Genomic DNA, 115,343 nt, shown 5'->3' with positions numbered 1-115,343 from the left:
ACCGGGTACCGAGTACCGGGTACCGGGCACCGAGCACCGGGTACCGGGCACCGAGCACCGAGTACCGGGCACCGGTTGAGGGGCGCCGGGCACCGGCGATTGGGCATCGGGGCAGGTCTGGTACTCGGCCTCCGGGGCTTGTGCCCCCCCGCGCTACACTCGCCAACGCCCCATGACGAGACCGGGCTTGCCGCCGCTCCGGGCCCGTGCGACGAGCCTGCTGGTGCTCGTGGCGCTGGCGTGCGTCGCGACGCTCGTCGCGCAGCAGCCCGGGCCCACGTTTCGCGCGACGACCGACCTGGTCGTCATCGACATGGTCGCCGTCGATCGGGATGGCCGGTTCGTCGCCGACCTGCGTCCGGACGAGATCGAGGTGAAGGAGGACGGCAAGCGTCAGCCGGTCCAGTTGCTGCGTGTGGTGGGCGACGAAGACGCCTCCACGTCGCGGGGGATGGCGACGGTCGTGCCGGGCGGCGCCGCGCAGGCCGGCAGCCCTGCTCCTGCCCCGAAAGTTGCGGCGGCGCTGCGGCGGCTGGTCATCGTCGTCGACACGCTGTCGCTCTCGATCGACGCCGTTCCGCGGGTGCGCGATGCGCTGCGCGCCGCCATCGCTGACGTGCCGCGCGACATGCCCGTCGCCGTGCTGAGCGTCGGCGGCGACCTGATCGTCGATCAGCCGTTCACCACCGACGTCGCCCTCCTCGGCGCGGCGATCGCGAGGCTGGCGCCGCAACTCGATCCCCCGGTCGGCGTGCGCGGCATCTTCGACGCCGTCGATCGGGCGTGCGCGGCCACGTCCGAGCAGCGGCGCGTCGCCGAGATCGCGATCGAGGCCGGCGAGCAGATGCTGCGCGACGCGCAGGCGCGCAGCGCCGCCACCAGCGAAGCGCTGCAGCGGCTCGCCACGCGTCTCGGCGCGCTCGACGGCCGCAAGCACCTCGTGCTGTATTCGTCGGGCCATGCGATCAGCCCGCTGTCGCAGGCGGTGGACGCGATTGCCGCGGCGCTGTCGGCCTGCACCGGCCTCGACCCGATGCAGGCGCGCCGCGACGCCACGTCGGCCCTCGGGCGCATGGAGAACCAGGCGACGGCGGCGGGGCTGCGGCAGGTCGTCGCCGCCGCCAACAGGGCACAGATCACCTTCTACACGATCGATCCGGCAGGAGTGACGACGAGCGCGATCATGCCGTCGACACGCGGCACGGCCCAGACCGGCGGGCAGGGTCCGCTGTTTGCCTATGCCGGCCTGCGCGGTGACGCGGGCCGCGACTACGTGGAAGGCCTCGCCGCCGAGACCGGCGGCCTCACCGTGAAGTCCAACGACATGGCCACGGTGCTGCGGCGCGCTGCCGACGACGCGCGACGCTACTACCTGCTCGGCTATGTCCCGCCAGCCAGCAGGAGCAAGGACGAGCTGCGGAAGATCACCGTGTCGATCACGCGCGGCGGCGTGTCGGTGCGCTACCGCAAGGGCTACATGTCGACACCGGCGCCGACGGCAGTGGCGCCGACGGAGGCCGAGCGCGCCATCGAGGAGGCGCTCGCCTCGCCCGAACGTTTCGCCGACGAGGCCATCGACGTCAATCCGACCGTGGAAGGCGACACGCTGACGATCGAGGTCCTGGTGCCCCAGGCGGCGATCACGTTCAGCGGAGCCGGAGATCACCGCGAGGCGGCGTTCGCCGTCCACGCGCAGGTGGAACCCGCGAGGCGGGAAGACTCGGGGCGATCGCGCGCTGCCAGGGACGCCTCGGCGAGTCGGCCCTCGCCATTGCCAGGCAAGGACATCGTCCTCGAGGTGACCTCGGAGGACTACGCGCGCATCGTCGCCGCCGGCACGCTCCGGGTCGTGCTCACGGCGCCCGCCCCGCGCACGCCGTCCCGACTCGTGGTGGCCGTTCGAGATGCCGGTGGATGGATCGCGACACGCGTCGTGCCCTGTTGCGGGGCCGCTTCCGCCGGGGGCGCTGGCGCGGCCGGGGACGCCGCGCCGTTGCTCGAGCAGGCCGCCGCGCAGGTGGAGGCGTTCGTCGCGCGGTTCTCCAACGTCGTGATGGAGGAGACACTGACGCAGACGTACACGGCGGCGCCCTCGACACTCGGCGGCCGCTACTCGCGCGTGCTGACGCCCGGCGCCACGGCCAGGCGCGCGCTGCGGTCGGACTTCCTGCTCGTGCGCCCCGCGTCGACGGTCTTCTGGCTCGCCTTCCGCGACGTGCTCGAGGTCGACGGACGTCCCGTGGTGGATCGGCAAGGCCGGCTCGAACAGCTCTTCCTGCAAGAGGGACGCTCGGGCATCGCCGAGGCGCAACGCATCGCCGCCGCGGGCGCGGCGTACTTCCTGGGGGCGCGCACGCGCACGACCACCAGTCCCGTGTTCGCGCTCGCGTTCCTGCAACCTCACCACCAGTCCCGCTTCGCATACACGATCGAGAAGGGCCGGGCGACAGGCACGCGCACGCTGGTCGCGCGCGAGGTGCAGGAACCCACCCTCCTCCGCACCGAGAGCGGCGGCAACCTCCCGATCCGCGCCCGGTACGAGATCGACGTGACGAGCGGCGTCGTGCGCATGAGCGAGGTGTCGCTCACCACCCTCGCCGAGCAGCTGGTCCTGCGCACGACCTTCGAGGTGGATGCCCGGACCAACGCGGTGGTGCCCGCCACGCTGCGAGAGGAGCAGATCGCCCGCGACGGCGCGCGCCTGCTCACCACCGCGACGTACGGCCGCGTCCGCACGTTCGGCGTGACGACGAGCGAGGCCGTCCCCTGAACGCGCCGGTGCTGTCGACGACGGCTCGCCTGCTGCTCCTGGGCGCGGCGCCGCTGGCCGCCTCGGCGGTCGTACTGGCGATCGCTCCCGTCGGGCGCGCCGTGTGGCTGCAGCAGACAGGCGCCGTCATGCTGGCCCTGGCGATCGCCGGGGGCGGACGCGCGCTCCGGGGCCGCGTGCACGTGCCGGTCGTCGTCGTGATGGCGGTGGCACTGGCCGGACTCGCGGCGCCGCTCCTCCTCGACGAACGACCGCCCCGCCGCTGGCTCGCCGTCGGAGCTGTCCGCCTGTACATGGCGCCCTTGTTGCTCCCGGTGTTCCTGCACGCGCAGCACGTGCTGGCGCGATCGGGTGTGCATAGGTCGCGGCTCGCCGGAGCCGCGACCTGCCTCGCAGGCTTCGCCCTCGTGCTGCACCCGGATGCCTCGCAGCTCCTCGCCGTGCTGGCGGCGCTGGTGGCGACGTACTGGCTCGTGGATCGTCGGCAGGGCGGCGCGCGCCTGGCGTGGCCCAAGCTCGTCCTCGCCCCGGCGTGCGCATGGGCGTTCTGGCGACCCGATCCTCTTCAACCCGTGCCCCACGTGGAGGGCGTCGTGGCGCTGGCGTTCGCCCACTCGACTGCGACAGGCGCGCTGGTGCTGGCCGCCCAGCTGTCGTTCCTGCTCGGGCTGTGGCGCCTCGGCGCGCTGACGCACGGCGCGCTGACCGGCATCGCCGCCTACTACGCCGTGCTGTTCCTGTGCGCGCACGCCGGGCTGACGCCGGCGCCGCTCATCGGATACGGCGCCGCGCCCTGGCTCGGGTACGGGCTCCTGGCGGCGATGACGCCGGACCATCGGCCTTCCCCTGCGTAGCCGCCGACGTTCACGTCGGCGGGCTGCGGTCAGGAGCGGGGCGTCATTCGTGCCCGGCGGCGCGCTCCGCGCGCCGGCGCTCGGCCGACGTGTAGGCGGCGTTCAACTGCAGCAGCCGCATCGCGAAGAGCATGAAGTTGAACCCCGCGACGGTCGGCACGATCATCCACCAGCCCGTGTACCAGTCGATCCAGAAGAGCGCCGGCCCGACGATCAGCAGGACGGTCGCGATGATGGTGTTCCGCCGCCGGCTGCCGACGTGCCCCTCGATCGCGGTGGCGCGCGAGGGGTGCACCACGGTGAGCAGCGGCGGACCGCTGCGTCCGGCCGCATCGAAGACGTCGAAGCGCACACCCGGATGCAGGTCGGCCTGGCGCCGGCACAGGGACTCGGCCTCGGCGAGCGTGTCGGCAATGGTGCAGGTGGCCGCCTCGTGGCTGGTCGGCACGCCGTCCAGGCTGCAGGGCCCACCGCCCTCGAGCCGCGTGGCGAAGATCGCGACCTGCCCCGGCTGGATCAGCTCCATCCAGTCGCGCGGCGTGCGCGACGCGTCGTACAGGCGGACCGTCTGGACGGTCACCTGGCGCCCACGCGCCCGCCCCGGCCGGCCCGGACGGCCGCCGCCGTGATCGGCGACGCCTGATGCCCCCAGGCCTGACGGACATAGGTGAGGATTGCCGCGAGCTGGTCGTCTGGCAACCCCGCGAGCGGCGGCATCACCGCGTATGCCGGATCCTCGTCGCGGCCGTTGAGCACGATCCTGATGAGGGCCTCGGGCGGCCCGAGCACGCGGGGCGATCCCACCAGCGGCGGCGCCACCGCCGGCAGGCCGCGGCCATTGGGCTGATGGCAGGCGGCGCAGATCGCGAAGTCCTTGCGGCCCCGCTCGACGCGCGCCGCCAGCACCGGATCCCTGGGCGCGGCCGACGTGATCTCCGGCGCCGCGGCCCTGGCGGCCTTCATCCCCTCGAGCACGGCCTCGCGCTGCCACGCCGGACGTCCGCTGCCCTCCGACGACAGACGCCGCAGCAACGCCCGGCCCTCCGGCCGTCCTTCGCCGGCCACCGCCGTGGCCAGCGCGATCACCAGCGCGCGGTGCCCGGGCCGGTCCGTCTCCCACAGCGCGGTGCTGGTGACCATCTCCAGCGTCTCCCGGGAGCGCCCCTCGTGCCCGCTCATGAACGCATCCACGAAGAACGGGGCATCCACGTCGCGACGCAGCAACTGCATGCGTGCGTCCTCAGCGGCGCGGCTTCGCGTCTCGCCCAGCGAGTACAACAGCTGGCGGCGCACCGTGACGTCAGGGTCGTCGACCAGCCGCAGCACGGCGGCACCGACCGCCGGATCGCCGAGCCGCGTTTCTGCCAGCCGCAGCGCAGCGCTCCGCACGTGCGGCGAGGCATCGGCCAGGCCCGACAGCACGACCCCATCGTCGGCGGCGCCGAGGCCGTCGAGGGTCCACAGCGCGTGCAGGCGGACGCGAGGGTCGGCATGCGTTGTCGCGAGCGCGCGGACCGCGGGCACGGCGAGCTGGGAGCGCGAGGCGACGATCATCCGCTGCGCGGTGTCGCGCCAGTGGCCGTTCGGGTGCGACAGCAACGCCACCCAGCCGGCCACGTCGCCGCGACGGACCACCGGTGGCGTCGGCACCGGCCGACCCTCGTGGACGATGCGATAGATTCGCCCCATGCCGTTGAAGGGCTGCTGCAGCCCGCGCGACACGGCCTGGTTGCGCAGGAACGTCGTGAGGAAGATGTGTCCCTCGATGATCCCGCGATACATGTCGGCGACGTAGAGCGCGCCGTCCGGGCCGTTGGCGGTGTACACCGGGCGCACCCGCTCGTCGTTGGAGAACAGGAACTCGCGCCGGTCATAGGCGTTACGGCTCGTGAGGATGCCGTCCTGCTCGCTGACGATCGAGCGGCGGATCAGGCGTCCGGCCGACTCGCCGACGAAGACGTTGCCGCGGTACTCCTCGGGGAACTGATCGCCGCGGTACACCAGCGGCGCCGCGTTGGCCGTGAACACCTTGAGCTTCCCATCGTCGTGCAGCTGGGCGCGGCGGTTGACGCCCGGCGTGATGGCGTGCGGCCAGACCTCGTTGTCCTGGCCGATTCGAACGTCGATGCCACCGCTCGCGGTGTACTGGGGGTTGCGCGCGGTGTAGGACGTGGGGACCAGGCTGCCTCGGATGTGGTCGCCGTTGTAACTGAAGAACAGCCGCCCCCAGTCGTCGTGGGACATGCCCCACTGCCCCGCCAGGCGACCGGCCGGCGAGCGCAGCGGGGTGGCGTTGACCAGCCGCAGGCGGTCGCCCACCTGCAGGCCATACGCCCAGTTGTCGAGCGTCCACGACGGGCTGCTCGGCGCCAGGTGCGGATTGACCGGAATCGGCAGGCCGTCCTGCAGCACGACGCGGGTGTCGGCCTTGTCGTCGCCGTCGGTGTCGCGCAGCAGCAGCACCTGCGGCAGCGCGAACAGGATGACGCCGCCGTCCACCAACTGGAACCCGCGCGGCCAGTCCATCTGGGCGAACACGGTGCGCGTGTCGAGGCGTCCGTCGCCGTCGGTGTCGGTGAGCACGACGAGCCGGCTGGCGGGGGTCGGCTCCGACGGCAGGCCGAGCACGTCGCGCAGCGGCCAGTTGTACGAGGGCCACTCCAGCACCCACAGCCGGTTGCGCTCGTCGAACGCGAACGAGATCGGGTCCTGCACCAGCGGCTCGGCAGCGACCAGTTCGATGCGGAACCCGGGGGGCAGTTCCATCATCCGCATCGACTCCTCCGGTGTGCGGACCGGCGCGGGAGGAATCACCCAGTGCGGCGGCGGCGCCCCGGTGTCGATCGCGGCGCGATCGCCGACCTGGGCCGACACGCCCACGACGGCGGCCACGATCGCCGCGAGGAGTGCAGCGGCCAGGACGCGACCCGTCACGCGCGCGTTCACTTGCCGACCGTGACCGCGATGAAGTCCACCGTGGTGACCTTGCCGGCGCGACCCGTGCCGGACACCGAGATCTTCGAGGCCGCCGGCGGTCGGTTCGGGTCGAAGAGGGTCGGCCGGACGTTGTTGAACTCGGCGTCGGCGACCGGATCGGCCACGTAGTAGGTCGCCTTGGGGATGTGCCGCACGTCGCTGCCCGCGGTCGCGAGCAGCGACGTCAGGTCGGCGAAGATCTCGCGCACCTGGGTGGCCGGATCGGCAGATCGCCCAGACAACCCCGAGACGAAGATGGGACGCCCGGCGAAGATGCGGGCGACGCGGCTGTACCGGGCCGAGATCGGCTCGACGAAGGCGACGCGCTCCCTCGGGTCCGTCGCGCCCGGCGCGGTGGCCACCAGTTCGATCTCGGTCGGCGCTCCCGCACGACGCCACTCGGTGACGACGATGGGTGGCGCCACGCCGGCGAAGGTCGCGGCGACGAGGCGCCGGAGGTCGTCGACCCGCGTCATGTCGCCGAGGAACGCCTTGACCTGCACGGCGTGCTCCAAGCCGAGTCCCACCGCGGCGAGGTCGCCCCGCAGTTGCTCCATCGTGCCGCGCACGGCGGCCTCGAAGTCGCCCTGCGCCGCCCGACCCGACACGATGACGAAGGGGCCGGCGGGCTGCACGGCCAGGTGCGCGGCATTGCCGACCGGCGTCGGGAGTGTCGGAACGACGAGGCGTTCCGGGCGGCCATCGGGGGCTCGGCGCGCCGTCACCGCGATGGCATCCATCACGACACGAACACCGTCGCGCGGCATCTGCGACTCGACGAGCGTGAGGGCCGGGGCCCCGGCACCGGCGAACCGCCTCGCCAGTACGGCGTCGATGGCCGGCGTGACCGACGCGTCGGCGACGTAGACGTGGAGGCGCGCCAGGTGCGCCAGCCCCGACCCGGCGGCCTTCAGCGCCACATCGAGGTCGTCGAGCACGCGACTGGCCTGCGCGGCCGGGTCGGCGCTCACGACGCGGCCCTGCCCGTCGACGGGCGTGAACGTCGCGGTATGGACCAGTTGTCCTTGCCCCACCACGACGGCCGAGGACCATCCACGCCCGGCGACGCCGCCAATCGCCTGCCGGCCGATCCCGGCGGCATCCGTCGAGCCGCGCGCCGGAGCCGGCCCCTGGGCGGCGACCGGGGATCGCGCGTGAGTAGCGAACAGGACGGCGACGACTGCGAGCAGGGTCGCGGCGGCGTTGAAGGACGGGGCTGACTGGCGCATCGACCGCAGTCTAGCCCGATGCGTGGTCGGTCCGTGCCACCACCCACACGGTCTGCCTCCCGGTCCTCGACGCCACGTCGCGCCGGGCCACGACGCGCCACCCGGCCTCGCCCGTCAGCCGTTCGAACCGGTCGGGCGACTGGCTGGTGCTGCAGACGACCCGATCGCCGTCGCGATGAGCCACTCGCGCCAGGAACTCGCAGATGAGGTTCGTACCAACACCAGCGACCACGAAGCTCGCGGGAGCGTCAGGCAGGGGCATGTGTCGCACGTCGTCGCAGACGACGCGGTAGCGCCCCTGCCGACCGGAACGATTGGCCACGGCGTCCCTGAGGGCCTCGACGATGCGGGGACGCTTCTCGACGAAGATCACCGCCGCCTCGGGAAACCGGTCGAGCACGGCGCAGCCGATGACGCCCCGGTCGCAGCACAGGTCCCACACCGGCAGCGCCGGGTCGATCAGGTCCACGATGGCCGCGATTCGGGGCGACACCGTGGCCGTGGACATCTGTCGAGGGTACCTCGACGGCCGGGTTGTCCGTTGCTCCGGAGAACGGCGTTCAAGGAGCATGCGCCTGCTCATCGTTCCCGGCCTGCTCGCGTTCCTGGTCGTCCTGTCGGGAGGTTCCCGAACGGCCGAAGCCTGCTCGTGCGCGGGCACGACCACACCGTGTGAGGCCTACGCCCGCGACGTAGTCTTCATCGGCGAGGTCCTGAGCGCCGAGACCCGAGGCGACACCCATCACATGCGGCTGGCCGTGAGGCGCGCCTACAAGGGCGTGAACACCGCAACGGTCGACATCCGCACCGACACCTCGACGTGCGGCGCCAGGTTGGAGGTCGGCCAGCGGTACCTGGTCTTCACCGGTGCGGGCGAGAGCAACTGGATTGGTTTGTGCGGTCCCACGAGGTGGATTGCGCCGGGAGAGCCGGACCCGGAGATGCCCCCTAAGCCCGGCCACATCTACGGCACGGTACGCATGACCGACATCGTCCGCACCGGCATGGGCGAACCGCTGGAACGCCTGCCCGGCCTCCGTGTGTGGGTTGATCTGCCAAGCGGGCCGATCGTGACCGAGACGGACGGATGGGGTCGGTTCACGCTGCCGAACGTGCCGCCGGGGCGGCATGAGGTACGCGCCGACGCCGGTGAGGAGTTCAAGGCCGATCCGGCGGAGGTGACGCTCCCGGACGCAGCGGCATGCGCGGACACGCACGTGTACGTCGACCACGCGGGACGTATCGAGGGAACACTGGTGACCTCGGATGGCCGTCCCGCCGGCGACGTCCCGATCCGCCTGCTGGCCACGAACCCCAGCCAGCACATGCCATGGTCGGGCGACGCTGGCATCGTCAATGGCCGCAACACGGATGCCGAGGGGCGGTTCGTGTTCCGGGACCTGCGCGCCGGGCAGTACGTCCTGGCCGTCAATCCGGAAGGGGAATCGGCGGGCGACCGGCCCTACCCTCCCACCTTCTATGGCGGTCCGACGCGCGACACGGCCACCCGCATCACCGTGGGGCGGGGGCATGCCGCGGCGTTGCCCGCACCCTTCGTGCTCCCGCCGCCGCTCGGCACCCGCACCATCACGGTGGCGGTGACGTGTGCGGACGGCACGCTTCCCGACTTCGTCAGCGGCGAGATGCTGGCGTCGGATGGCGCGCGAGGCGTGTCGACCTCGGCGGAGAAGACGGGCGTGATCTCACTCCGGATCCTGCAGGGGCGCCCGTTCTCCCTGGCCCTGACGGTCGCCATTCCCCGTCGCCCGCGGCCCGACACCGGGGCGTTGCGAACCGTGCATCCCCTGGATCCCTGGCCGATCGCCGCCGGAACCGCCGACGACCGCCTCGCGATCGTGGCCCCCCTGGCCGCGTGCGACGGCACGCCCTGACGTGGCCGGCCGCGGCTGTGGTACACGTGGTGCCGCATGCCGAGCTCCACCCTGCCGCTCCCGTTCCGCAGCGCCCGACATCTCATCGCGCTGTTCGCGCTCGTGCTCACCCTTGTCGCCCGCGGCTCCGCCCAGGCCCCGACGCCGCCCCCCGGGGCCAGCGAGGATCCGGACAAGGTCTTCTCCGCGCTCAAGTGGCGCGGCATCGGCCCCTTCCGCGGCGGGCGCGCCAACGCCGCCGTCGGCGTGCCCGGCGATCCCCGCACGTACTACATGGGCACCACGGGCGGCGGGGTGTGGAAGACGCAGGATGCCGGCATCAGCTGGAAGAACGTCTCGGACGGCTACTTCCAGACCGCCTCGATCGGCGCGATTGCCATCGCCGCCAGCGACCACAACGTCGTCTACGTCGGCTCCGGCGAGCACGCCGTGCGCGGGGTGATGACGCACGGCGGCGACGGCGTCTACAAGTCGACCGACGCCGGGCGCACCTGGAAGAAGGTCGGGCTCGAGGCCACGCAGCACATCGCGCGCATCGTCGTGCACCCGTCGAATCCCGACGTGGTGTACGTGGCGGCGCAGGGCCAGTTGTACGGGCCGTCGCCGGAACGCGGCATCTTCAAGTCGACCGACGGCGGTGCGACCTGGCGGCACGTGTTGAAGGTCGACGAGAAGACGGGCGCGTCGGAGCTGTCGATGGACGCGACCAACCCGCGGATCCTCTACGCGGCGATGTGGGAGCACGGCCGGAAGCCCTGGAAGATCACGAGCGGCGGCCCGGGCAGCGGCCTGTACAAGTCGACCGACGCGGGCGAGACCTGGCAGAAGCTGACCAAGGGCCTGCCCACCGAAATGGGCAAGCTGGCCATCGCGGTGAGCCGGACCAACCCGGACAAGGTGTGGGCGCTTGTCGAGGGCGACTCGATGAAGGACGACGCCCGTGGCCTGTTCGTGTCGACCGACGCGGGCAAGAGCTGGACGCAGGCCTCGAGCGACCCGCGCCTGGTGCAGCGCGCCTGGTACTACATCGAGGTGTTCGTCGATCCCAACCACGAGGACACGGTGTACGTGCTGAGCGCGCCGGCGCTGCGCAGCACCGACGGCGGCAAGACCTGGTCGATGCTGTCGGGCACGCACGGCGACTACCACGACCTGTGGATCAACCCGGCCGACTCGAACAACTTCGTGATCTCCAACGACGGCGGCGCGGCGATCACCTTCAACGCCGGCAAGAGCTGGAGCACGCAGTCCAACATGCCGACGGCGCAGTTCTATCGCATCAACGTCGACAACCAGTTCCCGTGGCGCATCTACGGCGGGCAGCAGGACAACACGTCGGTGTCGATTGCCAGCCGGGCCCTCGGGGCCGGCGGCATCACCGAGGCCGACTGGACGGCCTCGGCAGGCGGCGAGAGCGCCTTCCTCGCCTTCGATCCCGACGACCCGCGGTACGTGCTCGGCGGCAGCTACCAGGGCACCATCGAGGTGATCGACACCAGGGCGAAGGCCTCCACCAACGTCATGGCCGCGCCCATCCAGTACCTGGGGATGAGCGCCAGGGACATGAAGTACCGCTTCAACTGGAACGCGCCGATCATCTGGAGCCGCCACGAGCCCAACACCTACTACCACGGCGCGCAGTTGCTGCTGAAGACCTCCGACCTGGGGAAGACCTGGAAGGAAGCCTCCCCCGACCTCACGCGCAACGAGAAGGACAAGCAGGACACGCCTGGCGGCCCGTACACCAACGAGGCGGTCGGCGCCGAGAACTACGGCACGCTCGCCTACGTGATGGAGTCGCCGCACGAGAAGGGCGTGATCTGGACCGGCAGCGACGACGGGCTCGTGCACCTGACCCGTGACGGCGGCGCCACCTGGAAGAACGTCACGCCCAAGGGCCTGCCCGAGTGCCTGATCAACGCCATCGAGGTGTCGCCCTTCGACAAGGGCACGGCCTACATCGCCACCACGCGCTACAAGTTCAACGACCACGCGCCGGGCCTCTACAAGACGACCGACTACGGCGCGACGTGGACGAAGATCGACCGGGGCATCCCGTCAGGTGCATTCACCCGAGTGGTCCGCGAGGACGAGGTGCGCCGCGACCTGCTGTTTGCCGGCACCGAGCGCGGACTGTTCCTGTCGTGGAACGGCGGGCTGGACTGGCTGCCGTTCCAGCGCAACCTGCCGATGACCCCGATCACGGACCTGCGCGTGCACAAGGGCAGCCTGATCGCCGCGACGTCGGGCCGCTCGTTCTGGATTCTCGACGACCTCTCGGTGCTGCGGCAGTACAAGAAGGACGCCCCGGCCTTCGGGCTGTACGAGCCGTCGCCGGCCTACCTGGCCAACGGCGGCAGCGAGCTCGATCGCACCGACGACGAGTTCACCGGCGCCGACACCTTCCATGGCGTCAACCCCGCCAATGGCGTCGTCTTCTACTACCGCCTGCCGGAGGTGAAGAAGGACGAGGAGATCAGCCTCGAGATTGCCGATGCCTCAGGACGCGTGATTCGGACGTTCACCTCGAAGAAGTCGGACGCCAAGCGCTGGGACGGTGGCCCGCGACCCGAGCCGACGCTGACCACCCAGACCGGCCTCAACCGCTTCGTGTGGAACATGCGCCACGCGACGTTGCCGGGCGTGCCCAACGTCTACATCGAGTCGAGCTACGCCGGGCACAAGGCCGTGCCCGGCACGTACACGGCGACGCTGAAGCGCGGCGACCAGCGGTCGAGCGTCAAGGCGCAGATCCTGCCCAACCCGCTCTACGCGGTCACGCCCGCCGCGTACACGGAGTTCGACACGCTGATGACGCGCCTCGAGACCGAGGTGGCGACGATGCATCGCACGGTGAACAGCCTGTACGAGGCGCGCGTCCAGCTCGAGGGACTCCTTGCGCAGTTGCCGTCGGACCAGAAGCACGCCGCGCTCAAGAAGGACGGCGAGGCGCTGGTGGCCAGGCTGAAGGCGTGGGACGGCGAGATGGTGCAGCGCCGCTCGCGCGCCTACGACGACGTGGAGAACTTCCCCAACGGGTTCACCGCGAACTGGCTGTTCATGCTCAACCAGACCGAGAGCGACCTGCCCCGCGTGAACCAGCCGTCGCTCGATCGGCTGGAGGTGCTCTCGAAGCAGTGGGCGGCCCTGAAGGCCCGCGCCGACGAGATGCAGCAGAAGGACCTGCCGGCCCTCAACAAGGCGCTGTGGGAGGCCGGCATCGGCGCGATCTGGAAGAGGTAGCCGGACACCGACACCAAGAGCCCGCACGGGGCGTCCTAGGAGCGAACCACTCCCATGGACGCCCCGATGACTTTCCGCGCCGTTCGCGCCGACGACCTGCCTGCCCTGAAGGCGGTCATCGAGACCACCACCCTCTTCCCGTCGGAGATGCTCGACGGCATGCTGGCGGCGTACATCGCGGGCACCAGCGGCGACGACCTGTGGCTCACGACCGCGGAACCGCTGCCACTCGCCGTGGCGTACTGCGTCCGCGAGCCGCTCACCGCGGGCACCTGCAACCTGCTGCTGATCGCCGTGCATGCGTCCCAACGGCGGCGCGGACTCGGCCGCGCCCTTCTCGATCACGTGGAGGCGACCCTGGCCGCTCGCGGCGATCGCCTGCTGCTCGTCGACACCTCGAGCGACGCGGCGTTCGACGGCACCCGCGAGTTCTATCGTCGCGCCGGGTACGAGGAGGAGGCGCGCATCAGGGACTACTACCAGGACGGCGACGCCAAGGTGACCTTCCGCAAGCGGCTGCGGTGACCGCTGTCGCGGCGCGCCTGGCGGCCGGCTCGGAAAGCCGGCCCTACCCAAAGCACTACACCGGGCGCGCTTCGATCACCGACACGGGCGACGCGGTGTCGGTGATGCCCGACAGCCTGAAGCCCGAGGCGTTGAGGATGGTGTGGAACTGGGCCTCCGTCCGCTCGAGGCCGTCGGGCAACGCCATCATGAACATGTCGAACAGCTTCGACGGTGAGGGGTCGTTGCCGGTGGGCACGACGGTCTCGATGATCAGCAGGCGTGCGTGCTCGGGCATCGCCTTCCGGATGGCCCCCAGGATGGCGATGCACCGGTCGTCGTGCCAGTCGTGGAGGATGTGGCGCATCGTGTAGGCGTCGGCCCCCGGCGGCACTTCCTCGAAGAAGTTGCCAGCGACGAGCGAGCAGCGGTCGGCCACGCCCGAGGCCTGCACGTGGGCTGCCGTCCGCTCGAGGACGTGGGCCTGGTCGAAGAGCACGCCGCGCATCTCGGGGTACCGCCCGAGCGTGGCCGCCATCATCGCGCCGATGCCGCACCCGATGTCGGCCAGGACGCCGATGCCGTCGTAACTGAAGGCGTTCAGCACCGCATCGGTCTCGCCGCCGTGGAACGAGGTCATGGCGCTGTCGAAGATCGCGGCGTCCTCGGGCTTGTGGGCGAGATCCTCGAATATCGGGCGTCCGAACGCCAGCGTGTACGCGCACTGCCCGGTCCGCACCGTCTCCTCGAGCCGCGGCCACGCCGCCGCCATCCGCCCGAGCATCCGGGCACCCGCACGCATCGACTGCGGCGCCTCGGTGCGCAGCAGGTCGGCCATCGGCGTCAGGCTCCACGCGCCATGCGCATCCTCGCTGAACACACCGACGCTGGCCAGGAACCGCAGGAGCCGATGCAGCCGCCCGGCATCGACGCCCGCCGTTGCCGCGAGGTGCGCCGTCGCCTTCGGGCCGTGCGCGAGCAGGTCGGCGATGCCGAGTTCGGCAGCCACGCTGATCGACTGGGCCACCAGCCCGCCGGAGACCAACTGGAACATCTGTTGCGCAGGCTCTGGATTCATCGGCTTCTCAGATTCGCTCCGCGCGGTATCCGCCGCGTCGTCGGTCGTTCACGTACATCGTCCCGAACACCGCGATCAGCACGAGCGCGGCGGGCGCGACATACCGGAAGGACGCCTGCCCTCCGCGTGCCTCGGCCGGGGTGACGATCGCCGCCGCATCGGCCACCACGGGGTCGGCCACCTGCGTCGCGACGATGGCGCGCAGCGCCGTGGCGGTGGCGTCGCCCTCGACGTGATCGGACGTGCCGAGCGAGGCCAGTGCCGCCCGCGTCGCCGCCAGTGCGCCCTCCACGTCGGCCACCCGCGCCCCGCCCGGTTCCCGGCGGGCCGCCTCGATGTGCGCCGGCAGGCTGGCCTCCGCACGCGTGAGCACCGCCCGCGCCTGCGCCGGATCGATCGCCTCGGCGAGGAAGCCGTCGGCCAGGCTGCCGATCAACGGCACGCCGACCGCCCCGGCCATGCCGAGGCCGATGCCGGCCGTCAGCACGATCCCGAGCGAGCCCGTGCGCGGCAGTCGCTCGCTGACCAGGCCCACCATCGTCGGGAAGAAGAACGCGATGCCCCAGGCGTACAGGGTGGCCACCGCCAGCGCCGACCACAGGCCGGTCACGAAGCTGAGGCAGAACAGGCCCGTGCCGGTGAGGATGGCGGCGGTCAGCAGCATGCCGGTCGGCGCCAGTCGCTCGACGAAGTGGCTGGCGAGCAGCCGCAGCACCACCATCCAGCCGCTGATCCACACCAGCACGAGGATGCCGTGCATGCCGACGGCCTCGAGCACCATCGGCACCCAGCGCATCGGCCCGAGCTCGATCGACGTGGTGATCGCCATCATCGCCAGCAGCAGCAGGAAGAGCGGGCTGGTGAGCGTGTACCGGAACATCTCGCCCACCGGGATACCGGCCGCAGTGTTCTCGGTGACGGGGAACTGCTGCGGCAGCACCAGGGAGCCGTACACCGCGATCGGCAGGTAGATGACCGCGAGTTGATACGGCCAGTAACCGAACTTCCCGCCGTAGGTCGCCAGCAGGAAGCCGACGATGCCGCCGGCGACGATGCCGATCGGGAAGAAGGCGTGGAACCAGTTCAGGTGCGTGGTCTTGGCCTCGGGGAACAACGCGGCGACCAGCGGGTTGCCGGTGACCTCGATCATGCCGTTGCCGACGGCGAGGGTGGCGGCGCCGAGCATCAGCATCCAGAACCCCGACGGCGACCCGACCTGGGTGACCGCGGCAATCATCAGCGTGAGTCCCGTCACGTGGAACGCAAAGCCGACGCGTGCGCCGTTCTTCAGGCCGAAGCCCTCGAGCATGGGCCCGAAGAACAGCAGCGAGATGGCCATGCCCCACAGCGCTGCACCGCCGATCAGCCCGACCTGGTAGTTGGTGAGCAGGAAGTCCTGCTTCAACGCGCCGAGGATGTTGCTGACCAGCGCGAACGACGCGCCCGTGGGAATCAGCGCCAGGCAGATTCCCGAGAACAGCCGTGTCCGATTGACGCCTTGCCCCGCACGTTCCGTCATGCCCGTTCGTCCCCCCGCGCGCCTGCGCAGTCGTCGTCCGTCCCAGATGCGGCCTGGAGCGCCCGGTGCCCGGTGCCCGGCCGACGGTGCCCGTGTCTGTAATGTGCCGTGCAGTATATGCGCGCCTGTGATACACGTGAGGGCCTCGCTGGACGCTGGAGGAGATCGAACGTGACCGAGTCGGGGGCGGTGGCCGCCCTGCGCTTCGTGACCGCACCGGACGTGCAGGTCGAGCAGTTGCCGTGGGGACCGCACGAGTGGCTGTGCCGTCCCGGGCTCACCGACGCGCGCGACCTGCTGCTGGTACGCGTCCGGATGCCCCCCGGCACCGGCCATGCCTTCCATCGCCATCCGGCCATGGAGGAGATCATCTACGTCGTGTCGGGGACCGCCGAGCAGTGGGTCGACCGCGAGCGGCGGCTGCTCGGCGCCGGCGACATCGCCCACATCCCGAAGGACGTCGTGCACGGCACCTACAATGCCGGGGACGAGACGTTGGTGTTCCTGGCGATCCTCTCGCCGGCCATCTTCGAGGGGCCGCCGCTGGTGGACGTGTCGGGCGAGGCGCCCTGGAGCACGCTGCGACCGTGACGCCGCGCACCATCCTGCTGCTCGGCTCGCTCGACACCAAAGGCGACGAGTACGCGTTCGTCCGCGACCTGATCGCGGCGCGCGGCCATCGCACGCTGCTTGTCGACCTGGGGATCCTCGGTGCGCCACGCATCGTCCCCGACGTGCCGGCCGAGGTGGTGGCGCAGGCTGGCGGCGGCAGTCTCGCGGACCTGCGCGCGACCGCCGACCGTGGCGCGGCCGTCGACGTCATGCTGCGCGGCGCCCGCGCGCTGGTACCCGCCTGGTACGCCGAGGGCCGGTTCGACGGCGTGCTCGGCCTCGGCGGCGGTGGCGGCACCACGATGATCACGGCGGCGATGCGGACGCTGCCGGTCGGCGTGCCCAAGGTGATGGTGTCCACCATGGCCTCCGGCAACACGGCGCCCTACGTCGACGTGAAGGACGTCACGCTGATGTACTCGGTGGTCGACATCGCCGGGCTCAACCCGCTGTCGCGCCGCATCCTGGCCAACGCGGCCGGCGCGGTGTGCGGGATGGTCGAACAGAACGGGCACCGGGCCCCGGGCGCCGGACCCCGGGAAGACGGCAGTCGGCAGTCGGCGGTCGGCAGTGCCGCGGCGGCACCCGGGCACCGGCCGCTGGTCGCTGCGACGATGTTCGGCGTGACGACGCCGTGCGTGACGGCGGCGCGTGGCGCGCTCGAGGCCGCCGGGTACGACGTGACGGTGTTCCACGCGACAGGGTCGGGCGGGCGCGCGATGGAGGGCCTGATCGACGACGGCTACTTCGCCGGCGTGCTCGACGTGACCACGACCGAGTGGTGCGACGAGGTGGTCGGCGGCGTTCTGACGGCGGGGCCGACGCGGCTGTCGGCCGCCGCACGACGCGGCGTGCCGCAGGTGGTCTCGGTGGGCGCCTGCGACATGGTGAACTTCGGCGGCATCGACACGGTGCCCCCGCAGTTCCGCGAGCGCCTGCTGTATCGCCACAACGCGACGGTCACCCTGATGCGCACCACCCCCGACGAGTGCATGGCGATCGGCACGCGCATCGCCACACAACTCAACGCCGCCACGGGGCCGACGTCGCTGGTGCTGCCGCTGCGCGGCGTGAGCGCGCTCGACGCGCCCGGGCAGCCCTTCCACGATCCTGCGGCCGACGCCGCGCTCTTCGACGCGCTGCGCCAGCACGTCGCGCCGCGTGTCCGCGTGATCGAGGTCGACGCCCACATCAACGACGCCGCGTTCGCCGACGCCCTCGTTGCGGAGTTCCGCGCACGCATGTCCGACCATCAGCGGTAGCCACACGCGTCGCCCACGGCCGACGCCTGCCCATCTCTTCCTATGCCATTTCTCGACAGATCGACCATGCTGCGGCGCCTGCGGGCGCGGGTCGCCGCGCGGCAACCCATCATCGGCGCCGGTGCCGGCACCGGCATCTCGGCCAAGTTCGCCGAGCGCGGCGGCGTCGACCTCATCATCATCTACAACTCCGGGCGCTTCAGGATGGCCGGCCGCGGCAGCCTCGCGGGCCTGCTGCCCTATGGCGACGCCAACGCGATCGTCACCGACATGGCGCGCGAGGTGCTGCCGGTCGTGAAGGACGTCGCGGTGCTGGCCGGCGTGTGCGGCACCGACCCGTTCCGCATCATGCCGGCATTCCTGCGGCAGTTGAAGGCGATGGGCTTCGACGGCGTGCAGAACTTCCCGACCGTCGGGCTGATCGACGGCACGTTCCGCCAGAACCTCGAGGAGACGGGCATGAGCTACGGCCTCGAGGTGGACATGATCCGCGAGGCCCGCGCGCTCGACATGCTGACCTGCCCGTACGTGTTCGACCCCGACACGGCGCGAGACATGGCGACGGCCGGCGCCGACGTGCTGGTCGCGCACCTCGGCCTGACCACCAAGGGTTCGATCGGCGCACGGACGGCCTTGACGCTCGACGAGGCGGCCGCCCGCGTGCAGGCGATGCACGACGCGGCGCGAGCGGTGCGCAAGGACGTCTTCGTGATCTGCCACGGCGGCCCCATCGCCGAGCCCGAGGACGTGGCGTACGTGCTCGAGCGCACGCAGGGCATCGACGGCTTCTTCGGCGCCTCGAGCATCGAGCGGCTGGCCACCGAGGTGGGCATCGAGGCGCAGGCGCGGCGGTTCAGGAACCTGGTGCTCGGACGGGAGTCGGGAGTCGGGAGTCGGGAGTCGGGAGTCGGGAGTCGGGAGTCGGGAGTCGGGAATCGAAGCGCGGCAGTCGGCCATCGGCGGTCGGCAAGGGCCGGAAAGGCACGCGCACGGCCGGCGCCACTGGAAGGCGCACGCGATGAGACCGACCACCTGGCGTGTCACGTCGCTGCTGATCGCCGCGCTGGCCGTCGTACTCGCGACGGCGGCCCCGCACGGGCAGGCGCCCGCGCGCGCTGGCACGGCGCCCGCTCGGCAGGGCGCCGCTCGCCCCGAAGGCCGGCGACCCACGGCCGACTCGTCCGCCGTAGCGCAACGCGCGAAGGCGGAAGGCCGCCCACTCCGTGTGCTCTTCCTCGGCCACACGAGCACGCACCATCCGTCGATGACGCTGATGCCGATCCTGGCCGCGCCGCTGGCCCGCAAGGGCATCCAGCTCACGCACGTGGCGACGCCGGCGGAGGCGCTGCGGCCCGAGGTGCTCGCCAACTACGACGCGATCATGATCTACGCCAACCACACCGACATCACCGAGGCGCAGGAACAGGCGCTGGTGTCGTTCGTCGAGGGCGGCAAGGGCCTGATCGCGCTGCATTGCGCCTCGTTCATGTTCACGAAGGCGCCGCGCTACATCCCGATGATCGGCGGGCAGTTCAGCACCCACGGCACCGGTGACTTCACGGCGGAGATCGTCGCCCCCGACCACCCGATCATGAGCGGCCTGGCGCCGTTCACCACCTGGGACGAGACCTACGTCCACACGCGGCACAACCCGGTCGACCGCACGGTGCTGATGGAGCGGGTCGACGACAAGGGGCGTGAGCCGTACACCTGGGTGCGCACGCAGGGCAAGGGCCGCGTGTTCTACACCGCGTTCGGCCACGACGAGCGCACGTGGCGGAACCCTGGCTTCCAGGTGCTGGTCGAGCGCGCCACCACGTGGGCCGTCTCGGACCAGGCACGCAAGGCGTGGCAGGCGCTGAAGATGCCTGAGGTCACCTACCTCGACGGCTTCAACGTGCCCAACTACGAGAAGCGCGATCCGGCCCCGAAGTACCAGATGCCGTTCTCGCCGGCCGACTCGATGAAGTTCATCACGACGCCGGCGGAGTTCGACCTGCAGCTCTTCGCGCGCGAGCCCGACATCGTCAAGCCCATCACGTTCCAGTTCGACGCCCGGGGGCGGCTGTGGGTGATCGAGGCCATCGACTATCCCAACCTCGTGCTGAACGGCCAGCCTGGCGCCGACCGCATCCGCATCCTCGAGGACACCAACGGCGACGGGCGCGCCGACAAGTTCACCGTCTTCGCCGATCGTCTCAACCTGGCCACCAGCCTGGTGTTCACCGGCAAGGGCGTCATCGTCGCCGCCGCGCCGCACATGCTGCTGCTCGAGGACACCAACGGCGACGACAAGGCCGACAAGAAGACCGTCCTCAGCACCGGCTGGGGCATCAGCGACAGCCACGCCGGCCCGTCGAACCTGCTGTACGGCCCCGACAACTACGTGTGGGGCACCGTCGGCTACGCCGGCTTCAAGGGCGAGATGAACGGCAAGCCGATGCAGTTCGGCATGGGCGTGTTCCGGTTCAGGCCCGACGGATCGGGCTTCGAGTTCGTGACCGGGTCGACCAACAACACGTGGGGCCTGGGCTTCTCGGAGACGTTCGACGTGTTCGGATCGACGGCCAACAACGACCCGAGCTTCTACGTGGCGATCCCGAACCGCTACTTCGACGGCGTCGAGGGACTGGGCACCGGGGGCCGTCCGGTGAGCGGACCCGGCTACCAGAGCCTGGCGCAGTTCTACAACGCGCACTTCATCACGCCCTACATCCGGCAGGTGGACGTGCACGGCGGCTACACGGCGGCGGCCGGGCACCAGCTGTACACCGCGCGCCGGTTCCCGAAGGCGTACTGGAACCGCATCGCCTTCATCACCGAGCCGACGGCGCACATCGTCGGCCAGGGCGTGATCGAGAAGGACGGCGCGGGGTTCGTGACGCGCGACGGCTACAACCTGATGGCCGGCGCCGAGGAGTGGGTCGCCCCGGTGCACGCGCAGGTGGGTCCGGACGGGGCCGTGTGGGTGGCCGACTGGTACAACTTCATCGCCCAGCACAACCCGACGCCGCCCGGGTACAGCAACGGTCCAGGCAATGCGTACGAGACGTCGATGCGCGACCGGCACCACGGGCGCATCTACCGGATCGTGCCGAAGGCGGGCAGCCGCCCGACGATGCCGCGGCTGTCGGCGTCGCTGCCGGCCTCGCTGGTGGCGGGCCTGTCCTCCGACAACATGCTGTGGCGCCTGCACGCGCAGCGGATGCTCGTCGAGCGCGGCGCGACGGATGTCGTCCCGGCGCTGATTGCGCTGACCCGCAACACGTCGGTGGACGAGATTGGCCTGAACGGCGCCGCGTTGCACGCGGTGTGGACGCTGGACGGCCTGGGCGCGATCACCGACGTCGGCAGCGACGCAGGGCGCGCAGTGGTGGCGGCGCTGAAGCACCCGGCCGCCGGCGTGCGCAAGGCCGCGGCCACCGTGCTCGCCACGCGCCCGGGTGGCGCGCAGGCGATTCTCGATGCAGGGCTCCTGCGCGATCCCGACCTGCACACGCGACTGGCCGCGATCCTCGCGCTCGCCGACGCGCCCTCGTCGGACGGGATCGCCAGGGCGATCTACACGGCCAGCCTCGAGGCGCAGAACTTCAAGGATCGCTGGCTGAGTCGCGCGCTGTACGTGGCCGCGCATCGTCACCGCGCACGCGTGCTGCCGCTCTACCAGGCCGACCCGAACGCCGTGCCCGAGACCGCGTTACCCCTGCCCCTGCGGCTGGGCAACAACCGCCCCGACTGGCGCGTGCCCGAGGCGGCCAGCCTGGCGTCGTCGTGGAAGGAGATCGAGGTTCCGGGCCGCTGGGAGTCGAAGGGCCTGGCCGACTTCGACGGCGTCGTCTGGTTCACGCGGACGTTCGACGCGGCGGCAGGCGCCCCGGTCCGCTTCAGCCTCGGTCGCATCGGGCAGGCCGCGGAGGTCTGGGTCAACGGCCAGGCCGTGCCGGCACCGCCGCGCGATCCGGCCGCCCCTGCGGCGCTGCCGGTCTTCACCGTCCCCGCCGAAGCGCTGAAGGCCGGGTCGAACGTCCTCACCCTCCGCATCCAGAACTACCGCGGCGACGGCGGCTTCCTCAGCACGCCCGACCTGCTGTACCTGGAGGTGGCCGGCGCGCGCCAGTCGCTGGCGGGCACCTGGAGGCACCGGGTCGAACGCCAGACCAACGCCGTGTCGCTCTACGCCAGGGCCGGCGAACTCCCGGCACACCTGGCCGCCGCGACGGCGGCAGCGGCACGGACCGCGCCGCCCGCTGCCGCGTTGCCCCGACCCGACGTGACCGTGGCGCTCACGGTGATCCCGGGACAGATGAAGTTCGATCGCGCGGAGTTCACGGTGGCGCCCGGACAGCTCGTGCAGCTGGTGTTCACCAACCCCGACGTGATGCAGCACAACTTCATCCTGGGCGCCGCCGACTCGCTGGCCCAGCTCGGTGGCGCGGCCGACCAGATGCTCACGACGGGCGACGCGTTGGCCCAGAGTTACGTGCCACAGACCTCGCTGGTGCTCTTCTCGACGCCGATCGTCAATCCCGGACAGACGATCACGGTGCAGTTCCGCGCCCCAGCACAGGCCGGCGACTACCCGTACGTGTGCACGTTCCCGGGCCACTGGCGCCTGATGAACGGCGTCATGAAAGTGAAGAACTAGGGGCTGGGCGCCGCGCGGCTGGCCATGAGGATGGCGGCGAGGGCGAAGGGCGGCGGCGTGTGGCCACGCCGCCGCTGGACGAGATCGGCGCGGTGAGGTACCGCGCCCTGGCTGCGACTCAGGACCGCCGCGTCTGGCGCCGGCGACGGGCGATCAGCCCTGCGGCGGCAGCGCCGAGCAGCGTGAGGCTCGCCGGCTCGGGCACGTCCGGGGTGCCGCTGACCACGAGGGTCGCGGTCGGCGCGCGCGTCTCCAGTTCGTCGTCACTCACGACGATTCCGGAGACCGACGTGAAGGTGCCCGTCTGTGTCGGAGTCCGCTCGAAGATGAAGAAGTCCGCCGGGTAGTCCTCAGTGAACAGCAGCAGAAGACCGCCGGGGCCGCGCAGGTTGATGCCGAACAAGGTCACGTCGGGCTCGATGTCGACGCCAATCACCGATTGGGTCTTGTCGACCACGTCGTCGGAGCTGACCGCGATCTGGGCAGCGGTCAGCGGAAAGATGTCCAGGTCCGACGGCGTGATGAAGTCCGACGTCGTGAGCACGATGCGCACGGCGCCGACGTCGCCGTTGGCGGGGAGGCTGAAGTCGTACACGACGGCGGCGGCCGCCTGGGTGCTGCTCGCGAGCGTCAGGCCCAGGGCCAGGGCCAGACCGGCAGCGATTCTACGGATGGAAGCGATGGGCATGTGTGTCATTCTGCCCCGAAATCGGTGCAAGAATGTCGCCACCCAAGGATAGGCGAGGCCACCGCATCAGCACACACGCCCCGCTTGTTTGTCTCCTCGATGGTCGACTTTAGTCACACCGTTCCGGACACGGGCGCGGCTTCACCAGACGATGCCGACGCGAAGCCGGCCATCGTCACCGCCATCACCTCCAGCGCACGCCTCGCCGTCACAGGCGGCGCGGCGCCCTCGCGGATGGCGTCGCGCATCCGGGCGTAGAAGTGGCCGTAGTGGCCCGGCGGGGCCGGGCGCCGTTCCGGCTCGCGGCCCTCTCGGTACACGAAGACCGGGTCCGGGTCGTGGCCCCAGTCACTCTCGCCCGGCCGTTGGCCGGCCATGAGCGCGCGCTCCTGGGGATCCATCCCCTGCTTCACGATGGTGCCGGTCGTGCCGCGCACGACGAAGCGCGGCGTCGGGTCGGCGGCCAGCATGCTCGACGTGAGCCACACCTCGCGTGAGGCGTAGACCAGCCGCACGTGGAACCAGTCGTCCACGGTGGCACCCGGTCGCAGCGGGCGGATGGCCGCGTGCACGGCATCAGGCAGGCCGAACAACTCCAGCGCCTGGTCGATCAGGTGCGGCCCGAGATCGAACCACAGCCCCGCGCCTGGCCCTGGACGTTCCCGCCAGCGGTCGCGCACCTCGGGACGCCACCGGGCGATCTCCGACCACAGCTCGGTGACCTCGCCGATCGCGCCCGCCGCGATCGCCGCGCGCACGCCGGCGAAGTCGCTGTCCCATCGGCGGTTCTGGAAGACCGCGAGGAGGCGACGCGTCTCCTCGGCGGTGGCGACGACACGCCGGGCCTCGTCGAGCGTCAGGGTGAACGGCTTGTCGACCACCACGTGCTTGCCCGCCCGCATGGCGGCCTGGGCAAACGGGGCATGCGTCTCGTTGGTGGTGGCCACGACGACGAGGTCGACGTCGGGGGACGCCAGCGCGTCCTCGGCGGATTGCGACACCCGCACGCCGGGATAGGCCGCCGCGATCTCGTCGCGGCGGCTCGACGCGATCATCCGGAGTGCGAGCCCCGGCGTGGTGGCGATGAACGGCGCGTGGAAGATCCGCCCCGCGAAGCCGAAGCCGAGCAGGGCGACGCCGATGTCGTGTGTTCGGGCTGGAGTCATGGTGGAAAGACATCAGCGGTGGGCGACAGTGCGCCGCCCTCACCGCGACTGTGAATCCGGTGCAGCACGGGCCCTCGGGCCTCAGGGCACGCGGGTGGCCGACCAGCCATCGCCTGCCAGTCGATCGCCCTCGACCCGCCCCGTGTACGTACGCCCGCCTGCGGTGAAGGTGAGGACCGCCCCCGCCAGTTTGCCAGCGGTCACCGGGACGGCGCCCAGCGTGCCGGTGACGTTCTGGAAGGACTGCGACAGGGTCAGTGTTTCCTTCCCCATCCGCCAGGTGCCTCCCACCTTGGCCGGGACGACCCACGCCATCGCCGTGCACCACGACGTGCACTCGGGCACCGTGGTCCGGACGTCGGGCTCCCAGTCCTCCATGTCGAAGGAGTTGGAGACGACCCGCGTACCCGGCGGCAGGTCGAGCAGCTTCGGGCGCAGCTTCATGTTGATTTCCGGCAGCAGGAAGAGCGTGATGACCGTCGCTTTGGAGAGGTCGGCCTCGAACAGGTCGCCCTGCACGAACGTCGCGCGGGCCGAGACGCCGGCCTCCTCGGCCTTGCGACGCGCGAGCGCCACCATGTCCGGGTTGAACTCGACGCCGGTCGCGGTGGCGCCACGCCTGGCCGCGGTGATCACGGTGATGCCGTTGCCGGAGCCGAGGTCGACGAGGTGGTCCTGCGGCGTCAGCCTGGCCAGGTCGAGCATCGCATCGACCGTGGACTGGGGCGTCGGCACCCACACGACGTCCTTGCCCGCCTGACCACTGACGGGCTCGAAGGGCTTGGGCGGATCCTGCACCGCCTGGCCGACCGCCAGCGAGGGCGACAGCAGGCAGAGTCCCAGGACCACACAACGAGCGACACGGCTGATACGGCTCATCCGAGGTTCCTCCGGCGCCCGCGGGCGCGTTGGCATGACGTCACACACAGTACGCCGGAACCCTGCCGGCACGTTGCGCGCCGTGCGCTCGCCGAGGTCGGAACCTGCTGACCTTGCTGGTGCTGCGCGTCGAGCAGTGCCCCCGGCGGCTCGCGCCGACGGTCAAGGCCGCAGCAACCGGTCCATCACCCACGACGCGCGGGCGCCGCTCTCCCCGGTGCTCGGGCAGGCGCCCAGGCCACGCAGGTCATTCACGACGGCCTGGATGAGCGGCTGCTGGACGTGCGCGGGGTGAGGAATCGCGAACGCCTCCTGCGCCATCGCCCTGGTCAGCACCACCGGCACGTCGTCGAAGGTCGAGAAAGTGATCCGGCCGCTGGTCCCGAGGATCTCGACGCGGTCGGCATCGTGGTCGGCCGTGAAGCACCACAGGCCGCTGCCGCGCACGCCCGAGTCGAAGACGAGCGAGGCCGCCACGATGTCTTCGGCGGCGTAGTGCCCGCCCTGGTTGGCCGCCCCGCCCGTGACGCCGGAGATGGGCCCGAGCAGGAAGTCGAGCAGGTCGAGCGTGTGCGAGGCGAGATCCACGAACAGCCCGCCGCCCGCGATCTCGGGCACGACCCGCCAGGGCGGGGCGCCCTCCGTCGTCACGTGTCGCCGCGACAGCTGGATGGCCACGGCGCGCGGCGCGCCGATCGCGCCCTCCTCGAGGAGCGCCTTGACCTTCAGGAAGCGTGGCAGGGCGCGACGGTAGTAGGCCGTGAAGAGCGGGACGCCTGCGTCACGACACGCCTCGATCATGGCGACGCACTCGCCGTGCGTGCGGGCCATGGGCTTCTCGACGTACACGGGCTTGCGGTGGGCCGCGGCCAGGCGCGTGTACGGCAGGTGGCCGTCAGGTGGAGTGGCGACGTACACCGCATCGACCTCGGGGTCGGAGACGAGCGCCTCGGCATCGCCGTACCACCGGGGCACGCCGTGCCGCCGCGCGTAGTCCTCGGCGAGGTGCGCGGTCCGCCGCATCACGGCGACCAGCGCGGAGCCCTCCGCCTTCTGGAACCCGGGCCCGCTCTTCACTTCCGTCACGTCGCCGCAGCCGATGATGCCCCACCCGATCGTGGTCACTGCACGCGTCCTCCCTGCCGCGCCATGGCGCTGCGGCATCCGATTGCTGACATGTCTCGCGGATGGTAGCGCCTCCGGCCGACGATTGTCGGCTTTCGGATAGCCAACGCCAGACGCGGGCGGCATGATCCAGCTCATGCTGAGACCGACATCCCTTGCCGCCGCCCTGCTGCTCGGCGCGCTCGCCACGACCGGGTGTGCCCCGGCCGCCCCTCCCCCGCCCGCCGCCGACTCCCGGCCGGCGCTCGACGCTCCCGCCGACCTCGCCGCCATCAAGGCCGCCCGCGAAGGGTTCATGGCGGCCTACGCGGCCGGTGACGCCGCGGCGATCGGGCAGTTGTACACCGAGAACGCGGTCTCGGAGCCGAACCACCAGCCGAGCCTGAAGGGCCGCGACGCGATCGTCGCGAGCCTCGAGGCGATGTTCGCGCAGGTCATGGTGAAGGCCACCCTGACGCCCGACGAGACCCGCACGCTCGGCGCCGTCGGCCTCGACCGCGGCCGGTACTCGGTGACGGTCACGCCCAAGGCCGGTGCCCCACCGACCACGACCGAGGGACGGTACCTCGTCGTCTACGTGAAGGGCGAGGACGGCAAGTGGCGCGTGTCGCACGACATCGACAACGCGCCCGGCGTGCCCGCTGCCCCGCCTGCCCCTGCGGCCACCGACGCCGCGCAGCCCGTCGCGAAGCCATGAGCCGCCTGATTCGCCTCGCGTCGGCGATCGCCCTCACGCTGGCTCCCGTGGCACCGGCGTCGGCACAGTACGCCTGGGGCCGCGCGCCGCTCCCCTCGGCGGGTGCGTGCTTCTACGAGGACATCAACTACATGGGCCGCTACTTCTGCGCGCCCGTCGGCGAACTGGCGGGCCGTGTCCCGCCGGGCACCAACGACGAGATCTCGTCGATCCGCCTGTTCGGGTACGTCGAGGTCACGGTCTTCCGCTCCAACGACCTGCGGGGCGAGTCCCGCCGCTTCGCGAGCAGCATCCGCGACCTGCGCGATGCCGGCTTCAACGACCGCATCTCGTCGTTCGTCGTGGATCGCCGCGGCGGGGGCGGCGGGTCCTGGGGCGGCGCGTACGGCGGCGGCTCGTACGGGTACGGCGGGAGCGGCGGGTACGGCTCTCGCCCCCCGTCGAGGCCGCCCGACTATGACAACGGCGGGTACGGCAGCAGCTATCACGGCGGCTACGGCTTATCGCACCAGGGCTGGGGCGGCGCGTACGGCGGCGGTTCGTACGGATCGAGCTCGCACAACGGCGGGCGCTACACGTACGAACAGGCAGAACGCATGGTCCGACAGGCGTACCAGCGCGTATTGCGGCGCGATCCGGACCCGGCCGCGCGGCCCTGGATCAACGAGGTGATGAAGAACAACTGGTCGCAACGACAGTTGGAGGACGCCCTGCGCGACACGCCCGAGGGACGCAGCAAGGGCTTCTAGCGCGGACCGGGGACAAACCCCGTCCACCACCACGCCCCCCCTCACACGCCGATGACACGTCGAGCCGCAGCAGGCGCTGCGGCTCGCTCACTCGGCCGCACCGCCACCATCGACGCGCGTCGCCGCTGCCGGTGGCGCTCCGCGCCCGAGGTCCTCGTCGGCCGCGGCGGCACGCAACCACCCGTCGATCGCGGCGACCAGCGACGGATCGGCAGCCTGGCACTTGACGAGCGAGGCCCGTGCACGCTGCAGCAGGGCCCGCAAGTGGGCGCGGCGCCCCTGCCGCGCCGAGCGCGGCTGCTCCGGACCGAATGACAGCACCTCCGCCGACAGGGCCCGCAGCCGTGCGGTGGCACGATCGTCCGGCTGTCGCGCGAGCGCCCGACCCGCCGCGACGAACGCCTCGGCGACGCGGCCGCGCGCAAACTCGGCGCGCGCCAGCAGCGGGAGCGCCGGCCCGGGGTCGGGGAAGCGCTCCACGACCAGTTGCAATCGAGACGCGGCCTCATCGGGGAAGCCGCGGCGGAGAAGATCCTGTGCCGCCCGGATCTCCTGCACGCGGTCATCGGGGACGGCCGTCGTGCGGGTCGCCTTGGCCGAACGCTGCGCGACCGCGTCGGCCTGACGCCCTCGCAGGTGAGAGGCCCGCACCATTGCGGCGGCTGCCCCCCAGAGTGCGGCGAGCACGCCGCCCAGGGCGATGGCTCGCCCAGGTGCAGGCCTGGCTCCACCCCAGCCTTTCTGTAAGGCCGAGATTTCCCAATCGTCGACGGCCATGCCGCACGGTAGCAGGCAACGGCATACGGCTCAAGGCTCCGGCTCATGCCCGCGCCTCCCAAGGCGCGTGCGTTCCGGCTGTGCCTCGAGCCCGCCGGCGCCGCTACGGCTTGCCCTGCGCGTCCTTCCACATCCCCTGCAGGTCGTACAGGTTGATCAGGTGCCGCTCGAGCAACCGCTCGCCGGTCCCGATCTCGACGCGGGTGCTGGCGTCGGCGCCGTAGCCACCGTGCGCGGCCGATCGCAGGTCCGGCACGTACCCGGCCCAGGTGCCGGCGCCGCTGTGCGTGTAGCCGTAGAACAGCGGCACCGGCACCTCGGCGCGGGCCTTCCAGTCGCGCTGCAGTCGGTGCATGACCTCCCCCGGCCACGCGGCAATCCCGATCGTGCCGTTGAGCAGCACCGTCGCGATGCCGATGTCCAGCGTCTGCGTGGGGTCCCACCGGTCCTTCACGGTGACCACCTCGCGCCGCACCGCGATGCCCTCGCGCCCGGCCGGCACCGGCGTGGCACCCGCCGACGCACGCACCACGGCCTCGCCCAGCAGCTTGCCCATCGCCTCGACGACCGCGAAATCCCGGGCTTCGTCGCCCGACCGTGCCATGAAGAGCGGATTGATGTCGCCCGCGCCGCCCTGCACGAACATCACCTGTGCGCCCGGGAGGCCGGCCTCCGCGGTCGCCTGCAGGACTCCCGGGTAGTCCGCCGAGTACCTGCAATTGGTGGGGCCGAGCACCACGGCGTGGACCGCGTAGTGGACGAGCACCGCGCGCGGCTGTCCGTCCATCCCGTCGACCCGCAACAGCACGAACTCGGGATCGACAGGTCCGTACGGGACGCGCTCGAGGTTGTCGAACAGCGCGCGCGATCGACCGTCGTCGCGCGGCAGCAGGCGGTTGTAGCCCAGTTGCAGCGATCCCCGCGCCACCTGCAGCCGCGCCGGCGCCAGCGCAGCCTTCGCGCGGCCCACGGCGTCGAGCACCCTGGCTTCGACTTCGTCACGATAGGCCAGGGCGGCGGCGTTGCTGACCGGCGCGCTGCCGAACGGCAGGAAGGCCGGCGCCGAGTGCGTGTGCGACGCCGAGAGCAGCAAGGTGCGGATGCCGAACCGCTCGGCCACCTGCTGGTGCAGGCGCTCGGACACCATGCTGCCGAGGTCGAGCGTGACGATGGCCATCGCCTCGCCGCCCGACTCGATGACGAGCGCCTTGGCCTGCAGCGGGTCGTGCACGCCGTTGGACGGCCCGCACTTCCGGTTGGCATACCCGTACATCGTCATCGAGCCCGCAGGCGTGATGTCGACGCGGGCCACGCCCGCGCGCATCTCGGCCCGTGCGGGCGTCGCCGCCCCGAGTGTCGCCACGAGGGCGACGGCCATCAGCCATGAACGCATGCGGCACATCGTGCCAGCATCGCCGGCGATTTGGTAGGGATGGCGTGCCATGGGGTCTTCAGGTGGCTCGCCGCGGCTGCTTGCCGAGGCCCTCGTTTTCGAGTTAGCCTGACTAACGTCAAATGAGGCCCCCGCCACCGCCCCGTCGTCCCTACCGGATGGGCGCCCGCGCCGAAGCGGCCGAGCGCACGCTGGACCGCATCCACGAGGCCGCCACGGCGCTGTTCCGGACCCGACCCTTCGCGGAGGTCACGCTGCAGGCGGTGGCCGAGGGCGCCGGCGTGACGCTGCAGACGGTGCTGCGGCGCTGCGGCTCGAAGGAACGCCTCTTCCAGGAGGCCTCCTCCCGCTTCGCCGCGCAGGTCGAGCGGAGCCGGAAGGTGGCGGCGACCGACGACGTCGCCGGCGCCGTAGGCACGCTGGTGGCCAGCTACGAGGCGATGGGGGATCTCGCGTGGAACGGGCTCGTGCAGGAGGATCACCAGCCTCTCATCCGCGCGCGGTACGTCGAGGCGCGCGCCATGCACCGCCGCTGGGTGGAGGCGACGTTCGGGTCGGTGCTGGCCGGGCTCCGGCGCGCCGAGCGCGAGCGGCGCGTCCTGCTGCTGTTCGGCACCACCGACTTCTACCTGTGGAAGCTGTACCGGCGCGACCTCGGCCTCGGCCGTCGTGCCACCACGGCGCGGCTCGTCGACCACGTCGAGGCCGTGCTCGCCACCTTCCGGAGCGCCAATTGAGCACCTTCCTGTTCACCCTCGTCGACGGCGGCGGCAACGTCCCCGCGCAGCTCGCCATCGCGCGGCGCCTGGCGGGCCGCGGGCACACGGTCCACGTGCTCGCCGACCGCGTACTCGCCGATGCGGTCGAGTCGGCCGGCTGTCGGTTCCTGACGTGGACGTGCGCACCGCAGCACAACATGCGCGATCGCGCCGCCGACACCGTTCGCGACTGGGAGCCCTCGTCGCCTCCGGCGCAACTGCGCCGCATCGGCGAGCAGGTGATGTTCGGCCCGGCCTCCCGGTACGCGCGCGACGTGCTCGACGCGATCGATCGCACCACCCCGCAGGCGCTCGCGGTCGACTGCCTGCTGTTCGGGGCCATGGCCGCCGCCGAGCGCTCCAGGCTGCCGGCCGCGACGCTGTTCCACTACCCGTTCCATGCCCCCGTCGAGGGCTTCACGCCGCTCGGGTTCGGACTGAAGCCGGCGCGGAGCGTGCTGGGGCGCGCCAGGGATGCCGTGATGCTCGGGCTCGCCCGCCGCGTGTTCGCCTTCGGCCTGCCTCCGCTGAACGAAGCCCGCGTGGCGCTGGGCCTGCCTCCCGTGGCTTTCGTGTTCGAGCAGTTGCTGCGCCTGCCCCGCGCGCTGGTCCTGACGAGCCGCGAATACGACTTCGTGCCGAGCGGGCTGCCTGCGCACGTGCGCTACGTGGGGCCGCAGCTCGACGATCCGTCGTGGCCAGAGCCATGGAGCTCGCCATGGCCCGACGACGCCGGGGAGCCGCTGGTACTCGTCTCGCTCGGATCCACGTACCAGCGACAAGACGAGGCCTTCCGCCGGATCGTCGAGGCGCTCGGCGCGCTGCCGGTGCGTGGGCTCGCGACGCTCGGCAGCCTCGCCGCGCCCTCGTGGGCACCGCCGCCGAACGTGCGCCTGGTGGCGTCCGCGCGGCACGCGTCGGTGCTGCCTCATGCCTCCGCGGTCGTGTGCCACGGCGGACACGGCACGGTGCTCAAGTCGCTCGCGCACGGCCTGCCCGTGCTGGTGATGCCGTTCGGCCGCGACCAGAAGGACAACGGGGCACGGGTGGAAGCGTGCGGGGCCGGACTGGTGACGTCGCCGCGTGCGTCGACGCAACGCATCGCCAGCGACCTGCGTCGCCTGCTCGAGGAAGGTGGCTTTCGCGAGGCGGCACGCCGGATGGCCGAGGTCATCGCCCGCGACGTCCGCGAGGACCGCGCCGTCGCCGAGATGGAGGCCCTGGCTAGTACACTTCCTGCAGCTTCGCCTTGACCACCGCCGGTGGCGTGACACCGGCGGCGATCATCACCTCGCGAACGGCGGCCTCGGTCTCCGGCGATGGCTTGAAGTTGCCGAAGCGATAGCCGACGGCAATCGCCAGGGGCGTCCAGCCGAACTCGTCGGGGCGGTTCCACACGTCGATTCGGGCGCCGCGCGACGCCAGCAGCTTCACGGCCTTCGGCAGGTTCTTGTAGGCGGCGGCGTGCATCGCCGTCTCGCCGTGCCTGTCCACGGCGTTCGGATCCGCGCCCAGATCGAGCAGGAACTGCAGCGCCTCCACGACCTCGGCCTCCGTACCGGCGTCCTCGCCCGGCGACCGCGTCGCGAGTCCCGCCGCGAGCATGAGGGCGGTCGAGCCGTCCGCGGTGGTGGCGGTGGGGTCGGCGCCGACCGCCAGCAGGCGCTTCATCAGCGGCACGTCGGCGGTCAGGGCCGCGAGCAGGAAGGGCGTGGCGCCGCGCTCGTCGAGCCGCGTGTTGTTCAGGTTGACGCGGCGCGTCATCCGCGCGTTCACGTCGGCGCCGGCGGCCACCAGTCGCGTCACGAGGTCGAGGCTGTCGAGCGTCCCGGATCCCTCGGGCGCTGGATCGTTGTCGCCGACGCCCGGCTTGCGCAGCACGGTGATCGCGTGGAGCGCGGTGTACCCCGTGCCGTCCGCTGCCGCGTTGGCGCCGGCCTCGAGCAACGCCGCGGCGACGTCGAGATGTCCGTTGCGCACCGCGATCAGCAACGGCGTCGTCCCCGCCGGCGGGACCCCGCCGTAGCCCCGACGACGAGGGCCGGGGCCATCGGGGGGAACGACGTCGTCGACGCGCGCGCCGGCCTTCAGCAGCGCGCGCACCGCCTCGAGCCGTCCTTCGCGCGCCGCGAACAGCAGGGGCGTGAACCCCGACGGCGCGCGACCGTGCACGTCGGCGCCCGCCTTCACGAGCTCGGCGACGACGTCGGCATGGCCTTCGGCGGCCGCCCACATGAGCGCGTCCTGCCCGCGCCGCTCGTCGCGCGCCCCGACGTTGGCGCCGCGGGCCAGCAGCAACGCGACGACGTCGGTCGCGCCGGCGCGTGCCGCCGTCATCAGCGGCGTCTCCCCGCCGGGCAAGGCATCGTTCGGCCCGGCGCCGGCCTCGAGCAACAGGCGGGCGATCGGCGCGCTCCCGTTGGTGCACGCCAACGACAGCGGCGTCACGCCGTACCGGGTCGACGCACGCACGTCGGCGCCGGCGCGCAGCAGGCCCTCGACGACGCCGACCTCGTCGTGGTGCACGGCCCAGTGCAGGGCCGTCATGCCGTCGACCTGCGGCACGGTCACCGGCGCCCGACGGGCGAGCAGTTCCCGCACCTCCGCCCAGGCCGCCCGCTCGGCCGCGTCGGCGACGCGCGGTTCCGGCCCGCTCGCCGCGGCGAGTGCGCCCCAGAGCGCCAGCAGCACCGGGAGCACGAGTCGACGGCAGGGGCGCGAGGCCATGCGATCAGAGCGACAGCAGCTCGTCGACGTGGCCACGGCTGTCGGCGAACGCGTCGAGGCGCACGCCCGCTCGCGCGAGCAGCGTCAGGTGAAGGTTGGCCAGCGGCGTCGGCTCCGCGTACCGGATGTGACGCGCGCCGCCGCCGGGATTGCGCCCACCGCCAGCGACCAAGATCGGCAGGTCGATGTGGTTGTGGATGTTGGGATCGCCCATGCCACTGCCGTACAGGTACAGCGAGTGATCGAGGAGCGTGCCGTCGCCCTCCGGCGTCGCCTGCAGTTTCTCGAGGAACTTCGCGAACAACGACACGTGGAACGCGTTGATCTTCGCCATCCGGGCGACCTTCTCGGGGTCGTTGCCGTGGTGCGTGAGCGGATGGTGGGGATCGGGCACGCCGATCTCGTTGTAGGTCCGGTTGCTCGTCTCGCGCGCGAGCTGGAAGGTGGTCACGCGCGTCACGTCGCCCTGCAGCGCCAGCACCTGCAGGTCGAACATCAGCGTCGCGTGCTCGGCATACGAGGCGGGTACGCCGGCCGGGCGATCCAGGTCGGGCAGCGGCGCGTCTCGCGTCTGCGTCTCGGCCTTCTGGATGCGCCGCTCGACCTCGCGCACCGTGTCGAGGTACTGCCCGACGCGGATGCGGTCCTCGGCGCCGAGGCTGCGCTCCAGGCGCGTCATGTCCTCCCGCACGGCGTCGAGCAGGCTGGCGCGGCGACGCAGTGCCGCCTGACGGTCGGCCGGCGTGCCGCCCTCGCCGAAGAGGCGCTCGAACACCAGCCGCGGGTGCGCCTCGGCCGGCAGCGGCGTCGTCGGCGAGGACCACGACAGGTTGTTCTGGTACACGCACGCGTAGCCGTTGTCGCACTGCCCCACCGTCTGCAGCAGGTCCATCGAGAGCTCGAGCGAGGGCAGGAGCGTGTCGCGACCCATCTGCTGCGCGGCCACCTGGTCGGCGGTGACGCCCAGGTAGTAGTCGGTGCTCTCGGTCCACTTGGCGCGCGCCGCGCTGAGGAACGCCGCGTTCGACGTCGCGTGCGTGCCGGGATATGCGTTCTTGAGCTCGAGGTGCGACAGCACCGTGAGCTGGTCGGCCACCGGCGCCAGCGACTGCAGCGTCGGCGAGAACGCGCTGATGCGGCCCTCGCCGGTCGGCGTCCACCGCGCCAGGTCGCAGCCCATCGGCATGTACACGAAGCCGAGCCGGCGCACCTGCCGGGCCGGCGTCCGGGCCGTGGCCGTCAGCGCCGGCACCATCGCATCGAGCAGCGGCAGCGACACGGTGGCGCCGAGCCCCCGCAGGAACGTGCGCCGCGGCAGGGCCTTCTTGGTGATGATCATCGCGACATCCTCATCTGGAACGGCTGGCTCCTGGCGACCCCGAGCACGAGGTCCGAGAAGCGGTAGCGGCCGGGCCGCGCCTCGCGCACGATGGCGCGCACCGCCGGCGCGTCGAGGGGTTCCACCCCACGGCCGCTCGCGTAGGTGAGCAGCTTCTCGGTGAACGTGTGCACGAACAGCTCGGGGCGGGCGAGCAGCGCCGCCTCGAGGCCGGCGACGTCGGTGAAGCGGCTGCCGTCGGGCAACCCGCCCGACACGTCGATCTCCACGCCGTCCTCGCGCGCGCGCCGGCGTCCGACGGCGTCGAAGCGCTCGAGCGACAGGCCCACCGGGTCGATCTGATCGTGGCACCGCGCGCACGCCTTGTTGCGCCGGTGCTCGGCGAGCCGGCCACGCACCGACAGCCGACCGTCCACGGTGTTGTCCTCCAGCGCCGGCACGTCGGGAGGCGGCGGAGGCGGCGGGATGCCGAGCAGCGTGTCGAGCACCCACTTGCCGCGCAGCACGGGCGAGGTCCGCGTCGCATACGAGGTGACGGTGAGCACGCTGCCATGACGCAGGAGCCCGCCGCGCCCGCTCGCAGGGTCGAGCGACACGCGACGGAAGCGCGGCCCGTACACGTGCGGGAGTCCGTAGTGCCTGGCCAGGCGCTCGTTCAGGAATGTGTAGTCGGCGCGGAGCAGGTCGAGGACGCTGCGGTCCTCGACGCGCACGCTGTCCACGAAGCGCTCGGTCTCCTCCCGGAAGGCCTGCCGGAGGTTGTCGTCGAAGTCGGGGAACAGCCGCATGTCGGGCGTCATCGCCTCGAGGTTGCGCAGGTGCAGCCACTGCGCGGCGAAGTTGCCGACCAGCGCGCGGGCCCGCGGATCGGCCAGCATGCGGCGGACCTGCTGCTCGAAGACGCGCGGCTCGCGCAGCGACCCGTCCGTGCCGCGCGCCAGGAGCTCGTCGTCCGGGATGCTGCTCCACAGGAAGAACGAGAGGCGCGACGCAAGCGCCAGGCCGCTCACCCGGTACGGGGTGCCGGGCGCCAGCCCGGCCGGGTCGCGCTCGACGCGGAACAGGAACTCCGGGCTCACCAGCACGCCGGCGAGAGCCATCTCGATCCCGGCGTCGAAGTCACCGCCCTCGTCGCGGCCTTGCCGGAACAGGGCCAGCGATCGTTGCAGGTCGGCCTCGACCACCGGGCGCCGCCAGGCGCGGCGCAGCAGCGTCGCGAGGATTCGCCGGGCCGCCGATGCCTCCTGTGCCGGGCCGGCCGGCTGGGCCACGAAGAGCCGTCGCCGGCTCGGCGTGTCGCCGGGCGCACTCACGCCATGCGGTCCGACGACCGACACCGAGAAGATCGCGGGCTGCAGGCGCGGATGCCGGTAGGAGTTGAAGCGCGCCTGGTAGGGCTGGCGCAGGGTCTCGGCCAGCGCCGACGGCTTCTTGAGGAACGTCACCCCGATGACGTGCGGGCCGGCCGTCACCGGGACGCGGATGGTGAGGTGCGCATCGGCCTCGCGCGCCGGCGCGCTGCCACGGGCGGGGGGCACTGGCGCCACGTCGAACAGCGTCACGCGTTGTCGATCCAGCAGCACCTCGAGTTGGTGCGGCTCGGTGAGGCCCTCGATCTTCTCGTCGCGATCGCGGCGCAGCCGGATCTGGAACTCGTACTCGCCATCGCGCGGGAACGTATAGGTGAACCGCCCGCCTCCCCGCGTGCCTGGCGGCAAGCCGTCGACCTGCTCTTCCTGCGTGAGGTCGGCCGGCAAGCGGAACGTCTCGCCGGCCGGCGCGCGACCGGCCCGTCCGACGGCGAGCCGGCTGATCTTCTCCGCCGCCGCGACGTATCGCTCGAGCAGCGTCGGCGAGAGCTCGCCGGTCGTGACCGTGTCGAACCCGTAGCTGGCCTCGTCGGCGGGCAGCAGGGACTCGACGTCGACCTCCACGGCCAGCAGGTCGCGGATCACGTTGCGGTACTCGGTGCGCGTGAGCCGGCGAATCGAGGCGGTGCGGCCCGGGTGGGGCCGGCGCGCCGCGGCAGCGTCGAGCGTCGCCTCGAGCTGGGCGACGAGGGCGTCGTAGGTGGCCTCGTCGGGCCGCGGCTCACCAACCGGCGGCATCTGGCGCGTGCGCAGCCGCCGCACCACCTTCTCCCACGCCCCGGCATGCGCGGCGACGTCGTCGGGCAACAGCGCATCGAGCGCCAGCCCGCCCTTCTTCGCAGAGCCGTCGTGACAGTCGAGGCAGTACTCCTGCACGAAGGCGGCGGTGCCGGCATTGGCCGGCGCGACCGGGCGCGACGAGGGTGGCGCGTCCGCCGTCAACCGGAGGCTGCCGGCCGCGAGCAGCGCGACGCCGGCCGCGGCGGCGGCCCGGCGCACGTCGGGCAAGGGCATGCCGCGCATCTTACGCCGACTTGGCGTTCGGCGCGTCGACCTGAAGGTCGACGCCCGCGGCCTGGTTCAGGTCGACGCCCACGGGCTGGTTCAGGTCGACGTCCACGGCCTGGCTCAGGTCGACGCCCACGGCCTGGTTCAGGTCGATGCCCACACGGGAGCTCCGCTGGCAGGGTAGGCGTCGGGCTTGCCCGACGCGCAGCGAACCATCGCGGACCGTCGCGCCAGCGCGCCCCCCGCACCGTCCGGCCGTCAGGCGTCCACAGGCCCATCCATGGGAACGACCTGCGTCCTCAGCTCACGCCTCAGGGCCCGCCCCTTCCACGCTTCGTAGATCGCCGGATACACGAGCAGCTCCAGCAGGAACGACGTGAGGATGCCGCCGAGCATCGGCGCCGCGATGCGCTTCATCACGTCGGCGCCCGCCCCTGTCGACCACATGATCGGCAGCAACCCCATCACCATGGTCGCCACGGTCATGAACTTCGGCCGAATCCGCTTGACAGCCCCGTGGAGCACCGCGACGCGCAGGTCGGCCAGGGATCGCAACCGACCCTCGCGCCTCGCCTCCTCGTGGGACAGGTCGAGGTACAGGAGCATGAAGACGCCCGTCTCGGCGTCGACGCCGAGCAGCGCGATGAGGCCCACCCACACGCCGACGCTCATGTTGTAGCCGAGCAGGTACAGGAGCCAGATGGCGCCGACCGCGGAGAACGGGACGGCGAGCAGGATCAGGACCGTGCGGCCGATCGCCCGCGTGTTGAGGTAGAGCAGGCCGATGACCAGCGCGAGGGTGATCGGCACCACGATCCGCAGGCGCTCCTTCACGCGCTGCATGGCCTCGTACTGGCCGCTCCATTCGATCGTGTACCCGGCCGGCAGCGGCACCTGGGCGGCCACCACGCGACGGGCCTCCTCGACGTAGCTGCCGACGTCGCGGTCGGCGACGTCGACGTACACGTACCCGCTGAGCATGCCGTCCTCGTTGCGCAGCATCGCGGGGCCCGACACGAGCCGCACGTCGGCGAACTGCGAGAGGGGCACCTGCGCCTGTCCGCCCATCGCCGGCACGAGCACGCGCTTCAGGCGGTCGAGGTCGCTCCGGTAGTCGCGGAAGTAGCGCACGTTGACCGGATACCGCTCGCGGCCCTCCACGGTGGTGGTCACCGTGTCGCCGCCGACCGCCGACATCACCACCATCTGCGCGTCGTCGATCGACAGCCCGTACCGCGCGAGCTCGTCGCGCTTCCACACGAAGTCGACGAAGTAGCCGCCGGACGTGCGCTCGGCGAAGGCGCTGCGCGTGCCGCGCACCGACGGCAGCACGGCCTCGATGCGGGTGCCGAGCCGCTCGATCTCGCGGATGTCGGCGCCCCGGATCTTCACGCCGACCGGGGTGCGGACGCCGGTGGTCAGCATGTCCACCCGGGCCTTGATCGGCATCGTCCAGGCATTGGTGACGCCGGGGATCCGCAGCGCGTCGTTCAGCTCGGCGACCAGCTGGTCGGTCGAGATCCTGTCGCTGGTGATGCGCCCGAGCGCTGGCCGCAACCACGACGGCGCCCAGTCGTCGTACCAGGTCGGGACGCGCCGCCACTGGTCATGGGGCTTGAGCGTGATCACCGTCTCCATCATCGAGAACGGCGCCGGGTCGGTGGAGGTCTCCGCTCGCCCGGCCTTGCCGAACACCCGCTCGACCTCCGGGAACTGGCGGATCACCTGCCCCTGCGTGCGGAGCAGTTGCTGCGCCTGCGTGACCGACAGCCCCGGCAGCGTCGAAGGCATGTACAACAGTGCGCCCTCGTCGAGGGGCGGCATGAACTCGGAGCCGAGCTTCTGGTAGACCGGCACCGTGGCCGCCATCAGGGCGATGGCGCCGCCGATGACCGCCCACTTCCATCGCAGGGCCCACGCGCACGCCGGCTCGTAGGCGCGGATCAGGACTCTGCTGATCGGGTGGCGTTCCTCGGCGTGGATCTTGCCGATCAACACCGCGTTGGCGGCGCGCGCCAGCCAGGCCGGCCGGAACGAGAGCGTGCGGGTGTGCGTGAACATCAGCCGCATCGCCGGGTCGAGGGTGATGGCGAGCACGGCGGCGACGACCATCGCGAGGTTCTTCGTGTACGCCAGCGGCTTGAACAGCCGCCCTTCCTGCGCCTCGAGGGTGAGCACCGGCAGGAACGAGACGGCGATGACCAGCAACGCGAAGAAGCTCGGGCCGCCGACCTCCTTGACCGCGTCGATGACCACGCGCCGGTAGTCCTGCACCCGGCCAGTGCGGTCCCACTCCTCGAGTTTCTTGTGGGTCTGCTCCACCACCACGATCGCCGCGTCGACCATCGCGCCGACGGCGATGGCGATGCCGCCGAGCGACATGATGTTGGAGCTCAGGCCCATCAGCCGCATCGGCACGAAGGCGATGACGATCGCCACCGGGATGGTGATGATGGGAATCAGCGCGCTCGGCAGGTGCCAAAGGAACACGAGGATCACGAGCGAGACGATGGCCAGTTCCTCGACCAGCGTGCCGGTGAGCGTCTCGATCGAATGCGTGATCAGGCCGGACCGGTCGTAGGTGGTGACCACTTCGACGCCGGGCGGCAGGCTGCCCTTCACCTCCGCCAGCTTCGCCTTGACGCGATCGATCACGGCGAGCGCGTTCTCGCCCTGCCGCATGACGACGATGCCGCCGACGACGTCGCCGCGGCCGTCGAGGTCGGCGACACCGCGCCGCAGGTCGGGGCCGAGGGTCACCTCGCCGACGTCGCGGACGCGCACCGGGACGCCGCGCTCGTTGGTCGCGAGCACGATGTTGCCGAGGTCCTCCGTCGAACGGGCGTAGCCGCGGCCGCGCACCATGTACTCGGCGCCCGCCATCTCGATCAGGCGTCCGCCGACGTCGTTGTTGCCGCTCCGCACGACCTGCACCACCTTGTCGATGGGGATGCCGTAGGCGCGCAGGCGGTTGGGGTCGACCTGCACCTGGTACTGCCGCACGAAGCCGCCGATCGGCGCGACCTCGGCGACACCCGGCACGGCCTTCAGGTAGTAGCGGAGATACCAGTCCTGGTAGGAGCGGAGGTCGGCCAGCGAGTGCGTGCCGGAGTGGTCGACGAGCGCGTACTGGAAGATCCAGCCGACGCCGGTCGCATCGGGTCCCAGTTCGGTGCGGACGCCCTCGGGCAGCCGCGGCAACACCGACGACAGGTACTCGAGCGTGCGGGTGCGCGCCCAGTAGATGTCGGTGCCTTCCTCGAACACGATGTAGACGTACGAGAAGCCGAAGTCGGAGAAGCCGCGGACGGCCTTGACGCGCGGCGCGCCGAGCATCGCCGTCACGATCGGGTAGGTGACCTGGTCCTCGAGGATGTCGGGGCTGCGGTCCCACCGGGAGTAGACGATGACCTGCGTGTCGCTCAGGTCGGGGATGGCGTCGAGCGGGATCGTCCGCATCGACCACACGCCCGCGGCCGTCGCGATGGCGACGGCGAGGAACACGGCGATGCGGTTGCGCGCCGACCACTCGATGATGCGGTCAATCATGGCGGTGCTCGTGGCCGGCGGGCGCGGCGGCGGGCCTGGGGGACTCGGGCGTGCTGCGGGCCGGCGCGGTGCGCGCCGGGGCGAGGCCGGCCGACCGCAACTGGCTCTCGGCGTCGATCAGGAACGTGCCCGACGCCACGACCTTCTCGCCCTCGACCAGGCCGTCGAGGACGACGAGCCGGTCGCCAGCGCGCTCGCCGACCTGCACGGGCCGCGGCGTGAGCCAGCCGTCGCCGAGGTCGACGAACACCACCTGTCGTTCGCCTGAGTTGAGCACCGCGTCGGCCGGCACGGTCAGGCGGCGCCCGCCGGCGAGCGGGAACTCGACGTCCACGAACATCTCCGGCCGCAGACGCATGCCGGGGTTGCGTGCCTCGAGCCGCACCTTCAACGTGCGCGTGGTCGGGTCGACGGCCGGCTGCACGTAGGCGGCGGTCGCCGAGATGGAGGTCGTGCCGGCGCCATAGGGCAGGATGACGCGGGCCGGGGCCCCGGCCCGCACGGCCGCGAGGTCGGCCTCGTACAGGTCGGCCATGATCCAGACGGTCGAGAGGTCGGCCAGCGTGTAGAGGTCGCTCTCGGAGGTGACGCGCTGGTTCGGGAAGGCGTTGCGGGCGAGCACGAAGCCACCGGCGGGCGCGTACAGCGTGACGGCGCGGATCGGCTGCCCCGACGCGAGCACCTGGTCGATCTGCGCCTCGGTGAGGTTCCACAACTGCAGGCGACGGCGGGCGGCCGCAAACAGCGCCTCGCCCTGCGCGGCGCCGGAGCCGAGCGGACTGTTCTGCATGACCTCGCGGGCGCGGCGCGCCAGCAGCAGTTCCTCCTGCGAGGCGAGCAGTTCCGGACTGTAGATGGTGAGCATCGGCTGGCCGCGGCGCACCTGCTGCCCGGTGAAGTCCACCAGCACCTGCTCGACGAAGCCGTCGACGCGCGCGTGCACGTGCTGCACCTTCGTCTCGTCGTAGGTCACCTTGCCGACCGTGCGGAGGGTGCGCCCGAGATCGGTGGCCTCGACGGTCGCCCAGGTCACGCCGGCGAGCTGCTGGCGGTCGGCCGGGATGCGGATGGCGCCCGCGTGCGACTGGCCTTCCGGCGCCTCGGCGTACACGGGCTCGAGGACGCGCCCGCTCGCCGGGTTGGTGCCCGGCGTGGTGGACGTGTAGGTGGGATCGCCGGGATCGCGGTAGAACCGCACCGTGCGCCCGTCGGCCGGTGCAGTCGGACGATCGTCGGCGTACACGGGCTCGAGCGCCATGCCGCAGTCGGGTGCGATGCCGGGCTTGTCGGAGCGGTACGCCGGGTGCATCGGGTCGACGTAGTACAGGACCTTCCGTTGCGCGGGCGCGGCGGGCGCCGCGTCGCGCTTCACGCGAAGCAGGTAGCCCCCACCGAACGCGACGGCGAGGAGCACGAGGACGAGCAGGACTTTCAGGACTCGCATGGCGGCCTCAGCGGAGCGGCGTGGCCGTCATCTCCTCGAGACGGCTGGCGGCCAGGTGGAGGTCGGCGAGCTGCTCGACGTAGCTCATCTCGTATTCGAGGACCGACCCGAAGTTGGTGAGCACGCTCAGGAAGTCGACGCCGCCGGTCTGGTAGCTGGCGATCGACGACTCGAGCGCGAGGCGCGCCTGCGGGAGCACGGCGTCGCGATAGAGCGTGGCGAGTTCGGCCGCCGTTGCGCCCATCTGCCAGTCCTCCTGGATGCGCCCCTGCAGGGTGCGACGCGTCGCCTCGAGCGCGTGCCGCTCGGCGTCGAGGCTGCGCTCGCGCTCGGCGACCATCGCCCGGCGTCGCGCCTTCTGCAGCGGCACCACCACGTCGAACCGCGCCTCGAACATGTCGGGCATCGAGCCCATGAAGGTGTAGCCGGCCGAGACGGCGAAGTCGGGACGCCCCTCGCGCCGTGCGACGTCGAGGGCGGCCTCGGTGCGGGCGGCCATCAGCTGGTCGCGGCGCACCATCGGCGAGACGCTCGACGCGGCCTGCACGAGCCCGTCCACCGTTGCGGTCCACAGGCGCGGCTCGAGGTCGACGGGTCGGGCCACCGGGGCGTCCGCCGCCCGCCCCCGCAGCGCGTTCAGCTCGCCCTCGCGGGTCCGGCGCTCTCGCTGCACCCGCGCGCGCTGCAGGGCGATGAGGCTCACCTGCGTCTGCGCACGGATCACGTCCTGTTGCGCAGCCTGGCCGACGGCGTACCTGGCCTCGCTCACCTTCACGAGCGTCGAGAGCAGGTCCTCGTTGGCGCGCAGCACCGCGTCGAGTTGCCAGGCGGCAGCGAGGCGGACGTAGGCCTGCGTGGCGCGGGCGGTGAGCGAGAGCCGCGCCGCATCGAGCTCGACGCGCTCCACCGCGGCTTCGCGCCGCATCACCTCGGCACGGGCGTCGCGCTTGCCCGGATACGGCAGCGCCTGCGACACCATCACGCCGAAGCCGGCGTTCGGATCGGTCCCGAGGCCGGCGCCGGGCCATGGCCGGCCCGTCGACGAGTAGCCGGTGGACACCATCGGGTCGGGCAAGGCGCGCTCCTGCGCCGGACGCTCGAGCGCGGCAGCGTGACGGTCCTCCGCGACGACCATCTCGGGATGGGCGTCGAGCACCTGCTGGACGAGTACCTCGAGCGACAACCGCTCTGAGGCAGGAGCAACGAACTGGGCGGTGGCAGTGGCGGCGAGCGACCACGCCGCGAGCACCGCGCACGCCAGGCGACGTGCAACGAACATGGGACGACCTCGGATGAACGAATCAGCGCGCCGATCGGTCGGCGACCGATCGAGGAACTGGCCAGGGTCGCAGGGGGCCTGCAACCCGTGGCTGTCGCCTGCGGTGATTCAGATCCTGAGGACGATGCAGCGGGGGAAGGCCTGGGTCGCCTTGGGTCGGACCCGACGCGGCGCACGGTTCAGGGCCACACTGCCGTGGACCGGCGTCGGCGAGGTGAGGACAGCGGTGGTGCCGAGGGTCGGTGCAGGCCCGTCACGACGGGCGTCGGTCGGTGGCGCGGCGAGCACCACGTCCACCCGACAGCGCTTCTCCGGGGTGAGCCGCCCGCCAGTTGTCGTCGGCGCCATCTCGTGGCACGAGGCGACGGCCAGCCGCCCGGGCGTACACGACGCCTTGCAGAGCGCGTCGGCTGCGGGAGCGACGGCGAAGAGGCAGGCGAGGACGAGGGCGAGAAGGCGAGTCATGCCGACCAGCCGTGACCTTTGCAGAAAGCGTACCGTCGACGACCGGGCTGGGTACGCACGCGGGGCCGGATGTGCGGGTAGGTGCGAGCGGCGGAGGCGCCGGATTTCCGGCACAAGGGGTGATTATTCCCCTGCCCGGCCTGATGGCATCCGACAGGCTCCGAAGGCCAGCGTCGACCTCACCGTGACTGACGACGCCGTCCTCGGCGACCCGCTCCAGCACCCGGATCGACCCGCGGTCCGGGTGCGTTCAAGGCGCCCTCGCGGCCAGCCGATTGACGTGTCGAATGACCGTTCGCCGGAAGCTCATCGCGAGCGTGGCTGCCCTGCTGCTGCTCTCCGGCGCCAGCACCGTCCTGTCGAGCCGGGCCCGGGAACGCACGCGGCTGGCGCTGGCTGCCGTGCAGGCGGGTCAGGCGCGCCTCGAACGACTGCTCTCGATCGAGCGCGAGGTGCAACTGCGGTGGCGTGAGCTCAGCGTCCTGCGGGAAGTCTCGGCCTCACCCGCGCAGATAGAGGTGATGCGGGCCCGGCTCGTGGCGCTGGAGGGGCAGGTGCGCGAGGCGGGCGAGTCCCCGGCCGGGCGTCCATTCGGCCGCGAGGCGACGGCGCTCCTCTCGGCATGGCACGGCACGCTGGCTGGCGTGCAGGCGGGTGACGCGCGCGAGGGCGTCGCGCCACCGACCGCGATGCTCGATGCGCTGCTCGCCTGGCGCAAGGCGGAGCGACGTGCCGCAGACGAGGACGCCCGCCGGTTCGGCGCGGCGCTGGATGCCGCCGATGCGACGACGATGGCGCTGCTGGGCTGCGGGCTCGTGGTCGGCTCCTGCATCGTCATCACCCTGTCGGTGACGCTGGCTGCCGGCTTCAGGCGGCTCGACACCGCCTCCAGGCACGTGGCCGCCGGCGACTACGCCTTCCGGTTGCCGGTCGGTCACGGGCGGGACGAGTTCGCCCGCGCCGCCGCCACCTTCAACGACATGGCGGTCGCGCTCGAACGGGCGATCGCCGAGACGCACGAAGCCCGGCGCCGGGCCGAGGAGGCCAGCGCCATCAAGAGCACCTTCCTGACCAGCCTGGCGCACGATCTCAAGACGCCGTTGACCGCCATCCTCGGATACGCCGACATGATCGAGTCGGACGTGCAGCAGGCCGGCCTGGCGACCAGCATGGCCGACCTCGTGCACCTGCGGCGCGGCGCCCGGGTGCTGCTCGGCATGGTCGGCGAGCTGCTCGACTACGCCCGCCTGGAGGCTGGTCGGATGCCGGTGGCCCTCGGCGCGCTCGAACCCGCGGCCCTGGTGGACGAACTCGCCGACACGCTCCGCCCGCTGCTGGAACAGCAGGGCAACACGCTCGTGGTCACCGCCCGCTGGCAGGGCACGCTGACCACCGATCCGGCCAAGGTGAGACACATCCTGCTGAACCTGCTCGGCAATGCCTGCAAGTTCACCACCCGCGGCACGATCGGCGTGGAGATCGACGGGCGGACGGACGGCGGCGGGGTCGTCCTCGCGGTCACCGACACCGGAATCGGCATGAGCCAGCAGGCCGCGGCGACGGTGTTCGCCCCCTACGTCCAGGCCAGCAGCGACATCCTGCAGCGCTATGGCGGCTCCGGCCTGGGCCTGGCCATCTCGCGGCAATTTGCACAGTTGCTCGGCGGCGACCTCACGGTGACGTCCGACGAGGGCGTCGGCACCACCTTCGTGCTGACGCTGCCGGACCTCGAGCGGGCCGGCGCTGCTGATCCAGCCTCGAACGACTTCGAAGAGGCCGTTGCCCTCTTCGCGGCGCTCGATCAGACGCCCCCGCAGACCCGCTTGAGTGCGTGACTCACGGAGTTCGGGGCCCGACCGCCGCTGCCGCGGCCTTGCGCAGGGCTTCGTCCCGCTTCTCCAGTTGGTGTCGCAGCATCGCGACGGTGCGACGCAGCTCCCTCGCGTCGTCATCGCGGCGCGCGGCATCGCGGGCCGCGAGGGCGGCCGCGGCGGCGGCATCCTGTTCGACCTTCGCAAGGCGATCGAGCAGCACCAGGGTCGCGGTCAGGATCAGTGGCTCTTGTGCGTCCTGGAACCCGGCCCGACTCTCCCGCAGCAGGCGCGCCGCCTCGACGACGTCGCGCGCTCCCGAATCACCGCCGAGGCGAAGCAAGCCGGCGCGCAGATAGGCCTCACGTGAGACGTCGACACGCGCCGACGAGCCCGCCACCTGCAGGTACGTCTCGAGGGCGGCGGCATGCCGGCCCTCGTGCTCCGCTCGTCCGGCCGCCTCCATCAGGCGCTGCTCACGCACCTCGGGGCCGACCACCGCAGGCCGTGCGTTCGAGCCGCGGCCAGCGCATCCCGCGCCCAGCAGGAGTGCGACCAGCAGGGGCGCCGTTTGGCGAGGCATTCCCATGCTTCAGTGAATCGACGCGTCTCAGCCGGCGCTGCAGTGGCCGTTCCTGCGCTGGGGGCAGACGCTCGGCTATTGACCACCTGTCGCCCGCCGCGCATGATGCCGCCACCATGGGCGCTCCCTGCAGCCTCACCACCAGCACGCTCACCCGCCGGTCGTTCGCCCGACGCGCCCTCGGGCTCGCGGTCTTCTCGGCAGGCGCGCGCTCGCTGGCCGCACAGGGCACGCAGGCCCAGACGCCGCTCTTCGCCTACGTGGGCACCTACAGCGGGTCGCCCGGCGCCGGGCAGGCCAACGGCCGCGGCATCCACGTGTTCCGCGTCGACCGCGCGAGCGGCGCGCTCACGCCGATGGGCGTCACCGATCACGACACGAGTCCCAGCGCGCTCGTGTTCGATGCCAGCGGCACGCGCCTGTACAGCACCGACGCGTCGGCGAGCGTGGAGGGCGGCTCATCGGGGACGGTCAGCGCGTTCGCCGTCGATCCGGCGACCGGCCGGCTGACGCGGCTGAACACCGTGCCCTCCGGCGGACTCGGACCGACGTACGCACGGCTGCATCCGTCGGGTCGCCACCTGTTGGTGGCCAACTACGGCGGCGGATCGGTGGCCGTGTTGCCGGTGTTGCCCGATGGTCGCCTCGGTCCCGCCACGGACGTGAAGAAGACGACAGGCCCCCTCGGCCCGAAGGCCGCGGCGAGCGCGCCTCCCGGCAGCTTCGCGATCAGCGGCCACGACGCGCCGCACGCGCACCAGATCGTGCCGGACCCCACCGGCCGGTTCGTGCTCGCGCCCGACCTCGGGCTCGACAGGATCTTCGTGTGGGCGTTCGACGCTGCGACCGGCACGCTCAGCCCCGCCGCAGAGCCTTCGGTCGCCGTGCCGCCGGGCGACGGACCACGCCACCTCGCCTTCCATCCGAACGGGCGTTGGCTCTATTCGATTCAGGAAGAGGGCTCGACGATCGTGCGGTTCGACTACGACGGCGTCGTCGGGAAGCTCACGCCGCGCCAGACGGTGCCGACGCTGCCGGCCGGCTACGCGGGGAGCAACTTCACGTCGGGGATCGCCGTGTCGCCGGACGGACGCTTCCTGTACGGCGCCAATCGCCTGCACGACAGCCTCGCCATCTTCGCGATCGGTGACGAGGGCGGGCTCACGTGGGTCAGCGAGGAATGGACGCGCGGCGACTACCCGCGCAGCTTCACCATCGCACCCGGTGGCGATTTCCTCTACTGCTGCAACCAGCGCGCCGACCACGTGACGACGTTCCGCGTGGACAGGCAGACGGGTCGGCTGACCTTCACCGGACAGTACACGCCGGTCGGCAGCCCGTCGGCTCTCGCCTTCCCGGGCATCGTCGGGTCCTGATCTGGGGCGTCGACGTGAACGTCGACGCCCACGAACGGGTGAGGATTCAGGTAGGGCGGGGTGTCCCACCCCGCCGTTCATCGATAACGGCGCGGTCGGAGACCGCGCCCTACCCCTTCATTCCATCTCGGCTTCGTGGGGGCCCGGCATCGGCGCGGCGAGGATGGCCTGGTCGGCGACGGTCTCGTGGCCGTCGAGGATGCGATGGGCGCGGGCCACGTCGAGCGCGCCATCCCACCTGGCGACGACAAGGGTCGCCACGACGTTGCCCACGAGGTTGGTCAGCGCGCGCGCCTCGGACATGAAACGGTCGACGCCGAGCAGCAGCGTGAGTCCGGCCACGGGAATGGTGGGCACCGCGGCCAGCGTCGCTGCCAGGGTGATGAAGCCGCTGCCCGTCACGCCCGCCGCGCCCTTCGAGGTGACGAGCAACAGTCCGAGGATCGACACGGTGTCGCGCAATGACAGCGACACGTCGGTCGCCTGCGCCACGAACACCGCCGCCATCGTCATGTAGATGGCCGTGCCGTCGAGGTTGAAAGAGTAGCCGGTCGGCACCACCAGGCCGACGACCGACTTCGAGCACCCGAGGCGCTCCATCTTCGCCATCACCCGCGGCAACGCCGACTCCGACGAGGACGTGCCCAGCACGATCAGCAGTTCCTCGCGGATGTAGCGAATGAGCTTGATGATGCTGAAGCCGCACGCCCAGACGATAGCGCCGAGCACCACGAGCACGAACAGCAGGCACGTGATGTAGACCGCGGCCATCAGCTTGCCGAGCGAGAGCAGCGTGCCGAGGCCGTACTTGCCGATGGTGAACGCCATCGCCCCGAACGCGCCCACCGGCGCCAGGCGCATCACGATGCCGACGACGGCGAACAACCCGTGCGCGAAGGCCTCGAGGATGTTGACGAGCACCGCGCTGCCCGGCTGCAGGTGCAGCATCGCCAGGCCGAAGAGCACCGAGAACAGCAGCACCTGGAGGATGTCGCCCCGGGCGAAGGCGCCGACCACGCTGTCGGGGATGATGTTGAGCAGGAAGTCGACGGCGCCCGTGTGCGCAGCTCCCGAGGTGTACGCGCTCACGGCCTTCGTGTCGAGTGTCGACGGATCGACGTGCATGCCGACGCCCGGCTTCACCAGGAACACGACGATCAGGCCCACGACCAGCGCGATGGTGGAGACGACCTCGAAGTACACGAGGGCGCGCAGGCCGACCCGGCCCACGTCCTTCATCGCGCCCATCTGGCCGATCCCGACGACCACCGTCGTGAAGACGATCGGCGCGATCAGCATCTTGACCAGCTTGATGAAGGCGTCGCCGAGCGGCTTCATCTCCGCGGCGAGTTCGGGCCGGACGGCGCCGAGCAACACGCCGAGGGCGATGCCGATGAGGACCTGGACGTAAAGGCTGCGGAACACTCGGTCTCCCGGGGTTGGTGCGCCCAGCGCCGCTCGCGGCATGACGGCCCTCCGCGTTGCCGGCGCGCGGCGCGTCACGTAGAGTAGCGCGGTGCTGCCCAGCCGCCCGCTCCAGAGGGCTGCCGGGGCAGACCTGATCTGCCTCGGGTTGGTCGTCGGAGACGCGCCGCGCGCCGCGGCGCAGGCTCCGTCCCTCACCCTCCCCGACCTGATCGCCGCAGTCGCAGCGGGCGCCCCCGACGTGGCCGCGGCAGGCGCCGCCCGTGAGGGCGCGGCGGCCGAATCGGCACTGGCTGGCAGCGCGGCGATGCCCGCGCCCAGGCGATGGCGCAGGTCAACCGGGCGACGACCAACAACGTGTTCGGCATGCTGCTGCCACCCGGCACCGTGCCGCCTATCTCCGCCCCCCGGCCGCCGAGGCACTGTGCCACCAGCGTGTGGGGCCGGCCCCCGAGGCGGCCAGTCGATCGCACCCCGAACTGCTGGCGCGGGACGCTCGGAGCACGCACGCGGCTACGCGCCATCCTGATGGCCGCCGGCGCCAGGCTGGCCGGGATGCTGCCCATCGCCTCGGTGCGTTCGATGCGCGTCCCGGTGCCCGGCGTCTGCGCACTCGTCCAGCGCGGCGCAGCCACGGCGGCATCGCTGCACCCGGACGTCTCCCGGCCTCTATGCCGACGTCACGTGGCCAGGACGCGCGGGGCGGGAACAGTGGCGCGTGCCCGCGACGGCCGTCCTCCGGACGACGGCGCGCGTGTTCGATCATCAGGGTCGCGCGCGGCAGGGCGAGCTGGGTGGACCTCGAGGTGGTCTCCCGAGAGGGCGATTACGCCGACGTGGTCGGAGCGCTGGGGGCAGGCGATGCGGCGCGCCACCGACGAACTGCGCGACGGCACGCCGATCACCCCGAAGTAGTGGCACCCGCCGGGGGCGGGACGCCCGGCGCGACGAGGCGGCGCGCCGGAACGCCAATGGAGGCGTCCCGACACGCCTCGGGACCGACGCGCACGCGCCCGCGGCGCCGGGCCCTTCCGTGCTGTTCAGAAGCGGTACCGCAGGCCCACGAACGCCAGGTGCGCGTTGTAGCTGGGCGCCAGGTACGTGCCCAAGTTGAACAGGCGATTGCCCCACTGGAACGACCGCGAGGTGTCACGCAGCAGCGTGTCCGCCCCGACCTGTTCCACCCACGGCCCCTCGGCTCCCTGCTGCCAGTCGGCGAGCCGATAGCGTTCGTACCCGTAACCGACCACCAGCCACACGGCCTTGACGGGCACCTCGAGCCGCACGTTCACGGCATGGAGGTCCTCGGAGATGGCCGAGGGATCGGTGAAGAAGAACTCGTGGTTCGGCGGAAACGGCGTCCCGTCGAAGCTGACCTCACCGAAGCCGTCGTAGGCGATGTCCACGTCCGCGAGCGAGACGGTGTAGTCGCCGCTGAGGAGGACGCGGTCGGGCACGAGGTGGAACACGAACCCGGCACCACCACTCCAGGTGCGGTCGTCCATGTCGGCCGACCAGATGCTCGAGGGGCGTGTCCACGGGCCGAGCACCGCCGTGTTGATGGCGCTGGGGTTGGCCTTGTTGTTCTCGTTGAACTCCAGCGATCGCTGCGCTTGCGTACCGACGTCGTAGTTGAGGAAGGCGTTGAACGTGGCGCGCGGCGTCGGCTGGTAGAACACGTCCACGCCGTACCGGAGGCGGTTGTCCTCGAGCAGGCCGAGCTGGATGCCTGGCGTCGTCGCCGACAGTTCGCCGACGCCGGTCTTCAGCAGCGGCTGGATGGGGTGCACGTCGCTGTCGAAGTCGTCCCCGCGGTAGCGCACGTAGGCCGTGACGCCGGCCACCTCGCCGGCCGTCGCGTTCACGGTGACGTCGTACTGCCGCCGCAGGCGATCGATCACGTCGTACCGGCGCATGTCGGGGTGGTTGTCGAACGTGAACTGCGGGTTGTTGTTGTCGTTGGCGTCGGCCGGCGCGTACCAGTAGCCCTCGGCGGGCACGTGGTACTCGTACTCGCTGCCGTCGCGATCGCCGCGGAGCATCCGCCCGGTCACCGTCATCCACCGCGCGGGACGCAGCCGGATCGACGCACGGAGCACGTCCTCGGTGGTGTCGGCTTCGCGGTAGGTGCGATCGATGTTCTCGCGCTCGTAGGCCGCCTGCAGACTGCTGCGCCAGAACCCGAGTCGGTAGGTCGCCTCCACACCGCCGTGTTGGCGGTCCCACCCGTAGGGAAGGTTCACCCGCTTGTTGACGTAGGAGGCCGTACCGTTCAGGTTGGACGTGTCCGACGTGATGTACTGCCAGTTGGACATCGGCGTGTCGTTGTCGAGGGTGTAGCTGCGCGCGAAGGCGCGCACCTGCAGCCGCGACACCGGCGCGATCGCGTAGTCGGCAGTGAAGTAGCGCGTGTGCATCAGCGCCTCGGCGTTGGCGCGCGGCAGCGTCTGCACGGCGAGGGCGCCGTTGTGCACGGCGTAGGGCAGGAGTCCCTGGTTCTGCTCCATGCGACCGAAGGAGCCCGACACGCTGAGACGGCTCTCGGCGGGGAGATCGACGGCGCCGGAGGCGGTCGCGTTGTGGTAGCGGTTGTCGGGCGGCAGCGGCCGCGCGCCGGACGTGGCGACGAGGCGATCCCATGTGTCGTAGTCGGCACCGGGCGCCGCGGTCGTGTAGAGGTTCTGCCAGCGCAATGTGTCGATGTTGTTCTCGAAGTCCGAGTACAGGTACTCGCCGCGCACCACGTACCCCGCGCCCTGGTGCTCGGCGGCGAGCGTGAGGTCACCGGTCACGTAGTCCACCGGTTCTGCGAGCTGGACGTTCAGCGTCCGGGGTGGGCGATCGCCGATGGGGCCGAACGTCGACTTCGCGCCGCTCTTGTCCCACCGGTCGTAGGTGGCCGAGAGCTTGAGCAGGTCCGAGGCGAACCAGCCGAAGCGGAACGTGTAGTTGTCGTTCTGCGTCTCGAGCCCGATCGGCCGCAGGTACTGCGCCTGGTACTGCCGAATGAGTTCGTCGCTGGCCAGCACGCCCGCCGTGTCGGCGGCCGAGGTCGCCAGTTTCTTGAACGTGATCGGGATGGTCGCCGGCGCGGTGAGTACGCCCGGCGAGCTCTCGGTGTAGGCCGAGACCGCCTTGTTGCTGTAGACGTGCGGCGTGCCCACGAAGTCGAAGGACACGCGCCATGCACCGGGGCGCGACAGCCCGACCCCGAGCGTCGTGTCGTCGCGGCCGATGTTCACCCCGCCGACGGTGAAGTCGAGGCCCTTGCTCTGGCTCCACGCGTTGAACCGCAGGTGCGACAGGAACACGCTGTCCTCGAGATCGCGGTACTGGGTGAACGCCGCCGAGTTCGTGTCGTTGTCGACGGCCAGCCCGCCGCCGGTCACGCTGCCGGAGATGACGGTGGGCGCGGCCCCCGGTGCCGCCGGTGCGGGCGTCTGGGATTGCTGCGCGATCGCCGGAGAGGCGATCAGCAGGGCGAGGATGATGGATGTCCTGGTCATGGCCGCCTCCTAGCGGGTGAGCTTCGGGCCCGACGGGTGATTGGATCCGTGGACGCTCGTGTGGCAGTTGGAGCAGCCGCTGCCGTAGGGGTTGCTCACGCGGTTGTAGCGAGGCAGGTTGATGTGCCCGCCGTACGAGTGGCAGGTCAGGCACAGAAACGGATCCTTCGCCGTGAGCAGGTTCCGCTGATTCGACCCGTGAGGGGTATGGCAGGTGGCGCAGCTCTCGCGGACCGGCGCGTGCTCCCACAGGAACGGCCCGCGCTTCTCCGCGTGGCACGTGAAGCAGGTGTCGTTGAGCGTCGGCTTCTTGAGCAACGCGTCGTTGGCGCCGTGCACGTCGTGACACGAGGCGCAGTCCATGCGGCCCTCGCGCACCGGGTGGTGCGACATCTTGTTGCCCTCGGCCCTCACCTCCTGGTGGCAGCTGAAGCAGGTGTCGTTGGCCGACGCCTTGATGAGCAGCCCCTTCTCGCTCTTCTGTTCCATCGGGTCGTGGCACGAGATGCAGCCGACGCCGTTGGCCTGGTGCACGCCGGCCTTCCAGGCCATGCGCGTGGCACCCTCATGGCACTGCAGGCACACGCCCGAGGTAGCCGAGGCGGCCGGGTCCATCTTCAGCTCGGCGGTGGGATCGGCGACGTGCGCGCTGCGCGGGCCGTGGCAGCTCTCGCAGTTGCCCTTCGCCGGATCGAGGGCGAAGGCCTTCGCGTGCCGGGTGTGGGCGAAGGACTTCATGGGGTCTTCGTGGCAGGACTGGCACGTCGCGTCGTCGTTGACGAAGGTGGCGCCTGCGAACTTCGGGTTGACCTTGGTCCAGTCGAGCGCCTTCTTGGGCTTGGCCGCCTCTGGCACCTGCATACCGACGGCGACGGAGATCAGCCAGGTGAAGGCAGCGAGCCAGATCCAGCGATGACGCTTCATGACGGATGACTCCTGCGCGTATGGGGCTTGGCCCGTCCGCGATGCGCGGACGCGCCGTCCCAGGACGTCACCCGAAGTATCGGAAATCCGGCAGCTCTGGCGCCTGAAGAGTTCCTGAAGATTCGTTAAGGCAGGACAATGCCGGCAATCCGGCAGATCAAGGGCGCGGCAGTTCCAGCACCGCGCGCGTCCCCTTCGTCGGCGACTCGGTGAGCAGGAAGCGACCGTGGTTGATGACGATCGCGCGGTGAACGATGGAGAGGCCCAACCCCGTCCCCGGGACGTGCGAGGTGCCGTCCGTGGTGACGCGATAGAAACGGTCGAGCACGCGGCTCCGTTCCTCCACGGGGATGCCCGGCCCTTCGTCGTCCACGACCACGCGGCTCACGCCACCGGTCGTCTCGCCCCAGACACGGATGCGTCGTCCCGCGGGCGTGAACTTGATGGCATTGTCGAGGACGTTCAGGATGGCCTGCCGCACCATCGAGGGGTCGGCGAGGGCCGGCAGCGGGGCAGGCAGGTCGACGTCTATCGCGACCCCGCCGTCCTCGGCCAGGATTCCGATCCGCTCGACGACCTCGCGGGCGACCTCGGCCAGATCGAGGGCCGAGAAGCTCGGCCGCGTTCGACCGCTCTCCCACCGCGACAGCGTCAGCAGGGTGTCCACAAGAGCGGCAAGCCGATCGGCCTCCTCGAGCATGCTGCCGATCACCTCGCGGTACTCCGCCGGGGTCATCGATTCCCGCAGGCCGACCTCGCCCACGCTCTTCAGCGCGGTGAGTGGCGTCCGCAACTCGTGCGAGGCATCCGCGGTGAAACGTTTCAGGTGTGCGAAGGACGCCTCGAGCCTCGAGAACGTGTCGTTGAAGACCACGGCGAGCATGCCGAGTTCGTCGGTGGGGTTCTCGATGGGCAGGCGCTCCGACAACCGGTCGGCGCTGATGACCCGGGCCTGGTCGGCCATCCGTGCCAGCGGCGTCAGCATCCAGCCCGAGATCACGTACCCGGCGGTTGCCGCGACCAGCACGGCCAGCGGGACTCCTCCGGCAAACAGAAGCAGCAGGCGCCGGAAGTCCTGTCGCAGGGGGTCCTCCGTGCGTGCGACGCGGAGCCAGATCCGACGCCCCTCCAGCGTTCGCGAAACGGAAAGCACACGCACGTGCGCGCCCGCCGGCGTCCTGATGGTCTGCAGTCCCGCCGCCGCGGCGTGGGGCAGCGGCATCGACGCCGGGATGGCCGGGTTCCACGCCGGCAGCCCTCGCAGGTAGAGCGACTCTCCCTGCGCCCCGTAGACCTCCACCCAGCGCTGGCGCGCGCCGTCGTAGCCCAGATCCCGATCGGACGGAGTCCGCCACGTCACGGCGGCGCCGGCGGGCACGATCATCTCCGCGGCCACCTCGAGGTCTTCCCGGAGGTGGTGGTCGAGCGCCTCGCGCATGGTTCGCCACTCGACCCACAGCAGCGCCCCGAAGCACGGCGCGAGGATCAGCAGGAGCGAGGCGGCGAACCAGATGGTCAGCCGGGTGCGGAGCGTCGGTGTCCTCACCCGCCACTCCTGACGAGAAAGCCGACGCCACGCACCGTGTGGATCAGGCGTGCGCTTTCGTCACGATCGACCTTCTTGCGCAGGTGCGTGATGTGCACGTCGATCACGTTGTCGAGCGGAGTGCCGCGCGAGGGTTCCTTCCACACCTCGCGGGCCAGCATCTCCCGCGAGACGATCTGGCCATGGTGGCGCACCAGGTACGCCAGCAGTTCGAACTCGCGGGCCGTGAGATCGATGGGAACGCCACCGCGCGCCACGGTGCGCGCCAGCAGGTCGATCTCGAGGTCGGTGATGCGGAGATGATGTCGGTCCTCGCCGCTCCCCCGGCGGCGCAGGGCGCGCAGCCGCGCCAGCAGTTCGGCAAAAGCAAACGGCTTGGCCAGGAAATCGTCGGCGCCGGCATCGAGCCCCTGCACCCGATCCTCGAGCGTGTCGCGTGCAGTCAGGATCAGCACCGGCGTCGTGATGCCGCGGGCGCGGACACTGGCCAGCACCTCCATGCCCGAGCGACCCGGCAAGCCGAGGTCGAGAATCACGACGTCGAACCCCTCGGTGGTCGCGCGGAAGTAGCCATCCTCCCCGGTGCGGGACACCACCGCCGTGCAGCCCTCGAGTTCGAGGCCGGCCTTCAACGCCTTGCCCACCTTCGGGTCGTCTTCAATCACGAGGACGTGCATGGCGACGTCGATTGTGTCATGAGGGCATCGACGCGCCTCGCGCTATGCTCGGAAGCCGGGACCCCGCGATGACCGATGATCCACGGCAGGCATACAAGGCACGCTTCGAGCGCGAGCTCGAGCCGGAGCGGTACGAGATCTTCGAGCTGCTCCAGGAGGAGCCGGTCACCGGGCACCGGTTGCCGGGCACCGGAGTAACAAGGCAGGTCGAACCCGCCCCCGCCGTGTCGGGGCTCGACCGGCGGGCGTTCCTCGCGCTCGGCGGCGGCCTGCTCTTCCTGGTGTCGGTGCGCGCGCAGGGACGCGACGTGCCGGTGCGCGTCCAGGTAGCGCCCGACGGCAGGTATCGCGCGTTCACCGGCAAGGTGGACATGGGCCAGGGGGCCCGCGCGCTCCTCACCCAGGCCTTCGCCGAAGAACTCGGCGTCACCGTCGATCGCGTCGAGCTGGTGATGGGCGACACCGATCTCTGCCCCGACGACGGCGGCACGTGGGCAAGCCTGACCACGCCGCAGACCGTGCCGGTGATCCGTCGGGCCGCGGCCGCCGTGCGCGCCAGGCAGACCGGCGGTTCGGACGCGCTCACGCCTCCCGCGGACTGGCGCGTCCTCGGCCAGTCCGTCCGTCGCCTGGACGGCCGCGCGATCGTCACCGGGACGCGCGACTACCCCACCGATCTTCGCGTCGCCGGCATGCAGCACGCCGTCATCGTCCGCAGCCCGCACCACAAGGCGACACTGGCCTCGCTCGACACCAGCGCCGCGGAGACCGTCGACGGCGTGCGCATCCTGCGTGATGGTGATCTGGTCGCCGCCGTGAGCCCGGAGCCAGGGCGGGCGCGGCGGGCCGCCGCGCTCGTCCGCGCCACGTGGACACCCACGCCGCTGACGCCACAGGCGGACTGGCCGGCGCTGTTCCGGAAGACGGCGAACGCCCCCGTCGAGCAGCCCGAGGCGCGCTACCCGCCGCTGTTCCGGCAGGGCGACGTCGATGCCGCGCTGCGCGGCGCGGTGCGCACGCGAACCGACAGCTACGGCCTCGCGCCCATCGCCCACGTGCCGCTCGAGCCACGCGCGGCGATTGCGACGTGGGACGGCAATCGCGTGACGGTGCAGTCTGGCGCCCAGGCGCCGTTCCTGGTGCGCCAGGAGGTGGCGCGCGCCTGTGGCGTGCCCGAGTCGCAGGTGCGCATCGTGGTGACCGGGGCCGGCGGCGCGTTCGGCGGCAAGCAACGGGGCGAATGCGAGGTCGAGGCGGCGCGCCTGGCGCGCCTCGCCGGTGTGCCGGTGCGGGTCGCGTGGACGCGCGAGGAAGAGTTCACCTGCAGCTACACGCGACCGGCGGGCGTGCTCGACGTCGAGAGCGGCGTCGGCGCCGACGGCCGGCTCGTCGCGGTGAAGTTCACCAACTTCAACAGCGGCGCGGCGGGCCTGCGCTGGCCGTACGACGTGCCCCACCACTGGATCGGCTTTGCGCGCACGCAGTCCGACGTGCGCCAGGGCAGCTACCGTTCGCTGGCCGCCGTCGCCAACGCCTTCGCGCGTGAATCGACGATGGACGCGTGGGCCGCCGACCTCGGCGTCGACCCGAAGGCCTTCCGCCTGCGCCATGTCAGCGACGCGCGGCTGCGGGCCGTGATCGAGGAGACGACGCGCCGCTTCGGCTGGGACTCGAAGGGCCGGGCCGGCACGGCTGGCCGCGGCGTCGGCCTGAGCTGCACGATCGAGAAGGACGCGCGCCTGGCGCTGTGCGTGGAGGTCGAGATGCGCAAGGGCGCGCCGCACGTCACGCGCATGGTGGCCACCGGCGACTTCGGCGCGGCGCTCAACCCGGACGCGCTGCAGAACCAGATGACGGGCGCGCTGATCCAGGGCATCGGGGGCGCCCTGTGGGAAGCGGTTGCCTTCGACGGCACGGCGCAGCTGACCCGGCGGCTCTCGGGCTACCGGGTGCCCCGCTTCAGCGACATGCCGCAGATGGACGTGCAGGTGATCGACAGGCGCGACATCGAGCCGGCGGGCGCCGGCGAGTCGTCGATCACGCTGACGGCGCCGGCCGTGGCCGCGGCAATCGCGTTGGCGACCGGCGAGCGGCGCCGGTCGCTGCCGTTGTGGCCGGGCCGCGGAACGGTGTAGGCGTCGGGCTCGCCCGACGCCCAGTGAATCATCACTGACCGTCGCGCGAGCGCGACGGCTACTGATCGAGCCCTGCTAGGTGCCGGGCTTGACGATCGGCGTCACGACCAGCTTGCGGATCGCGACCTTCGAGTGGTCGCCCTGCACCATGATGGGGCCGGGCGCGAGTTCGTCGGCGTCCATCGCGCCGCCGGTGATCGCCGGCAGCAGCGCGTTGTCGTGCACCTTCTTGCCGTTGAGCACCGCGGTCACGCGGTTGCCGACGACGACCGCCTCGAGGATCTGCCACTCTCCCGGCGGGTTGCCGGCGTAGACGTCGGCGCGCTTCCAGCCGTAGATGTCCATGAGCAGCCCCGGGTAGCTGGTGGTGCGCCCCTCGGGGTTCAGCATCAACTGCAGCTCGTAGCGCCCGCGCAGGTAGATGCCGCTGTTCTGGCCGGCCCCGAGGTTGAACTCGAAGTTCACCTTGAAGTCCTTGAACTTCTCCTTCGTGTGCGGGTTGCACGTCGAGCGCTCGCCGCGCTCGGGGACGCCGTTGGTCATCACGCCGTCGGCAATCGTCCAGCGATCGACGCAGGAGTTGGGGGTGCCGTCGCCGAGGCCGGCCCACGTCTCCTTGCCGACGCCGGCGCCGACGATGACCACCGGCTTGCCGTAGGTGTGCGCGCCATTGGCGTTGGACGGCGGGAACTGCGGCTGCCGCACGCCCACCCAGTTGACCGTCCGGGGCGCGGGCTGCGGCCGAGGGGTCGCGCCCGGCGGCAGCGGGCAAGGCGTGCCAGGTGTCTCGTGGCTGCCGATCAGCTTGCCGCCCTCGAGCTTCGCCCGGTACAGCGGCCCGCACGCCGGCTTGGGCAACTTCTCGGCGCCGCCCCCGTACTGCCACTGCAACTCGCCGTCGACGACCTTGATCCACGACACGGGCGTGGCATGGCCGCCGCGATCGAGGAACAGCGCCTGCAGCTGTCCATCGACCTCCTTGACGTCGAGGAAGTACACCCCACGGGCGTCAGGGCCAGTGGGCGTGATGTTCCATCGCCCCACGTAGGGCTGCTGTTGCTGGGCCGACAGGCCCACGACCGCGGCGACGCCCACCACGGCGAGCGCCAACACTGACTTGAACGAGACGTGCATGCGAATCCTCAGGAGGGTGACGACGGGACGGGCAGGACGCCGCCACCTCCCGTCGCCGACGAGCGACTTACTGCGCCTTCTTCTTGATGCCGAGCGCGTCGAGCTTCGCGATCATCACCTGCCCCGCCGTCGCCGTGTTCGGCTGCCGGTCGATGTCCAGGATCTTCCCGTCGGGACCGATGTAGAAGGTCCAGCGCGCCGCGAACTGCTGTTCGGGCGGACGGTCGGTGCGGATGACGCCGTACTTCATCGCCGTCGCCTTGGACGGGTCGGCGAGGATCGGGAAGTCCGCCTCGTGCATCTGGGCGAACTTCGTGTTGTCTTCAAGGCTGTCGACGCTCGCCATGAAGTACGTGATGTCGTAGGTCTTCAGGATCGGGCCGCTCTCACGGAGCGACTTGCATTCGGCCGTTCAACCACCGGTGAAGGCCTTCGGGAACCAGGCGAGCACGACGGTCTTCCCCCGGAGTTCCGACAGCTTGTGCGTCTTGCCGTCGGATCCCGGCAGCGAGAAGTCGGGCGCCATGTCGCCCACCTTCAGGTCTGCCGAGTACTGCGGTGCAGGGGCGGGTGCCGCTGCCGGGGTTGGCGCCTGTGCTGCCGCGGGCGACGCGCACAGGCACGCCACAAGGCAGAGGGACAGGAGTCTGGACATGCGGGGATGGTAGCACCGACGCGCTACGGCCGTTGAGATCCTCGGCCCAGCCGTGCCGATGGCCGCTCACATCGCGTGGCCTCCGCCACGCCGGCATGATCTCGGGCACGTTCGACCGAGGTGCCGGTCGGGGACGTCGAGACGGGCCCGCGACAGTCGCTCGTTCAGGCGAACGGATTCTTAACTTCCACGCCGCGCACGACCTGACCAGCGCGGAGGTCTTCGCTCCAGCAGACGCCGCATCCAGACTCGGCCGCCGCGTGCAGGATCATCGCGTCCCAGAAGGAATACTGCGTCGTCCGCTGCAGCGCGATCGCCCCCAGCACGTCCGCGGCGGTCGGCGCGAACACCTGCCACGCCGCGAACTCGCGCACGCGCTCCTCGGCCTCGTCGATCGAGAGCGGCGCGGCCACCTTGCTCGTCACGGTGACGAAGAATTCCTGGAGCACCTGGACGCTGAGGCGCCCCTCCTCGGTGTCCCAGAGCCGATCGAGGAGGCGAGCCGCCGCGACCTGCTTCGCCCCGGCCGAGGCGTCGAAGGCGTACACCAGGATGTTGGCGTCGACGAACTCGGCGGGTCGGTCAGCGCTCATGCAGGTCGTCGCGCGTCCACGACGCGCGACCGCCCGTCCCGAGCGAGCGGGCGCCCTTCATCGCGACACGTGCCCGCCGACGGGCCGCGGCGTAGCGACGATCGTGCTCGGCGACGCGAGTCAGGGCCTCGGTCATGATGGCCGACACCGACGTGTCGCGGTCCGCGGCCACGCGCTTGATCTGGCGAAGCAGGTCACGCGGCAGGCTGAGAGTGATGTTCTGGGTCTCGGCCACGAAAAACAGTGTAGCACGAAGAAACGTGGAGCCTGTTCGCGCTGGTCGCGCTGCCCTCGGACGCCCGCGTCGGCTAGAGCCGCCCGGTGGCCACCAGGGCAACGACCACCGCGGCCGCGGCGATGCGCCACCAGCCGAAGACGGCGAGCGGACGCCGTTGCAGCCAGTTGACCATCCAGACGACCGACAGCATGGCCGACACCCAGGCGGCCAGGAAGCCGAGGGCCATCGCGCTCACGCCGTAGGCCTGCACCATCGCCTCGCCGCCGTCGAGCAGTTTGTAGGCCGTGGCGACGCCGAGCGTCAGCAACCCGAGCAGGAACGAGAACTCGACCGCCGCGGCCAGCGACAGGCCGGCGGCGATGGCCCCGAGGATGGTGGCGAAGCTGCGGCTCACGCCCGGCCACAGGGCCGCGCACTGGCACAGCCCGATGACCAGTGCCGCCCGCAGCGGCACGTGGTCGAGCGCGGCGCCGCCGGGCGCCAGGCGCGGCGACACGTACAGGATGACCAGGCCGCCGACCGCCCACGCCACCGCGACGGGTAGCGCGCCGAACAGGTAGCCCTCGATCAGGTCGTCGAACAGGAAGCCGGCGATGGCGAAGGGCAGGAACGCCACGGCCACCGCGAGGGCCAGCCGCAGGCCCGCCGGATCACGACCGATGACGCCGAGCAGCATCGAGACGATGCGGCGCCAGTACAGCACCAGCACGGCGAGGATGGCGCCGCCCTGGATGAACACGGCGAACGCGTTGGCCGCCTCGCTGGCCTCGATCCCCAGCAGGCGCTGCGTCACGAGCAGGTGTCCCGTCGAGCTGACCGGAAGGTATTCCGTGAGGCCTTCGACGAGGCCGAGGACGAGAGCTTGCCAGGCGTGCACGGGACGAGATCATCGCACGCGCGCCGCGAACACGAGGCGCCCGAAGCGTTCCGGGTCGTGAAAGCCCCGGTCGGCCTGCGTCGGCGACCACGCCGCGTACTCGTCGTCGGCGCGCAATTGCCGCAGGGTCGCGTCGATGGCGGCCCGGCGGTCCTCTGCCGCCGCCCGTCGCTCCTCCACCAGCGCGTCGATGCGCGCCGCCTTCTCCACGCCGCCGGGCCGCGTGATGCGGTAGAGGCCGACGCGCCACGTGTCGCCGATCGCCGGTGCGGCCGAGACGCCGGCGCCGCCGAGCGCCGCCCACGGGATGGCCATCTCGGCGACCCAGCCGTCGGCGTGGCGCGCGATCGCGGTCTGCAGGCCGGCGACGTCCCAGCGGCGCGCCTCGGGTCCGCCGGCCCGCGGCTCCGCGATCAGGAGGTCGACGACGACGTTGTGCGGGCTCACCTCGATCTCGGCGTACTGCCGCCCGTCGCCATCGGGATCGAGGAACACCTCGACCACTTCCTCCTCCCACAGGCGCGCGTCGCGCTCGGTGTACCGGCCCCACGCCTCGCGGCCCGACGAGGCGAACGCGACGTAGAGGTGCGTGTCGTCCCACAGCACCGCGGCGTCGGTCGGATACGCGGGTGGGCGGGCCGGATCGGTGATCAACCGGAACGCGCCGACGCGCGGCGCCAGCGCCCAGGCAGGTTCGTCGAGGCGGCCGTCGATGCGGACCGGTTCCTCGACGCGCCGGGCCTGGTACGTCGGCACGTCCGCCTGGGCCAGCAGCACGCCTGCGCTGGCGCCCAGGACCGTGGCGAGCGCACCACCCATCGCCGCACGCGGCAGGGCCACCCGGATCACGGCGCGCCGAGGGCGTCGACCGCCGCGATCCACGTGCCGTCGGGACGACGATGCGCGTCGACGTGGTGGGCCGCCTTGCGCATCCAACCGTCGCCGTTGGCCTCGATCAAGGGGGCGCTGACCGGCGTCTCGGCGTAGGCCGTCGACGACAGCGTGGTGATGCGGCAGGCACGCACGGCGCGGCCGTACGTGGGCACGCAGTCCTGTGCGACGCGATACAGCGCGCCGTCGTGCACGAAGGGCCGCCCGGCCGGCCGTGCCAGGTGCGCGTCCTTCACCACGACGGGGCTGCGCGGGTGCTCGACGAACGGCCCGGCGAGATCGTCGGCGTGGAACAGGCGGAGCGTGTCGTTACCCGGCGGCGAGGTGAACAGGTACCAGCGCCCCTCGTGGCGCAGCAGGGTCGGGCTGATGAAGTGCGTGTCGGCGTCGCCCGCGAGGAGGTCGCGCACGAACTCCCACCGGTCCGGAAACGCCGTTGCGCGATAGAGGCGCACGGTGGTCCCCGTGTACGCCTCGGGCACCATGTACCAGGTGCCCTGCCACTCGAAGACGTAGGGGTCGGAGAGCACGAACGACTCGCGGATGACGGTGCGGCGGAAGCGCCACACCCGCCCGTCGCGGCTCTCTGCCAGCCCGATGCCCCCCTTGTTGACCGACAGGTCCTTGGCCGTGAAGAACAGCCAGTGCCGGTCGCCGGCGATCACCAGGTTCGGGTGGGCGACCGTGTCGATGCGGAGGTCGGGCATGTCGGTGACGTCGGCGCCGCGCAGGATGGGCTGCGTGGCCCCGGCCAGCGGGGCCAGCGCGAAGGGCGAGGGCCCCGCGAACATTCCGAGCGTCCAGAGGTCGGCAGGCGCGGCACCGGCGGCCGGCGCGGGTTGGGCAGCGACCGGCCGGGCACCGGCGCACGCCGCCGCCAGGACCGCCAGGGGCAACTGGAGTGCCTCGCGTCGTCTCATGGCCGCAGCCCCTGCTCGAGGAACGCGCGCCGCTCGGGGGTCGCCACCGGCATCGGCCCGGGGGCCTCGCCGAGACGCATCGTGACGTGCGCGCCCGGTGCCCACGCCGGCCAGCGCGGCAGGCCGGCGCCGTTGGGGTCGCCCGTCCTGGCGAAGTTGACGAAGTAGCTGGCCATGCGATCCGACACGATGCGGTCGACCGGCTCCCAGGCGCGCTTGCCGCGGCCGACGGTCCCGAACACGTAAGGCACCTCGGACGTGTGGTGGGCGCCGAACTCCGGGTGCTCCGGCCACGGCGTCACGCGATCGAAGTAGTAGGTGTACACGGTGCGACTCGCCTGCACCTGCGACGCGGCCCACCGGTCCATCGTCACGCGGGTGCGGTCGCGGCCGGCGGCCTTGCGCGCGGCCGGGACGTCGGCGTCGGTGGCCGCCGGGTACAACGCCAGGAACGCCGCCGCCTGCGGTCCCCAGGCCTTCTCGGCGTCGGCCCGCCACGCCGCCAGGCTCGGCTGCGGCGGCGGTCCGCCCAGGCCGCCGCCGTTGGTCCCGATGTCGTCGGCCGTGAAGCCCACCATCACGGGCACCTGCGACGCCGGCGCCTCGGTGGCGATCACGTGGCCATCGATGAGGGGCCACGCCGGCGGCACCGCGTTGCCCTTGCTGACCGCCGGGGCGATGAAGGTGGTGGCCGGCAGCGCCCGCAACTCCGCGAGGCTGCTCGCGCCCTGCGCCTGCGCGAACTTCACGCCGGCGGCTTCGCGCTCGGCGAGCGTGCCGCCGCGCCCCGGGCCGGAGGCGCCGATCAGGCCCGGCCCCGCCATGCCGATGGCGCGCACGAACAGCCCGCGGGCCAGCGGCGACCGCATCAGCATCGCCACCGAGACCCCGCCGGCCGACTGGCCGAAGATCGTCACGTTGGCCGGATCACCACCGAAGGCCGCGATGTTGTCGCGCACCCACCGCAGCGCCGCGACCTGATCGAGGATGCCGTAGTTGCCCGACACCTTGTGCGGCGACTCGGCCGTCAGCTCGGGATGCGCGAGGCCGCCGAGCACGCCTACCCGATAGTTCAGGCTCACGACCACCACGCCGCGGGCCGCCAGCGCGGCGCCGTCGTACACCGCGACGGCGCTCGACCCCTCGTTGAAGCCGCCGCCGTAGATCCAGACCATCACGGCGCGCGGCCGCGCCGCGCGCCCCGCCGGCCTCCACACGTTGAGGTTCAGGCAGTCCTCGCCCACCGCGTTCTGCGTCATGTACTCCTCGGTCCACGGCAGGCGCGAACCAGGCTGCGCCTGCATGCAGCTGGTGCCGAATTCGGTGGCCTGCCGGACGCCGGTCCAGGCGGGCGCCGGCTGCGGTTCCCGCCAGCGCAGGGCCCCGACCGGCGGGGCAGCGTACGGGATGCCGAGGAACGCGGTGACGCCGGGCACGCTGGCCGTCGTGCCAGCCACCAGGCCACCGGTGGTCTTCACCGGGGCCGGCGACACCTGGTCGCGGGCCCGCGGCGCGACGACGAGGGCGAGGATCGCGAGGACGAACGCGCCGACGCGCGCGCGGTGGGACCGGGATGGACGCATTGGGGAACCTCGCGGCGCATTCTACGCTCGTCGCGCGGGCCGCGGGGTCCCGACGATCAGCGGGTGGCGACGGGGAGGCGCGACACCGCGGCGCGCACGGCGTCGGCGGTGATGGCCAGGTGCGACGTGTGCCAGGCGACCGCGCCGTCGAGCACGAGGAGCATCTGCGGCGACTGGTGACGCACGCCGAGTCGCGCGGCGATGGCCTCGCTCACCGGACGGCTGCGCTGCACCGACACCAGGTGGACCGGCACGCCGAAGGCCGCGTCGGCCACCAGGGCCGAGACTTCCTCGTGCGCCTGCAGGGACAGCCCGCAGGTCTCGCTGTGCTTGAACAGGAGGATGGGACCACGGTGCGACTGGGCGAGCAGGGCCTCGAGGGCCTCGAGGGAGGTCAGCAGGTTCATCGACATCCACGATACCCGAACGACGCGCCCTACGCCGATTGCTCGAGCCGGTCCTTCAGGACGCCGAGGCGGCGCAGTTCGTCCTCGAGGGCGGTCCGGCGGAGCGGCTTGGAGAGGTAGCCGTCCATGCCGGCAGCGAGACAGCGCTCGGCGTCCCCGGCCATGGCGTGCGCGGTGAGGGCGACGATCGGCACCCGGAGCCGCTGCGACGCCGCTTCAGCGGCGCGGATGGCCGCGACGGCCTCGAACCCGTCCATCTCCGGCATCTGCACGTCCATGAACACCACGTCGAAGATGCCGCGCTGCCACGCCTCGACCGCCTCGCGCCCGTTGCTGGCCAGCACCACCTCGCACTGGCTGGCCCGGAGCATGCCTTGCACGACCCGCTGGTTGACCGGGTTGTCCTCGGCCACCAGCACCCGGACGAGCGCCGGCACCACCTGTCGCGGCCGTGCCAGCTGCGCCGCCGGGACGGGCGCCTCTGGAAGGGGCGCCGCCGGACCGTCCCCGCCCACGGGCGCCTCGGCGGCGGGCCTGCGTGTCGTCCCGAGCGCCGCAGCCGCGATGGCTGCCACTGCCGTGCGGCGGAGGGGCTTCACGAGGGTGCTGGTGGGGGCCAGGCCGGCCGAGCGCGGCGACTCCGCGGTGCTGAGCATGGCGACGATCGTCGGCATGCGTGGCCCGAGCGAGAGCCGCTGCAGGCGTGGATCCTCGATCGCAGTGCAGTCGGCGAAGACGGCGTCGGCGGTGCGCAGGTGCGCCAGGGCCTCGTCGACGTGGGCGCAGGCGCGGACCTGGGCGCCCCAGCCCGACAGCCACCGACGCAGCACGTCGCGCGAGGCCGGGTGGGCCTCGATCACCACAACCGCCTGCGACGCCAGGGTGCCCGAGGGCAGGTCGGACGCCAGCGGGACGCCAGGCGCCACCAGCAGCGGCAGGTCGAAGGCGAACGTGCTGCCCTGCCCGACGACGCTCGACACGGTCAGGGTGCCGCCCATCAGCGCGACGAGCCGGGCCGAGATCGTCAGGCCGAGGCCGGTGCCGCCGAAGACCCGGGTCGTCGATCCGTCGGCCTGCGTGAACGCCTCGAAGATCGCCTGCTGCCGCTCGGCGGGGATGCCGACACCAGTGTCCTTCACCGCGAAACACAGGCGCGCGTCGCCATCGGGCGAGGTGCCCAGCTTCACGTGCAGCTGGACCGACCCGGTCAGCGTGAACTTGATCGCGTTGCCGAGCAGGTTGATGAGCACCTGGCGCAGCCGCCCCTGGTCGCCGAGTACGTGCTCGGGCAACCCCGGCGCCGGATCGCACACCAGGTCGAGCCCACGCTGGTGGGCACGCACGGCCAGGGCCCCCAGCGCGTCGTCGATGGCGGCGGGCAGCGAGAACGGCACCACCTCGACGTCGAGTCGTCCCGCCTCGATCTTCGAGAAGTCGAGCACGTCGTCGATCACCGAGAGGAGCGACTCGGCCGACCGCCGGATGGTCTCGACGTAGTCGCGCTGCAAGGGCTCCAGTCCGGTCTCGAGGGCGAGCTCGGTCATGCCCAGCACGCCGTTCATCGGCGTCCGGATCTCGTGGCTCATGTTGGCCAGGAACTCGCTCTTGTACCGGTTGGCCGCTTCGGCGCGCTCCTTGGCCTCGCGCAGTTCGGCGGTGCGCAGCAAGACGGTCTGCTCGAGGCTCTCGCGATGGTGCTGCAACTCGCCGTACAGCGAGCCGATCTCGCGCAGCATGTCGTTGAACGCGGTCACCAGCACGCCGATCTCGTCGGTCCGGTTCACCGCCGGCAGCGCCACGTCGAAGCGCCGCGACCGGCTCACCTCGGCCGCGGCATCAGACAGCTGCCGGAGCGGCAGCACCAGCGGCCGCTGCAGCAGCGCCCCCAGCCCCCAGGCCACGGCGAGCGACACCGCGAACACGCCGCCGAAGATGGCCAGCATGCCGAGCAGCCGGGCCTCGAGTTCGCGCAGGTCGGCGACGACGACCAGCCGGCCGACACAGCCTCCCTCGTTGCAGATGTCGCGCGCGACCTGGATCGTGCTGCCCGAGAACGCGGTGCCCGGAGCCGGGGCGGTGCTCGGCGGCGCGGCCGCGCCCTGAGCGCGATATTGGGTGAGCAGGACGCCGTCGCGCCGATACAGGGCCGCCGACAGCACATCGTCGCGCGCCGAGAAGGAGGAGAGGGTCGCCTGCGCGGCGTCGACGTCGCCGAACGTCAGGGCGGCGTCGCTGTTGATGGCCACCAGCCGGGTGACGCCTTCGAGTTCGTGCGCCAGCTGGACGCGGGCCGTCCGCGTGTCATAGGCCACCAGCCCCGCCCCCGTGAGGGCGAGGCCGCAGGCGCTGGCGGCGATGAGCGCCAGCGTGAGGCGATGACGAAGGGACAGGCGAAGACGCATCAGCGGGAGTGCCCGTTGTCCCGTGTATCGGCGCTATGGGTCACCCGCGTGAACCCGGCCACCGTGCTGGCGAAGCCGACGGGGACGGCCGATTGGTAGGAGGACCCGGTGCCCCCGGCTTCCTGATGCCCCTGTCCTCCGGCTCCCCTGCCTGCTCGACGCTCCGGTCGGCGCTCGTTGCGGCCGTGCTGGCTTGCGCCACGCTGGCCGCTGGCGCGCATCAGGTCGGCGAACGACAGCTGAAGGCCGAGATGATCGTCCGGATGCTCCGGCTGGTGACCTGGCGGACCACGGGGCCCGCCGACCCGACCGCCGCGCTCGCCATCGTGGTGGTGGGCGATGCGGCCCTTGCCGACGCGCTCCGTGAGGCATCGGTCGGTCAGCGCGTCGATGGCCGCGCGCTCGGCGTCTCGGGGGTGCCCTCGCTCACGCTCCTGCCGGCCTCGCCACCCCCGGTCGTCGTCCTGGCCGCCTCCCAGCGTGCCTCCGCGCCAGCCCTGGTGCGGGCGGTCGAGCCCAAGGGCGTGCTGACCATCGGCGAAGGCGAGGGCATGGGCCAGGCCGGCCTGGTGATCGGCGTCTACGTCGACGGCGATCGCATCCGCTTCGATGCCAACACCGGCGCCGCCGCACGCGCCGGCATCACGCTCAGTTCCCATCTCCTTCGTCTCGCTCGCATCGTCGGGTGATTGCCATGCTGCGCCCCTCCCCTCTCCTCGTCGCTCTCTGGCTCGCTGCCGCCCCGGTGCTGGCCCAGTCGCCTCCTGCCGCCTCGCCCTCCCCGCCGGACACGGCGCTGACCGGGCAGTCCCTCGAGGAGCTGATGACCATCAAGGTCGACACCGTCTCCGGGGCGGCCAAGCGCGAGCAGCTGGTCACCGAGGCGCCCTCGTCGGTCACGGTGGTCACGGCCCATGAGATCGCGACGTACGGCTGGCGCACCCTCGCCGAGGTGCTCCGCGCCCAGCGCGGCTTCTACGTCACCTACGACCGGAACTACGCCTACCTGGGCGCCCGGGGCTTCGGCCGCCCCACCGACTACAACAACCGCGTGCTGTTCCTGGTGAACGGACACCGGCTGAACGACAACGTGTTCGATGCGGTCGGCCTCGGCACCGACTTCCCCATCGACATTCAACTTGTCGATCGCATCGAGATCATCAGGGGCCCCGGATCGGCGCTCTACGGCACCAGCGCCTTCTTCGCCGTCGTGGACGTGATCCTCAAGAAGGGCGCCGCACTCGGTGGCGTCGAAGGCAGCCTCGAGAGCGCAAGCCTCGGCACCTGGCGGGCCCGCGGTTCCTTCGGCGCCTCCGACGAGCGCGGCCACGACCTGCTGCTGTCGGCATCGCACCTGACCAGTGATGGCGCCAGCACGCTCCACTATCCGGAATACGACGATCCGGTCACCGGCCCCGGCATCAGCGTCGGCGCCGACGGCGACCGCGCGAGCTCGCTGCTGGCCAGCGTGCGTCTGGGACGCCTGGCGCTGGAGGGCACGATGGTCGAGCGCGAGAAGCACCTCCCGACCGGCGCGTGGGGTACGGCGCTCAGCGAGCCCGCCTCGCAGACCATCGACAGGCGCGCCTGGTTCGGCGCGACCTGGCGCGGCGACGTCGGCACGACCAACCTGACGGTGCGCGGCTTCTACGACCACATGCGCTACGAGGGGACCTACGTCGGCGAGGAAGACACCTACGCGGAGTACTCCGGCGGTGACTGGCTCGTGGGCGAGCTCACCGCCTCGCGACGGCTGTCGCCACGGCACCGCCTGACGTTCGGCTCCGAGTATCGTGAGCATCTCCGGCAGATGCAGTTGATCGACCGGGGCGCCGGACCGGAGGAGGACAACCATCGATCGCGGCAGCTCGGTGTCTACGTGCAGGACGAGGTGCGCCTCGGCGAGAAGGTGAGCGCCGTGCTCGGGGCACGCGCCGACTACTGGAGCCTCGACGGCTGGAGCGCCCATCCGCGGCTCGGCCTCATCGTCCGGCCGGATGCCGACACCTCGTTGAAGTTCCTGTACGGCGGGGCATACCGCGCGCCGAACGCCTACGAGCGCTTCTACACGCAGGAGGATTTCGTCGCCAATCCTGCCCTGAAGCCGGAAACGTTGCGCACCGGCGAGGTCGTCGCCGAGCGCTACGTGGGTGGACGACTCCGGCTGTCGACCTCGGTGTACGTGACGCGGATCGAGAAGCTGATCTCCCAGGTGGCGATCGGCGATTCGGCCACCTACGCCAACGCGTCCTCGGCCCACGCGGTGGGGGCGGAGTTCGAGGCCGAACGCCGGTGGGTCAACGGTGTGCTCCTGCGCGGCAGCGTCGTCGCCCAGGACACCGACGATGGCACCACGCACGAACGGCTGTCGAACTCGCCGGGGATGCTCGGCCTGTTCCGGCTCGAGAGTCCCATCGTGACGCGGCGGGCGACACTGGCGCTCGACTGGCAGTACGTCGGGGAGCGTCACTCGGACCTCGGGGCGATCGCCGACGCGTATGCGCTGACCAACCTCACGTTCCGCGTCACGCCGCGCGGGCTGCGCGGGTCCATCGCCGCCTCGGTCTACAACCTGTTCGACGTCTCCTACGCCGACCCCGTCGGCGCGGAGTTCCGCCAGGAACTCATCGGCCAGGACGGCCGCACCTTCTCGCTCCGGATCACGCTCGGGTTGTGAGCGCTCAGAAACGCGCCTCGAGGCCGACCCACGCGGCCCGCGGCGCGCCAGGACTGACGAACCGGAACTCGTCGTCGTAGGGCTCGTCGAGAATCCCGGCATCGCCCAGCGTGCCGAAGGTGGCGTACTCGGCGTCGAACACGTTCACGAGCTGGGCCACCAGCGAAAGCCGCCGCCCGAGACGCCACCGGGCCTGCGCATCCACCGTCATGAACCCGGGGACCGGGGCGAGCCGGTTGCCCTCGTCACCGCGCAGCATCTGGCTCGACTGGGCGCGCCACTGCACGCCGAGGTCGAGGGCGGCCACGGGGCGCGCGGCGAGCATCGCCCGCCCGACGTGCCGCGGCACACCAGGCAGCGTGTCGCCCTCCTCGACGGGCAACGCGCCGCCGTCGGCGTCCGGATGCAGGGCGCTGGGGACGAGCAGGTCGGCGCCGTAGGTGGCCGCCTGCCATGCATAACTGCCCGACACGGTGAGCCCGGCGATGCGCCAGTCGCCGGCCGCCTCGATGCCGTGCCGCCGGGTCCGCGCGACGTTCTCGAAGTGACCGGTGCCGCGGAGACGTCCGCTGCTGACGAAGATCAGGTCGTCACGCACCTGCGTGGCAAATGCGGCGACGCTCCAGCTGCCCCGCGATGCGTGCCCGCGGGCGCCGGCCTCGAGGGTGCGCGCCACGGGCATGTCCAGCGGCGGGTCCGACACGAAGGCGTTCGGCAGGCGACAGGGATCGTCGGGATCGGCGCATGTGAGCTCGACGGGCGTCGGCACGCGCGAGGCCTGCGACAGGCCGGCAAAGAGGTTGAGGCGATCGGTGACGTCCCAGGTGACGCCGGCCGCCGGGTTGAGGCGTGCGAAGGCGTGATCGCCGTCGAGGTCGTCGCCGAGCCGATCGCGCAGGACCACCGAGGACCAGTTGACCCGCGCCGCGGCCGTGAGGTGGACGCGCCGGGTCACGTCGATCGTGTCGCTGGCAAACACCGAGAGCGTCCGCGTGCGCGCATCCAGACCTACCGAGGCCTCCGGGTCCAGCACGCCCGTGCCGATCACCTGCCGGTCCTCGGTCAGGGTGCCGAACTCGCTCACCAACGCGAAGCCGCTGTCGGACAGGTCGGCCGACAGCCCGACGGTCGCGTGCTGCGCCCGTCCCTTCACTGGCCTGGTCCACACCAGTTGCGCCATGGCGCTGCCGGCGACGCTGTCGGTCCGGCTGCGATTCAGGAGGCCGGCGTCCTCGCCCAGCCCGGCGTCGTCATCGGCAGCATCGCCGTTGAGCGTCCGCAACCGCACGTCGCGCACGGAAGCCATCGCCTCGAGCCGGAGAGTCGGTGCGAAGAGGTGGTCGGCACGCCCGGTGACCGACACGAGATCGTGATCGGTCCGATCGGGGTAGGTGAAGACGGCACTCCGGTCGACCTCGAGCAGGCTCTCGGGCGCGGTGCCGTTGCCACTGAGGTCGTTGCTGGCCACCGTCGCCGCCACGTCGACCATCGTCGAGGCGCCCCGCCAGGACCCTCGCCCGAACGCGCGTCGCAAGGCCGACGGCGAGTGATCCCGCCAGCCCTGCTCGTCGAGCCACGAGCCGGCCAGGAATCCGGCCCACGGCCCCCGCGCCCCGCCGACCTCACCATCGCCGCGCACCCGCCCGAACGCGCCAGCCGACATGGCCAGGCGGCCGCCACGGCTCGAGAACCCGTCGCGGGTCCGCACCGAGATCGCGCCGCCGAGCGCGTTGAGGCCGAACATCGGGTTGGACCCGGGCATCACGTTGACGGTCGCCAGCGCCCCCGGCGGCAGGCTGTCCCAGTTCATGACGTCGCCGAAGGGCTCGTTGGCGCGCACCCCATCGACGTAGATGGCGAGCCCCTCGGAGGCCCCGAGCAAGGGGGAGGCCGAGAACCCGCGGAACACGACGTCAGGCTGGAACAGGCCGCCCTGGGCCTCGCTGGCCTGCAGGGTCGTGAGCCCCTGGGTCAGCAGGGCCCCGAGGTCGGTGACCGGCCCGGGAGCCGTCCTGGCGTCGATCACCTGCACGTTGGCGGGCAGGTGCGTGCGCGGCAGCCCCGAGCCATGCAGCGGCGTCACGGCGATCACGTCGACGGTCTCGGTCGCGGTGGCCGGGGCCGGGGGGCGAGCAGGCGCCGGTGTGGTCGACGTCGATGTGGGGGGCGCCGGCTCCTGCGCGTACGCCATCAGGGGGATGAGGAGGAGCGTGGCCGCCAGCACGAGGCGCATCCCGTCGATTCTGCCACTGCACAGTGGCGCGGCCCCACCGAAACGTGCCACCCTTTTCAGTCGTACACGCGTCGATAGTCACGACAGGATCGGGCGCCCCCGCGGCTGCCCGCATCCAGGGAGACACGGACACATGAGAGCTGGTTCAGCATGGGTCGCCGCGGCGGCGATCGGGGTGGCGCTGTCGGTCGGCGTCCGCGCCACCGAAGGGCCGCAGGCACCGGCGCAACCGCCGGTGATCGAAGGACACGGGGGTCCGCCCCCTCCAGGCACGCAGGCGCCGCAGGCGCCCGCGACCCCGGCCCCTCGGCCCGCCGGTGGCGGTGGCCAGGGTGGACCGGGCGGCGGCCAGGGTCGCTTCCCGGCCCAGCAGCGGCCGAAGGGTGACCCGGACGTCATCCAGCGCGGCCGCGGCATCTTCGCGGGAGCATGCGGCCCCTGCCACGGCGCCGACGCGCGCGGTGGCCAGCTCGGCGGCCCGAACCTGCTCCGCTCGGAGCTGGCCCTCAACGACAAGGCCGGCGAGCTGATGTACCCGGTCATCAAGAACGGCCGCCCGGGCACGCAGATGGTGGCCAGCCCGCTGCCCGACGAGGACATCCGCGCCGTCATCGCGTTCGTCCACGACCTCCAGAGCAAGATCGGCGGCCAGGGCAACCCGCCGCCCGGCGAGGAAGTGAAGCTCGACATCGTTGTCGGCGACGCCAAGGCCGGCGCGGCCTACTTCACCGCGAAGTGCGCCAGTTGCCACCAGCCCACGGGTGACCTCGCCGGCATCGCCACGCGCTATGCCGAGCCGAAGATGCTGCAGAACGCCTGGGTGTCGGGCGGCCGCATGGCCCGGTTCGGCCCGCCGGCGCCTGGCGCCGGCGCACCCCGCCAGCGCGCCGTGACGACGGCCACGATCACCACGGCGGCCGGCGAGAAGGTCACCGGCACGCTGGTGCGGCTCGACGACTTCACCGTCACCATCGCGCAGGCCGACGGCTCGCAGCGCACGTTCCGCCGCAACGGCGACGTGCCCAGGGTCGAAGTGACCGACCCGCTGGCCGGCCACCGCGACCTGCTGCGCGTGCTGACCGACGCCGACATGCACAACGTGACCGCCTACCTGGTGACGCTGAAATGAGAACGAACCGACTGATCCTGACCGTCGCCCTGGCGGCGGCGCCGATCGTGCTGGCTGGCCAGGCCCCCGCCCCGTCGTCGGCGCCCGCCCCGTCGCTCGATCCGAAGCGCCTCGTGCAACCGGTCGGCGAGGACTGGCCGACGTACTCGGGCGACTACACCGGCAAGCGCTTCAGCTCGCTGACGCAGGTCGATCGCACCACCGTCAAGCACCTGTCGCTGGCGTGGACGGCCCGGCTCACCGCCGGCACCGGCGCGGGCGGCGGTGGCCGCTTCCGCGCCCCCGGTGGCGCGCCGGTCATCGTCGGCGGCAACGGTCCCCAGGACCTGCCGGCCGTGCCCGCCAACGTCAAGGGCACGCCGCTGATGGTCAACGGCACGCTGTACGTGACCTCGCCCGACAACGTGTGGGCGCTCGACGCGCGCGACGGCCGCGAGCTCTGGCACTACTTCTGGCGCACCAAGGGCAGCACGCCGATTGCCAACCGCGGCGTCGGCATCTGGAAGGACTACCTGTACTTCGTCACGCCCGACAACTTCTTCGTGTCACTCGACGCCAGGACGGGCAAGGAGCGCTGGAACAAGGAGCACGCCGACTTCGACCAGCAGTACTTCTCGACGATGGCGCCGATCGTCGTCGACAACCACGTGCTGCTCGGCACCGGCAACGACATCGACTCGCCCGGCTACATCCAGTCGTTCGATCCGGAGACCGGCGAGGTACAGTGGCGCTTCTACACGGTGCCGATGAAGCAGGGCGACCCCGGCCTCGACACCTGGCCGAGCCTGCAGTCGGCCAAGTACGGCGGCGGCCACCCGTGGCTGCCGGGCGTGTACGACCCGGAGACGCGCCTCTACATCTTCGGCACCGGCAACCCGATCCCGGCCTACACCGCCGGCCGCGGCGAGGGCGACAACCTCTACACGTGCTCGCTCGTGGCGATCAACGTCGACACCGGCAAGATGGCCTGGGCCTTCCAGACCTCGCCGCACGACATGCACGACTGGGACTCGGCGCAGACGCCGATCCTGTTCGAGGGCCTGGTCAACGGCAAGATGCGCAAGCTCGTGTCGACGGCGGCGCGCAACGGCTACTTCTTCACGCTCGATCGCGTCACCGGTGAGCACGTGGTGACGTCCAAGTTCGGCGGCGACGCCAACTGGGCCAAGGAAGTCGACAAGAAGGGCGCCGTGCGCCGCAACCCGGTCAAGGATCCGACCGTGCCGGGCGCGCTGACCAACCCGACATCGGGCGGCACGATCAACTGGGAGCCGCCAGCCTACAACCCCCTCACCAAGTACTTCTACGTGACCGAGCGGAACGGCTACTCGATCTACTACCTCACCGACCCCGACCCGCGCGGCTCGATGGGCCTCGGCGGCAAGGAGGAAGTGTCGGTCGGCTCGACGGGCAACTTCCTCACGGCCATCGACCCGACCACCGGGAAGATCGTGTGGCGACGGCCGTATCCGAGCGCCGGCTTCGGCAACGGTGGTGGCGGCGGCCTGCTGACCACGGCGGGCAAGCTCGTGTTCGCGGGCGACGCGGGCGGCAACTTCGTCGCCTACGACGCCGAGACGGGCAAGCCGCTGTGGCACTCGCGCATCGGCAACGTGAGCAACGCGGCGGTCACGTACATGCTCGACGGACGCCAGCACATCCTGGTCGCCTCGGGCGACACGCTGTACGCCTTCGCGCTGTACGAGTAGGCGAGGCGACCGTCGGGCTTGACCGACGGTCGGCCTGAAGGTCGACCGCCACGGATTGACCAGTTCGTGGGCGTCGACCTTCAGGTCGACGCATACCCTTCCCTCGAGCCCCGTCGACCTGAAGGTCGACGGCTACCTGCGCAGGATCTTCCGCGCGTTGTCGCGGTACACCTTCTTCAGGATCCGGTCCGGCAGGCCGAAGCCGTGATACGGCCAGTGGTACAGCCGCAGGGTCTCCAGGTAGAAGTGCTCGTCCTCGGTCTCGAGGATGCGGAACGTCGAACGGTACATGTCGGCGTCCGTGCCCATGTCGGTGCCGTAGAGCAGCCGATCCTGGTACTTCTCGTAGAACTTCCGCATGGTGCGCGGGATCGGCGAGGTCTCGCCGAAGCGCGCGGCGATGTCCGCGTAGAGGTTCGGCGACGCGTCGAGCATCCGGGCCAGCATCGACAGGTCCGCGGTCGTGTTCGCGAAGTGGCAGGCGATGAACGTCGTGCGCGGGTGCTTCTTGACCGCGCGGGCCAGCGTCGCGATGACCTCGTCGTGGCCGAGCACGGCGGGATCGGCCGGGATCTTCCACTTGAAAGCGTTCATCAGGCCGTCGTTGGACCCGTCCATGGCCTCGTACATCCACTGGTCCTCGCCGACGTGGATGTTGACCGGCAGGCCGAGGTCGGCCAGCTTCTCGAAGATCGGATCCATGCGCGGGTCGTCGACGTGCATGCCGCCGGAGTTGCGCAGGCCGCGCCCCTTGTCGCTCAACTCGCCGACGCCGCGGACGCCCAGCCTGACACCGCGCTCGAGTTCGGCGATGACGCGGGCCGCGAAGTCGGGTTGGTCCGCGCCACTCAGGTCGAGCCCCGACCACACCTCGAACCGCCCCGGATACGCCTTGAAGAGCGCGATCGCGTCGTCGAGCCGCTTGCCCGTGCCGCCGACCATCACGACCGTCTTCTCGATGCCCACGTCGTCCATCGTCTTCACCCAGGCCGCGGCGGCTTCCGGCGTCTGCACGTAGGCATGGGAGTGCACGTCGATGACCGGGAACTTCGCCTTCGGCACCGCGGTCTGGGGGATGCGGTAGATGGAGATCGGCCGGTAGTCCTTGAGCAGCAGTTGATCGGGAGGCGTGGGAGCGGGTGGTGGCGTGGACGACTGGCCGGACGCCGCGTGCACGGTAAGGAGCAGGGCGAGGGCAGCCAGCGAGAGGACCGGTCGGGTGCGCATGCGCGCCATTATGGTCGGGGTCGTCGAGCGCGCCCGCAGCAACGCACCGTCGCTCGACCTGCGTGCCGACGGTTGCCGTGACGCCAACGCGCCGGTCGGGTCACAATGCGCGCATGAGGATTCGCTTCTCGTCCGCTTCCCCACTCCTCGCCGCGACGCTCCTCACGCTGGCCGCGGCCTGCGGCCGCTCCCCCGAGCCGGCCACGCAAGGCACGCCCGCGGCCGCGCCGGCCCCTGCCGCGCCGAGCCCATCGGCCGGGCCGCGCCTCTACGTGTCCAACGAGACACAGGGGCAGATCGTCGTGATCGACACCGCGACGCGGCAGGTCGTGCAGCGCATCGCCGTGGGCAAGCGCCCGCGCGGGCTGAAGCTCTCCAAGGACGGCACGCAGTTGTACGTGGCGCTCTCGGGTTCGCCGATCGCGCCGCCGGGGGTGGACGAATCGACGCTGCCCCCGCCTGACCGGTCCGCCGACGGCATCGGCGTGATCGACCTCGCCACGGGTGCCGTCGCGCGCCGCTACGACAGCGGCCAGGATCCCGAGAGCTTCGACCTCTCGACCGACGGGCGCACCCTGTACGTCTCCAACGAGGAGACGGCGGAGATGACGGTGCTCGATCTCGCCTCGGGCGAGATCAAGGCGCGCGTCAAGGTCGGCGAGGAGCCCGAGGGCGTCACCGTGAGTCCCGACGGGAAGACCGTGTGGGTCACCTGCGAGGAAGAGCACGAGATCGTCGGCGTCGACACCACGACGCTGAAGGTGGTCGGCCGGGTGACGACGGCCAAGCGACCGCGCACCATCGTGTTCACGCCCGACGGCGCGACGATGTTCGTGACCGGCGAGTTCGGGTTCGCGGTGTCGGTGGTCGACGCCGCCACGAAGAAGGTCGTCACGACCATCGACATGCCGGCGGGAGAGGGCGGCAAGCTCCCGGCCCGCCCGATGGGCGCGGTGCTGTCGGCTGACGCGAAGACGCTGTACGTGTCCAACGGCCGCGGCCGGTCGATCGCGGCCATCGACGTCGCGACGCGCGCCGTCACGCGCACGTATGCCGAGGTCGGCGAGCGCCCCTGGGGCCTGGCGCTGAGCGCCGACGGCCGCACCGCCTACACGGCCAATGGGCCGGGGGCTGACGTGTCGGCGATCGACCTGGAGTCGGGGGCGGTGACGAAGATCCCCACCGACGGCAGCCCGTGGGGCCTGGTCATCTCGGCCGTGCGCTGATCGTGCACTCCATGCATGCGTGCCCAGCCGTCCTCGCCATCCTCGTCGTCGCGCTCGTGGCGATGCGTCCCATGACCGCGCCGGCGCAGGTCACCGCTCCGCCTTCGGAGACGTGGCGCTTCGATCGCGTCGACCGAATCGGCGGCCGCGACGTCACGCGGCTCGGCGACCCGCGGGTCGTCGACTCCCCACTGGGCCGGGTCGTCGAGTTCGATGGCGTGGACGACGCGCTGCTGGTGGCAGGCCATCCCCTCGAGGGCGCCCAGGCCTTCACGTGGGAGGCAGTGTTCCGCCCCGACGGCGGCGCCCGCGAGCAGCGCTGGTTCCACCTGCAGGAGGACGGATCGGACAATCGCCGGCTGTTCGAGATCCGCGTCGCCGGCGAGCAGTGGTTCCTCGACGCGTTCGCGTTCTCCAACGGCAATGAGAAGGCGCTCATCAACCGTGAAGCGCTGCACCCGGTGGGCCGCTGGTACCACGTCGCCGCGGTGTACGACGGCACCACGTTCAGCAGCTACGTGGACGGCGTGAAGCAGCTCGACTTCCCGCTCGAGATCGCGCCGCTGAAGGCCGGCCGCACGTCGGTCGGCGTGCGCATCACGCTGGTGAACTACTTCAAGGGCGCGATCCACTCGGCCCGCTTCACGCGTCGAGCGCTGGCGCCCAGCGAGTTCGAGGGCACACAGAGGTAGGGCGGCGTGTCCCACGCCGCCACTGTCGACAACGGTGCGGCCTTCGTCATTCGGCCGTCGGCCTTCGGATGCTTCCTCGGCATCCCCGGCATCACGACATCATCACGGCGCGGTGAGACACCGCGCCCTACCCCCGACGGCATCGCGGCATTCCCAGGGCGCCGAATGATCAGGGCGCCATCTCCACCTGCCCGAGGAGCTCGCGCTCGTAGGCGAACACGCCCGGCAGGCCGCCGGTGTGCATGAACAGCACCTGCTCGCCGTCGCGGAAGTGGCCCTCACGTGCGAGCCCGATGAGGCCGGCCATGATCTTGCCGGTGTACACCGGGTCGAGGATGACGCCTTCCGTGCGCGCGAGCCACTGCGTCGCCTCGACCATGCGGGCGTTGGGCACCGAGTACTTCGGCTGCCAGTAGCCGCCGACGCAACGGACCGCCTCGACGGGCACCTGCACGCCGGTGCCGAGCAGGTCGTGCACCGCCTGCGCCTCCTTGAGCACGAGCGGCACCTGATCCTGCGGGTCGCGGCTCACGCCGATGCCGGTCAGCGTCGCGTCGTAGCGATGCCCGACGAACCCCGCGAGCATGCCGCCGTGCGTCCCGGAGCTGCCGGAGCCGACGATCACGTGGTCGAAACGGACACCCATGTCGAGGCTCTGGGCCATGAGTTCCTGCACGCACGCGACGTAGCCGAGCCCGCCAATCGCGTTCGACCCGCCGCCGGGGATGGCGTAGCCCTTGCGTCCCTCACCGGCGAGCGCCTCGACCTCCCGCTGCATCTCCGCCGCCATGTCGGTGCCCGCCGGCACCACGCGCATCGACTCCACGCCCATGAGGCGGAACAGGAAGTGGTTGCCGCTGGCATCCTCTCGGAAGCTGTGCGGCACCCGCTCCTCGATCACGAAGCGGCACCGCAGCCCTTCCTTCACCGCCGCCGACAGCGTGATGCGGCAGTGGTTGCTCTGCGGCGCCCCGCACGTCACCAGCGTGTCGGCCCCCTGGGCGAGCGCATCGGCGACGAGGAACTCGAGCTTGCGCGTCTTGTTGCCACCCGGGAACAGCCCCAGCATGTCGTCGCGCTTGATCCAGATCTCGGGTCGATGTCCCGCCGGGCACTGCGCCGCCAGCGCCGCGGTGAAGTGCGGCAGACGCTCGATGGGCGTGGGGGCGTGGGAGTACCGGCGACGAGGAAAGCGCGACAGATCCATGGCTGCACACCTTACAGCAGGGCAGTCGGTAGTGGGCAGTCGGCGGTCGGCAGTCGGCAGTCGGCAGTCGGTCGCAGCAGGCTGTCGGCAGTCAGGGCCCGCTCCCGGCGCCCGGCGCCCGGCACCCGGTGCCCGGTGTTCGGTGCCCGGTGCCCGGTGCCCGATCCCTGTCATATGACACCTGCCGTGCTTGCACGCCGCGCGCGCCGCACGCAGGATGTCTGCATGTCGCGCCGGAGCATGCGGATGGCAAACGAGGGCCGGGGGCGTCGTATGTGCGCCTGTTGTCGCCCCGCCATGCCTCCTGCTTCCTCGCCGACCGCGACCACCTGCTGACACGCCGTCTCTGACGTCCAGCCCTCGTCGTTGCCGCAGCCCGGAAGCACACCTTCCGGGCTTTCGTGTTTCTGCGGCCATGTCGACGACCGGGCCGCCCTGTCGGGGACCTACGTGATCACGCGCTTCAGCCTGCTGCTCGTCCTCATCGTCACTGCCGCCTGCGGTGGATCGTCGTCGGCGCCGACCGGCGGCACGGTGACGGTGCGCGTGGCGCACTTCCCCAACCTCACCCATGCCGTGGCGATGGTCGCGCTCGCCAATGGCGGCGTGCGCACGGCGCTCGCCCCCAACACCGTCGAGGTGAAGACCTTCGGTACCGGCCCGCAGGCCATCGAGGCGCTGCTGGCCGGCGAGATCGACATCGCCTACGTGGGCCCCAGTCCGGCGGTGAACGGGTACGTGAAGAGCCGCGGCGAGGCCCTGCGCGTGATCGCCGGCGCGTCGAGCGGCGGCGCGTTGTTCGTGATCCGACCGGAGGCGGGCATCCGCACGCCGGCCGACCTGGCGGGCAAGCGCATCGCGACGCCGCAACGCGGCGGCACCCAGGACATCGCGCTGCGGGTTCTCGCCCGCGATGCCGGCCTGAAGACGGCCGACGAGGGCGGCACCTTCGCCATCGTCCCGACACAGCCGGCCGACATCCTCACGTCCTTCCAGCGAGGCCAGATCGACGGCGCCTGGGTGGCCGAACCGTGGGGTACACGGCTGATCCAGGAAGCCGGCGCCACGGTGTGGTTCGACGAGCGCAGCAAGTGGCCGGGCGAACGCTTCGCGACGACGCACGTGATCGTCGCCACCCGCTTCCTCGAGGCGCATCCGGACCTCGTTCGCGCGTTCCTGCGCGCCCACGTCGACGCCGTCCAGTGGATCGACGGGCACCAGACCGAGGCCGCAGCGCTGGCCAACCGCGAGATCGCCCGCATCACGACGGCGGCCCTGCCGCCGGCGGTCCTCGAGACCGCGTTCCGCCACGTGGACTACACCTGGGACCCTCTGGCCTCGACGGTCGCGGTGATGGCCGACCACGCGTTCCAGCTCGGGTTCCTGGGCACCAGCACGCCGGACCTGTCGGCCCTGTACGCCCTCGAGCCGTTGAACGCCGTGCTGAAGGAGAAGGGCTTGCCGCCCGTGGCGGGAGGATCGCGATGAGCGCCGGCCGATCGCTGCGCCTGTCGGGCGTGCAGCGGACGTACGCGTCGGGCGACCGCGTCGTCGAGGCGCTCGCCCCGACCGACCTCGAGGTCGCCGCCGGCGAGTTCGTGTGCCTGCTCGGCGCCAGTGGCTGCGGCAAGTCGACGCTCCTGCAGCTCATCGCGGGCCTCGACACGCCGACCAGCGGCACGGTGACGGTCGGCGACACGCCGGTCACCGGCACTTCGCCCGACCGCGTCCTGCTCTTCCAGGACGCGGCGCTCTTCCCGTGGCTCACCGTCGAGGAGAACGTCCGCTTCGGCCTCCGGCACTCGTCGCGACCGGTGGCGGAACAGCACGACATCGCGTGCGACTGGATCGCCCGCGTCCACCTCGAGGGCTTCGAGCGGGCCTGGGTGCACCAGTTGTCGGGCGGCATGCGCCAGCGGGCCGCGCTGGCGCGCGCCCTTGCGACCGACCCGTCGGTGCTGCTGATGGACGAGCCCTTCGGGGCGCTCGACGCGCTCACCCGCGACCGCCTGCACCACGAGCTCGAATCGCTGTGGGCCGCCACGGGCAAGACCGTGGTGTTCGTGACCCACAACGTGCGCGAGGCCGTGGCGCTCGGCGATCGCGTGATCGTCCTGTCGCCTCGCCCCGGCCGCGTCGTCGGCGACTTCCGGATCGACCTGCCCCGCCCGCGCGCGCTCGAGGACATCGCGGTCCTCGAACGGGCAGCCGAGGTGATGACCGTCCTGCGGCAAGCGCTCGACGCGACGACCGAGCCGAGCCTGCTCGAGGCCTGACATGAACAATCCCAGCCAGACGGCAACGCTGACGGCCGGCTCGCAGAGCCGACCCTACCCACATTCGAGCCGGGCAGACCGACGATCGAGCGGGACCGAGGCACTCGCTGGCCGGCCTGGCGGGCCGATTGCCGGGCTCGTCTCGCCGGCCACGGCGCGCCGCGCGGTGTTCTTCGCGCTGCTGCTCGTCGGCTGGGAGGCGCTGTCGCGGTTCGGGCCGTGGCCCGACTACCTGCTGCCCGGCCCGGTGGCCGTGGGCGCGTCGCTGGCCGAGGGCATCCGCAGCGGCGTGTTCGTGCGTGGGGCGGCCTCGAGCCTGCTGCGGCTCGTTGTGGGATACGGCATCTCGCTGATCGGCGGCGTCGGGCTCGGCTTGCTGCTGGCGCGCTTCCGCGGCCTCCGCGAGACGCTCGGCACCCTCATGGTCGGCCTGCAGGCGCTGCCGAGCGTGTGCTGGCTGCCGCTCGCCATCCTGTGGTTCGGCCTCAGCGAGCGCGCCATCGTGTTCGTGGTGGTGATGGGCTCGCTGTTCTCGATCGTGCTCGGCGTGCGCGACGGCATCGCCAACACGCCACCCGTGTTCGTGAAGGCCGCGCGCAACCTCGGCGCCTCCGGCTGGCGCCTCTACGTCGAGGTGGTGTTGCCTGCCGCGTTCCCGACCGTGCTCGCCGGGCTGAAGCAGGGCTGGGCCTTCGCGTGGCGGTCGCTGATGGCCGCCGAACTCCTCTACTACTCGCTGTCGCTCGGCAACCTCCTGCAGACCGGACGTGACCTCAACGACGCCGCGCGCGTGATGGCGGTGATGGTGCTCATCGTCGCCATCGGCGTGGCGTTCAACCAGTGGATCTTCGCGCCCCTCGAGCGCCGCGTCGCGACGCGCTGGGGCCTTGGCGCCGCCGGCGCATGACTTCTCCCATGGCCACACACCACGACACCCACGACCTGCATGCCCTCGCCTCGGCGCTCGAGGCCCTCGACCTTCCCGGCCGCCTCCGCCTGGTGGCCGACCGCTTCCCCGGCACGGTGGCGTTCTCGACGTCGCTCGGCCAGGAAGACCAGGTGATCACCGACGCGATCTGGACCCACGACATCCCGATCCGCATCTTCACGCTCGACACCGGCCGCCTCTTCGAGGAGACCCACGCGCTCATCGACGCGACACGCGAGCGGTACGGGCGCCAGATCGAGGTCTACTTCCCGGACGCGGCCGAGGTCGAGGTGTTCGTCGGCACGCGGGGCCACCACAGCTTCCGCGCGTCGGTGGACGACCGCAAGGCCTGCTGCGAGTTGCGCAAGGTGCGGCCGCTGGCGAGGGCGCTCCAGGGCGTGCGCGTGTGGGTGACCGGCCTGCGGCGCGAGCAGTCGGCCAACCGGCAGGGCATGCGCATCGTGGAGTGGGACGAGGGCTACGGCCTGCTCAAGTTGAACCCGCTCATCGAGTGGTCGCTCGACGAGGTCGTCGCCTACCTCGACGAGCACGACGTGCCCGACAACCCCCTGCACGCCCAGGGTTACGTGAGCATCGGCTGCGCGCCATGCACCCGCCCCATCGCGCCGGGCGAGGACCCGCGCGCCGGCCGGTGGTGGTGGGAGGCCTCCAAGAAGGAGTGCGGACTGCATCGCGTCCTCACGCCGGTGGCGGCGCGCGACGCCCAGGAACAGTCATGAGCAAGCTGAACGTCGAACAGGTCAAGGCCGAGAGCCACGGGCTCCGCGGTCCGTTGGCCGGAGATCTCGAGAGCGCCGACGCGTACCTGAGCGAGGCCGGCAAGGTCCTGATCAAGTTCCACGGGTCGTACGAGCAGACCAACCGGGACAAGCGGGGTGCGGCCGCCAAGGAATACATCTTCATGGTGCGCAGCAAGCTGCCCGGCGGCCGGCTCACCGCCGCGCAGTACCTCGCGCACGACGACATCGCCACCCGCTTCGGCAACGGCACGCTGCGCATCACGACGCGGCAGGGCATCCAGTTCCACGGCGTGGTGAAAGGGCACCTGCGCGACACCATCCGCAGCCTCAACCACGCGCTGGTGACGACGTTCGGCGCGTGCGGCGACGTGGTGCGCAACGTGATGTGCTGTCCCGCGCCCTCCGACGACCCGCGCCGCGTCGCCGTGCAGCGCATCGCCGACCAGTTGAGCGCCGCGACCCTGCCGCGCACGAAGGCGTACCACCAGATCTGGGTGGACGGCGAGGCCATCGTCGCCGACGAGGAGGACCCGCTCTACGGCACCACCTACCTGCCGCGCAAGTTCAAGGCCGCGATCGCCTTCGCGGGCGACAACTGCATGGACATCTTCACCAACGACGCGGGCCTCATCGCGCTGTTCGGGGAGGATGGCGCACTCGCCGGCTTCAACGTGGTGGCCGGCGGCGGGATGGGCGTGACCCACAACAAGGAGGCGACGTTCGCGCGCCTGGCCGACGTGATCGGCTTTGTCGCCCCCGAGCATGCCGTCGACGTCGTGAAGGCCATCGTGACGGTGCATCGCGACTTCGGCGACCGCACCAACCGCAAGCACGCGCGGCTCAAGTACGTGCTCGAGGAGCAGGGCGTCGAGTGGTTCCGCCGCGAACTGCAGGCCCGCGTGCCGTTCGCGATCGAGGACCCGCGGCCGATGCCGCCCTTCGTGGTGCTCGACCACCTCGGATGGACCGAGACCTCGCCCGACACCTGGTCGATCGGCCTGCCGGTGGACTCCGGGCGCATCGCCGACGTCGGGCCCCGGCGCCTGCGCACCGGAATCCGCGAGGTCGTCTCGCGCTTCGGGGCGAGCGTGCAGTTGACCGCGCAGCAGAACATCCTGCTGTCGGGCCTGCGCGACGCGGACCGCGGCGCCGTCGAGGCCCTGCTGGCCGCTCACGGCATCGTCACCGTCGAGCGCATCAGTGGCGTGCGCCGCAACAGCCTCGCCTGTCCCGCCCTGCCGACGTGCGGCCTGGCCATCAGCGAGGCCGAGCGCGTGCTGCCCCGCGTGATGGGTGACATCGACGCGGCGCTGGCCGACGAGGGACTGGCTGGGCTGCCGATCGTGTTCCGGATGACCGGCTGCCCCAACGGCTGCGCCCGACCGTACGTGGCGGAAGTCGCGCTCGTCGGTCGGTCGCTCGACAAGTACCTGTTGTACCTGGGCGGCGACCGGGCGGGCACGCGCCTCGCGCGGCCGTTCCAGGACCTGGTCCCACTCGGCCAGGTGGCCGACACGTTGAAGCCGCTGTTCTCGCGGTATCGCGACGAGCGCCAGGGCGACGAGGGTTTCGGCGACTTCTGCGATCGCGTCGGCTTCGACGTGCTCAAGGCCACCATCACGGAGGCCGCCGTCGCGGGTGCGTGACCCCATGCCCTTCTACCCCGTCTACCTCGATCTCCACGGGCGCGCCTGCCTCGTCGTCGGCGGCGGGCCGATCGCGACGGGCAAGGTGCGCGGGTTGATCGAGGCCGGCGCCCTGGTCACGGTGGTCGCGCCGGAGGCGGGTCAGGACATCACGGCGTGGGCCGCCGAGCAGGCGGTGACGTGGCACCGCCGGGCATTCGAGCCCGCTGACCTCGACGGGCAGTTCCTGTCGTACGCCGCAACCGACGACCGGGATCTCAACGCGCGCATCTATCGGCTCGCGGAGCAGGCCGGGCGCGTGGCCAACGCGGTGGACGACCTCGACCACTGCAACTTCATCGCGCCGGCGATCGTGCGGCAAGGCCCGGTGCAGGTGGCGGTGTCGACCGCGGGCACGAGTCCGGCGCTCGCCAAGCAGATTCGCGATCGCATCCGGGACGAGGTGCTGACGCCGCAGACGGGCGTCCTCGCCGAGTATCTCGGCAGCTGGCGGCCTGAGGTGAGGAACCACGTGGACACCTACGAGCGCCGCCAGGCCTTGTGGGAAGGCGTCCTCGAGGGCTGCGTGCCCGCGCTGGTCGCCGAGGGTGACCGCGTGCGGGCCGACGCGGCGATGCGGGAGTTCCTGGCGCGCGCGACGCGCCAGAGCGATCAGCAGGCCCGGTGCGTGGTCGGGTCCGACCGGCCCGACGTGTGCAGGGCATGCAAGGGAGTGTGACGTGAGTGAAGTGACTGGCAAGGCCTATCTGGTGGGCGCCGGCCCCGGCGCGCCGGACCTGATCACGCTGCGAGGCGTCGAGGCGCTGCGGCAGGCCGACGTGGTGCTGTACGACCGGCTCACGCACCCGGCGCTCCTGGAGCACGCGCCCGCGCACGCATTGCGCTGCTACGCCGGGCGAGCCCCGGGGGCGCCGGGCGACGACCGCCAGGAGACCATCCACGCACAGCTGATCGAGCACGCGCGCGCCGGTCGCGTGGTCGTGCGGCTGAAGGGTGGCGACCCGTTCGTGTTCGGGCGTGGCGGCGAGGAGATGCTTGCGCTGGCCGAGGCCGGCGTGCCGTTCGAGGTCGTGCCTGGCGTCACCTCGTCAATCGGCGTCCCCGGCGTGGCCGGGATCCCGGTCACGCACCGCGGCGCGTCGACGGCCTTCGCCGTGTTCACCGCGCACGAGGCGGAAGACGCGACGGCCGGGCCGGTCGACTGGGTCGTGGCGGCCCGCGTGCCGACGGCGGTGTTCCTGATGGGGGTCGAGCGATTGCCGGTGATCGTGTCGAAGCTGGTGGCGCACGGACGCCGCGTCGATACGCCGATCGCAGTGGTCGAGCAGGGCACGACCGACGGCGAGCGCGTGACCACCGGCACGCTGGGCACCATCCTGGCGCGCACCAGGGACGTGCGGCCGCCGGCGACGATCGTGGTTGGCGAGGTGGTGGCGGTGCGGGAGACGGTGCGGGCGCTGCAGGCAGGCCAGCCCGCGTGGCCGGTGGCAGCGGCGCTGTCGCCGCGCGAACACCGCCGGGCGCCAGCGGCGGCGAGGGTTGCCGCCCGCCGGCGCGCCTAGGCAGGGCTACTTCTTCGGCTTCGGATCCTTGCGCTCGATCGTCGTCAGGCGCGTCGGCTCCTGGCCGTAGATCTCGAGCTCGAGACGGCCGTCCTTGACCGAGATGTTGGTCTGGGTGAGCAGCTTGCCCTCGCCCTTGGTGCTGCCGGCCGGGAAGCGCATCTCGATCAGGGTGAAGGGATAGTCGGTGGTGCGCGTCTGGTTCCGGGCGGCGAAGAACGACACCGGCTTGTCGGTCACGACGACGATCTGCGTGGAACCGTCGGGCAGCTTGTTCTGGCGGGCGTACTTCAGGTCCCAGCCGATGCTCTGCGGGCTGCGGATGTAGCCCGTGCGCGGCTCGATGTCCTGCAGCTTGTCCCGCAGCTTGTCCTGGTCGCGGCGCAGGTCCTTGGTGCCCATGAGCATGTCGACAAGGACCGCGCGCTCGGGATCGGTCGTCCACCGTTCGATGACGATGTCCAGGCGCCCGGCGCGGCCGCCCTGCAGGTTCATCGCCACGGCCTCGAACCGCACCGGATCCTTCTTGGTCGGCTCGACGGCCGCCGTCTGCGCCTGCGCAGGCACGACCGCGAGGGCAGTCAGGACGACGCCCAACGTCGCCATGAGCAGCTTCTTCATCCGCATCCCTCCTGAGGAAAAGTCCCCGCCAGTCAGGCGGTGCTTGGCACTATACCAATCCCTGCCGAAAGAGATGCCTCGCTGAAGGGCGAGTCCGGTACACTCGCGCACGACTCAGCCGGGAGGACGAATGTCGGTGCGTGTGGCGATCATCGGGGCGGGGCTCTGGGGCAACAATCATGCGGTGGCCTTGCAGGACCACCCGGGCTGCGATGTGGTGCTGGTGTGCGACCGCGACGCGCGCCGGGCCGAGGCGGTCGCGGGCCGGTTGGGGTGCCGCTGGACGACAGAGGTCGCCGAGGTGGCCGACAGCGACGTCGATGCCGTGACGGTCGCGACACCGGATCACCTGCATGCCGCGCCGGTGATCGCGATGCTGGAAGCGGGCAAGCACGTGCTGGTCGAGAAGCCACTGGCGACGACGGTGGCCGAGGCGCGGGCGATGGTGGAGACCGCGGCGCGCGCCGGGCGATCGTTGATGGTGGACTTCCACGCGCGGTGGCACCCCCTGTACATGGGCGCGAAGGCCTACGTCGAGCGGGGCGACCTGGGCGCCCCGGTGATGGCCTACGCGCGCCTCAGCGACACGATCCACGTGCCGACGTCGATGCTGTCCTGGGGCGGCCAGTCGGGTCCCGAGTGGTTCCTGTTCCCGCACACCATGGACCTGATCCGCTGGCTGTTCCAGCGCGAGCCCGTCGAGGTGTACGCCAAGGGCACGCGCGGCGTGCTCGAGGGACGCGGCATCCCGTGCTGGGACACCATCCAGGCCCTCGTCGAGTTCGAGGGGGGCGCCATCTGCACCTTCGAGACGTCGTGGATCCTGCCCGACAGCTTCACCAACGTGGTGGACAACCGCATCTCGGTGTATGGCGAGAAGGGCGGGCTGGAGGTGAAGAACGAGCCGTCGCTGTGGGCGTTCACCGACCGTTACCACACGCCGTTTTCGTCCACGTCGGTGACGCGGTACGGCAAGGCCTGGGGCTACCAGTACGAGCCGATCCGCTACTTCGTCGACTGCATCGCCAGGGGCGTGACGCCGGAGTCCACGGGCCATGACGGCCTCGTCAACACGGCGATGATCGCCGCCACCCTCCAGTCACTGGCCGAGAAGCGTCCCGTGCGCCTGGCGGAGATCCTGGGCTGACGGTGTAGCCGTCGCCTGGCCGGACGTAGCCGTTGCCCTTGAGGACGTAGCCGTAGCCCCAGGGGACGTAGCCGTTGCCCTTGGGCAACGGGTCAGCGATGCTTCGCAAACGATCACTGACCGTCGGCCAAGGCCGACGGCTACGCCTTCCGCGTTCGCCGTCGGCGTTCGGCGTTCGACGTTCCAACGCCTACCACCCCGTCCGGTACTCCCGCGTGAGGAACTGGTTGGCGGCGGCGTTGTTGGTCACGCGCATGTTCGGGCCGTCGTAGAGGATCTTCGACCTGGCGCGCAGCGACACCAGGCCGAGCAGCATGATCTCGTGCAGGTGCGCGGCGTAGGAGAAGGGGCTGGACAGCGTTTCCTGTCCCTTGATCGCCCGGATCCAGTTCATCTCGTGGCCCTGGTGCGGCACGCGCGCGAGCCGCTCCTTCGGGGCACCGGTCGCGTTGTGCAGGGCCGACGGCAGCAGGCGCGGCGGCATGCCCTCGTTGCAGAGCAGCTTGCCTTTCGTTCCGATGTAGAGGATCCCGCCCGACGCGACGAGCCGCGCGTCGCCCTCGAGCTCCTCCGGGGTCGGCGGGAGGAACCCACCGTCGTACCACGTCAGCCGCACCGCCTTGCGCGCCCCCTTGGCCGGGAAGTCGTAATGCGTCATCGTCGCAAGGGGGAACGTGACGTCGTTGAACGGCGTCGACGTGGTCTCGACCGCCGTCGGCAAGTCGAGGTCGAGCGCCCACACCGGGAAATCGATCAGGTGCGCGCCCATGTCGCCGAGCGCGCCCTGGCCCCAGTCCACCCAGCCGCGCCAGTTGAACGGGTGGTACAGCGGGCTGTACTCGACGGCCGGCGCCACGCCGAGGAACAGGTTCCACGACAGTGTCGATGGCGGTGCCGCCGTCGCCGCCAGCGTCGACACCCCCGCCTGCATCAGCGACTGCTGCGACACGCGTCCGGCACGGGCGTCGGCCGGCAGCGGCGCCGGGCGCGGAATCCCCTGCGGCCAGATCGGCCGGTTGGTCCACACGTGCACCTGCGTGACGTCGCCGATGACACCCGAGGTGATGTAGTCGACGCCGCGGCGGTTCTCGTCGGCCGAGTGCCGCTGGTTGCCGCACTGCGCCTGCACCTTCGTCTCGGCGGCCCGCCTCGCCAGTTGCCGCGCCTCCGACACGCACCACGCCATCGGCTTCTGCACGTAGACGTGCTTGCCGAGGTCCATGGCGGCCAGCGCGATCGGCGCGTGCATGTGATCGGGCGTCGCGACGATCACCGCGTCGATGTCCTTCTGTCGCTCGAACATCTCCCGGTAGTCGGCGTACTTGCGGATGCGCGACGACGAGGCGACGAACTTCTGCAGGTTCGCCGCGGCATCCTCGGCCGGCACGCGCGCGTTGGCGTCCTGCTGGGCCTTCGAGGGTCCCCAGTCCTGCCACGCCGACCAGCCGGGCACCGTCGGCCGCTGGCCGCCACGCGGCCCGCCGGCGGCCCCGCCCGGCGCCGCTTCCTGCGCCCAGCGCGCGATGCGCGCGTCGAGCAACGCCATGTCGACGTCGCAGAACGCGACGACGTTCTGGCTCATCACCGCGCGGGTGTTGTTGGCACCCATCCCGCTCACGCCGACCACGGCGACGTTGACGAGATCGCTCGGCGCCTGCAGGCCACGCCCGAGGACGTGCCTGGGCACGATGCTGAGGGCGGCCCCGGTGCCGGCGGCGGTGGAGAGGAAGTGTCGGCGCGAGATGCCGTGGGACGCGTCTGTAGGCATGGAGGACTCCGGACCAACGGCGCGGTCGGAGACCGCGCCCTACCCTATGTGGGGCGCCTGGTCGGCAGACCGCGCCCTACCCTATGTGGGGCGCCTGGTCGGCAGACCGCGCCCTGCTTTATGTCGAGCGCCCGGTCGGCGGACCGCGCCCTGTGTGGCTGAACGCCAGCCCGCTCCTGCACCCGTTCCGGCGGCTACGTGCCGGCGATGATCAGGTCGAGGCGGCGATTGCGCTCCTCGAACGGGATGTCGCCGTTGCTCTCGATGGTCAACCAGCCGTCGTACTTGATGGTTTCCAGCGCCTGACGGAGCACCGGCCAGCGCACGCTGCCCTCGCGGATGTTGACCGATCGGCCACGGCCGTCCGGATCGGCGGGGTCGAGCAGGTAATCCTTGACGTGGATCTTGGCGATCAGGTCGCCGAGCGTGAGGATCCACTGCTCCGGCGGCGCGAAGCGCACGTGGTTGCCGATGTCGTAGTAGGCCTTCACCCACGGGCTCCTGAACGAGGCCACGAAGTGCCGGAAGATCTCCGGCTGCACCCACAGGTTGTTGCTCACGTTCTCGAGGGCGATCACCACGCCGGCCTTCTCCGCGGCCGGGATCAGCCGCGTCACCCACTCGCGCGAGGCGTCGGTGGCGTGGTTGTGGGCCTTGATGTAGTCGGCATACGGCGCGTTGTCGCCGTAGACCACCTGGGTGAGGTGGCCGGTCGCCTCGTCGAAGCGGATGCGGAACTCCCATGGACGCGGCATCCGCAGCGGCGGCCCACCGGCGAACGTGCCGGTTTGCCGCCTCGGGCCGGCGCCCTGGCCACCGATGCGGCACGGCACGAGCAGCACGGTCTCGGCGCCGAACGCCTTCGCGGTGCGGAGCGCAGCCTCGCTCTCGGCGAACGTCCGCTCGACCTCGCTGCGGTCGGGGCTGTTGAACTCCGCCCACCCGTAGAGCACCGAGTGGATCTTCATCCCGAGTCGGTCGGCCGCTTCGCGCATCTTCGCAGCCTGCGCCTCCGGGATGACGCGACCTTCGACGCCGTCGAAGCCGGCGTCCTTCATCTTCTTGAGATCGTCTTCGGTCGGCTCGGCGATGAGCGCCTTGCGCGGCTTCGTGGTGAACGCCAGCGACGACACGGGCGGCTGCGGTGCCCTGCCGGCGGCCGGCGATGCCGGCGTCGGCGCCGGCGCCTGAGCGGCCGTGGTGCGCGCGCCGAGACCGAGTCCGGCGGCCATGCCGGCCGAGGACGAGAGGAAATGACGACGATTCACTGTGCCTCCACGAGTTGGCGCCACCGCGCGCCCGAGCCTGCCGCTGGCGCCGCTCACCATCACGCGGTGCCTGTCATCGGCGGGCCCATCATATCGATCCGCGCCGGCCACTGCTCGTGGTCGGACGCGCCGTGCTTCGACTCACTGTGGGCCGAAGCGCCGGCACCCGCTGCGGGAGATCACGGCTTAGGATGGAGCCCATGCGCAGGCTTCCCGGCTCCCGCCACGCAGCGACCGCTGTCGTCCTCGCCGTCGCCCTGTGCGGCGTCGTCGCCTCGGCCCGGCAGGCACCGGCGCCGAGGGTGCCGCTGCGCGGCATCTACGGCGGCATCCCCCAGGAAGTACTCGACTCCGGGCGTTCGCTGCGTGCCTTCGGCATCGACGCGGTGTGGCTCGGCTCCGGCAGCATCACCACGGAGCGGTTGGCGCTGCTGCGCGCCGAGGGCGTGCAGGTGTACGCCGAGTTCAACACGCTGCACGTCGCCGAGTACGTCAAGAGCCACCCGGATGCCGCGCCAGTCGGCGCCGACGGCGAGGTCAGCCCGCCGCCCGATGGCTGGCAGGGCGTCTGCCCGACCCACGAGGGCTATCGGGCACAACGGATGGAGGCCTTCAGGACGCTGCTCACCAGGTTCGCCATCGACGGCGTGTGGCTCGACTACCACCACGCCCATGCGAGCTGGGAACAGGCCACGCCCAACATGCCCGACACGTGCTTCTGCGCGCGCTGCCTCGACCGCTTCCAGAAGGCGACCGGAATCACGCTGCCGGCCGGCGCGACGCGCGATCGCGCCCGCGGCTTGCTGACCACGCACCGTGACGCCTGGGTGCGATGGCGACTCGGTGTGTTCACCGACTGGGTCAGGGAGTTCGATGCCATCCGCGACCAGGTACGCCCCGCCGCCCTGCTGGGCACGTTCCACAATCCGTGGACCGACGAGGACTTCGGCGGCGCGCGACTGAAGACGCTGGCCATCGACCTGCGGGCGCAGGCCGCCTACATCGACGTCTTCAGCCCGATGCCCTACCATGCGCGCTTCGGACATGCGAACGACCCGGCGTGGATCGCGCGACAGGTGAGCTGGCTCGGGCGGTACCTGGGCATCGCCGGCAAGCCCGGCGAGCGCCATCGCATCTGGCCAATCGTCCAGATCTCGGATTGGGGCGAGCCCGTGCCGCTGGCGCAGGTCGGCACGGTGCTCGAGGCAGGGGCGCGCCGCCCGGCCACCGGCGTGATGGTCTTCGCCTGGGGCGGGCTGCGTTCGCAGCCCGAGAAGATCGAGGCCATCGGCCGTACCTTCCGCGCCATGGGAGCAACGCAATGACGCGACATCTCACCACGCGTTCGACCGACGTGGGTCCGGTGGTCGAGCACGAACTGGCCCGCACCGGCGGGCTGCTGCGCCTGGCCCCGTGCTGGGTGCCGCGCCGCTTCGTGCGTCCCGGGCAGCGCCTCAAGCTGCATCCCGACGACCTCTACGCCTTCGGTCTCGACCGGGGCGGCATCGACGAACGCTGGCTCGGATCGACGGTCGAGGCGATGAACCCGGGCCGGCGGGACGACGAGGGACTCTCGTACGCGGTCATCGGCGACGAGCGCCTGCTGCTGCGCGACGCGGTAGCCGAGTGCGGTGCGGTGCTGGTCGGTGAGGCCACCTGGCAGCGCTACGGCCGCTGGCCCGTGTTCTCGAAGTTCTTCGACAACCAGGGCCCCATTCCCCATCACCTGCACCAGGACGCGGCGCAGGCCGCGCGCGTCGGCCGTGAGGCCAAGCCGGAGGGTTACTACTTCCCCGCGCAGATGAACCTGCGCGCCAACGACTTCCCGTACACGTTCTTCGGCCTGGCGCCCGGCACGACGAAGGCCGACGTCCGCCGCTGCCTCGAACGGTGGCACGACGGCGACAACGGCATCCTCGACTTCAGCCAGGCGTCGCGCCTCGAGCTCGGCACCGGATGGCTGGTGCCGCCCCGCATGCTGCACGCGCCAGGCTCGCTCTGCACCTACGAGCCGCAGTGGGCCTCGGACGTCAAGTCGATGTACCAGTCGCTCGTCGACGGGCAGGCCGTGCCGCGCGACCTGCTCGTGCAGGACGTACCGCCGGAGCATCACGACGATCTCGACTACCTGGTCGAGCAGCTGGACTGGGAACTGAACCTCGACCCGACGTTCCGGGAGCGGCACCTGCTGAGGCCGCGCGTCGCCCGAGAGGGGACCGGCTTCGTCGACCGCTGGGTGGTCTACGGCCGGTTCCTCGAGGGCGACCTGTTCTCGGCCAAGGAGCTGTCACTCGAGCCCGGTGCGACGTGCACCGTACGCGATGCGAGTGCCTGGACGCTGGTCTGCGTGCAGGGGACCGGCACGATCAACGGCGAGCCGATCTCGAGCCCGTCGATGCTCCGGGTGAACGAACTCTCGGACGACGAGTGGTTCTGCAGCGAGTCGGGCGCGCGGCAGGGCGTGACGTTCACCAACACGTCACGCACCGAGCCGTTGGTCACGCTGCGCTGCTTCGGCCCTGGGGGACAGGCAACGTTTGACGTCTAACGTTTGACGTTTGACGTTTGACGTTAGGCGTTAAGCGTCACCCGATCTCCGCCTTCAGGGCCGTAATCAGACGCTCGACGTTCTCGCTGGTCGCGCCGGCGCCCATCAGGCCGACCCGCCAGATCTTGCCGGCGAGCGGGCCGAGGCCTGCGCCGATCTCGATGCCGTGCGTGTCGCGCAGGGCCACGCGCACCTTCGCTTCGTCGGTCACCCGTTCCGGCACGCGCACCGTGTTGAGCGTCCAGAGCCGCTCGCCCTCGGGCGGCAGCAGCGACAGCCCCATCTCGGCGAGAGCCGCGACGAACTCCCCGTGGACGCGGGCGTGGCGCGCCGACCGCGCCTCCATGCCCTCTTCGTCGATCACGCTGAGCGCCTCGTGCAGCGCGTACACGAGCGGCGTCGAGATCGTGTGGTGGTACCCGCGCTTGATCCAGTAGCCCTCGAGCAGCGGCAGGTCGAGGTAGAAGCTCCGGCTCTTCGCCGTGGCGCGCGTCGCGGCGTTGAAGGCGATGGGCGCAAAGCCCGACGGCGCGCCGACGCCCTTCTGGCTGCAGCTGTACACGACGTCGAGGCCCCAGCCGTCCACGTCCACCGGATGCGCGCCGAACGACGTCACCGCGTCGACGATGATCGTCGCGCCGTGCGCGCGGGCGAGCGCCGCCACGTCCTGCACCGGCTGCAGGACACCCGTCGACGTCTCGGCGTGGACGATGGTGACGACCTTGAACGCGGCGTGCTCCAGCGCGGTCTTCACGGCGGCGGGATCGATCGCCCGGCCCCACTCGCCCGTGAGACGCGTCACGTTGGCGCCGTATCGCTCGCACACCTGCGCCAGCCGATCGCCGAAGTAGCCGGTGACGACGCACAGGACGGCATCGCCCTCGGAGACCACGTTGGCCACCGCCGCCTCGAGGCCCGACGAGCCGGTGCCCGGCACGGCCAGGGCGATGCCTTCCGCGCTCACGTTGAACAGCCCGTGCAGCCGACGACGGATGTCGTCGAGCAGCGCGATCATGTCGGGATCGAGGTGGCTGCGCTGGGGCGCGACCATCGCGTTCAGGACACGGGGCAGGACGGGACTCGGTCCGGGACCGAGCAGCAGGCGCGGGGTGGTCGGCAGCAGGCTCACGCGCGGGATTCTATCGCGATGCGGTGTCGTCGGGCTCAGGGCTCAGGGTTCAAAGAGCATGTCGCAACGTCGGGAAGCTTTCTGAGCCGTGAGCCGTGAGCCGTGAGCCGTGAGCCCGTGAGCCTGCCTACCAGACCAGCCGCGTGAACGGCGGCACGTACGCCTGCAGGAACACGAAGAGCCCGACGAGGCCGGCCAGCACCAGGCTGTGCCAGAAGACGTAGCGCAGGATGTCGCCTTCGTGGCCGTACCAGCGCGTGGCGGTGCTCGCCACGACGATCGACTGCGCGTCGATCATCTTGCCCATCACGCCGCCGGAGCTGTTGGCCGCGGCCATCAGCACCGGGTTGAGCCCCAGTTGCTCGGCGGTGATCCGCTGCAGGCTGCCGAACAGCACGTTGGACGAGGTGTCCGAGCCGGTGAGCGCCACCCCGAGCCACCCGAGCAGGGTCCCGAAGAACGGGTACAGCACGCCCGTGCCCGCGAAGGCGAGCCCGAGCGTCGCATCCAGCCCCGAGTACCGCGTGGTGAAGCCAATCGCCATCATCACGGCGATGGTGACCAGCGACGTCCGCACCAGCCGCAGCGTCTTCCAGTAGGTCCGCGCCAACTCGCCGATCGAGCAGCCCATCACGAGTCCCGCGACGAGTGCGGCGACGAGGATGCCACTGCCCGTCGACGACAGCCACGACAGCGCGAAGACGGCAGGTTCCCTCGCCGCCGTCGCCACCACCGGCGGCACCCGTTCCACCAGGTCGTGCAGGCCGGGCACCGGGATCTTCACCGTCGTCGCCGCATCGAGCGCCGCCTTCACCGGCGGCAGGCCCCACGTGAACACGACCAGGCTGAGGATGGCCCACGGCACCCACGCGCGCACCACCTCGCCACGGCTCGGCGTCGGCAGGTGCGCATCGCGCGAGGCGCCCAGCCGATCGCCGGGGAGCCAGCCGTCCGAGGGATGCCACACGCGCAGGAAGAGCACCAGCGATCCCATCGACGCGATGGCCGCCACCACGTCGACCAGCCACGGGCCGTGCAGGTTGGAGACCAGCGCCTGCAACACCGCGAAGGGCACGCCTGCCGCGAGGATGGCTGGCCACACGCCGAGCATGCCCCGCCAGCCGGCAAACGCCGCAATCAGCCAGAACGGCACGATCACCGAGAACAGGGGCAGCTGACGCCCGACCATGCCGCTCAGGGCGAGCAGGTCGAGGCCGCTCACCGCGGCCAGCGCGATGATCGGCGTGCCGAGCGCGCCGAAGGCCACCGGCGCCGTGTTGGCGATGAGCGAGAGCCCGGAGGCGGCCAGCGGCGCGAAGCCGAGGCCGATGAGCAGCGCGCCGGTCACGGCCACCGGCGTCCCGAAGCCGGCAGCGCCTTCGAAGAACGCGCCGAACGCGAAGGCGACGAGCAGCAGCTGCAGCCGCGCGTCGGTCGTGACGTGCGTGATGCTCTGCCGGAGCGTGGCAAACAGCCCGCGCTGCTCTGTCAGTTGGTACAGGAAGATGACGTTGATGACGATCCAGCCGATCGGCAACAGGCCGTAGGCCGCGCCGTAGCCGGCCGAAGCGAGGGCCATCGACGAGGGCATGCCGAACACCAGCACGGCCACCGCCAGTGACGTCACCAGGCCGACGAGCGCGGCGACGTGGGCGTGCAGCTTGAGGAACGCCAGCGAGCCGAGCAGCGCGACCACGGGCAGGGCCGCGCAGAGGGTCGACAGCCAGGGCTGGCCGAAGGGGTCGTACACCTGGCTCCACATCAGGGCATGCTCTCCGGTCGGGATGGTCCGGCGCGAGGCGCCGGGGAACGCTGTGATCTGACTGCCGATTGCCGACTGCCGACGGCCGAGGCTTCGGGTAGCGCCGCGCAGTATAGACTGCCGGGATGCGACCCGACGACCTGCTCGCCGCCCTGGCGCGGATCGTCCCGCCGGCGCGGCTGCTGACCCGCCCATCGGCACTGTCTGCCTACGAGTCGGACGGCGTCACCGCCTACCGGGCCCGGCCGCGCGCGGTGGTGCTCGCCGAGACGGCCGAGGAGGTCGTGGCAACGGTCCGCGCCTGCCATGCCGCGGGCGTCCCCTTCATGGCCCGCGGCAGCGGCACCAGCCTGTCGGGTGGCGCCGTCCCGATCGAGGACGGCATCGTCATCGCCCTGAGCCGCATGAACCGCATCCTGTCGCTCGACCCGCAGGCGCGCATCGCGGTGGTGGAACCGGGCGTTGTCAACCTTGCGGTCAGCGCGGCGGCCGCGCCGCACGGCCTCTACTACGCTCCCGATCCGTCGAGCCAGTCGATCTGCACGATCGGTGGCAACGTCGCCTTCAATTCGGGCGGCGCCCATTGCTTCCGGCACGGCATGACCGCCAACCACGTGCTGGGCCTGAAGGTGGTGCTGGCCGATGGCACGCTCGCCACGCTCGGCGGGCCGAGCCTCGAGCAGGTCGGGCCCGACCTCACGGCGCTCTTCTGCGGATCGGAGGGCCTGTTCGGGGTCGTGCTGGAGATCACGCTCCGGCTGGTGCAGCGGCCCGCGGTCTACCGCACCGTGCTGGCCGCGTACGACCAGTTGCAGCGGGCGGGCGATGCCGTCTCGCGCATCATCGATTCGGGGCTGCTGCCCGGCGCCATGGAGATCATGGACCGGTTGGCGATGGACGCCGCCGAAGCGGCGGTGCACGCCGGCTATCCCACCGACGCCGCCGCCGTGCTCATCGTCGAGTGCGAGGGCGAGGAGGCGCAGGTCGCGGCCGAGTTCTCGCGCCTGACGACCATCCTGGACGCGTCGGGGCCGACCCACCTGCACGTCGCGGCGACCGACGAGGAGCGCGCGCGCATCTGGAAGGGCCGCAAGAGCGCGTTCTCCGCGGTCGGACGACTGAGCCCCGACTTCATCGTGCAGGACGGCGTCGTGCCGCGAACGCGCCTCGGCGAGGCGCTGGTCGCGATCGAGGCGCTGTCGCGCGACCACGGCCTGCGCGTCGCCAACGTCTTCCACGCCGGCGACGGCAACCTGCACCCGCTGATCCTCTACGACGGACGTCAGTCGGGCGCCTTCGCGCGTGCCGAGGCGCTGGCGGCCGACATCCTGCGTCTGTGCATCCGGCTCGGCGGGTCGATCACCGGCGAGCACGGCGTCGGCCTGGAGAAGCGGGCGTTCCTCGGCGAGATGTACGGCGAGGCCGACATGGCCGCGATGCGTCGCCTGCGCGACGCGATGGACCCGCGCGGCCTGTCCAACCCCGGCAAGAAGCTCGCGCCGCTCGGCGCGTCGCACCCGGCCTCGCACGGCATGCACCCGCTCGAGCGAGCCGGGGTGATCTCGCGCGCATGACGACGATCCGTCCCGACTCGATCGAGGCGCTCGCGGCGGCCGTGCCCGCGCACGCCCGCCTGCGCATCCGGGGGTCCGGCACCAAGCCCGGACTCGCGCATGACACCGAAGGCGCCGTCACAATGGACCTGTCCGCCCTGCGTGGCGTCACCGAGTACACGCCGGCCGAGTGCACGTTCACGGCGCTGGCCGGGACGCCGGTCGCCGACGTGATCGCGGCGCTTTCGTCGCACGGCCATGCGCTGCCCTTCGATCCGCCGCTCGTGGCCGCCGGCGCGACGCTCGGCGGCACGGTGGCCGCGGGCGTCAACGGCGCGTGTCGCTACCGCTTCGGCGGCATCCGCGACTTCGTGATCGGCGCCCGGATCGTCGATGGCTGCGGGCGAGTCCTGCGGGGCGGCGGGGCGGTGGTCAAGAACGCCGCGGGCTTCCTGATCCATCAGGCGCTGGTCGGCAGTTGCGGGCGGCTGGGCGTGCTGGCCGAACTCACCTTCAAGGTCTTCCCGGCGCCGCCGGCGCACGTGACGATGCGTGCCGAGGTGGAAGACGTGGGGTCGGCGCTGCGCATGCTGGCCGCGGTGCAGGCGGCACGCGTCGACGCCGAGGCCCTCGACGTCGATCAGGGGCGGCGGGTGCACGTGCGCATCGGCGGCTTCCCTGAGGCACTGCCGGCGAGGGTCGACGCCCTCCGCCGCGTGCTCGGCAGCTCGGCCGAGCTGCTCGACGGCGCCGAGGAGGCGCGCGCCTGGAGCGAGGCAGGCGAGTTCACGTGGGCGCCCGCCGACGCCGCGCTGGTGCGCGTGCCGACCTCGCCGTCATCGGTCGCCGACCTCGACACCGCCGTGGCGCTGGCGGGACACGCACGCCGGATCAGCGTCGGCGGCCACCTGCTGTGGATCGCGTGCGAGGCGTCGAGCCTGGACGGCCTCGACGCGTGCCTGCGCGATCGGGGACTGGTGGGGCAGGTCCTGCGCGGCGCGAGTGGGCGGCCGTTCCTCGGTGCGCACGTTGATTCCCCCGTCGAGGCGCGACTCAAGGCCGTCCTCGATCCTGACGGGCGCTTCTGACATGCAGCACCGCATCCCCGCCTCGCCGGCCACGCCCGCCCGCGCCTCGATGGCCCACGCCATCGAGACCTGCGTCCACTGCGGCTTCTGCCTCGCCGCGTGTCCCACCTACCAGGTGCTCGGCGAGGAGCGCGACTCGCCGCGTGGCCGCATCGTGCTGATGAAGCAGGTGCTCGAGGGTGACCTTGCGCTCGACGAGGCGCGCCCGCACGTCGACCGCTGCCTCGGGTGCCTCGCGTGCGTCACCGCCTGTCCGTCCGGCGTGCCGTACGGCGAGTTGCTCACCCCGTTCCGCGCGGCCGCCGGTGAACAGGCCACCTCGCTGGTCGCGCGCGTCCGGCGCCGCGTGCTGCTCGACACGTTGGAATCGCCGGCCCGTTTCCGTACGGCGGTCCGCCTCGGCCAGTTCGCGCAGCGCGCCGCCCCGCTGCTCCCGGCCGCCGTCCAGCCGATGCTCGCCCTCCTGCCCACGGCCCTGCCGCCGGCAGCGCCGCTGCCGGCCCACGTGCCGGCGAGAGGGACGCGCCGCGCGCGCGTGGCGCTTCTGGCCGGGTGCGCACAGCAGGTGCTGTCGCCAGGCATCAACCACGCGGCACTGCAGGTGCTGGCGGCCAACGGGATCGAGGTCGTCGTGCCACGCGGCCAGGGCTGCTGCGGCGCCCTCGCACTGCATGTGGGCGACGACGACCGGGCGTATGCACACGCCACCACGCTGGCCCGTGCCCTGCCCACCGACGTCGATGCCATCGTCACCACCGCCGCCGGGTGCGGGTCGGCGATGAAGGAGTACGGTCACGCGTTCGCCGGCCGCGACCAGGCGCTCGCCGTGGCCGCCTGCGGGTCGCGCGTGCAGGACGTCGCGGAGTTCCTCGATGCCGTGGGGCTCGTGGCGCCGATGCGGGCCACGGGCGCGAGCGTCGTGGCCTACCACGACGCCTGTCACCTGTCGCATGCGCAGGGCATCCGCCGCGCGCCGCGCGCGCTGCTGACGCAGGTGGAGGGTCTGCGGCTGGTGGAGATCCCGCAAGGCGACCTGTGCTGCGGGTCGGCGGGGCTCTACAACGTGGAGCAGCCGGAGCTGGCCGCCGAGCTCGGGCGACGGAAGGCCGACGCGATTCGTTCGACGGGAGCGACCATCGTCACGGCCGGCAACATCGGCTGCCTTGTGCAGATCGCCACGCACCTGCAGGCGGGGACGCCGGCCATCGCCGTCAGGCACACGGTGGAGATCCTCGCCGACGCGTTGCTCGGCGGGTAGGGCGCGGTCTCCGACCGCGCCGTTGTCGATAGCGGCGGGGTGGGACACCCCGCCCTACCCGACGTGCGATCATTTCCCCCATGCTCAGACGTCTCGCTGCGCTGCTCCTCCTCCTCGCGCTTCCCTCGCTCGGCCACGCGCCACTCCGCGCCCAGGCGACCACTCCCGACTGGACGGCCCTGGAAGACGAGACGATGCGGCACTTCCAGGCCATCCTGCGGCTCGACACCAGCAATCCGCCCGGCAACGAGGGCGTGGTCGTCGACTACCTCGAGGGCGTGCTGAAGCAGGCGGGCATCGAGACGAAGCGCTTCGCGAACGATCCCGCGCGCCCCAACCTCGTGGCACGGCTCAAGGGCTCGGGGAAGAAGAAGCCGCTGCTGATCATGGGACACACCGACGTGGTGAAGGTCGACGCGTCGAAGTGGTCCCATCCGCCCTTCTCGGCGACCCGCGAGGGCGGCTACGTGTACGGGCGCGGCACCGTCGACGACAAGGACAACGTCGTCGCCGCGCTGATGGTGATGCTGCAGTTGAAGCGGCTGAACGTGCCGCTCGACCGCGACGTGATCTTCCTGGCCGAGGCCGGCGAGGAAGCCAGCACGCAGGTCGGGATCAAGTTCATGGTCGAGCAGCACTGGCCGGAGATCGAGGCCGAGTACTGCCTGGCGGAGGGCGGCGGCGTGACGCGCACGGGCGGGCAGGTACGCTTCGCGACCGTCCAGTCGTCCGAGAAGATTCCTTACGGCGTCACCCTGACGGCGAAGGGCCCGTCGGGACACGGGTCGGTGCCGCTCCGCACCAACGCGGTCGTGCACCTGGCGCGGGCCGTGACGAAGATCGCCGACTGGCAGTCGACGATGCGGCTCAACGACACGACGCGGGCCTACTTCGAGCGCCTCGCGACGATCAGCAGCGCCGAGGATGCACGGCGCTATCGCGCCCTGCTCGACCCGCAGCGGGCGGCCTCCGTGCAGGACCACCTCGCCGAGCGCGAGCCGCGCCACCACTCGATGCTGCGCACCTCGGTGTCGCCCAACATCCTCGAAGGCGGCTTCCAGGTGAACGTCATCCCGTCGGAGGCGAAGGCGACGCTCGACGTGCGCGCCCTGCCCGACGAGGATCTCGACGCCTTCCTCGATCAGTTGCGCAAGGTGATCGCCGATCCGGCCGTCGAGGTGGCGCGCAACCAGCGCAACACGCGTCCGGGCGCGCCGCCCTCGCGCATCGACTCGGAGGCCTTCGCGGCCATCGAGGCGGCGACGGTCGAGACGTACGGCAAGGTCACCACGCTGCCGACGATGAGCACCGGGGCCACCGACATGGCGTTCCTGCGCTCGAAGGGCATGCAGTGCTACGGCGTCGGCCCGCTCACCGACAGCGAGGATGGCCCGAAGGGCTTCGGCGCCCACAGCGACCAGGAGCGGATTCTCGAGTCGTCGCTGCACGCCTTCGTGCGCTTCAACTGGGACGTCGTGACGCGGCTCGCTCGCGCGCGGTAAGGAGACCCTCATGACCCGCAGACGCCTGGGCGCGATTGGCTGCCTGGTCCTCGCCGCGGCCTGCTCGCGGCCACCCACCCCCACCTACGACCTGGTCATCGCCAACGGCCGCGTGATCGACCCGGCTTCGGGCCTCGATGCCGTTCGGCACGTCGGGGTGCGCGACGGGCGCATCGCCGCGATCTCGGAGTCGCCGCTGACCGGCACGCGGGTCATCGACGCGGCGCGGCACGTCGTCGCGCCGGGGTTCATCGACCTGCACGAGCACGGCCAGCAGGAAGAGTCGTACCGGATGATGGTCCGCGACGGCGTCACGTCGGCCTTCGAGCTCGAGGTCGGCACGGCCGATGTCGCCGGCTGGTATGCCGAACGCGCGAAGGGCCAGATCGTCAACCACGGCGTCGCCATCGGCCACATCAAGGCGCGCATGCAGGTGCTCGGCGATCCGAGTCGGGGACTCCTGCCGACGGGCATCGGCGGCAGCGGCACGGCGAGCGAGGCGCAGCTCGCCGCGATGGAGGCCCTGCTGCGCAAGGGGCTCGCCGAGGGCGCCGTGGCGGTCGGATTCGGGAGCGCCTACACGCCGGGCGCGCCGATGGCCGAGTTCGAGCGGATGTTCCGCGTCGCCGCGCAGGGACGCGCGTCGGCGCACATCCACATGCGCGGGGGCCTCGCCGGCCTGCAGGAGACGATTGCGGCCGCGAAGGCGGCTGGCGCCTCGCTGCACATCGTCCACGTGAACTCGGTGGCAGGCGACGACATCGACGCGTTCCTGTCAGCCATCGCTGCCGCGCAGGCCGCCGGGCACGACGTGACGACCGAGGCGTATCCGTACGGCGCCGGCATGACCGAGATCACCTCGGCGCTGTTCGACGACTGGCAGACGTGGCCCGACGACAAGTTCGGCCAGCACCAGCTCGTGTCCACCGGGGAGCGCCTGACGCGCGCGACATTCGCGGCGGCGCGCAAGGCCGGCGGCACGATCATCATCCACTCCCGCTCGGAGGCCCAGACACGCACCGCGATCACCAGCCCGCTGTCGATCGTCGCCAGCGACGGCTTCATCGAGCACGGCAAGGGTCATCCACGCACCTCCGGGACCTTCGCGAAGGTACTCGGGCGGTACGTGCGCGAGGAAAAGGCGATCGACCTGAAGGAAGCGCTTCGCCGCATGACCATCGCGCCGGCCCGCCGGCTCGAGGGACGTGTACCGGCCATGAAGACCAAGGGGCGTCTCGCGGTCGGCGCCGACGCCGACATCACCGTCTTCGATCCGGCCACCGTGATCGACCGCGCCACCTACGAGGACGCGAGCATCCCCTCGGCAGGGATCCCCTGGGTCGTCGTCAACGGCGAGGTCGTCGTCGACAACGGGCAGGTGACGGCCGCCCGTCCGGGTCGTGCCATCCGCGCTGCCGTCAGCACGCCAGGAGCATGACGCCCATGGCCCCGCAGCCCTTCGAAGCGCCGGTCACCTCGCCGGCGTCCCTGTATCGCTACCGCGACGGCCTCTACGCCGCCGACCTGCTGACGGCGGCGATCGTCGAGTTCGACCTCTTCACGTGGATCGACGCCCACCCGTCGACGATCGAGGCCCTGTGCGCGCACTTCGGCTTCGATCGGCGCGCCGCCGACGTGCTGGTGACCCTGCTCGTGTCGCGTGACTATCTGGCGCGCGACGGCGAGGTGCTGCGCACCACGGCGCTGGCGCGTGAGCACCTGGTGGCGGGCTCGCCGTGGTCCCTGGGCCCCTACTACGCCGCGCTCAAGGAACGGCCGTTCGTGCAGGATTTCGCCCGGGTGCTGCGCACCGGGCAGCCCGCCACCTGGGGCGGCGGCGCGCACGGGCAGGACTGGCATACGGCGATGGAGGACGACGCCTTCGCCCGACGGTTCACGGCGGCGATGGATTGTCGCGGGCTGTACCTCGGCGAGGCGCTGGCGCGCACCGTTGATCTCTCCGGGCACCAGCGGTTGCTCGACGTCGGCGGCGGGTCGGGCATCTACGCGTGCGCCTTGGTCGCCAGACACCCGCACCTGCGCGCCACCGTGCTGGACCAGGCGCCGGTCACCCGCATCGCCGGCCTGCTCGTCGAGGAACGCGGCTTCGCCAGCGCCATCGACGTGCACGCGGCCAACTTCTTCGCCGAGCCGCTGCCCGGCGGCCACGACGTGCACCTGTACTCGAACGTCCTGCACGACTGGGACGCGCCGCAGGTGCGACACCTGCTGTCGGCGTCGTTCGCGGCCCTCCCTCCAGGCGGGCTGCTGGTGATCCATGACGCGTTCGTCAACGCCGACAAGACCGGCCCGGTGGCCGTCGCCGAGTATTCCGCCCTGCTGATGCATGCCTCGCAGGGCAAGTGCTACGCGACGTCGGAGTACGCGAAGCACCTGGCCGACGCCGGCTTCGTCGACGTGACGCACGCCGACACCGTCGCCGACCGCGGCGTGATGACCGCCCGGAAGGCCTGAGCGGGCTGTCACCTCAGGCCGGAAAGTCGCATCCTGGCTCTCAGTCACCCAGAGGACCCGACCATGAGCCAGACCGATCCCGCCTACGGATACACGACCCACCTGCCCGGCATCCCGTTCGCCGAGGCGCGGACCCGCGTCACCGACGCCCTCAAGGCGCAGGGCTTCGGGGTGCTCACCGAGATCGACGTCACGGCAACGCTGAAGGCCAAGCTCGACAAGGACTTCCGCCAGTACGTGATCCTGGGCGCCTGCAACCCGGCCCTGGCGTTCAAGGCGCTCTCGGCCGAGCTCGGCATCGGACTCATGCTGCCGTGCAATGTCTGCGTCTGGGAGGAGGAGGGCGGCTCGGTGGTGTCGATCGTCAAGCCGAGCGCGATGTTCCAGGTCGTGCAGTCCGAGGCGCTCGACGAGGTGATGCGCGACGCCGACGCGCGCCTGCAGCAGGCGCTGACGCAGGTGGCGGCGCGCTGAGCCCGACGCGCGGTCCGCCTCACGCCTCGTCGAGCATCTGGCGCACGCGTCTGACCAGCTCGTCGCCGGTGAACGGCTTGCGAATGAGCCGCACGGCACTGGCGTCCAGGCTCTTCTCGGTGAGTACGTCGTCGGGATAGCCGGACATGAAGAGGCACTGCAGGTCGGGCTTCGCCTGCGCCAGGCGGCGCCAGAGTTCGGGACCGGTCATGTACGACATCACCACGTCGGTCAGGAGCAGGTCCACCTTGCCCTGGCGTTGCTCCACGGCCAGGAGCGCCTCGCCGGGGTTGTCTGCAACGAGCACCGTGAAGCCGGCCCGGCGCAGCGTCCGCGCCGCGAACTGCCCGACCCCTCCATCATCGTCGACCACGAGGACCGTCTCGGACCCGCGCACGTCCCTCGCGCTATGGGCGACCGGGACGGCGACCGGCGCCAGGCAGTCCCGACTGAGGGGGAGGTAGACCCGGATCGCGGTGCCGACGCCCGGCGCGCTGCTGACGTCGAGGGCGCCCTTGCCCTGCTTGACGATGCCGTACACGGTCGAGAGGCCGAGGCCGGTGCCCTTGCCGGCCGGCTTGGTCGTGAAGAACGGCTCGAAGATCCGAGCCACCGTCGCCTCGTCCATCCCGCAGCCCGTGTCGCGAACTTCCACCTGGACGTAGGGACCGGGAGCGGGTGCGGCCAGGACGGTGGGCCTGTCGACCGACGCGACGGTGCCGACGGCGAGCGAGAGCGTGCCGCCGTTGGGCATCGCGTCTCGCGCGTTGACCACCAGGTTCATCAGGATCTGCTCGACGTTGCCCGGCTCGGCGCCCACCACCAGCGCCGCGTCAGGCACATCGATGTCGAAGGCGATGTCTTCGCCGGCCAGGCGGCGCAGCATCGGCGCCGCGTCGCGCGCGACGGCGGCGACGTCGATCTCGGCCCGCACCAGCACCCGCTGGCGACTGAAGGCGAGCAGTTGCCGCGTCAGCGTCGCGGCACGGCCCGCTGCGTCGAGCACCTGCTCCAGGTCGGCTCGCAGCGGATCGCCCTGCGGCACCTGCAGGCGCGCCAGCTCGGTGAAGCCCTGGATCACCGTGAGCACGTTGTTGAAGTCGTGGGCGATCCCGCCGGCCAGGCGCCCCACCGCCTCCATCTTCTGGGCCTGTCGGAGCTGCTCCTCGAGCGCGGCCCTGGCGCTGATGTCCTCGGCGACCTTGAGGTACCCGACCAGTTGTCCGCTCGGACCCAGCATCGGCAGGATCTCGGCTCGCTCGATGTAGGTACGCCCGTCCTTGCAGCGCTGGTGGAACTCGCCACTCCAGCGGCCGCCGGAGGTCACCGTCCGCCAGAGCCGCGCGTACTCCTCCGGTGGCGTGACCCCGGACTTCAGGATGCGCGGGTTGCGCCCGCGCACCTCGTCAAGCGTGTAGCCGGTGAGTTCGGTGAAGCGGGGATTCACGTACTGGATGCGCCCCTCGAGGTCCGTGATGACGACCACGGCGGGACTCTGCTCGACGGCCAGGGCCATCATGCGATGAGCCTGGCGGGTGCGGAGCGTGTCGAGGCCGAAGGCGAGGTCGCCGGCCAGTTCCGACAGGATCTCCACTTCCTCCGCGTCGAAGGCGTCGGGCGTGTCCGCGTAGATGGTCAGCGCCCCGAGCACGCCGCCGGCGGCGCTCAGCGGCAGCGCAATCGACGACCTGAAGCTGCGGGCCAGCAGGAGTTCCCGCCACGGGGTCATCAGCGGGTCGGTGGCGACGTCGCGCGTCCATTGCGGGACGCCGGTGCGGACCGCCGTACCGGTGGGGCCACGGCCCTCGGGTGAGTCGTCCCAGAGGATGACGGCCGACTCCAGGTACCCTGCGCTCTCGCCGGCCTGTGCCACTGGACGCACGCGCCGCGGCGTGTCGTGCTCGGCCAGTCCGACCCAGGCGAAGCGGTAGCCGCCGTCCTCGACGGCCGCGCGGCAGATCTCGTCGAGCAGCGCCGCCTCCTCCGACAGGCGCACCAGCGCCCGGCGGGAGCGCTTCGCGAGTCGTACGACTCGCTGTGCAGGCAGCAGGGAAGGTTCCGACTCGGCCATGGCATGTCGATGCTAGCGCGCCGGCGCGATCCGCGCGACCCACCCGATGCCGGTCCGGAAAACAACGGGGCGCCCCGCGAAGGAGCGCCCCCGTGCCGATCCCCGATCCGCGATCCCCCGATCGCCGATCCGCGGCTTGCCCTACGTCGTCTTCAGGATGTCGTCCCAGCCCTTGCGATAGGACGGCCGTCGGATGTACGGCGCGGCCTCCGGTGCGTTGGTGGCGCGCATCGTCCGCCAATCCCACTCGATCTTCTTGCCGGTGCGGTAGGCGACGTTGCCGAGGTGATTGGCCTCCGTCGTCCACGCCGCGTACTGGAAGTTCGATCCGGGCACCGGCCCCTTGCCGCGGATGGCGTCGACCCACTCCACCCAGTGTCCCGGCGAGCGCGGCAGGCGCTCCGGCGGGGCCGGGTGGTCCACCACGTTGCCGTCGACGAGCAGCTTGCCGTTGCCGAGCAGCTTGCCCTTGTCGCCGATGAAGATGCACGAGCGCTTGCCCCAGGCCTCGGTCCAGCCGTCCGGCTTCACGTCGCCCTGGTACCACACCAGCGTGAGCGGCTCGCCGTTGGCGCCCACGTACTCGTAGGTGGCCTTCAGGGTCGCCGGCGCGAGTTCCGGGTGCGGCCTGGGCACGTTGGGTGACTCGGCGTGCACGGACTTGGGCGCGAGATAGCGACCGGCCTTGGCGTCCTCCTTCCACAGGTACTCGAGCACCGTGTACGGCACGTCGTTGTCGTGGCTGCCGAGGTCGCTCATCGTGCCGTTGCCGAAGTCCCACCACCGGTACCAGCGCGGGCCCGGGAAGTAGGTGGCGTGGTACGGGCGCTCGGGTGCCGGGCCGAGCCAGAGATCGAAGTGCAGGCTGGCCGGCACCTCCATCGGCTCGCGGAACCGATCGACGATCTGGATGCCGTTGTAGAAGCCGTGCGGCTTGTCGTACTTCTCCGCCGAGGCCGCATCCTGCAGGCCCCACGCGCGATCGGCCCACACGTGGACTTCCTTCACCTTGCCGATCACGCCGGTGTCGAGGATCTCCCGGATGGTGCGGCGCATCGGGGAGGCATGCCCCTGGTTGCCCATCTGGGTCATCAGCTTGGGGTGCTTGCGCGCCGTCTCGCGCACCAGCCGGGTCTCCCAGATGTTGTAGGCGAGCGGTTTCTCGCAGTAGACGTGCTTGCCGTGCGTCAGCGCCAGGTACGTGGCGAAGACGTGCGTGTGCTCCGCAGTGGCGACGACCACGGAGTCGAAGGCGTCGGGCTTGTCGAACACCTTGCGCAGGTCGACGAACTTCGCGGCCTTGGGATACCGCACGCCGGCGGCGTCCACCGACTCCTGGTTGATGTCGCAGAGCGCGACGATGTTCTCGTCGGGATGACGGTCGAGCGGGCCGCTGCCATCGGTGCGCTTGGGCGGGTTGGCCGGATCGATGGTCAGTTCGTTGAGGCTGGCTCGCCCGCGACCGCCCGCACCGATGACGGCGATGTCGAGCTTGCTGTTCAGGTTCTGCCCGCGCAGGAAGGCAGGCGCCTGCGAGAACACCACCCCGGTGGCGATCGCCCGCCCCACGAACTCGCGCCGCGTGACCTGGCGTCCGACTGTCCAGATCGTCGTCTTCTTCACTGTGTGCTCCTGACCGCATCGGCTGGCCGTGCGTGCCCGTGGAAGGACGGGTCGGCGCGACGGTCGATTCCGGAACCGATGCGCGCATTCTGCTGCGGAACGCTCCGGACGGCAACTGGGTCGAGTCGGGCACCGGGCACCGGGCGCGCCTCCCGCCTCCCGCCTCCCGACTCCCGGCAGGGGGTGTATCATCGATCCGTCGCCATGCTCGTCCGCGCCTGCGCTTGTCCGTGCTGTTGTCCCGCCTGCTGTCGCAGGCAGGACGTCGTGTACGGATGAGACCCAGGCGCCAGTAGCACCGGCACCACCGCGAGGCCATCATCCGGAAGGGATGGTGGCTTTCGTGTTTCCGGGCCTGCACGGGCCGCCTCCCCCTCATCCGGTCGGTGACCTCCTTGACTTCCCCCAGTCGTCGCACGTCGGCGGGTGGGGCCCGAGAGGACACCACGTGACCCCTTCAGCGATCACGCCGGTCATGGCGACGCGCCCGCCGGGCATCCCGACGTTCGGGTTGCCGTCGGCGAGCGCTGCGCGCCCGGGCGCGGGCAGCATCATCGAGCAGGTCGGCAACACCCCGTTGCTGCGCCTGCGGCACGTGGCCGGGCCGCAGGCAGGCATTCCCGACGGCGTGGAAGTGCACGCCAAGGCCGAGCACCTCAACCCGAGCGGCTCGGTGAAGGACCGCGCCGCCCTGGCGATGCTGCTCGATGGGCTTCGCAGCGGCGACCTGAGGCCCGGCAAGACCATCCTCGACGCGACCAGCGGCAACACCGGCATCGCCTACGCCATGATTGGCGCCGCGCTCGGCTATCCGGTCACCGTCTGCCTGCCGGCCACGGCCAGTCCGGAACGCAAGCGCCTGCTGCACATCTATGGCGCCGAGGTGATCGAAACCGACCCGCTGTCGGCCACCGATGGCGCGCAGCGCGAAGCCAGGCGCCTGGTCGAACGCGATCCCGATCGGTACTTCTACGCCGACCAGTACAACAACGCCGCCAACTGGCAGGCGCACTTCGAGCACACCGGTGCCGAGATCTGGGCGCAGACGCAGGGCCGCGTCACCCACTTCCTGGCCGGGCTCGGCACTTCCGGCACGTTCGTCGGCACCTCGCGCCGGCTGAAGCACTTCAACCCCGCCATCCGCTGCATCTCGATGCAGCCCGACCTGCCCCTGCACGGCATCGAGGGCATGAAGCACATGCCGACGGCCGTGGTGCCGGGCATCTACGATCCGTCGGTGGCCGATGACGCCGTGGAGGTGGGCACGACGGAGGCGCAGGAGATGGCACGCCGCCTGGCCCGCGAGGAAGGCCTGCTGGTCGGAGTCAGCGCCGGCGCCAACGTGGTCGCGGCGCTGCGGCTCGCGAGGGATCTGCCGCCGGGGTCGGTCGTCGTGACGGTGCTCTGCGACGGCGGCAGCCGCTACCTGACCGACGACTTCTGGACCGGAGACCTCGCGTGATCGTGCTGCCACAGGACCATCGCACCGCGATCGCGGCGCACGCCGTGGAGGCGCATCCGGAAGAGTGCTGCGGCCTGATGCTCGGCACGTTCGACGACGGGGGCGATCGGGTGGTGCGCGAGCTGCTGCCGATCTCCAACGCCCGGGAAAGCGAGGCGCGCCACAACCGCTTCCTGATCGGGCCGATGGAGATGCTCAAGGGCGAACGCGAGGCCCGGGCCCGCGGCCTCGACGTCGTCGGCATCTACCACTCGCACCCGGACGTCCCGGCGGTGCCCTCGCAGTTCGACCTCGATCACGCATGGCCGGTGTATTCGTACGTCATCGTCACCTCGCACGCCGACAGCACCGGCGACCTGCGCTCCTGGCAACTGCGCGAGGATCGCTCGGGCTTCGACGAGGAGCAGGTCGGCACTCCTGACGGAGGACCTCCCGGGCGCACGTAAGGGCCGACTGTCACGTCGGCCTCGTGTGCCTCAGGCCCTTCAGCGCCCGCGACGTGCGCCGTCGAGCAGCGCCTCTACCGACTGGCGGCTGCCGGCGCGCGTGTTGGCCTGGCCGATCCGCGAGGCCGTCATGCCGTGATCGCGCAGCCGCACGAGTTCGTCCACCGACAGCCCGGTGTAGCCGATCTTGCGCAACTCCTCGACGTAGTTCGGCGTGACGCCGTGGTCGCGCAGGCGGACGAGCGTGTCGAGCGGCCCCGCCACGCCGAGCGCCCCGAGGTCGCGGACGTACGAGGACGTGATGCCGTGATCGCGCGCGTTCACGAGCGTCTCGAGCGACCCGCCGATGCCGAGCGCCTTCATCTCGCGCAGGTAGCCCGCGGTGACGCCGTGATCGCGGGTCGTGATCAGCTGGTCCAGGGTGAGCGTGCCGTGGCCGGCCTCGCGCATGCCCCGGACGTAGTCGGCCGTCACACCGTGATCGCGGGCGCGCTGCAGCTCATCGATCGGCAGCCTCGCGTAGCCGAGCGACGCGAGCGCCTGGGCGTAATCGGGCGTGACGCCGTGGTCGCGAAGCGCGATGAGCGGCCCGATCGAACCCGTGGCGTATCCGAGCGCCCCCATGCCGCGGACGTACGCGACGTGCACGCCGTGCTGGCCGGCCTTGACCAGCTCGGCCACCGTCGGCGTCGCGTACTTCTGCGTGCGCAACTCGTCGACCAGCGCCAGGCCGACGTCGTGGCGGGCCATCTGCTCCTGGTCGGCTGCCGTCAGACCTGTGATTCCGCGCCTGGCGAGTTCCGGCCCGAAGGTCGGCGACGGCGCGAAGCTGCACACGCCGGCCGCAGCCCCGCTGCGCGCCACGCCCTCGAACGTGAAGGTGCCAGCATCGCGGCGGATGGTGAACCGCACCGAACCGCCCGTCGTCAGCTGGGTCGTCGTCAGGCCCTCGAACTGCTGGAGGGGCACCGAACGACCGCTCTGGGACCGCCCGAACTGCATCGACAGGTACAACGCGCCTTCCTTGCCCTCGCCGACCTCCCAGGTGCAGCCCCCGGCCGATCCGGTCGGGGCGGGTGATCGCGCGACGACGGGCGCTGGTGCGGGCGTCTGCATCGCCGCGACGGCCGGTGAGGGCGCGACCATCGGGGTCGCCACGTGCATCGGCGTCGTGACGGGCATGGCGACACGGGGCACTGCCGGCGTGGAGACGGGTGTCGGGGCCGAGGCCGCAACGACAGGGGCGGGAGCGGCGACGGTGGGCGCGGGCGCCGCCGGCTGGGTCGCGCTGGCCAGGGGCAGGAGCACGGCGAAGGCGCCGGCGGTCGTGGCCAGGCGGGCCGGCCGCGACGGGCCGCGGCGCCGGCGGGAGTCGTCGAGCAGGGCGCGCAACCGGGTCTCGATCTGGGAGCGGCGCGCCATCGGCACCGCGACGGCCGGGGCGCGGCCGCCGCCGTGGGCGTAGGCGATGTCGAGCAGATGCCCGGCGTAGGCTCGGGCCGGGGTGCCGGCGGCCAGCACCAGGTCGTCAGAGGCGAACTCGCTGTCGACCTGCAGGCGTCCGACCAACCACCACGCGCCCGGATGGCACCAGTAGACGGCGCGCATCACGCACGCGACCCACTGCGTGAAACAGTCGGCTCGGGCAACATGCGCCAGTTCGTGCAGGATCACCGCCCGGCGGCGGTCGTCGGTCCACGTGTCGGCGGTGACCGGCAGCAGGATCGCCGGCCGGATCGTTCCGAAGGTCATCGGCATCGTGCTGCGGCGTCCGCGCAAGGTGCGCACCGACCGGCGGACGCCGAGGACGCGGGCGCCATCGGCCACCAGGGTCAGCCAGCTCGGGTCGTCCACGGCGCGAGCCTCGCGTGCCAGGCGGCGCACGCGTCGCCGCTGCACGAGCAGGTGGACGACCATCGCGCTCACGCCCGCCAGGTAGAACGCCACGCCCGCGGCGCGCCACGACAGGCGCGCGACCGGCTCTACCGGCACGGGAGTCGACGCGGCCTCGCGGGAGACCGTCGACTTGACGGTCTCGAGGGGCTGGAGGCCGACGGACCGATCGACGAGGTCGGCCAACGCGACGTCTAGGGTCGACGCCTGCGACTGGCGGGCCGGCATCAGCGCGGCCGCGCGCTCGGGCATCGTGGGTGCCCAGCGCGGCAGCGCCAGCGACAGCAGCGGCAGCGCCAGGAGCATCGACGTCGCCACCAGCGTGACGAGGTGTCGACCCGCGGCCGACAGCCATCGTCGCGCCAGCCCCTGGACCAGGGCCGCGATGGCCACGACGAGGGTGGCCTTCACGAGCAGGCCAGCCAGGAACGGCGCGAACGAATCGAGCAGCGTCGAGGTCATCATCAGGCTCCCTGGGAGCGCGCCCGATCGAGCAGCGCGCGAAGGCGTTTGTATTCCTCGGGTGAGAGCGTCGAGGTGCTCATGCCGAGGAGGGCGGCGGCAGCTGCGCCGGGCGAGTCGTCGAAGAACGTGCGCACCAGGCGGCGCAACGCCGAACGGCTGGCGTCCTCCTGGCGGACGGCCGGGAAGTAGACGAAGCGCGGGCCGTCGTATTCGCGGGCGAGCAGGCCGCGCTCGATCATGATCTCGAGCAGCTTGCGGACGCTCGACGGGCTGGGCGCATCGGGAAGCTCGGCGCGGATGTCCTCCACCGAGGCGCGGCGGCGCCGGTACAGGATGTCCATGATCTGGCTTTCGCGCCGCGTCAGGTCGAGCGAGGTGGTCCTCGGCATGCGGGTGGTCTCCAGCGCTGGGCGAATTTTTTCGCGCACGGCGAAGATATTCGCGCCAGCGGGCGCCGTCAATGCCGCCCCCCATTTGCCTGGGACGAACAGGCACCCCTGGGGGACCAGGGTGAGACGCCTCGGCGTGTGGTCGCCTCCGGAGCACCGGCCGAGGGCCTGCAGGAACGTCCGGCTGCGGCCGATTACCCTGAGGGTTCGTCCGCCTCCGCCATGAACGACCATCCTGCGCCGGGTGCCCCGTCCCTCGTCTTGCCCGCCTTCACGCCGCCCGCGGTCGCCGGGGACGAGGCCGATCACCGCTTCTTCGAACTGTCGCTCGACCTCCTGTGCTTTGCCGACTTCTCGGGCTATTTCCGGCGCCTGAATCCGGCCTGGGAAGTGACGCTCGGCTACACGCTGGAGGAACTCATGAGCCGTCCCCTGGCGGAGTTCATCCACCCGGATGACCGCGAACGGACGCTCGAGCAGCAGCGCCTCGTCCGCTCAGGCAACCAGGCCCGCGCCTTCGAGAACCGCTATCGCTGCAAGGACGGCTCGTACCGCTGGCTGCTGTGGAACGCCCGGCCCGACATGGAGCGGCGCGTCATCTACTCGATCGCCCGCGACATCACCGAACGCAAGGCCGCCGAAGCCGAGCGCGAGCGCTTGCTGGCCGATCTGCAGGCGGCGGTCACCGAGGTGAAGACGTTGCGTGACTTCCTGCCGCTCTGCTCCTACTGCCGCAAGGTGCGAGACGACGAGAACTACTGGCACAGCGTCGAGAGCTACATCGCCCGGCACACCGCCACCCGCTTCAGCCACGGGATCTGCCCCGAGTGCTTCGACCACGTGATGGCGGAGCACCTGGCCGACGCCGACCAGGTCAACAGCTAGCCCGACGCCTGCTGCGTCGCCGATGCGCTCACGCCATCGGGTGGGGACGGACGGCCGCACGATCGAAGGCGACGGCCACGCCCGCGAACCTGGTCAGCAGGTCGCGCACCGCGGCCGGATCGCGCGTGTCGCCGACTGCCGACCACGACGCCACGTGCTGCAACTCACCGCGGTCGGTGCGCAGGGTGCCGACCGCCAGCGGATGATCGAAGAAGTGCGCAATCGCCGCGCGAAGCGGGTCGGTCGCCCAGCCCTCGCGCACGGGGATGCCGGACTCGACGCGCTTGAAGCGCTCGTCCCAGTCGCCCTGCCGACGGCGCTGGCGGACCTCGACGTCGTGCATCGCCCACGCGGGGACGCGCAAGGGGGTGGCGAGCACGAACAGGTGCCCGCCCATGCCGCGGACGCTCGCCTCACCACCGATGAACGTGCTCCGCACCGTGACGGGGCGGTCGTCCACCGGCCATGTGATCGACGAGAGGTACTCGGACTCCCGGACGACGGGACGCTGTAACGCCCCCTGAACGCCGGCGAACTTCGAGGTGGCCCGGCGGGGCGACACC

The 115,343-nt window shown here is 71.3% G+C and carries 91 protein-coding genes and 1 pseudogene (1 of these 92 cut by a window edge); 42 read left to right on the top strand and 50 right to left on the bottom strand.

Going from position 1 to position 115,343, the window contains the following annotated elements; genetic code table 11:
- Positions 1 to 172 precede the first annotated feature (172 nt).
- Together TBR22_RS08710 and TBR22_RS08705 are read left to right on the top strand one after the other, a co-directional pair.
- Positions 173 to 2,770 carry a VWA domain-containing protein gene (locus tag TBR22_RS08710; protein ID WP_239492583.1) on the top strand — a complete coding sequence of 866 codons (2,598 nt, stop codon included), beginning with the start codon at positions 173 to 175 and terminating at the stop codon, positions 2,768 to 2,770.
- A gap of 8 nt (positions 2,771 to 2,778) precedes the next feature.
- Complete coding sequence (locus tag TBR22_RS08705) at positions 2,779 to 3,624, top strand: hypothetical protein (RefSeq protein WP_239492582.1); 846 nt, start codon at positions 2,779 to 2,781, stop codon at positions 3,622 to 3,624.
- Positions 3,625 to 3,667: 43 nt separating this feature from the next.
- On the opposite strand, the gene TBR22_RS08700 is transcribed toward TBR22_RS08705, so the two are convergent.
- The 4 genes from TBR22_RS08700 to TBR22_RS08685 are packed head-to-tail and all read right to left on the bottom strand — an operon-like array spanning position 3,668 to position 8,337.
- A complete protein-coding gene (locus TBR22_RS08700; RefSeq protein ID WP_239492581.1) occupies positions 3,668 to 4,204 on the bottom strand; it encodes a hypothetical protein in 537 nt (178 codons plus the stop codon).
- Positions 4,201 to 6,558, bottom strand: a complete 2,358-nt coding sequence (locus TBR22_RS08695; protein ID WP_239492580.1) for a c-type cytochrome — start codon at positions 6,556 to 6,558, stop codon at positions 4,201 to 4,203. Before TBR22_RS08695 ends, TBR22_RS08700 begins: the two co-directional genes overlap by 4 nt.
- Positions 6,559 to 6,566: 8 nt before the next feature.
- Positions 6,567 to 7,829: a RidA family protein gene (locus TBR22_RS08690; RefSeq protein WP_239492579.1), complete on the bottom strand. Its 1,263-nt coding sequence runs from the start codon at positions 7,827 to 7,829 to the stop codon at positions 6,567 to 6,569.
- 10 nt (positions 7,830 to 7,839) lie between these two features.
- Positions 7,840 to 8,337, bottom strand: coding sequence for an SAM-dependent methyltransferase (locus tag TBR22_RS08685; RefSeq protein ID WP_239492578.1), 498 nt, complete (start codon positions 8,335 to 8,337; stop codon positions 7,840 to 7,842).
- Between the two features lie 61 nt (positions 8,338 to 8,398).
- On the opposite strand from TBR22_RS08685, the gene TBR22_RS08680 reads away from it, so the two are divergent.
- The 3 genes from TBR22_RS08680 to TBR22_RS08670 all read left to right on the top strand — a co-directional run bounded on the left by TBR22_RS08680 (position 8,399) and on the right by TBR22_RS08670 (position 13,489).
- A complete protein-coding gene (locus TBR22_RS08680) occupies positions 8,399 to 9,721 on the top strand; it encodes a hypothetical protein (protein WP_239492577.1) in 1,323 nt (440 codons plus the stop codon).
- Positions 9,722 to 9,757: 36 nt separating this feature from the next.
- Complete coding sequence (locus tag TBR22_RS08675) at positions 9,758 to 12,964, top strand: hypothetical protein (RefSeq protein ID WP_239492576.1); 3,207 nt, start codon at positions 9,758 to 9,760, stop codon at positions 12,962 to 12,964.
- Positions 12,965 to 13,030: 66 nt separating this feature from the next.
- Positions 13,031 to 13,489: an N-acetyltransferase gene (locus tag TBR22_RS08670; RefSeq protein WP_239492575.1), complete on the top strand. Its 459-nt coding sequence runs from the start codon at positions 13,031 to 13,033 to the stop codon at positions 13,487 to 13,489.
- A 55-nt stretch (positions 13,490 to 13,544) separates the two neighbouring features.
- On the opposite strand, the gene TBR22_RS08665 is transcribed toward TBR22_RS08670, so the two are convergent.
- Positions 13,545 to 14,546 (bottom strand): acetylserotonin O-methyltransferase, encoded by a 1,002-nt coding sequence (locus TBR22_RS08665; protein WP_239492574.1) that lies wholly within the window; start codon positions 14,544 to 14,546, stop codon positions 13,545 to 13,547.
- Positions 14,547 to 14,553: 7 nt separating this feature from the next.
- A complete protein-coding gene (locus TBR22_RS08660; protein ID WP_239492573.1) occupies positions 14,554 to 16,065 on the bottom strand; it encodes a sugar MFS transporter in 1,512 nt (503 codons plus the stop codon).
- A 171-nt stretch (positions 16,066 to 16,236) separates the two neighbouring features.
- On the opposite strand from TBR22_RS08660, the gene TBR22_RS08655 reads away from it, so the two are divergent.
- From TBR22_RS08655 to TBR22_RS08640, 4 genes and pseudogenes are all read left to right on the top strand, one after another.
- Positions 16,237 to 16,656, top strand: coding sequence for a cupin domain-containing protein (locus tag TBR22_RS08655; protein ID WP_239492572.1), 420 nt, complete (start codon positions 16,237 to 16,239; stop codon positions 16,654 to 16,656).
- Entirely contained in the window at positions 16,653 to 17,939 is a 1,287-nt protein-coding gene (locus TBR22_RS08650; RefSeq protein WP_239492571.1) for a Tm-1-like ATP-binding domain-containing protein, read from the top strand. Before TBR22_RS08655 ends, TBR22_RS08650 begins: the two co-directional genes overlap by 4 nt.
- Positions 17,940 to 17,981: 42 nt before the next feature.
- A pseudogene (locus TBR22_RS08645) lies at positions 17,982 to 18,803 on the top strand (phosphoenolpyruvate hydrolase family protein); the annotation flags it as partial.
- Between the two features lie 400 nt (positions 18,804 to 19,203).
- On the top strand, positions 19,204 to 22,584 hold the full coding sequence (locus tag TBR22_RS08640; protein WP_239492570.1) for a PVC-type heme-binding CxxCH protein: 3,381 nt from the start codon (positions 19,204 to 19,206) through the stop codon (positions 22,582 to 22,584).
- A 118-nt stretch (positions 22,585 to 22,702) separates the two neighbouring features.
- Here the strand turns inward: TBR22_RS08640 and TBR22_RS08635 are convergent, their stop codons facing one another.
- The 4 genes from TBR22_RS08635 to TBR22_RS08620 form a co-directional block, all read right to left on the bottom strand.
- On the bottom strand, positions 22,703 to 23,272 hold the full coding sequence (locus TBR22_RS08635) for a PEP-CTERM sorting domain-containing protein (RefSeq protein ID WP_239492569.1): 570 nt from the start codon (positions 23,270 to 23,272) through the stop codon (positions 22,703 to 22,705).
- Positions 23,273 to 23,385: 113 nt separating this feature from the next.
- A complete protein-coding gene (locus TBR22_RS08630) occupies positions 23,386 to 24,438 on the bottom strand; it encodes an oxidoreductase (protein WP_239492568.1) in 1,053 nt (350 codons plus the stop codon).
- 81 nt (positions 24,439 to 24,519) lie between these two features.
- Complete coding sequence (locus TBR22_RS08625) at positions 24,520 to 25,287, bottom strand: cyclopropane-fatty-acyl-phospholipid synthase family protein (RefSeq protein WP_239492567.1); 768 nt, start codon at positions 25,285 to 25,287, stop codon at positions 24,520 to 24,522.
- Positions 25,288 to 25,479: 192 nt separating this feature from the next.
- Entirely contained in the window at positions 25,480 to 26,442 is a 963-nt protein-coding gene (locus TBR22_RS08620) for a Gfo/Idh/MocA family protein (RefSeq protein WP_239492566.1), read from the bottom strand.
- 136 nt (positions 26,443 to 26,578) lie between these two features.
- On the opposite strand from TBR22_RS08620, the gene TBR22_RS08615 reads away from it, so the two are divergent.
- Together TBR22_RS08615 and TBR22_RS08610 are read left to right on the top strand one after the other, a co-directional pair.
- The gene (locus tag TBR22_RS08615; protein WP_239492565.1) at positions 26,579 to 27,139 is read left to right on the top strand and encodes an SgcJ/EcaC family oxidoreductase; all 561 of its coding nucleotides are present in this window, start codon (positions 26,579 to 26,581) and stop codon (positions 27,137 to 27,139) included.
- On the top strand, positions 27,136 to 27,888 hold the full coding sequence (locus TBR22_RS08610) for a hypothetical protein (RefSeq protein WP_239492564.1): 753 nt from the start codon (positions 27,136 to 27,138) through the stop codon (positions 27,886 to 27,888). Before TBR22_RS08615 ends, TBR22_RS08610 begins: the two co-directional genes overlap by 4 nt.
- An 87-nt stretch (positions 27,889 to 27,975) precedes the next feature.
- On the opposite strand, the gene TBR22_RS08605 is transcribed toward TBR22_RS08610, so the two are convergent.
- Both TBR22_RS08605 and TBR22_RS08600 read right to left on the bottom strand, forming a co-directional pair.
- On the bottom strand, positions 27,976 to 28,542 hold the full coding sequence (locus tag TBR22_RS08605) for a hypothetical protein (protein ID WP_239492563.1): 567 nt from the start codon (positions 28,540 to 28,542) through the stop codon (positions 27,976 to 27,978).
- A gap of 226 nt (positions 28,543 to 28,768) precedes the next feature.
- Positions 28,769 to 30,058: a neutral/alkaline non-lysosomal ceramidase N-terminal domain-containing protein gene (locus tag TBR22_RS08600; protein ID WP_239492562.1), complete on the bottom strand. Its 1,290-nt coding sequence runs from the start codon at positions 30,056 to 30,058 to the stop codon at positions 28,769 to 28,771.
- A gap of 122 nt (positions 30,059 to 30,180) precedes the next feature.
- Between TBR22_RS08600 and TBR22_RS08595 the strand changes: the two genes are divergently transcribed.
- Complete coding sequence (locus tag TBR22_RS08595) at positions 30,181 to 30,795, top strand: TetR/AcrR family transcriptional regulator (RefSeq protein ID WP_239492561.1); 615 nt, start codon at positions 30,181 to 30,183, stop codon at positions 30,793 to 30,795.
- A complete protein-coding gene (locus tag TBR22_RS08590) occupies positions 30,792 to 32,069 on the top strand; it encodes a glycosyltransferase (protein ID WP_239492560.1) in 1,278 nt (425 codons plus the stop codon). Before TBR22_RS08595 ends, TBR22_RS08590 begins: the two co-directional genes overlap by 4 nt.
- Here the strand turns inward: TBR22_RS08590 and TBR22_RS08585 are convergent.
- From TBR22_RS08585 to TBR22_RS08550, 8 genes are all read right to left on the bottom strand, one after another.
- Positions 32,041 to 33,543, bottom strand: coding sequence for an ankyrin repeat domain-containing protein (locus TBR22_RS08585; RefSeq protein ID WP_239492559.1), 1,503 nt, complete (start codon positions 33,541 to 33,543; stop codon positions 32,041 to 32,043). The two genes, TBR22_RS08590 and TBR22_RS08585, sit on opposite strands and share 29 nt — an antisense overlap.
- Positions 33,544 to 33,547: 4 nt before the next feature.
- Positions 33,548 to 34,882, bottom strand: coding sequence for a DUF1552 domain-containing protein (locus TBR22_RS08580; protein WP_239492558.1), 1,335 nt, complete (start codon positions 34,880 to 34,882; stop codon positions 33,548 to 33,550).
- Positions 34,879 to 37,266, bottom strand: a complete 2,388-nt coding sequence (locus TBR22_RS08575; protein ID WP_239492557.1) for a DUF1592 domain-containing protein — start codon at positions 37,264 to 37,266, stop codon at positions 34,879 to 34,881. The genes TBR22_RS08580 and TBR22_RS08575 overlap by 4 nt, the downstream gene beginning before the upstream one ends.
- Positions 37,267 to 37,276: 10 nt before the next feature.
- Entirely contained in the window at positions 37,277 to 37,420 is a 144-nt protein-coding gene (locus TBR22_RS08570; protein ID WP_239492556.1) for a hypothetical protein, read from the bottom strand.
- A gap of 98 nt (positions 37,421 to 37,518) precedes the next feature.
- Positions 37,519 to 40,809 (bottom strand): efflux RND transporter permease subunit, encoded by a 3,291-nt coding sequence (locus tag TBR22_RS08565; RefSeq protein ID WP_239492555.1) that lies wholly within the window; start codon positions 40,807 to 40,809, stop codon positions 37,519 to 37,521.
- Positions 40,802 to 42,253: an efflux RND transporter periplasmic adaptor subunit gene (locus TBR22_RS08560; protein ID WP_239492554.1), complete on the bottom strand. Its 1,452-nt coding sequence runs from the start codon at positions 42,251 to 42,253 to the stop codon at positions 40,802 to 40,804. The genes TBR22_RS08565 and TBR22_RS08560 overlap by 8 nt, the downstream gene beginning before the upstream one ends.
- Positions 42,254 to 42,260: 7 nt before the next feature.
- Positions 42,261 to 43,532: a TolC family protein gene (locus TBR22_RS08555; RefSeq protein WP_239492553.1), complete on the bottom strand. Its 1,272-nt coding sequence runs from the start codon at positions 43,530 to 43,532 to the stop codon at positions 42,261 to 42,263.
- A 108-nt stretch (positions 43,533 to 43,640) separates the two neighbouring features.
- Positions 43,641 to 43,997, bottom strand: a complete 357-nt coding sequence (locus TBR22_RS08550; RefSeq protein ID WP_239492552.1) for a hypothetical protein — start codon at positions 43,995 to 43,997, stop codon at positions 43,641 to 43,643.
- 287 nt (positions 43,998 to 44,284) lie between these two features.
- On the opposite strand from TBR22_RS08550, the gene TBR22_RS08545 reads away from it, so the two are divergent.
- On the top strand, positions 44,285 to 45,832 hold the full coding sequence (locus tag TBR22_RS08545; protein ID WP_239492551.1) for a sensor histidine kinase: 1,548 nt from the start codon (positions 44,285 to 44,287) through the stop codon (positions 45,830 to 45,832).
- Position 45,833: 1 nt separating this feature from the next.
- On the opposite strand, the gene TBR22_RS08540 is transcribed toward TBR22_RS08545, so the two are convergent.
- Positions 45,834 to 46,391, bottom strand: coding sequence for a hypothetical protein (locus TBR22_RS08540; protein ID WP_239492550.1), 558 nt, complete (start codon positions 46,389 to 46,391; stop codon positions 45,834 to 45,836).
- Between the two features lie 116 nt (positions 46,392 to 46,507).
- On the opposite strand from TBR22_RS08540, the gene TBR22_RS08535 reads away from it, so the two are divergent.
- Positions 46,508 to 47,767, top strand: coding sequence for a lactonase family protein (locus tag TBR22_RS08535; protein ID WP_239492549.1), 1,260 nt, complete (start codon positions 46,508 to 46,510; stop codon positions 47,765 to 47,767).
- 117 nt (positions 47,768 to 47,884) lie between these two features.
- On the opposite strand, the gene TBR22_RS08530 is transcribed toward TBR22_RS08535, so the two are convergent.
- From TBR22_RS08530 to TBR22_RS08510, 5 genes are all read right to left on the bottom strand, one after another.
- Positions 47,885 to 49,234 carry a dicarboxylate/amino acid:cation symporter gene (locus tag TBR22_RS08530; RefSeq protein ID WP_239492548.1) on the bottom strand — a complete coding sequence of 450 codons (1,350 nt, stop codon included), beginning with the start codon at positions 49,232 to 49,234 and terminating at the stop codon, positions 47,885 to 47,887.
- 998 nt (positions 49,235 to 50,232) lie between these two features.
- Positions 50,233 to 52,698: an MtrB/PioB family outer membrane beta-barrel protein gene (locus TBR22_RS08525; protein WP_239492547.1), complete on the bottom strand. Its 2,466-nt coding sequence runs from the start codon at positions 52,696 to 52,698 to the stop codon at positions 50,233 to 50,235.
- A 9-nt stretch (positions 52,699 to 52,707) separates the two neighbouring features.
- Complete coding sequence (locus TBR22_RS08520) at positions 52,708 to 53,622, bottom strand: DmsE family decaheme c-type cytochrome (protein ID WP_239492546.1); 915 nt, start codon at positions 53,620 to 53,622, stop codon at positions 52,708 to 52,710.
- A 157-nt stretch (positions 53,623 to 53,779) separates the two neighbouring features.
- On the bottom strand, positions 53,780 to 55,168 hold the full coding sequence (locus tag TBR22_RS08515) for an ATP-binding protein (RefSeq protein WP_239492545.1): 1,389 nt from the start codon (positions 55,166 to 55,168) through the stop codon (positions 53,780 to 53,782).
- Positions 55,165 to 55,845, bottom strand: a complete 681-nt coding sequence (locus TBR22_RS08510) for a response regulator transcription factor (protein ID WP_239492544.1) — start codon at positions 55,843 to 55,845, stop codon at positions 55,165 to 55,167. Before TBR22_RS08510 ends, TBR22_RS08515 begins: the two co-directional genes overlap by 4 nt.
- 68 nt (positions 55,846 to 55,913) lie before the next feature.
- Here TBR22_RS08510 and TBR22_RS08505 point away from each other — a divergent pair, with 68 nt between their 5' ends.
- On the top strand, positions 55,914 to 57,980 hold the full coding sequence (locus TBR22_RS08505; RefSeq protein WP_239492543.1) for a xanthine dehydrogenase family protein: 2,067 nt from the start codon (positions 55,914 to 55,916) through the stop codon (positions 57,978 to 57,980).
- A 75-nt stretch (positions 57,981 to 58,055) separates the two neighbouring features.
- On the opposite strand, the gene TBR22_RS08500 is transcribed toward TBR22_RS08505, so the two are convergent.
- The 11 genes from TBR22_RS08500 to TBR22_RS08450 form a co-directional block, all read right to left on the bottom strand.
- The gene (locus tag TBR22_RS08500; RefSeq protein WP_239492542.1) at positions 58,056 to 59,114 is read right to left on the bottom strand and encodes a DUF1080 domain-containing protein; all 1,059 of its coding nucleotides are present in this window, start codon (positions 59,112 to 59,114) and stop codon (positions 58,056 to 58,058) included.
- 67 nt (positions 59,115 to 59,181) lie between these two features.
- Entirely contained in the window at positions 59,182 to 59,640 is a 459-nt protein-coding gene (locus TBR22_RS08495) for a redoxin domain-containing protein (RefSeq protein ID WP_239493482.1), read from the bottom strand.
- Positions 59,527 to 59,769 (bottom strand): redoxin domain-containing protein, encoded by a 243-nt coding sequence (locus tag TBR22_RS26920; RefSeq protein ID WP_239493537.1) that lies wholly within the window; start codon positions 59,767 to 59,769, stop codon positions 59,527 to 59,529. The genes TBR22_RS08495 and TBR22_RS26920 overlap by 114 nt, the downstream gene beginning before the upstream one ends.
- Positions 59,770 to 59,933: 164 nt before the next feature.
- Positions 59,934 to 60,362 (bottom strand): PIN domain-containing protein, encoded by a 429-nt coding sequence (locus TBR22_RS08485; protein WP_239492541.1) that lies wholly within the window; start codon positions 60,360 to 60,362, stop codon positions 59,934 to 59,936.
- Positions 60,352 to 60,597: a ribbon-helix-helix protein, CopG family gene (locus TBR22_RS08480; protein ID WP_239492540.1), complete on the bottom strand. Its 246-nt coding sequence runs from the start codon at positions 60,595 to 60,597 to the stop codon at positions 60,352 to 60,354. The genes TBR22_RS08485 and TBR22_RS08480 overlap by 11 nt, the downstream gene beginning before the upstream one ends.
- Before the next feature lie 73 nt (positions 60,598 to 60,670).
- Positions 60,671 to 61,477: an undecaprenyl-diphosphate phosphatase gene (locus tag TBR22_RS08475; RefSeq protein ID WP_239492539.1), complete on the bottom strand. Its 807-nt coding sequence runs from the start codon at positions 61,475 to 61,477 to the stop codon at positions 60,671 to 60,673.
- Positions 61,478 to 61,486: 9 nt separating this feature from the next.
- Positions 61,487 to 62,317, bottom strand: a complete 831-nt coding sequence (locus TBR22_RS08470; RefSeq protein WP_239492538.1) for a carbohydrate-binding family 9-like protein — start codon at positions 62,315 to 62,317, stop codon at positions 61,487 to 61,489.
- A gap of 5 nt (positions 62,318 to 62,322) precedes the next feature.
- The gene (locus TBR22_RS08465) at positions 62,323 to 63,288 is read right to left on the bottom strand and encodes a hypothetical protein (protein WP_239492537.1); all 966 of its coding nucleotides are present in this window, start codon (positions 63,286 to 63,288) and stop codon (positions 62,323 to 62,325) included.
- Positions 63,285 to 64,871, bottom strand: coding sequence for a carboxylesterase/lipase family protein (locus TBR22_RS08460; protein ID WP_239492536.1), 1,587 nt, complete (start codon positions 64,869 to 64,871; stop codon positions 63,285 to 63,287). The genes TBR22_RS08465 and TBR22_RS08460 overlap by 4 nt, the downstream gene beginning before the upstream one ends.
- A 56-nt stretch (positions 64,872 to 64,927) precedes the next feature.
- Positions 64,928 to 65,278: a bacillithiol system redox-active protein YtxJ gene (gene ytxJ, locus TBR22_RS08455; protein ID WP_239492535.1), complete on the bottom strand. Its 351-nt coding sequence runs from the start codon at positions 65,276 to 65,278 to the stop codon at positions 64,928 to 64,930.
- Between the two features lie 29 nt (positions 65,279 to 65,307).
- On the bottom strand, positions 65,308 to 67,680 hold the full coding sequence (locus tag TBR22_RS08450) for a response regulator (RefSeq protein WP_239492534.1): 2,373 nt from the start codon (positions 67,678 to 67,680) through the stop codon (positions 65,308 to 65,310).
- A 125-nt stretch (positions 67,681 to 67,805) separates the two neighbouring features.
- On the opposite strand from TBR22_RS08450, the gene TBR22_RS08445 reads away from it, so the two are divergent.
- The gene (locus TBR22_RS08445) at positions 67,806 to 68,369 is read left to right on the top strand and encodes a YfiR family protein (protein ID WP_239492533.1); all 564 of its coding nucleotides are present in this window, start codon (positions 67,806 to 67,808) and stop codon (positions 68,367 to 68,369) included.
- 5 nt (positions 68,370 to 68,374) lie between these two features.
- Complete coding sequence (locus TBR22_RS08440) at positions 68,375 to 70,357, top strand: TonB-dependent siderophore receptor (protein ID WP_239492532.1); 1,983 nt, start codon at positions 68,375 to 68,377, stop codon at positions 70,355 to 70,357.
- 4 nt (positions 70,358 to 70,361) lie between these two features.
- Here TBR22_RS08440 and TBR22_RS08435 read toward each other — a convergent pair whose 3' ends face one another.
- On the bottom strand, positions 70,362 to 72,590 hold the full coding sequence (locus tag TBR22_RS08435; RefSeq protein WP_239492531.1) for a TonB-dependent receptor: 2,229 nt from the start codon (positions 72,588 to 72,590) through the stop codon (positions 70,362 to 70,364).
- Positions 72,591 to 72,723: 133 nt separating this feature from the next.
- On the opposite strand from TBR22_RS08435, the gene TBR22_RS08430 reads away from it, so the two are divergent.
- Positions 72,724 to 73,719 (top strand): c-type cytochrome, encoded by a 996-nt coding sequence (locus TBR22_RS08430; protein ID WP_239492530.1) that lies wholly within the window; start codon positions 72,724 to 72,726, stop codon positions 73,717 to 73,719.
- Complete coding sequence (locus TBR22_RS08425; protein WP_239492529.1) at positions 73,716 to 75,428, top strand: acido-empty-quinoprotein group A; 1,713 nt, start codon at positions 73,716 to 73,718, stop codon at positions 75,426 to 75,428. The genes TBR22_RS08430 and TBR22_RS08425 overlap by 4 nt, the downstream gene beginning before the upstream one ends.
- Before the next feature lie 132 nt (positions 75,429 to 75,560).
- Here the strand turns inward: TBR22_RS08425 and TBR22_RS08420 are convergent, their stop codons facing one another.
- The gene (locus TBR22_RS08420; protein ID WP_239492528.1) at positions 75,561 to 76,655 is read right to left on the bottom strand and encodes an amidohydrolase family protein; all 1,095 of its coding nucleotides are present in this window, start codon (positions 76,653 to 76,655) and stop codon (positions 75,561 to 75,563) included.
- Positions 76,656 to 76,768: 113 nt separating this feature from the next.
- Here TBR22_RS08420 and TBR22_RS08415 point away from each other — a divergent pair, with 113 nt between their 5' ends.
- On the top strand, positions 76,769 to 77,881 hold the full coding sequence (locus tag TBR22_RS08415) for a beta-propeller fold lactonase family protein (RefSeq protein ID WP_239492527.1): 1,113 nt from the start codon (positions 76,769 to 76,771) through the stop codon (positions 77,879 to 77,881).
- Between the two features lie 11 nt (positions 77,882 to 77,892).
- On the top strand, positions 77,893 to 78,573 hold the full coding sequence (locus TBR22_RS08410) for a LamG domain-containing protein (protein ID WP_239492526.1): 681 nt from the start codon (positions 77,893 to 77,895) through the stop codon (positions 78,571 to 78,573).
- A gap of 169 nt (positions 78,574 to 78,742) precedes the next feature.
- Here TBR22_RS08410 and TBR22_RS08405 read toward each other — a convergent pair whose 3' ends face one another.
- Positions 78,743 to 79,780, bottom strand: coding sequence for a D-cysteine desulfhydrase (locus tag TBR22_RS08405; RefSeq protein WP_239492525.1), 1,038 nt, complete (start codon positions 79,778 to 79,780; stop codon positions 78,743 to 78,745).
- Positions 79,781 to 80,230: 450 nt separating this feature from the next.
- Between TBR22_RS08405 and TBR22_RS08400 the strand changes: the two genes are divergently transcribed.
- The 7 genes from TBR22_RS08400 to cobA are packed head-to-tail and all read left to right on the top strand — an operon-like array spanning position 80,231 to position 86,953.
- Entirely contained in the window at positions 80,231 to 81,268 is a 1,038-nt protein-coding gene (locus TBR22_RS08400) for an ABC transporter substrate-binding protein (RefSeq protein WP_239492524.1), read from the top strand.
- Complete coding sequence (locus TBR22_RS08395) at positions 81,265 to 82,056, top strand: ABC transporter ATP-binding protein (RefSeq protein WP_239492523.1); 792 nt, start codon at positions 81,265 to 81,267, stop codon at positions 82,054 to 82,056. The genes TBR22_RS08400 and TBR22_RS08395 overlap by 4 nt, the downstream gene beginning before the upstream one ends.
- 1 nt (position 82,057) lies before the next feature.
- Complete coding sequence (locus TBR22_RS08390) at positions 82,058 to 82,963, top strand: ABC transporter permease (RefSeq protein WP_239492522.1); 906 nt, start codon at positions 82,058 to 82,060, stop codon at positions 82,961 to 82,963.
- 8 nt (positions 82,964 to 82,971) lie between these two features.
- Complete coding sequence (locus tag TBR22_RS08385) at positions 82,972 to 83,724, top strand: phosphoadenylyl-sulfate reductase (RefSeq protein WP_239492521.1); 753 nt, start codon at positions 82,972 to 82,974, stop codon at positions 83,722 to 83,724.
- Positions 83,721 to 85,391 carry an NADPH-dependent assimilatory sulfite reductase hemoprotein subunit gene (locus TBR22_RS08380; protein WP_239492520.1) on the top strand — a complete coding sequence of 557 codons (1,671 nt, stop codon included), beginning with the start codon at positions 83,721 to 83,723 and terminating at the stop codon, positions 85,389 to 85,391. The genes TBR22_RS08385 and TBR22_RS08380 overlap by 4 nt, the downstream gene beginning before the upstream one ends.
- Before the next feature lie 4 nt (positions 85,392 to 85,395).
- Positions 85,396 to 86,109 (top strand): bifunctional precorrin-2 dehydrogenase/sirohydrochlorin ferrochelatase, encoded by a 714-nt coding sequence (locus tag TBR22_RS08375; RefSeq protein ID WP_239492519.1) that lies wholly within the window; start codon positions 85,396 to 85,398, stop codon positions 86,107 to 86,109.
- A gap of 1 nt (position 86,110) precedes the next feature.
- Entirely contained in the window at positions 86,111 to 86,953 is an 843-nt protein-coding gene (cobA, locus tag TBR22_RS08370; protein ID WP_239492518.1) for a uroporphyrinogen-III C-methyltransferase, read from the top strand.
- A gap of 6 nt (positions 86,954 to 86,959) precedes the next feature.
- Here cobA and TBR22_RS08365 read toward each other — a convergent pair whose 3' ends face one another.
- Positions 86,960 to 87,574, bottom strand: a complete 615-nt coding sequence (locus TBR22_RS08365) for a hypothetical protein (RefSeq protein WP_239492517.1) — start codon at positions 87,572 to 87,574, stop codon at positions 86,960 to 86,962.
- 130 nt (positions 87,575 to 87,704) lie between these two features.
- Between TBR22_RS08365 and TBR22_RS08360 the strand changes: the two genes are divergently transcribed.
- Entirely contained in the window at positions 87,705 to 88,721 is a 1,017-nt protein-coding gene (locus TBR22_RS08360) for a Gfo/Idh/MocA family protein (protein WP_239492516.1), read from the top strand.
- Between the two features lie 190 nt (positions 88,722 to 88,911).
- On the opposite strand, the gene TBR22_RS08355 is transcribed toward TBR22_RS08360, so the two are convergent.
- Both TBR22_RS08355 and TBR22_RS08350 read right to left on the bottom strand, forming a co-directional pair.
- A complete protein-coding gene (locus TBR22_RS08355; protein ID WP_239492515.1) occupies positions 88,912 to 90,489 on the bottom strand; it encodes a Gfo/Idh/MocA family protein in 1,578 nt (525 codons plus the stop codon).
- A 194-nt stretch (positions 90,490 to 90,683) separates the two neighbouring features.
- A complete protein-coding gene (locus TBR22_RS08350; RefSeq protein WP_239492514.1) occupies positions 90,684 to 91,757 on the bottom strand; it encodes a sugar phosphate isomerase/epimerase in 1,074 nt (357 codons plus the stop codon).
- A 200-nt stretch (positions 91,758 to 91,957) separates the two neighbouring features.
- Here TBR22_RS08350 and TBR22_RS08345 point away from each other — a divergent pair, with 200 nt between their 5' ends.
- Complete coding sequence (locus tag TBR22_RS08345; protein WP_239492513.1) at positions 91,958 to 93,082, top strand: hypothetical protein; 1,125 nt, start codon at positions 91,958 to 91,960, stop codon at positions 93,080 to 93,082.
- Positions 93,079 to 94,305, top strand: coding sequence for a hypothetical protein (locus TBR22_RS08340; protein ID WP_239492512.1), 1,227 nt, complete (start codon positions 93,079 to 93,081; stop codon positions 94,303 to 94,305). The genes TBR22_RS08345 and TBR22_RS08340 overlap by 4 nt, the downstream gene beginning before the upstream one ends.
- Before the next feature lie 37 nt (positions 94,306 to 94,342).
- Here the strand turns inward: TBR22_RS08340 and TBR22_RS08335 are convergent, their stop codons facing one another.
- On the bottom strand, positions 94,343 to 95,434 hold the full coding sequence (locus TBR22_RS08335; protein ID WP_239492511.1) for an alanine--glyoxylate aminotransferase family protein: 1,092 nt from the start codon (positions 95,432 to 95,434) through the stop codon (positions 94,343 to 94,345).
- 127 nt (positions 95,435 to 95,561) lie between these two features.
- Complete coding sequence (locus TBR22_RS08330; RefSeq protein ID WP_239492510.1) at positions 95,562 to 97,196, bottom strand: L-lactate permease; 1,635 nt, start codon at positions 97,194 to 97,196, stop codon at positions 95,562 to 95,564.
- A 125-nt stretch (positions 97,197 to 97,321) separates the two neighbouring features.
- On the opposite strand from TBR22_RS08330, the gene TBR22_RS08325 reads away from it, so the two are divergent.
- From TBR22_RS08325 to TBR22_RS08295, 7 genes are all read left to right on the top strand, one after another.
- On the top strand, positions 97,322 to 98,770 hold the full coding sequence (locus TBR22_RS08325; RefSeq protein WP_239492509.1) for an FAD-binding oxidoreductase: 1,449 nt from the start codon (positions 97,322 to 97,324) through the stop codon (positions 98,768 to 98,770).
- Positions 98,767 to 99,837, top strand: coding sequence for an FAD-binding protein (locus TBR22_RS08320; RefSeq protein ID WP_239492508.1), 1,071 nt, complete (start codon positions 98,767 to 98,769; stop codon positions 99,835 to 99,837). The genes TBR22_RS08325 and TBR22_RS08320 overlap by 4 nt, the downstream gene beginning before the upstream one ends.
- 1 nt (position 99,838) lies before the next feature.
- The gene (locus TBR22_RS08315) at positions 99,839 to 101,095 is read left to right on the top strand and encodes a (Fe-S)-binding protein (protein WP_239492507.1); all 1,257 of its coding nucleotides are present in this window, start codon (positions 99,839 to 99,841) and stop codon (positions 101,093 to 101,095) included.
- Positions 101,096 to 101,175: 80 nt separating this feature from the next.
- A complete protein-coding gene (locus tag TBR22_RS08310) occupies positions 101,176 to 102,597 on the top strand; it encodes a M20/M25/M40 family metallo-hydrolase (protein WP_239492506.1) in 1,422 nt (473 codons plus the stop codon).
- A 10-nt stretch (positions 102,598 to 102,607) separates the two neighbouring features.
- Positions 102,608 to 104,035 carry an amidohydrolase family protein gene (locus TBR22_RS08305; RefSeq protein ID WP_239492505.1) on the top strand — a complete coding sequence of 476 codons (1,428 nt, stop codon included), beginning with the start codon at positions 102,608 to 102,610 and terminating at the stop codon, positions 104,033 to 104,035.
- A 5-nt stretch (positions 104,036 to 104,040) separates the two neighbouring features.
- Positions 104,041 to 105,072 carry a methyltransferase gene (locus tag TBR22_RS08300; protein WP_239492504.1) on the top strand — a complete coding sequence of 344 codons (1,032 nt, stop codon included), beginning with the start codon at positions 104,041 to 104,043 and terminating at the stop codon, positions 105,070 to 105,072.
- 63 nt (positions 105,073 to 105,135) lie between these two features.
- Positions 105,136 to 105,546 (top strand): DUF302 domain-containing protein, encoded by a 411-nt coding sequence (locus TBR22_RS08295; RefSeq protein WP_239492503.1) that lies wholly within the window; start codon positions 105,136 to 105,138, stop codon positions 105,544 to 105,546.
- A gap of 19 nt (positions 105,547 to 105,565) precedes the next feature.
- Here TBR22_RS08295 and TBR22_RS08290 read toward each other — a convergent pair whose 3' ends face one another.
- Both TBR22_RS08290 and TBR22_RS08285 read right to left on the bottom strand, forming a co-directional pair.
- A complete protein-coding gene (locus TBR22_RS08290; protein ID WP_239492502.1) occupies positions 105,566 to 107,617 on the bottom strand; it encodes a GAF domain-containing protein in 2,052 nt (683 codons plus the stop codon).
- Between the two features lie 141 nt (positions 107,618 to 107,758).
- On the bottom strand, positions 107,759 to 109,240 hold the full coding sequence (locus tag TBR22_RS08285; RefSeq protein WP_239492501.1) for a Gfo/Idh/MocA family protein: 1,482 nt from the start codon (positions 109,238 to 109,240) through the stop codon (positions 107,759 to 107,761).
- Between the two features lie 475 nt (positions 109,241 to 109,715).
- On the opposite strand from TBR22_RS08285, the gene TBR22_RS08280 reads away from it, so the two are divergent.
- Together TBR22_RS08280 and TBR22_RS08275 are read left to right on the top strand one after the other, a co-directional pair.
- A complete protein-coding gene (locus tag TBR22_RS08280) occupies positions 109,716 to 110,702 on the top strand; it encodes a PLP-dependent cysteine synthase family protein (protein ID WP_370651502.1) in 987 nt (328 codons plus the stop codon).
- Positions 110,699 to 111,148: a Mov34/MPN/PAD-1 family protein gene (locus TBR22_RS08275; protein WP_239492499.1), complete on the top strand. Its 450-nt coding sequence runs from the start codon at positions 110,699 to 110,701 to the stop codon at positions 111,146 to 111,148. Before TBR22_RS08280 ends, TBR22_RS08275 begins: the two co-directional genes overlap by 4 nt.
- A gap of 39 nt (positions 111,149 to 111,187) precedes the next feature.
- Here the strand turns inward: TBR22_RS08275 and TBR22_RS08270 are convergent, their stop codons facing one another.
- Together TBR22_RS08270 and TBR22_RS08265 are read right to left on the bottom strand one after the other, a co-directional pair.
- Positions 111,188 to 113,503 (bottom strand): M56 family metallopeptidase, encoded by a 2,316-nt coding sequence (locus tag TBR22_RS08270; RefSeq protein WP_239492498.1) that lies wholly within the window; start codon positions 113,501 to 113,503, stop codon positions 111,188 to 111,190.
- Between the two features lie 2 nt (positions 113,504 to 113,505).
- Complete coding sequence (locus TBR22_RS08265) at positions 113,506 to 113,967, bottom strand: BlaI/MecI/CopY family transcriptional regulator (RefSeq protein WP_239492497.1); 462 nt, start codon at positions 113,965 to 113,967, stop codon at positions 113,506 to 113,508.
- 150 nt (positions 113,968 to 114,117) lie between these two features.
- Between TBR22_RS08265 and TBR22_RS08260 the strand changes: the two genes are divergently transcribed.
- Positions 114,118 to 114,780 (top strand): PAS domain S-box protein, encoded by a 663-nt coding sequence (locus TBR22_RS08260; RefSeq protein ID WP_239492496.1) that lies wholly within the window; start codon positions 114,118 to 114,120, stop codon positions 114,778 to 114,780.
- A gap of 28 nt (positions 114,781 to 114,808) precedes the next feature.
- On the opposite strand, the gene TBR22_RS08255 is transcribed toward TBR22_RS08260, so the two are convergent.
- On the bottom strand, positions 114,809 to 115,343 hold the 3' portion of the coding sequence (locus tag TBR22_RS08255; RefSeq protein ID WP_239492495.1) for a hypothetical protein. It continues 92 nt past the right edge of the window; 535 of the gene's 627 nt are visible here — the last part of the coding sequence; its start codon lies beyond the right edge, outside the window — the gene reads right to left on this strand; the stop codon is at positions 114,809 to 114,811.

Origin of the sequence: Luteitalea sp. TBR-22 (genome assembly GCF_016865485.1) — a bacterium.
In the GTDB taxonomy this organism is placed as follows: domain Bacteria; phylum Acidobacteriota; class Vicinamibacteria; order Vicinamibacterales; family Vicinamibacteraceae; genus Luteitalea.
The sequence above is the reverse complement of the archived record's forward strand: the minus strand, read 5'-3'. Positions and strand labels throughout refer to the sequence as shown.

Bases quoted from the DNA above. Each gene is read 5' to 3' on its own strand.
- TBR22_RS08710 (WP_239492583.1), top strand. From the start codon at position 173: ATGACGAGACCGGGCTTGCCGCCGCTCCGGGCCCGTGCGACGAGCCTG.
- TBR22_RS08690 (WP_239492579.1), bottom strand. From the start codon at position 7,829: ATGCGCCAGTCAGCCCCGTCCTTCAACGCCGCCGCGACCCTGCTCGCA.
- TBR22_RS08685 (WP_239492578.1), bottom strand. From the start codon at position 8,337: ATGTCCACGGCCACGGTGTCGCCCCGAATCGCGGCCATCGTGGACCTG.
- TBR22_RS08680 (WP_239492577.1), top strand. From the start codon at position 8,399: ATGCGCCTGCTCATCGTTCCCGGCCTGCTCGCGTTCCTGGTCGTCCTG.
- TBR22_RS08675 (WP_239492576.1), top strand. From the start codon at position 9,758: ATGCCGAGCTCCACCCTGCCGCTCCCGTTCCGCAGCGCCCGACATCTC.
- TBR22_RS08670 (WP_239492575.1), top strand. From the start codon at position 13,031: ATGACTTTCCGCGCCGTTCGCGCCGACGACCTGCCTGCCCTGAAGGCG.
- TBR22_RS08665 (WP_239492574.1), bottom strand. From the start codon at position 14,546: ATGAATCCAGAGCCTGCGCAACAGATGTTCCAGTTGGTCTCCGGCGGG.
- TBR22_RS08660 (WP_239492573.1), bottom strand. From the start codon at position 16,065: ATGACGGAACGTGCGGGGCAAGGCGTCAATCGGACACGGCTGTTCTCG.
- TBR22_RS08640 (WP_239492570.1), top strand. From the start codon at position 19,204: ATGACGCTGATGCCGATCCTGGCCGCGCCGCTGGCCCGCAAGGGCATC.
- TBR22_RS08635 (WP_239492569.1), bottom strand. From the start codon at position 23,272: ATGCCCATCGCTTCCATCCGTAGAATCGCTGCCGGTCTGGCCCTGGCC.
- TBR22_RS08630 (WP_239492568.1), bottom strand. From the start codon at position 24,438: ATGACTCCAGCCCGAACACACGACATCGGCGTCGCCCTGCTCGGCTTC.
- TBR22_RS08615 (WP_239492565.1), top strand. From the start codon at position 26,579: ATGCTGAGACCGACATCCCTTGCCGCCGCCCTGCTGCTCGGCGCGCTC.
- TBR22_RS08610 (WP_239492564.1), top strand. From the start codon at position 27,136: ATGAGCCGCCTGATTCGCCTCGCGTCGGCGATCGCCCTCACGCTGGCT.
- TBR22_RS08605 (WP_239492563.1), bottom strand. From the start codon at position 28,542: ATGGTGCGGGCCTCTCACCTGCGAGGGCGTCAGGCCGACGCGGTCGCG.
- TBR22_RS08600 (WP_239492562.1), bottom strand. From the start codon at position 30,058: ATGCGTTCATGGCTGATGGCCGTCGCCCTCGTGGCGACACTCGGGGCG.
- TBR22_RS08595 (WP_239492561.1), top strand. From the start codon at position 30,181: ATGAGGCCCCCGCCACCGCCCCGTCGTCCCTACCGGATGGGCGCCCGC.
- TBR22_RS08585 (WP_239492559.1), bottom strand. From the start codon at position 33,543: ATGGCCTCGCGCCCCTGCCGTCGACTCGTGCTCCCGGTGCTGCTGGCG.
- TBR22_RS08580 (WP_239492558.1), bottom strand. From the start codon at position 34,882: ATGATCATCACCAAGAAGGCCCTGCCGCGGCGCACGTTCCTGCGGGGG.
- TBR22_RS08575 (WP_239492557.1), bottom strand. From the start codon at position 37,266: ATGCCCTTGCCCGACGTGCGCCGGGCCGCCGCCGCGGCCGGCGTCGCG.
- TBR22_RS08565 (WP_239492555.1), bottom strand. From the start codon at position 40,809: ATGATTGACCGCATCATCGAGTGGTCGGCGCGCAACCGCATCGCCGTG.
- TBR22_RS08560 (WP_239492554.1), bottom strand. From the start codon at position 42,253: ATGCGAGTCCTGAAAGTCCTGCTCGTCCTCGTGCTCCTCGCCGTCGCG.
- TBR22_RS08555 (WP_239492553.1), bottom strand. From the start codon at position 43,532: ATGTTCGTTGCACGTCGCCTGGCGTGCGCGGTGCTCGCGGCGTGGTCG.
- TBR22_RS08550 (WP_239492552.1), bottom strand. From the start codon at position 43,997: ATGACTCGCCTTCTCGCCCTCGTCCTCGCCTGCCTCTTCGCCGTCGCT.
- TBR22_RS08545 (WP_239492551.1), top strand. From the start codon at position 44,285: ATGACCGTTCGCCGGAAGCTCATCGCGAGCGTGGCTGCCCTGCTGCTG.
- TBR22_RS08540 (WP_239492550.1), bottom strand. From the start codon at position 46,391: ATGCCTCGCCAAACGGCGCCCCTGCTGGTCGCACTCCTGCTGGGCGCG.
- TBR22_RS08535 (WP_239492549.1), top strand. From the start codon at position 46,508: ATGGGCGCTCCCTGCAGCCTCACCACCAGCACGCTCACCCGCCGGTCG.
- TBR22_RS08530 (WP_239492548.1), bottom strand. From the start codon at position 49,234: ATGCCGCGAGCGGCGCTGGGCGCACCAACCCCGGGAGACCGAGTGTTC.
- TBR22_RS08525 (WP_239492547.1), bottom strand. From the start codon at position 52,698: ATGACCAGGACATCCATCATCCTCGCCCTGCTGATCGCCTCTCCGGCG.
- TBR22_RS08520 (WP_239492546.1), bottom strand. From the start codon at position 53,622: ATGAAGCGTCATCGCTGGATCTGGCTCGCTGCCTTCACCTGGCTGATC.
- TBR22_RS08510 (WP_239492544.1), bottom strand. From the start codon at position 55,845: ATGCACGTCCTCGTGATTGAAGACGACCCGAAGGTGGGCAAGGCGTTG.
- TBR22_RS08505 (WP_239492543.1), top strand. From the start codon at position 55,914: ATGACCGATGATCCACGGCAGGCATACAAGGCACGCTTCGAGCGCGAG.
- TBR22_RS08500 (WP_239492542.1), bottom strand. From the start codon at position 59,114: ATGCACGTCTCGTTCAAGTCAGTGTTGGCGCTCGCCGTGGTGGGCGTC.
- TBR22_RS26920 (WP_239493537.1), bottom strand. From the start codon at position 59,769: ATGTCCAGACTCCTGTCCCTCTGCCTTGTGGCGTGCCTGTGCGCGTCG.
- TBR22_RS08485 (WP_239492541.1), bottom strand. From the start codon at position 60,362: ATGAGCGCTGACCGACCCGCCGAGTTCGTCGACGCCAACATCCTGGTG.
- TBR22_RS08465 (WP_239492537.1), bottom strand. From the start codon at position 63,288: ATGAGACGACGCGAGGCACTCCAGTTGCCCCTGGCGGTCCTGGCGGCG.
- TBR22_RS08460 (WP_239492536.1), bottom strand. From the start codon at position 64,871: ATGCGTCCATCCCGGTCCCACCGCGCGCGCGTCGGCGCGTTCGTCCTC.
- ytxJ (WP_239492535.1), bottom strand. From the start codon at position 65,278: ATGAACCTGCTGACCTCCCTCGAGGCCCTCGAGGCCCTGCTCGCCCAG.
- TBR22_RS08450 (WP_239492534.1), bottom strand. From the start codon at position 67,680: ATGCGTCTTCGCCTGTCCCTTCGTCATCGCCTCACGCTGGCGCTCATC.
- TBR22_RS08445 (WP_239492533.1), top strand. From the start codon at position 67,806: ATGCCCCTGTCCTCCGGCTCCCCTGCCTGCTCGACGCTCCGGTCGGCG.
- TBR22_RS08440 (WP_239492532.1), top strand. From the start codon at position 68,375: ATGCTGCGCCCCTCCCCTCTCCTCGTCGCTCTCTGGCTCGCTGCCGCC.
- TBR22_RS08435 (WP_239492531.1), bottom strand. From the start codon at position 72,590: ATGCGCCTCGTGCTGGCGGCCACGCTCCTCCTCATCCCCCTGATGGCG.
- TBR22_RS08430 (WP_239492530.1), top strand. From the start codon at position 72,724: ATGAGAGCTGGTTCAGCATGGGTCGCCGCGGCGGCGATCGGGGTGGCG.
- TBR22_RS08425 (WP_239492529.1), top strand. From the start codon at position 73,716: ATGAGAACGAACCGACTGATCCTGACCGTCGCCCTGGCGGCGGCGCCG.
- TBR22_RS08420 (WP_239492528.1), bottom strand. From the start codon at position 76,655: ATGCGCACCCGACCGGTCCTCTCGCTGGCTGCCCTCGCCCTGCTCCTT.
- TBR22_RS08415 (WP_239492527.1), top strand. From the start codon at position 76,769: ATGAGGATTCGCTTCTCGTCCGCTTCCCCACTCCTCGCCGCGACGCTC.
- TBR22_RS08410 (WP_239492526.1), top strand. From the start codon at position 77,893: ATGCATGCGTGCCCAGCCGTCCTCGCCATCCTCGTCGTCGCGCTCGTG.
- TBR22_RS08405 (WP_239492525.1), bottom strand. From the start codon at position 79,780: ATGGATCTGTCGCGCTTTCCTCGTCGCCGGTACTCCCACGCCCCCACG.
- TBR22_RS08395 (WP_239492523.1), top strand. From the start codon at position 81,265: ATGAGCGCCGGCCGATCGCTGCGCCTGTCGGGCGTGCAGCGGACGTAC.
- TBR22_RS08390 (WP_239492522.1), top strand. From the start codon at position 82,058: ATGAACAATCCCAGCCAGACGGCAACGCTGACGGCCGGCTCGCAGAGC.
- TBR22_RS08385 (WP_239492521.1), top strand. From the start codon at position 82,972: ATGGCCACACACCACGACACCCACGACCTGCATGCCCTCGCCTCGGCG.
- TBR22_RS08380 (WP_239492520.1), top strand. From the start codon at position 83,721: ATGAGCAAGCTGAACGTCGAACAGGTCAAGGCCGAGAGCCACGGGCTC.
- TBR22_RS08375 (WP_239492519.1), top strand. From the start codon at position 85,396: ATGCCCTTCTACCCCGTCTACCTCGATCTCCACGGGCGCGCCTGCCTC.
- TBR22_RS08365 (WP_239492517.1), bottom strand. From the start codon at position 87,574: ATGAAGAAGCTGCTCATGGCGACGTTGGGCGTCGTCCTGACTGCCCTC.
- TBR22_RS08360 (WP_239492516.1), top strand. From the start codon at position 87,705: ATGTCGGTGCGTGTGGCGATCATCGGGGCGGGGCTCTGGGGCAACAAT.
- TBR22_RS08355 (WP_239492515.1), bottom strand. From the start codon at position 90,489: ATGCCTACAGACGCGTCCCACGGCATCTCGCGCCGACACTTCCTCTCC.
- TBR22_RS08345 (WP_239492513.1), top strand. From the start codon at position 91,958: ATGCGCAGGCTTCCCGGCTCCCGCCACGCAGCGACCGCTGTCGTCCTC.
- TBR22_RS08340 (WP_239492512.1), top strand. From the start codon at position 93,079: ATGACGCGACATCTCACCACGCGTTCGACCGACGTGGGTCCGGTGGTC.
- TBR22_RS08330 (WP_239492510.1), bottom strand. From the start codon at position 97,196: ATGTGGAGCCAGGTGTACGACCCCTTCGGCCAGCCCTGGCTGTCGACC.
- TBR22_RS08325 (WP_239492509.1), top strand. From the start codon at position 97,322: ATGCGACCCGACGACCTGCTCGCCGCCCTGGCGCGGATCGTCCCGCCG.
- TBR22_RS08320 (WP_239492508.1), top strand. From the start codon at position 98,767: ATGACGACGATCCGTCCCGACTCGATCGAGGCGCTCGCGGCGGCCGTG.
- TBR22_RS08315 (WP_239492507.1), top strand. From the start codon at position 99,839: ATGCAGCACCGCATCCCCGCCTCGCCGGCCACGCCCGCCCGCGCCTCG.
- TBR22_RS08310 (WP_239492506.1), top strand. From the start codon at position 101,176: ATGCTCAGACGTCTCGCTGCGCTGCTCCTCCTCCTCGCGCTTCCCTCG.
- TBR22_RS08305 (WP_239492505.1), top strand. From the start codon at position 102,608: ATGACCCGCAGACGCCTGGGCGCGATTGGCTGCCTGGTCCTCGCCGCG.
- TBR22_RS08300 (WP_239492504.1), top strand. From the start codon at position 104,041: ATGGCCCCGCAGCCCTTCGAAGCGCCGGTCACCTCGCCGGCGTCCCTG.
- TBR22_RS08295 (WP_239492503.1), top strand. From the start codon at position 105,136: ATGAGCCAGACCGATCCCGCCTACGGATACACGACCCACCTGCCCGGC.
- TBR22_RS08290 (WP_239492502.1), bottom strand. From the start codon at position 107,617: ATGGCCGAGTCGGAACCTTCCCTGCTGCCTGCACAGCGAGTCGTACGA.
- TBR22_RS08280 (WP_370651502.1), top strand. From the start codon at position 109,716: ATGGCGACGCGCCCGCCGGGCATCCCGACGTTCGGGTTGCCGTCGGCG.
- TBR22_RS08270 (WP_239492498.1), bottom strand. From the start codon at position 113,503: ATGACCTCGACGCTGCTCGATTCGTTCGCGCCGTTCCTGGCTGGCCTG.
- TBR22_RS08260 (WP_239492496.1), top strand. From the start codon at position 114,118: ATGAACGACCATCCTGCGCCGGGTGCCCCGTCCCTCGTCTTGCCCGCC.